Source organism: Mucilaginibacter sp. P4_G9 (genome assembly GCF_056400985.1).
The window spans coordinates 1-86,330 of record NZ_JBFUKF010000002.1 but is presented as its reverse complement, the minus strand read 5'-3'; the positions used below and the strand labels follow the sequence as shown (position 1 = coordinate 86,330).

The 86,330-nt window shown below is 43.7% G+C and carries 80 protein-coding genes, 1 tRNA gene and 1 pseudogene; 31 read left to right on the top strand and 51 right to left on the bottom strand.

Annotated features, from left to right (window positions below):
• Nucleotides 1-19: 19 nt before the first annotated feature.
• The 5 genes and pseudogenes from AC1DPZ_RS00745 to AC1DPZ_RS00725 all read left to right on the top strand — a co-directional run.
• Nucleotides 20-490: pseudogene (locus tag AC1DPZ_RS00745) on the top strand (1-acyl-sn-glycerol-3-phosphate acyltransferase); the annotation flags it as partial.
• Nucleotide 491: 1 nt separating this feature from the next.
• The gene (locus tag AC1DPZ_RS00740) at nt 492-1,580 is read left to right on the top strand and encodes a glycosyltransferase family 2 protein (RefSeq protein ID WP_477400545.1); all 1,089 of its coding nucleotides are present in this window, start codon (nt 492-494) and stop codon (nt 1,578-1,580) included.
• Entirely contained in the window at nt 1,559-2,230 is a 672-nt protein-coding gene (locus AC1DPZ_RS00735) for a carotenoid biosynthesis protein (protein WP_477400543.1), read from the top strand. Before AC1DPZ_RS00740 ends, AC1DPZ_RS00735 begins: the two co-directional genes overlap by 22 nt.
• Nucleotides 2,231-2,336: 106 nt before the next feature.
• Nucleotides 2,337-3,188 carry a 4-hydroxy-3-methylbut-2-enyl diphosphate reductase gene (locus AC1DPZ_RS00730; RefSeq protein ID WP_477400542.1) on the top strand — a complete coding sequence of 284 codons (852 nt, stop codon included), beginning with the start codon at nt 2,337-2,339 and terminating at the stop codon, nt 3,186-3,188.
• Nucleotides 3,189-3,218: 30 nt separating this feature from the next.
• The gene (locus tag AC1DPZ_RS00725; protein ID WP_477400540.1) at nt 3,219-3,917 is read left to right on the top strand and encodes a fatty acid desaturase; all 699 of its coding nucleotides are present in this window, start codon (nt 3,219-3,221) and stop codon (nt 3,915-3,917) included.
• Nucleotides 3,918-3,984: 67 nt separating this feature from the next.
• Here the strand turns inward: AC1DPZ_RS00725 and AC1DPZ_RS00720 are convergent, their stop codons facing one another.
• Complete coding sequence (locus AC1DPZ_RS00720; protein WP_477400539.1) at nt 3,985-4,833, bottom strand: menaquinone biosynthesis family protein; 849 nt, start codon at nt 4,831-4,833, stop codon at nt 3,985-3,987.
• Between the two features lie 28 nt (nt 4,834-4,861).
• On the bottom strand, nt 4,862-5,482 hold the full coding sequence (mqnB, locus tag AC1DPZ_RS00715; RefSeq protein ID WP_477400537.1) for a futalosine hydrolase: 621 nt from the start codon (nt 5,480-5,482) through the stop codon (nt 4,862-4,864).
• Nucleotides 5,483-5,576: 94 nt separating this feature from the next.
• On the opposite strand from mqnB, the gene AC1DPZ_RS00710 reads away from it, so the two are divergent.
• The 4 genes from AC1DPZ_RS00710 (at nt 5,577) to AC1DPZ_RS00695 (ending at nt 11,412) form a co-directional block, all read left to right on the top strand.
• Nucleotides 5,577-5,993: a 6-pyruvoyl trahydropterin synthase family protein gene (locus tag AC1DPZ_RS00710; protein ID WP_477400546.1), complete on the top strand. Its 417-nt coding sequence runs from the start codon at nt 5,577-5,579 to the stop codon at nt 5,991-5,993.
• 9 nt (nt 5,994-6,002) lie between these two features.
• Complete coding sequence (gene folE / locus AC1DPZ_RS00705; RefSeq protein WP_477400536.1) at nt 6,003-6,641, top strand: GTP cyclohydrolase I FolE; 639 nt, start codon at nt 6,003-6,005, stop codon at nt 6,639-6,641.
• A gap of 93 nt (nt 6,642-6,734) precedes the next feature.
• Nucleotides 6,735-7,622: an ACP S-malonyltransferase gene (gene fabD / locus AC1DPZ_RS00700; RefSeq protein ID WP_477400534.1), complete on the top strand. Its 888-nt coding sequence runs from the start codon at nt 6,735-6,737 to the stop codon at nt 7,620-7,622.
• A gap of 58 nt (nt 7,623-7,680) precedes the next feature.
• Nucleotides 7,681-11,412: an ATP-binding protein gene (locus AC1DPZ_RS00695; protein ID WP_477400533.1), complete on the top strand. Its 3,732-nt coding sequence runs from the start codon at nt 7,681-7,683 to the stop codon at nt 11,410-11,412.
• A gap of 113 nt (nt 11,413-11,525) precedes the next feature.
• Here the strand turns inward: AC1DPZ_RS00695 and AC1DPZ_RS00690 are convergent, their stop codons facing one another.
• Nucleotides 11,526-12,059 (bottom strand): YfiT family bacillithiol transferase, encoded by a 534-nt coding sequence (locus AC1DPZ_RS00690; RefSeq protein ID WP_477400531.1) that lies wholly within the window; start codon nt 12,057-12,059, stop codon nt 11,526-11,528.
• Nucleotides 12,060-12,148: 89 nt separating this feature from the next.
• Between AC1DPZ_RS00690 and AC1DPZ_RS00685 the strand changes: the two genes are divergently transcribed.
• Entirely contained in the window at nt 12,149-13,480 is a 1,332-nt protein-coding gene (locus AC1DPZ_RS00685; protein WP_477400529.1) for an FAD-dependent oxidoreductase, read from the top strand.
• A gap of 205 nt (nt 13,481-13,685) precedes the next feature.
• Here AC1DPZ_RS00685 and AC1DPZ_RS00680 read toward each other — a convergent pair whose 3' ends face one another.
• Nucleotides 13,686-14,201, bottom strand: a complete 516-nt coding sequence (locus AC1DPZ_RS00680; protein WP_477400528.1) for a GNAT family N-acetyltransferase — start codon at nt 14,199-14,201, stop codon at nt 13,686-13,688.
• A gap of 90 nt (nt 14,202-14,291) precedes the next feature.
• Here AC1DPZ_RS00680 and AC1DPZ_RS00675 point away from each other — a divergent pair, with 90 nt between their 5' ends.
• The 13 genes from AC1DPZ_RS00675 to AC1DPZ_RS00615 all read left to right on the top strand — a co-directional run bounded on the left by AC1DPZ_RS00675 (nt 14,292) and on the right by AC1DPZ_RS00615 (nt 33,271).
• Nucleotides 14,292-16,652, top strand: coding sequence for a S9 family peptidase (locus AC1DPZ_RS00675; protein WP_477400526.1), 2,361 nt, complete (start codon nt 14,292-14,294; stop codon nt 16,650-16,652).
• A 224-nt stretch (nt 16,653-16,876) separates the two neighbouring features.
• Nucleotides 16,877-17,386: a hypothetical protein gene (locus tag AC1DPZ_RS00670; protein WP_477400525.1), complete on the top strand. Its 510-nt coding sequence runs from the start codon at nt 16,877-16,879 to the stop codon at nt 17,384-17,386.
• Nucleotides 17,387-17,512: 126 nt separating this feature from the next.
• A complete protein-coding gene (gene rimP / locus AC1DPZ_RS00665) occupies nt 17,513-17,977 on the top strand; it encodes a ribosome assembly cofactor RimP (protein WP_477400524.1) in 465 nt (154 codons plus the stop codon).
• 3 nt (nt 17,978-17,980) lie between these two features.
• A complete protein-coding gene (nusA, locus tag AC1DPZ_RS00660) occupies nt 17,981-19,216 on the top strand; it encodes a transcription termination factor NusA (protein WP_477400523.1) in 1,236 nt (411 codons plus the stop codon).
• A 59-nt stretch (nt 19,217-19,275) separates the two neighbouring features.
• On the top strand, nt 19,276-22,344 hold the full coding sequence (gene infB / locus AC1DPZ_RS00655) for a translation initiation factor IF-2 (RefSeq protein ID WP_477400522.1): 3,069 nt from the start codon (nt 19,276-19,278) through the stop codon (nt 22,342-22,344).
• A 390-nt stretch (nt 22,345-22,734) separates the two neighbouring features.
• Nucleotides 22,735-22,917, top strand: a complete 183-nt coding sequence (locus AC1DPZ_RS00650) for a hypothetical protein (protein ID WP_477400521.1) — start codon at nt 22,735-22,737, stop codon at nt 22,915-22,917.
• Between the two features lie 123 nt (nt 22,918-23,040).
• A complete protein-coding gene (locus AC1DPZ_RS00645; RefSeq protein WP_477400520.1) occupies nt 23,041-23,787 on the top strand; it encodes a hypothetical protein in 747 nt (248 codons plus the stop codon).
• Nucleotides 23,788-23,898: 111 nt separating this feature from the next.
• The gene (locus tag AC1DPZ_RS00640) at nt 23,899-26,676 is read left to right on the top strand and encodes a carboxypeptidase-like regulatory domain-containing protein (protein WP_477400519.1); all 2,778 of its coding nucleotides are present in this window, start codon (nt 23,899-23,901) and stop codon (nt 26,674-26,676) included.
• A 10-nt stretch (nt 26,677-26,686) separates the two neighbouring features.
• Nucleotides 26,687-27,838, top strand: a complete 1,152-nt coding sequence (locus AC1DPZ_RS00635) for a DUF4249 domain-containing protein (protein WP_477400518.1) — start codon at nt 26,687-26,689, stop codon at nt 27,836-27,838.
• Between the two features lie 49 nt (nt 27,839-27,887).
• A complete protein-coding gene (locus AC1DPZ_RS00630; RefSeq protein ID WP_477400516.1) occupies nt 27,888-29,063 on the top strand; it encodes a DUF4249 domain-containing protein in 1,176 nt (391 codons plus the stop codon).
• A 79-nt stretch (nt 29,064-29,142) separates the two neighbouring features.
• Nucleotides 29,143-31,527 (top strand): hypothetical protein, encoded by a 2,385-nt coding sequence (locus AC1DPZ_RS00625; protein ID WP_477400515.1) that lies wholly within the window; start codon nt 29,143-29,145, stop codon nt 31,525-31,527.
• A 198-nt stretch (nt 31,528-31,725) separates the two neighbouring features.
• A tRNA-Asp gene (locus AC1DPZ_RS00620) sits at nt 31,726-31,799 on the top strand.
• A gap of 239 nt (nt 31,800-32,038) precedes the next feature.
• Nucleotides 32,039-33,271, top strand: coding sequence for a site-specific integrase (locus tag AC1DPZ_RS00615; protein WP_477400514.1), 1,233 nt, complete (start codon nt 32,039-32,041; stop codon nt 33,269-33,271).
• 60 nt (nt 33,272-33,331) lie between these two features.
• Here AC1DPZ_RS00615 and AC1DPZ_RS00610 read toward each other — a convergent pair whose 3' ends face one another.
• The 5 genes from AC1DPZ_RS00610 to AC1DPZ_RS00590 all read right to left on the bottom strand — a co-directional run bounded on the left by AC1DPZ_RS00610 (nt 33,332) and on the right by AC1DPZ_RS00590 (nt 41,683).
• Nucleotides 33,332-36,724, bottom strand: a complete 3,393-nt coding sequence (locus AC1DPZ_RS00610) for a TM0106 family RecB-like putative nuclease (RefSeq protein WP_477400512.1) — start codon at nt 36,722-36,724, stop codon at nt 33,332-33,334.
• 75 nt (nt 36,725-36,799) lie between these two features.
• Nucleotides 36,800-39,019 carry an AAA family ATPase gene (locus AC1DPZ_RS00605; RefSeq protein WP_477400510.1) on the bottom strand — a complete coding sequence of 740 codons (2,220 nt, stop codon included), beginning with the start codon at nt 39,017-39,019 and terminating at the stop codon, nt 36,800-36,802.
• A gap of 254 nt (nt 39,020-39,273) precedes the next feature.
• Nucleotides 39,274-40,089, bottom strand: coding sequence for a hypothetical protein (locus AC1DPZ_RS00600; RefSeq protein WP_477400509.1), 816 nt, complete (start codon nt 40,087-40,089; stop codon nt 39,274-39,276).
• Nucleotides 40,086-40,439 carry a hypothetical protein gene (locus tag AC1DPZ_RS00595; RefSeq protein WP_477400507.1) on the bottom strand — a complete coding sequence of 118 codons (354 nt, stop codon included), beginning with the start codon at nt 40,437-40,439 and terminating at the stop codon, nt 40,086-40,088. The genes AC1DPZ_RS00600 and AC1DPZ_RS00595 overlap by 4 nt, the downstream gene beginning before the upstream one ends.
• A 272-nt stretch (nt 40,440-40,711) precedes the next feature.
• Complete coding sequence (locus AC1DPZ_RS00590) at nt 40,712-41,683, bottom strand: hypothetical protein (RefSeq protein ID WP_477400506.1); 972 nt, start codon at nt 41,681-41,683, stop codon at nt 40,712-40,714.
• Between the two features lie 138 nt (nt 41,684-41,821).
• On the opposite strand from AC1DPZ_RS00590, the gene AC1DPZ_RS00585 reads away from it, so the two are divergent.
• A complete protein-coding gene (locus tag AC1DPZ_RS00585) occupies nt 41,822-42,043 on the top strand; it encodes a DUF6965 family protein (RefSeq protein WP_477400504.1) in 222 nt (73 codons plus the stop codon).
• A 27-nt stretch (nt 42,044-42,070) separates the two neighbouring features.
• Here the strand turns inward: AC1DPZ_RS00585 and AC1DPZ_RS00580 are convergent, their stop codons facing one another.
• The 5 genes from AC1DPZ_RS00580 to AC1DPZ_RS00560 form a co-directional block, all read right to left on the bottom strand.
• Nucleotides 42,071-45,256: an error-prone DNA polymerase gene (locus AC1DPZ_RS00580; RefSeq protein ID WP_477400503.1), complete on the bottom strand. Its 3,186-nt coding sequence runs from the start codon at nt 45,254-45,256 to the stop codon at nt 42,071-42,073.
• Between the two features lie 12 nt (nt 45,257-45,268).
• On the bottom strand, nt 45,269-46,768 hold the full coding sequence (locus AC1DPZ_RS00575) for a Y-family DNA polymerase (RefSeq protein WP_477400502.1): 1,500 nt from the start codon (nt 46,766-46,768) through the stop codon (nt 45,269-45,271).
• 2 nt (nt 46,769-46,770) lie between these two features.
• A complete protein-coding gene (locus AC1DPZ_RS00570) occupies nt 46,771-47,514 on the bottom strand; it encodes an ImuA family protein (RefSeq protein WP_477400501.1) in 744 nt (247 codons plus the stop codon).
• A 215-nt stretch (nt 47,515-47,729) separates the two neighbouring features.
• Nucleotides 47,730-48,551, bottom strand: coding sequence for an SOS response-associated peptidase (locus AC1DPZ_RS00565; protein WP_477400499.1), 822 nt, complete (start codon nt 48,549-48,551; stop codon nt 47,730-47,732).
• A gap of 3 nt (nt 48,552-48,554) precedes the next feature.
• Nucleotides 48,555-48,803, bottom strand: a complete 249-nt coding sequence (locus AC1DPZ_RS00560; protein WP_477400498.1) for a hypothetical protein — start codon at nt 48,801-48,803, stop codon at nt 48,555-48,557.
• 33 nt (nt 48,804-48,836) lie between these two features.
• Between AC1DPZ_RS00560 and AC1DPZ_RS00555 the strand changes: the two genes are divergently transcribed.
• Entirely contained in the window at nt 48,837-49,343 is a 507-nt protein-coding gene (locus AC1DPZ_RS00555; protein WP_477400496.1) for a hypothetical protein, read from the top strand.
• Nucleotides 49,344-49,349: 6 nt separating this feature from the next.
• On the opposite strand, the gene AC1DPZ_RS00550 is transcribed toward AC1DPZ_RS00555, so the two are convergent.
• Both AC1DPZ_RS00550 and AC1DPZ_RS00545 read right to left on the bottom strand, forming a co-directional pair.
• Nucleotides 49,350-50,306, bottom strand: a complete 957-nt coding sequence (locus AC1DPZ_RS00550; protein WP_477400495.1) for a hypothetical protein — start codon at nt 50,304-50,306, stop codon at nt 49,350-49,352.
• Nucleotides 50,303-51,067 (bottom strand): hypothetical protein, encoded by a 765-nt coding sequence (locus tag AC1DPZ_RS00545; protein WP_477400493.1) that lies wholly within the window; start codon nt 51,065-51,067, stop codon nt 50,303-50,305. Before AC1DPZ_RS00545 ends, AC1DPZ_RS00550 begins: the two co-directional genes overlap by 4 nt.
• 433 nt (nt 51,068-51,500) lie before the next feature.
• Between AC1DPZ_RS00545 and AC1DPZ_RS00540 the strand changes: the two genes are divergently transcribed.
• Nucleotides 51,501-52,604, top strand: a complete 1,104-nt coding sequence (locus AC1DPZ_RS00540; protein WP_477400491.1) for a S1/P1 nuclease — start codon at nt 51,501-51,503, stop codon at nt 52,602-52,604.
• Nucleotides 52,605-52,804: 200 nt separating this feature from the next.
• Here AC1DPZ_RS00540 and AC1DPZ_RS00535 read toward each other — a convergent pair whose 3' ends face one another.
• From AC1DPZ_RS00535 to AC1DPZ_RS00385, 31 genes are all read right to left on the bottom strand, one after another.
• Nucleotides 52,805-53,038, bottom strand: coding sequence for a hypothetical protein (locus AC1DPZ_RS00535; protein WP_477400490.1), 234 nt, complete (start codon nt 53,036-53,038; stop codon nt 52,805-52,807).
• A 52-nt stretch (nt 53,039-53,090) separates the two neighbouring features.
• A complete protein-coding gene (locus AC1DPZ_RS00530; protein ID WP_477400488.1) occupies nt 53,091-53,549 on the bottom strand; it encodes a PH domain-containing protein in 459 nt (152 codons plus the stop codon).
• Complete coding sequence (locus AC1DPZ_RS00525) at nt 53,533-54,126, bottom strand: hypothetical protein (protein WP_477400486.1); 594 nt, start codon at nt 54,124-54,126, stop codon at nt 53,533-53,535. Before AC1DPZ_RS00525 ends, AC1DPZ_RS00530 begins: the two co-directional genes overlap by 17 nt.
• Nucleotides 54,126-54,902 (bottom strand): DUF4099 domain-containing protein, encoded by a 777-nt coding sequence (locus AC1DPZ_RS00520; protein WP_477400485.1) that lies wholly within the window; start codon nt 54,900-54,902, stop codon nt 54,126-54,128. The genes AC1DPZ_RS00525 and AC1DPZ_RS00520 overlap by 1 nt, the downstream gene beginning before the upstream one ends.
• A gap of 1 nt (nt 54,903) precedes the next feature.
• Nucleotides 54,904-56,100: an ArdC family protein gene (locus AC1DPZ_RS00515; RefSeq protein WP_477400483.1), complete on the bottom strand. Its 1,197-nt coding sequence runs from the start codon at nt 56,098-56,100 to the stop codon at nt 54,904-54,906.
• Nucleotides 56,030-56,521 carry a M23 family metallopeptidase gene (locus AC1DPZ_RS00510; RefSeq protein WP_477400482.1) on the bottom strand — a complete coding sequence of 164 codons (492 nt, stop codon included), beginning with the start codon at nt 56,519-56,521 and terminating at the stop codon, nt 56,030-56,032. The genes AC1DPZ_RS00515 and AC1DPZ_RS00510 overlap by 71 nt, the downstream gene beginning before the upstream one ends.
• On the bottom strand, nt 56,518-56,925 hold the full coding sequence (locus AC1DPZ_RS00505; RefSeq protein ID WP_477400480.1) for a hypothetical protein: 408 nt from the start codon (nt 56,923-56,925) through the stop codon (nt 56,518-56,520). The genes AC1DPZ_RS00510 and AC1DPZ_RS00505 overlap by 4 nt, the downstream gene beginning before the upstream one ends.
• 85 nt (nt 56,926-57,010) lie before the next feature.
• A complete protein-coding gene (locus AC1DPZ_RS00500; protein ID WP_477400478.1) occupies nt 57,011-58,990 on the bottom strand; it encodes a type IV secretion system DNA-binding domain-containing protein in 1,980 nt (659 codons plus the stop codon).
• 80 nt (nt 58,991-59,070) lie between these two features.
• Nucleotides 59,071-59,865 (bottom strand): DUF4138 domain-containing protein, encoded by a 795-nt coding sequence (locus tag AC1DPZ_RS00495; RefSeq protein ID WP_477400477.1) that lies wholly within the window; start codon nt 59,863-59,865, stop codon nt 59,071-59,073.
• A gap of 21 nt (nt 59,866-59,886) precedes the next feature.
• Entirely contained in the window at nt 59,887-61,146 is a 1,260-nt protein-coding gene (locus AC1DPZ_RS00490; RefSeq protein ID WP_477400475.1) for a conjugative transposon protein TraM, read from the bottom strand.
• Nucleotides 61,130-61,564: a hypothetical protein gene (locus tag AC1DPZ_RS00485; protein WP_477400474.1), complete on the bottom strand. Its 435-nt coding sequence runs from the start codon at nt 61,562-61,564 to the stop codon at nt 61,130-61,132. The genes AC1DPZ_RS00490 and AC1DPZ_RS00485 overlap by 17 nt, the downstream gene beginning before the upstream one ends.
• Nucleotides 61,542-62,156 carry a conjugative transposon protein TraK gene (gene traK, locus AC1DPZ_RS00480; protein ID WP_477400472.1) on the bottom strand — a complete coding sequence of 205 codons (615 nt, stop codon included), beginning with the start codon at nt 62,154-62,156 and terminating at the stop codon, nt 61,542-61,544. Before traK ends, AC1DPZ_RS00485 begins: the two co-directional genes overlap by 23 nt.
• A gap of 85 nt (nt 62,157-62,241) precedes the next feature.
• Nucleotides 62,242-63,399 (bottom strand): TraJ family protein, encoded by a 1,158-nt coding sequence (locus AC1DPZ_RS00475; RefSeq protein ID WP_477400470.1) that lies wholly within the window; start codon nt 63,397-63,399, stop codon nt 62,242-62,244.
• Entirely contained in the window at nt 63,396-64,178 is a 783-nt protein-coding gene (locus AC1DPZ_RS00470) for a hypothetical protein (RefSeq protein WP_477400468.1), read from the bottom strand. The genes AC1DPZ_RS00475 and AC1DPZ_RS00470 overlap by 4 nt, the downstream gene beginning before the upstream one ends.
• A 58-nt stretch (nt 64,179-64,236) precedes the next feature.
• The gene (locus AC1DPZ_RS00465; RefSeq protein WP_477400466.1) at nt 64,237-64,911 is read right to left on the bottom strand and encodes a hypothetical protein; all 675 of its coding nucleotides are present in this window, start codon (nt 64,909-64,911) and stop codon (nt 64,237-64,239) included.
• Nucleotides 64,908-65,576 (bottom strand): hypothetical protein, encoded by a 669-nt coding sequence (locus AC1DPZ_RS00460; protein ID WP_477400465.1) that lies wholly within the window; start codon nt 65,574-65,576, stop codon nt 64,908-64,910. The genes AC1DPZ_RS00465 and AC1DPZ_RS00460 overlap by 4 nt, the downstream gene beginning before the upstream one ends.
• Nucleotides 65,577-65,584: 8 nt before the next feature.
• A complete protein-coding gene (locus AC1DPZ_RS00455; RefSeq protein WP_477400463.1) occupies nt 65,585-66,109 on the bottom strand; it encodes an MT-A70 family methyltransferase in 525 nt (174 codons plus the stop codon).
• On the bottom strand, nt 66,106-66,786 hold the full coding sequence (locus AC1DPZ_RS00450; RefSeq protein ID WP_477400462.1) for a hypothetical protein: 681 nt from the start codon (nt 66,784-66,786) through the stop codon (nt 66,106-66,108). The genes AC1DPZ_RS00455 and AC1DPZ_RS00450 overlap by 4 nt, the downstream gene beginning before the upstream one ends.
• Entirely contained in the window at nt 66,783-69,206 is a 2,424-nt protein-coding gene (locus AC1DPZ_RS00445) for a TraG family conjugative transposon ATPase (RefSeq protein ID WP_477400461.1), read from the bottom strand. The genes AC1DPZ_RS00450 and AC1DPZ_RS00445 overlap by 4 nt, the downstream gene beginning before the upstream one ends.
• Nucleotides 69,184-69,471, bottom strand: a complete 288-nt coding sequence (locus AC1DPZ_RS00440; protein ID WP_477400460.1) for a plasmid transfer protein — start codon at nt 69,469-69,471, stop codon at nt 69,184-69,186. Before AC1DPZ_RS00440 ends, AC1DPZ_RS00445 begins: the two co-directional genes overlap by 23 nt.
• 2 nt (nt 69,472-69,473) lie before the next feature.
• Complete coding sequence (locus tag AC1DPZ_RS00435) at nt 69,474-69,779, bottom strand: DUF4134 domain-containing protein (RefSeq protein ID WP_112571020.1); 306 nt, start codon at nt 69,777-69,779, stop codon at nt 69,474-69,476.
• A gap of 224 nt (nt 69,780-70,003) precedes the next feature.
• Nucleotides 70,004-70,300: a DUF4134 family protein gene (locus tag AC1DPZ_RS00430; RefSeq protein WP_477400459.1), complete on the bottom strand. Its 297-nt coding sequence runs from the start codon at nt 70,298-70,300 to the stop codon at nt 70,004-70,006.
• A gap of 1 nt (nt 70,301) precedes the next feature.
• Nucleotides 70,302-70,586 (bottom strand): hypothetical protein, encoded by a 285-nt coding sequence (locus AC1DPZ_RS00425; RefSeq protein WP_477400458.1) that lies wholly within the window; start codon nt 70,584-70,586, stop codon nt 70,302-70,304.
• Nucleotides 70,583-70,909 (bottom strand): hypothetical protein, encoded by a 327-nt coding sequence (locus AC1DPZ_RS00420; protein WP_477400456.1) that lies wholly within the window; start codon nt 70,907-70,909, stop codon nt 70,583-70,585. The genes AC1DPZ_RS00425 and AC1DPZ_RS00420 overlap by 4 nt, the downstream gene beginning before the upstream one ends.
• Nucleotides 70,906-71,532 carry a ParA family protein gene (locus AC1DPZ_RS00415; RefSeq protein WP_477400454.1) on the bottom strand — a complete coding sequence of 209 codons (627 nt, stop codon included), beginning with the start codon at nt 71,530-71,532 and terminating at the stop codon, nt 70,906-70,908. The genes AC1DPZ_RS00420 and AC1DPZ_RS00415 overlap by 4 nt, the downstream gene beginning before the upstream one ends.
• Nucleotides 71,533-71,581: 49 nt before the next feature.
• On the bottom strand, nt 71,582-72,574 hold the full coding sequence (locus tag AC1DPZ_RS00410) for a relaxase/mobilization nuclease domain-containing protein (protein WP_477400453.1): 993 nt from the start codon (nt 72,572-72,574) through the stop codon (nt 71,582-71,584).
• Nucleotides 72,575-72,899: 325 nt separating this feature from the next.
• Nucleotides 72,900-73,310 (bottom strand): plasmid mobilization protein, encoded by a 411-nt coding sequence (locus AC1DPZ_RS00405; protein WP_477400451.1) that lies wholly within the window; start codon nt 73,308-73,310, stop codon nt 72,900-72,902.
• Between the two features lie 225 nt (nt 73,311-73,535).
• Nucleotides 73,536-74,474 (bottom strand): CHC2 zinc finger domain-containing protein, encoded by a 939-nt coding sequence (locus tag AC1DPZ_RS00400; protein ID WP_477400450.1) that lies wholly within the window; start codon nt 74,472-74,474, stop codon nt 73,536-73,538.
• Between the two features lie 696 nt (nt 74,475-75,170).
• Nucleotides 75,171-76,013: an RteC domain-containing protein gene (locus tag AC1DPZ_RS00395; RefSeq protein ID WP_477400449.1), complete on the bottom strand. Its 843-nt coding sequence runs from the start codon at nt 76,011-76,013 to the stop codon at nt 75,171-75,173.
• An 83-nt stretch (nt 76,014-76,096) separates the two neighbouring features.
• Nucleotides 76,097-77,500, bottom strand: coding sequence for a cysteine peptidase family C39 domain-containing protein (locus tag AC1DPZ_RS00390; RefSeq protein WP_477400447.1), 1,404 nt, complete (start codon nt 77,498-77,500; stop codon nt 76,097-76,099).
• Nucleotides 77,501-77,541: 41 nt separating this feature from the next.
• Nucleotides 77,542-78,183 carry a hypothetical protein gene (locus AC1DPZ_RS00385; RefSeq protein ID WP_477400445.1) on the bottom strand — a complete coding sequence of 214 codons (642 nt, stop codon included), beginning with the start codon at nt 78,181-78,183 and terminating at the stop codon, nt 77,542-77,544.
• Between the two features lie 105 nt (nt 78,184-78,288).
• On the opposite strand from AC1DPZ_RS00385, the gene AC1DPZ_RS00380 reads away from it, so the two are divergent.
• Nucleotides 78,289-78,909, top strand: coding sequence for a rhomboid family intramembrane serine protease (locus tag AC1DPZ_RS00380; protein WP_477400443.1), 621 nt, complete (start codon nt 78,289-78,291; stop codon nt 78,907-78,909).
• Nucleotides 78,910-78,937: 28 nt separating this feature from the next.
• Here AC1DPZ_RS00380 and AC1DPZ_RS00375 read toward each other — a convergent pair whose 3' ends face one another.
• On the bottom strand, nt 78,938-79,105 hold the full coding sequence (locus AC1DPZ_RS00375; protein ID WP_477400442.1) for a hypothetical protein: 168 nt from the start codon (nt 79,103-79,105) through the stop codon (nt 78,938-78,940).
• A gap of 136 nt (nt 79,106-79,241) precedes the next feature.
• Between AC1DPZ_RS00375 and AC1DPZ_RS00370 the strand changes: the two genes are divergently transcribed.
• From AC1DPZ_RS00370 to AC1DPZ_RS00355, 4 genes are all read left to right on the top strand, one after another.
• Complete coding sequence (locus AC1DPZ_RS00370; RefSeq protein WP_477400440.1) at nt 79,242-79,571, top strand: helix-turn-helix domain-containing protein; 330 nt, start codon at nt 79,242-79,244, stop codon at nt 79,569-79,571.
• 104 nt (nt 79,572-79,675) lie between these two features.
• Nucleotides 79,676-79,882, top strand: coding sequence for a DeoR family transcriptional regulator (locus AC1DPZ_RS00365; RefSeq protein ID WP_477400438.1), 207 nt, complete (start codon nt 79,676-79,678; stop codon nt 79,880-79,882).
• A 39-nt stretch (nt 79,883-79,921) separates the two neighbouring features.
• Nucleotides 79,922-80,368 carry a MauE/DoxX family redox-associated membrane protein gene (locus AC1DPZ_RS00360; RefSeq protein WP_477400437.1) on the top strand — a complete coding sequence of 149 codons (447 nt, stop codon included), beginning with the start codon at nt 79,922-79,924 and terminating at the stop codon, nt 80,366-80,368.
• 139 nt (nt 80,369-80,507) lie between these two features.
• On the top strand, nt 80,508-80,768 hold the full coding sequence (locus AC1DPZ_RS00355) for a DUF6520 family protein (RefSeq protein WP_477400436.1): 261 nt from the start codon (nt 80,508-80,510) through the stop codon (nt 80,766-80,768).
• Between the two features lie 43 nt (nt 80,769-80,811).
• On the opposite strand, the gene AC1DPZ_RS00350 is transcribed toward AC1DPZ_RS00355, so the two are convergent.
• From AC1DPZ_RS00350 to AC1DPZ_RS00340, 3 genes are all read right to left on the bottom strand, one after another.
• On the bottom strand, nt 80,812-82,212 hold the full coding sequence (locus AC1DPZ_RS00350) for a RagB/SusD family nutrient uptake outer membrane protein (protein WP_477400435.1): 1,401 nt from the start codon (nt 82,210-82,212) through the stop codon (nt 80,812-80,814).
• A 14-nt stretch (nt 82,213-82,226) separates the two neighbouring features.
• On the bottom strand, nt 82,227-85,427 hold the full coding sequence (locus tag AC1DPZ_RS00345; RefSeq protein ID WP_477400434.1) for a SusC/RagA family TonB-linked outer membrane protein: 3,201 nt from the start codon (nt 85,425-85,427) through the stop codon (nt 82,227-82,229).
• 38 nt (nt 85,428-85,465) lie between these two features.
• A partial coding sequence (locus tag AC1DPZ_RS00340; protein ID WP_477400432.1) for a hypothetical protein occupies nt 85,466-86,330 on the bottom strand: 865 nt, incomplete at its 5' end.

Genomic DNA, 86,330 nt, shown 5'->3' with positions numbered 1-86,330 from the left:
GGTTTGAAACCATTTTAGTTTTTGGGATGGTTTGATCTTGTACTGCATAAATGATAAACTTCTGAAAAAAAAATATCATGTAATGGTAGAAAAGGAAACCGTACATATGCTCCATTATTTGAAATTCGTCGGGGCTTTTTCTATTACCAAAAGATCCAGGGACGTCATCGAGTCACTTAACTATGCGGCAGAATTATTGAACGATCCACAAAATTTGGTGTTGATTTTTCCACAGGGTAAGCTATTTTCAAATTATGTTGATGATGTTCGTTTTGATAAAGGGGTGTTCAGAATAATGCAAAAAGCGCAGATAAACTTCCAGTTGGTGTTTGCTTCAACATTTATTCAGTATTTTAAGCATAAAAAGCCCACTGCAACCGTTTACTTAAAAAGCAACATCGAAAAGTATACAAACATAACCGAGCTAAAAGCGGCTTACCAGCAACATTACAGCAGCACAAAACTGCTTCAAACCGAATTTGATATATAAAGTGACCGTAATTATATTAATCACCCTTTTTTTTATCGTTCTGCGTTTCTCGGTAACGCTGTTCAATTTTATATCCGATCCTAAATTGCGCCGCGTAGGCAAGCAATACAGCGATATGGTTTCTATTCTGATCCCCGTACGAAATGAAGCTGATAATATTTTAACCCTGCTCAAATCCATCCATCAACAAGACTATCAAAATTATGAGGTTATCATACTGGATGATGGATCAACTGATGATACTTTTACGGTTTGCTCTGTGTTCAATAAAACACACCCAAAGTTTAATGTAATTAAGGGCGRCGGGCTGCCCGCAGGCTGGATAGGTAAAAATTACGCCTGTCACCAACTGGCCCAACAGGCAGGCGGTAACTATTTGCTTTTTTTAGATGCCGACGAGCAGATAAAACCAGGCCTCATCAATAGCGCCATACACCGGATGCACCTGAACAAGCTGGGCCTGTTAAGTCTTTTTACCAACCAGGAAATGGTGACCATGGGCGAAAAGCTGGTAGTACCCCTGATGCATTTTGTATTGTTAAACCTGCTGCCGGTACGATTGATTTCCCTGGTGAAAAACCCATCAATAGCGGCGGCCAGCGGGCAATTTATGTTGTTTGATGCGATGATTTACCATGAGGAACAGTGGCATAAAGCCGTAAAAGATAAAGTGGTTGAGGATGTCGAGATTATGAGGCTAATAAAAACCAAAGCTTACAATGGCGAAGCTTTGCTGGCCAATGGTATGATAAGCTGCCGCATGTACAAAAACTATAATGAAGCAATTAATGGTTTCAGCAAGAATTTTTTGGCGGCGTTTAATTACAGTGTTATCGGTTTTTTAATTTATTTAACGCTGGTTATCATTTTCCCGATGATACTTATCATGACGCTGAATTTTCCATTGATACTATTTATGTGTGGCCTTATTATCCTAACCCGCATTATGATCTCATTGGAGTCGGGGCAAAATGCGCTATACAATGTAGTACTGCATCCGCTGCAAATATTTAATATGCTGCTTATTGCAGTGCTATCTATCCAGAAGCACCTCACCAAAACAACCGTATGGAAGGGGCGCAGGATTTGAACAGTCAGTTATCAACAGGCAGCACAAAAACCGAGCGTGTTGCCATTATTATTATTGTGTTGTTTCATGTAGTAGGATTGATCGGTTTTATCATCCCCTCTTTAACAATACTTTTCTTAAAATTGGTACCCTGGCATTTAATGCTGATGGCAGGTGTAATTGTTTACAGCCATAATCAACCAAGCGCAAAATTCTTGTTATTTGTGTTGCTTGTTTTTACTATAAGCTTTTCGGCCGAGCTTATTGGTGTAAACACCGGTTTGTTATTTGGCAATTATAGCTATGGTGAAACTCTTGGGATTAAACTATTTAATATCCCCCTGATGATTGGGATAAATTGGTTCCTCCTTATTTACGCTGCAGGTGTGCTCATGCAAAGAAGCCGTATCAGGAATGTTTTCTTCCGGATTATAACCGGAGCCCTGGTACTCGTTCTCCTTGATCTGGTTATAGAGCCTGTCGCCATTCACTTTGACTATTGGCATTGGACTGGAAATAGTGTTCCGCTAAAAAATTATTTCTGCTGGTTTTTATTAAGTACTGGAATGCTTTTCATCTTTGAAAGGTTTCGGTTTAAACCGCAAAACAAAGCCGCTGTGGTATTGCTTATAATTCAGTTTGTGTTTTTCATGATATTAGGATTGATTTAGATTTATTATTCAAATACAAGTTACAGACTTTGTTAATTCCTTAAATCCTGTCAAAAAATCAACAAATACAACAAAATCATTAAATCAAGGTTATATTTGCAACATAATGGGAGCGTACAACTTACAGGTTACTATCGATCAGGATTCGGGCTTTTGCTTTGGGGTAGTTTACGCCATTGATATGGCCGAAGAAATACTGGCCGAAGATGGCTACCTGTATTGCCTGGGCGATATTGTACATAATGATGAGGAAGTCGACCGCTTAAAAGCTCAGGGGCTACGGATAATTGACCATACCGAACTAAAGGATTTGCATAACGAAAAGGTGCTTATTCGTGCCCATGGCGAAGCCCCCGATACTTACCGTACCGCTTTAGAGAATAACATTACCCTTATTGATGCCTCATGCCCTGTAGTTTTAAAGCTGCAAAACCGTATAAAAACATCCTACGACTCAAACGAGAAAATTCTCATATTTGGTAAGCACGGCCACGCCGAGGTAATAGGCCTTGAAGGACAAACCAATAACGAAGCCCTGGTTTTCCAGGATATTGCCGAGCTGGATAATATAGAGCTGCCCCACAACATTACGCTTTACAGCCAAACCACCAAGAGTATGGAAAAGTTCTATAGCGTAAAAGACGAGTTGATTTCAAGGGGATATGATTTGAAGGCCAATGATACCATCTGCCGCCAGGTATCAAACAGGGATAAGGATTTGCCAAAATTTGCTACACGCTTTGATAAGATTGTTTTTGTATCAGGCAAAAAATCATCAAACGGAAAGGTATTGTTTGAGGTTTGTCGCAAACATAACCCCAACACCTATTTCATTTCGTCAACCAGTGAATTGGAACTATCCATGTTTTCGCCAACTGACACGGTTGGTATAGCCGGCGCCACGTCAACTCCTATGTGGTTGATGCAGCAGGTAAAAGCCGCCATTGAAAATTTTTAACAGCACGCTTTTTGCTGTTACATCAATCACATGCAAAAAAGGCCCTCACATATTGGTTTACTGATTGCCATAGTCGTAATAGGTTGTTGGGCCGCATGCATCATCCAGTTAATGCAATGGCGTTTCAGCTTTACAAATCCACTGGTTTACCTATTTATTTTGGTGCAAATGCATTTGTATACCGGGCTATTCATTACCGCGCACGATGCTATGCATGGCACTATATCGCCCAATCGCGGCATTAATAACTTTATTGGCTATCTGTGCACTTTTCTATATGCATCTTTCTGGTATCCGCAGCTTTACGCAAAACATCATTTACACCATAACCACGTTCATACAGCGCAGGATCCGGATTATCATAACGGCGGTTTCTGGAGCTGGTATGTAACGTTCATCCGCAATTACTTATCTATATGGCAAATTGTGGTGATGGCTGTATTATTCAATATTTTAAAAATGTGGATTCCGCAGGCCAACCTCTTGCTTTTTTGGGTAGTTCCTTCGCTGTTGAGCACCTTACAGCTGTTTTACTTCGGCACTTACCAGCCACACAAAGGTGAACATGATAATAAATATTTTGCCCGCAGCCAGGCTAAGAATCATGTATTGGCTTTTTTTAGCTGCTACTTTTTTGGCTATCACTATGAACACCACGATTCGCCCGCTACCCCATGGTGGATGTTATGGAAAAATCGTCTTCAAAAAACAAAGAATGGTCAATTATAGTGTTTTGCAGATGCCCATTTTGTTTTGACCTTACCCATTGCAGGCTTGAGAGAGGTATTCCTTTAGCTTAACTTAGAAACAAATTTTCCTTTATCGCCGGTATAAAGTTGTTTTTAAGGGCAGTATCAAAAAGCAGCTTAATTGCTTTTCTTCCATCTTCGCCCAGTTCAACAGAATACTTGTTTACATAAAGTTCGATGTGCTTGTACATTACCGCTTCACTCATTTCCTGGGCATGTGAGCGGATAAACTCCAGCCCCGATTTGGGATTGGCAAAAGCAAACTCAATCGATTTGCGTAATGCCCGGTTCAGTTTGTGCTGAATAGCTGTCGGCAGGCTACGGCTTGCCACTATGCCCCCAAGCGGAATAGCACAGCCGGTTTGTTTTTCCCAATGATCGCCAAGATCGATGATCTTTTTTAAACCCTTATCCTGGTAAGTAAAGCGGTTTTCGTGAATAATAAGGCCAATATCTACCCGCGCCTCCAATACAGCATTTTCAATATCCGAAAAAACAAGCTCAATTTTGTTAGTAGCGTTCGGGAAGGCATTGCCCAATAAAAAATTAGCGGTGGTATACTTGCCAGGTATTCCTATTAGGGGTTGCGGATTGCCGGTTTCCAGTTGCGTAAGCAGTTTTTCAGGGTCATTTTTACATATCAGCATTGGCCCAACTCCAAATCCTAATGCGCTGCCAGAATCAAGCAGTACATATTTATCGGCCACATAGGCAAAAGCGTGGTAGCTTAGTTTAGTAACATCCAACTCACCGCGAAAGGCTTTTTGATTAAGGGTTTCCACATCATCATAAAAAACCTCAAACTCAAGGCCTTCGGTATCAATTTTATGATGTATCAGGGCATCGAAAATAAAGGTATCATTAGGGCAGGGCGAAAAGCCGAGGGTTAATTTCATAATATAAAGTGTAGTATATATAACCTGATTAAAGCTTAATGACAGCATCGATCAGATCAATAGCAAAGGTATTTAGATTTTTTATGGCGAGTCCTATCTGCCAGCTATCGCGGTTACGTTTTTCTACATAATTTGACACAGCCCTGATTTGCATACACGGCGCATTAACCTGTTGGCATGCGTAAAAAAAAGCCGCCCCTTCCATGCTTTCCAACTGCGGATCTAAACGGTCCTGTACTTTTTTAATAGACAACTCATTCCCATGAACAGTATTTACTGTGATGGCCCGCACCTTTTTCAGTGAAAAATTACCTGCAACTTCTTCAAGAGTAGTTGTGGGCTTATAATTAACTTCGCCAAAACCTAAAACATTCATGGGTATAAATTGCTCATCATCTTCGGCGCCTGTTTCTGCAAAGGTATCTTCGGTAACTTCCAACACAGCGCCCGGTTGAATGTTCCTGTCGAAGCTGCCGGCGATTCCCAGATTTATTACCAGGTCGTATTTGGGCAGTGTAAGATGATGGCCAAGCGCAAAAGCAGTAGGCACCATGCCTGCTCCGGTTATAAGCACAGCTATTTTATTACCAAAGTATTTGTTAAGAGGTTCTATCTCAGGGGCGGTCGCGGCAACTACCAATATAAGCATATGGTTTTTAAATGTTTTGATGAAGTTTTTGCGTACTAATATAAAACAACTCGCCTGTTTTTGTTTTGTATATTTGCACTCACGATATATTATGATGATACATATAACGCGCAAGGAACATTTTAATGCCGCTCACCGGATGTACCGTGAGGAATGGAGCGCTGAAAAAAACAATGAGGTATTTGGCAAATGCGCCAATCCTAACTGGCATGGTCATAACTACAACTTGTTTGTAACCGTTAAGGGCGAAGTTACGCACGCAACCGGTTATCTTATTGACCTTAAAGAGTTGAAGATTATCATTAACGAATTTGTTATTGAAAAGCTCGATCATAAAAACATCAATAAAGATGTTGATTTTATGGCGGGTAAAATGGCATCAACGGAATTACTTTGTATAGAAATATTTAACCAGCTTAAAGCGCCTATTGAGGCTTATGATGGTGTATTTTTGCACTCGGTTAGATTGTATGAAACTGAAAATAATTCGGCCGAGTATTTTGGCGGATAACTTTATAAAATGATTGACAAAAACCACATCCCCGACCGTGATGATGATATTGACGGTTATACCAAGGTAGACAGATATAATCCTCAACTGATTGAAAGCCTATCAGCCAATTATCTTAACGTTTTAAAACAGATCGGCGAAAATCCCGAACGTGAAGGTTTATTAAAAACCCCCGAGCGCATTGCTAAAGCCATGCTTTTTCTTACACATGGATATGATCTGGATGCAAAAACAATCATGAGCTCAGCTATGTTCAAGGAGGATTACAGCCAGATGGTTATTGTTAAGGATATTGAGGTGTACTCTATGTGCGAGCATCATATGCTGCCATTTTTTGGCAAGGCGCATATTGCCTATATCCCTAACGGATATGTTGTAGGCCTGAGTAAGATACCCCGTATAGTTGATGTTTTTGCCCGCAGGCTGCAGGTGCAGGAACGGCTTACCAACGAGATTCGTGACTGTATCCAGGAGACGCTTAACCCTTTTGGTGTTGGTGTTGTTATTGAATGCCGCCACTTGTGTATGAGCATGCGGGGGGTACAAAAGCAAAACTCCGTAACTACCACATCGGCATTTACAGGTGAGTTTTTAAAAGAAAAAACGCGTACCGAATTTTTAAATTTGATAAGTTCTAAGTTGGGTTAAGCCCTCCGGCCCTCTAAAGGGGGAATACGAAGAGCTGATAAATAATAACTATTATAAACATAAAAATTCCCCCTTTAGGGGGTTAGGGGGCACATGAAAGCATATATTTTTCCGGGACAGGGTGCCCAGTTTGTAGGTATGGGTAAAAATCTTTATGATCAATCAGAAAAAGCCCGCGAACTATTTGAAAAAGCCAATGAGATATTGGGTTTCCGCATTACCGATGTAATGTTTGACGGCACCGCCGAAGACCTGGTACAAACCAACGTAACCCAACCGGCTATATTTTTGCACTCGGTTATTTTAGCCACCGTTTTAGAGGATGACTTTAAGCCCGAAATGGTTGCAGGTCATTCATTAGGTGAGTTTTCTGCCTTGGTAGCAGCCGGCGCTTTATCATTTGAGGATGGTTTACGTTTGGTAGCTGCCCGTGCCAATGCCATGCAAAAAGCATGCGAACTGCAGCCATCTACCATGGCTGCAATTTTGGGCCTGGATGATTTTACTGTTGAAGATGTTTGCCAACAGGTGAGCGATGTGGTAGTAACCGCAAATTACAACTGTCCTGGTCAGCTGGTAATATCCGGTACCATTGCCGGGGTTGACGCGGCTTGCGAAAAACTGCTTGCAGCCGGGGCAAAAAGGGCTTTAAAGCTTAAAGTGGGTGGCGCTTTTCACTCTCCATTAATGGAGTCTGCACGGGTTGAGCTGGAAGCAGCTATTGTTGTTACCGAGATTAAATCGCCGGTTTGCCCTATCTACCAAAATATAGATGCCAAACCATATACCGATCCTGCACTTATAAAACAAAATTTAATAGCCCAGCTTACAGGAGCCGTGAAATGGACACAAACCGTTAAACACATGATGGAAGATGGAGCAACCTCCTTTACCGAGGTTGGTCCGGGCAATGTATTACAAGGCCTTGTAAAAAAAGTTGACAGGGCCATGGTTACTGAGAGTGCCGAGCTAACGCAATAACTTTAAAAAGCACTGTATAGTGCTTTTTGTTTTTTAAATCATTTTATCTGATAATAATTTGACCGCATCCGGAAAAATACGTTTGTTGCTTACCCTGATAGGTATTGGTTTATTGTTTGCGGCCATTATTGTCCAAAAAACATATACCCCAATAAATAACCTGTTGCAAACAGCGCAAACACTTGAGGATAATTTACATAAAAAAGAAGCTTACGTTAATAAACAAATAACCGATAAAGTACAGTTTAATAAATTTAAAACGCTTACCGATAATGACCAGGATGCCATTAACAGCATTAATGATTTTACTACCCAAAAGAACATTTGGTTTGTAACTGCTTATAAAAACCGGTTAAGCTTTTGGAGTGGCATTAAAGTTTTGCCTGATAGCTTAGATGCTATTAAAGAAGGGAATTCGTTTATTAAGCAACCTAATGGTTACTACGAGGCGATTAAAAAAACTGAGGGCGATTTCTCCGTTATCTTTTTCATCCCGGTAAAAATTAACTATGCATTTACCAACCAATACCTTCAAAATACCTTCGCAAGGGACCTTACTCCCAGTGACAATATTGAGATTGCCAATTTTATTGACAAGGATGTTTATAATATACATAGCATTAATAATGATTACCTGTTTTCTGTAAAACAAAAGCCAGGGGCCGTTAACGATGCCTTTATTTATTACGAGTTAGCAATATGGATTTTAACAATCGTAACACTTTGCATTTTAATCCATAATATTTGCTGCTATGTAGCTGCAAATGGATATGCCTGGTTATCCGCAGTGTTTATGGGGCTGTTTATTGTACTGCTCCGATTTGTTAACTTACATTATCACCTCCCCGATTTTAATGGAATGCTCAAGGTCTTTGATCCTAAAATTTACCATTCCGGTATTTTATATCCTTCTTTGGGCGATCTTTGCATCAATATATTATGTGTTTTTTGGTTCGTTGCTTTTGTATACCTGCAACGGCGCCGCCTGTTTACTATTGTATTTGGCAATGTTGCCGGCTATTTTACGGTAATAAGCTGTATATTACTGCTTATAGCTGTTTCTACATCACTATTAAGATTGTTTTATGATCTTGTTGTTAACTCAGACATCAACTTTAATGTAAACAATGTACTTAACCTGTCTTCATTCAGTATTCTGGGTGTTTTAATGCTCTGTTTTAGTTTCCTTATTTTTTACCTGATTGACGAGGTTGTACTTTTTCTGTGCCTTAAACTGCATGTTCCAAGATCGCACCAGGCATTTTTGTTCGCAGCAAGCATTATCATCACTACAATTGTTTTTGCTTTCTACCATGAGTTTACTGTGTTTTACCTGTTGTGGATGTTGTTGGTCATGATCAGGGCGTATGGCTTTATATATCAGGGTAGCAGGCTTACCACAAGTACTTTTTTAGGCATCCTTTTAATATGTGCCCTTATTTCGGCCATTAGGCTTAATCATTTTGAGAGCATTAAAGAAGAACATATTCGCAAGGGAGTGATACACAAGCTGGAAGAACCCGATGACCGTTCGGCCGAAAACTCTTTTAAAATAGTAGAAGGCAGGATTGTTACTGATACGGCTATCATACGCTACTTTAAAGAAAATGTGCATAATATCGAGTACCTTAAAACTCGTTTTCAAAAACTTTATTTTGATGGTTACTTATCAAAATATGGCCTTAAAGTACATGAATATGATGCGATGGACCAGCCAATGTCCGATGATAATTTTTCGCTGAACGTATTTAAAGACCAGGTGGTTTATAGTTCGTTTAAGGTGTCGGCTTATTTTTACCGGATCAACGAGTTGTTTGGATTTCAGAGTTACTTTGCTATACTGCCTATAAGCTACAGGCACCAAAAACTGGGGACATTGGTGGTTGAGTTTAAGTCAAAACCGCTGCAATCGTTAGTAGGAACTTTTCCTGAGTTATTGATAGATGGTAATTTAAAAAGTGAGGATGAGCTTAAGGATTATTCATATGCGTACTATATCGATAATAAGCTGCAAAGTCAAAAAGGGAATTATGTTTACTCCCTTAATAACACCGATTTTAATGGCACGCTTAAAAAGTATACTGTAAAAACAACTAAAAGCAATAATCCCGAATGGTACAATACCTTTACCAAGTATGAGCACCTGATATATAAACCCACTAAACGTAATTTAATAGTGGTGAGCAAGGAGGTAAATCCATTATATTATAGTGTAACTTCCATTACCTTCTTTTTCTTGGCTTTGCTGATATTTAGCGCCGTCGTCATAATTTTAAGGGGAGCCTGGGTACGTATCAGAATATTAAGTATTAAAGATGATAAGATCCGCTGGACTTTCAGGATAAATTTTGATAAGGTACTTTATAAAACCCGCATCCAGTTTGTGATGATATTTGCGGTAGTGGTTACGCTTATAGTTGTAGGTTTTATCACTTTTATATCTATTGGTAACCAGTACCAAAAACAGCAGGATAAACAGATCCGGGATAAGATTACCAGCATTACCGAGGCATTCCAAACAGGCATATTAAACAAATACATTTATAATGTGAATGAAAAAAGCCAGGTTGACTTCAATGACCTGGCCAAAACCTACTCAACCGACCTGATATTGTTTGATACGAATGGGGTACCCCTGGTAACAACACAGCCCAAAATTTACGAATATGGCCTGGTAGCAAAAAAAATGAACTCCAGGGCCTATATATTTTTAAGCAAGCTGCAAAAAACCGAGTTTGTGAATGACGAGCGTATAGGTGAGCTAAGTTATAAAGCGGCCTATGCCCCTATAGTAACTTCAGGTAACAAAACAGTTGCTTATGTGCAATTGCCTTATTTTTCTAACGAGGCCGACTACAAGGAACGAATCAGTTCGTTACTTAATGTAATGATCAATGTATACGCGCTGGTTTTTATCGCCATAGGTTTGTTTGCTATTATTATTGCAAGGCAAATTACTACACCATTAAGCTTTATACAGGATACCTTGAGCAGAACCATATATGGTAAAAAGAATGAGCCAATAAAATGGCAACGTAACGACGAGATAGGGGCCCTGGTTAAGGAGTATAACAAAATGATATCGGCATTGGAAAATAGTGCCAACAGGCTTGCCCAGTCCGAACGTGAAAGTGCCTGGCGGGAAATGGCCAAACAGGTTGCCCACGAAATTAAAAACCCTTTAACGCCTTTGAAGCTGGGCTTACAACTGCTTGATAAATCATGGCGGGATAAAGATCCTAAATTTGATCAAAAATTTGAGCGCTTCAGCAAATCATTTGTTGAACAGATAGAAAGCCTGTCGTCAATAGCATCCGAATTTTCGGCATTTGCTAAAATGCCCGATACCCGTATCGAGCCTACTAACATTTTTGATATGCTAAACCAGGCAGTTACCATTTTTAAACAGATGGATAATATTCACATTAGTTTTCACCCGCCCGAAACGCCATTTATCATTAATGCCGATCGCGATCAATTGTTACGTTGCTTTAATAACCTGTTAAAGAATGCCATTGAAGCCACACCACCCGACAGAAAAGGGCTGATAGATATCAATTACCTGGTAACCAGTAAAAACGTGTTACTTACTATAAAGGATAACGGTAACGGCATCCCCGAAAACATGCGCGAAAAAATATTCGAGCCCAACTTCACCACCAAAAGCTCGGGTACGGGGCTGGGGCTTGCCTTTGTTAAAAACTCTATCGAGAATGCCAATGGCAAGATATGGTTTGAAACTACTATTAATATCGGGACTTCTTTTTACCTGAGCTTTCCAGCCGCGTAATTTAGGCGAAAGGTAAAGGGCGAAAGGTTAAAGGTAACTTCAGCTTTGCTTATTAAAAGAGTTCAAAGTCAACTGTTATTGCTTTAAAACCTTTTGCCTTTGACCTTCTGGCTTTAAGCTTTAACGAATTTCTTCACCGTTTCAGTAACATGCGCCAAATGATGATTACTGTGCCATGCATAAAGTGCAAGTCCCTTTTTAAGCGAAACAACATCGCCTGATGCCGGGTGTACAAAGGTGCGTTCCCATTCGTTTTCGGTAAAACTTTCAAACAGGGCCACCATATGAATGTGGATTCCTTCCAGTATTTTTAATGACGGTTCAACAGGCAGGCGATAATCTGGTAATAACGCCCAGTCGGCTTCCTCGTAGGGTTTTATTATGGGGTTGCTTTCGGTAAGCGCCAGTTTAAAACGGGTAATAGAGTTCATATGGCTATCGGCCAGGTGATGGATCACCTGCCTCAATGTCCAGCCTCCTGTGCGGTATGGGGTATCCAGTTCCTGGTAATTTAGACCGGCTATGGCATTGCGCAATTTGCCGGGCAGTGTACGCAGGTCATCAATCCACTCGCGTATGTTCTCATCGGTGTATGATGCCGGGGGAGCGAATTTCCCTATAGGGTATTTCATTTGTTCGTCTGTCATAAGCTTTAAAAAAAATTAAATTAGCTATAATTTTATAGTACCACAAGCTTTTAGTCTAAATTAGCGTTCTGTACGTGTTATTTATACCGATGATAAAAAAGCTGCTTTTAGTACTGTTGCTATTAAAATGTTCATTTACATACGCTCAAACCATTAAAACCGATATTTTGGTAGTCGGGGGCGGCCCCGGCGGTACCGCGGCAGCAATTCAGGGAGCGCGAAGCAAAATAAAAACCCTGCTTATTGAGCAGGGGCCGCAATTATGCCCCGCCATGGTTTCCCAAACTATGTTAACGATTGCCGTCGGCCAGGATCTGCACTCAGGTATCTGGGGCGAATTTCGTAAAAGGGTAATGGCGTTTTATAAAGCAACACCCGGATACGATACCACCTATAACGCCCCCCTCCGCTTTGAACCCTATACCGGGGCTGCTATCCTTAAAAAAATAGCCGACACCGTAAAAAACCTCAGCATAAAACTAAATGCACCTGTTACAGGCATTAAGAAAGATGGCGATGCCTGGCAGGTAACCATCAGCCATGATGGCGCATCGCAGCTAATAAAAGCCAAAGTGATCATAGATGCCACTAAAGATGGTATAGCCACCCAGAAATTCAATCCAAACTTTAAAGTTTTTGAGCCCGTTGCCGGCAATTATGGGGCGGCAACATATCGTACCAGCATCGCGGCAGGTAACGATTTGGGGGGAGTGCACAGCGATACCGTGCTTTCCAAAAACAATTATCCTCAGTTGCCTGCTTACTGCATCCCGCTTAGCGCGATAGTGGCAAAAAGCGCCGATAATTTATTGATAACAGCCAAGCTTATTCCCGAAGATAATATACAATACTTGCCCAACTATCTTACACTGGGACAGGGTGCCGGTGCAACTGCAGCCTTTTGCGCATTTTTCAAAACTACCACCCGCAAATTAAATGTGCGGGCTATACAGGGCGAGCTGCTGGATTTTAGAGCATCCCTGGTGCCTTTTGCCGATATCAAACAAGACGACCCGTATTTCAGGTCTGTTCAACAGGTTGGGGCTACAGGCTTGTTAAAGGGAGTGCAAAACAGCAACAGCACACGAATGTTTTTTGTGCCCGATTCGGCTGTTAATACTGCCGAAATTGAGCCCGTTTTGAATGAGATCTATTCACGTACTTTTTTATGGTTTAACAGGGAGAAGCCTGCCACAAGGTTTACAGTTGGTAACCTGTTATCGCTCATCAGCGAGATAACCCTTGCAGATCCTAAAACATTGCAGGCAAGTACGGCCAAAACCTGGAAAACGCAATATAAATTTACTACTGATTTTGATATGAACCGCCCCGTGACCAGGCGGGAATTTGCTGTATTGGTAAATAAATTTTTAAACCCATTTGCACGAACAGTGGACATGGCCGGGCGATTGGTAAATTAAGGTTGTTTTAGGCTTTGCGCTAATTCAGCGTTCCACCGGAACGCCTGATACACATGGAACGGGGTGGAACACTATTTATGCTGATAGTCAATACATTAGCTATTGTTTAAAATTCTGGGCGGAACGCTTTATCTCTAACTATCAACAACTTACGCTTTTGTGGCCCGGCAATAAACAGCCCAAAAGCTTTGTTTTTGTCAATGTTTTAGCCCTTCACCATGCCATATACATGCTCATCCAAAATAACACCTTTCTTGAAAATAGCGTTCCTCAAAACCCCTTCTTTAACAAATCCGGCTTTTTCCAGTACCCGCATTGATTTGGGGTTATTGCCAAGCACCCCGGCCTGTATCCTCACAATATCTAAATTGTTAAAACCGTAATCAACTACCAGCTTTAATGCCTGTTGCATAATACCCCTGCCCCAATACGCTTCGCCAATCCAGTACCCTATCAATGGCGCTTTGCTATAAATATCTTCCCTGAAATCAATCCCGATCACACCAACAACCTGATCATCAACAGCAATAGCAAAATGAGTTTGAGGCTCTTCGGTCATTTTTAATTTGATGAAAGCGATAGCATCAGCTAAAGTATAAGGCGATGGAAACAGATCAAATAAAAAATCGCTGATATTGGTATTATCTGCATGTTTTTGCAGCGATGCCGCATCTCCTTCGTGTAACTGCCGTAATGTAAAGCCCTGGCCGTGTAGTTCCATTTTGTAACAATAAGATGGTTAAAATTAGCAAACCAAACCTAAACTGTTAAATTGCATTCGCGTAATTATTACGCTGGATAAAGACCGACAATGAAAAAAATATTTACGCTGTTATTAATCGCAAACACTACAGCTGCATTTGCCCAAAAGCTTGATACGCTTACTATAGAAAAGATCATGCGCGACCCAAAGTGGATTGGGGTATCGCCCTCAAATATCCACTGGAGCGATGACAGCAAGAAGGTTCTTTTTACCTGGAACCCTGATAAAGCAGGCACTGAGGGGCTATTTGCCGTCACTCCAGCTAACATTACGCCACAAAAAGTGAGTATTGCCGATCGGCGCAGCTTACCCGGTAATGGTAGCTGGAATAAAACACATACCCAAAAGGTTTTTGAAAAAAATGGAGACCTGTTTTTGGAAGATCTTAAAGCGGGCAAAACAATACAGCTCACCCACACCGAACAGCGCGAGAGCTCACCGGTTTTTAGTGGCGATGAAAGCCGGGTAATATTTTCGCAAAGCAACAACCTGTTTGCCTTAAAACTTAACGGTATCGGACTTGAACAGCTAACCAACTTTGTGAAAGTAAAAGGTAAAAAAAGCAAGGATGAGGTTAACGAACAGGAAAAATGGCTTAAAAAACAACAATTTGAATTGTTTGATATTATAAAAATCGAGAAAAAACAAGAAAAATATGATTCTGTAGAGAATGCTGCCATGGAGCCTAAACAATTAAAGGAATTGGTTTTTGGCGATAAAAGAGTTGGCAGGGTTAAGGCCAGTCCGGATGAACGGTTTGTAACCTATAGGCTAATCAAACCCGCAGAGGATGTTAAAAACGCGATAGTTCCTAACTATGTAACCGAATCGGGTTTTACAGAGGATATTCCTAACCGCTCCAAAGTAGGACGGCCATCATCAACTTCCGAAACCTATATTTTCGACAGGCAACGCGATACGGTTTATCGTATTATCACCAATGATATCCCCGGTATAAAAGACCTGCCCGATTATGTAAAGGATTACCCCAAAGAGCTTGAGGAACTTAAAAAGCAAAATGCCGACAGGCAGGTAACCATAGAAGGCCCTTTTTGGAGTGATAACGGTGCAAATGCGGTTGTGATCATCTCTGCCCTGGATAATAAAGATCGCTGGATCATGCGCCTTGCCCCTTTAACCGGCAAACTAACCCTGTTGGACCGCCAGCGGGATGAAGCGTGGATTGGCGGGCCCGGTATAGACGACTCAGCAACAGGTAATGTGGGGTTTATTGATAATAATCACTTTTATTTCCAGAGCGAGGCCAGCGGCTACTCACACCTATATATAGTTGATGTAAACACAGCTGCCAAAAAGCAACTAACCAGTGGCAAATGGGAGGTACAAACCCTGCAATTGGCCAACGACAAAAAGAAGTTTTATTTTACGGCCAATATCGATCATCCCGGTGCAACCAGCTTTTACAGCATCCCGGTTAGTGGCGGCACTCCCACTAAAATAACCGGCATGAAAGGCGGTAATGATGTAACACTATCGCCCGATGAAAAATGGCTGGCTATCCGCTATTCGTACTCCAATAAGCCATGGGATCTGTATGTGCAGGCTAATAAGCCAGGTGCAAAAGCTATGCAGGTAACTAATTCGGTAAGTGCCGAATATAGGTCGTACCCATGGCGGGATCCGGAGGTCATCACCTTTAAAAACCGCTATGGTAGCGATGTTTATGCGCGGCTTTACCTGCCCAAACAAGCCAATCCGCACAAACCTGCTGTTGTATTTGTGCATGGCGCAGGTTATTTGCAGGAAGTAACTTATTCCTGGAGCTATTATTTCCGCGAGTTTATGTTCAACAATATGCTGGCCGATAATGGTTATACCGTTATTGATATTGATTATACAGCAAGCGCCGGCTATGGGCGCGACTGGCGTACCGGCATCTATCGCCATATGGGCGGTAAAGATTTAACAGACCAGGTTGATGGTGTAAAATACCTGGTTGATAAATACGGCGTAAACCCTAAGCATGTTGGTTTATACGGCGGATCGTACGGCGGTTTTATTACTCTGATGGGTATGTTTACCGAGCCGGACGTTTTCGCAGCGGGCGGAGCTATCCGTTCCGTTACCGATTGGGCGCATTATAACCACGAATACACATCCAACATTTTAAATGAGCCATTTACCGATGAAACGGCTTACCGTAAAAGCTCACCCATATATTTTGCCAATGGATTAAAAGGCAATTTACTAATGTTGCACGGCATGATAGATCAGAATGTGAACTACCAGGATATCATCCGCCTGAGCCAAAAACTGATAGAGCTGCACAAAGAAAACTGGGAGCTGGCATCATACCCGGTAGAAGATCACGGCTTTGAACAAGCCAGTAGCTGGACGGATGAGTATAAGCGGATTTTTAAGTTGTTTGAGCAAACGCTGAAGAGATGATGAGAGACAAACAGGACAAGGGGCGAAACTCCAGACTTACGAAGTTTTTAAAACTTCGTAAGTCTATAAACGTAGATTGTCATTTCGATAGAGCGGCGGGGGACAGAGAGCAGGGGCGAAGGAGAAATCTTATACGCCCCGCATCACGATTAGCTTGTTGGAAAGCAGGGCGTATAGGATTTCTCCTCACCCCAGCGTGCAATCCCCCTGCTGGTTCGTTCGAAATGACAACGGGCTTAATTAATGAGCGGGTAAAAAAAGAAAACTCCAGGGCGGAGGAATCCGATAGATACAGGATAGTTTCATATAGTTTAAAAATAGTTTATATAACGATGGCGTTCTTGGCTACCGGCTGCTCTTCCTCTCAACCCAAAACTAACCAGATTAAAATACACCTCACGCCCGATAAACATTCCATCAAAATAACCGGTATTGACTATGCTATAATGCAGGATATCAACCGCGATTCATTGGGTGGTAACTGGCAAAGCCTGGTGCCCGTTTATAAAATGCCCGCCGATACCGATCTGAAAAACTATCAACCGGTTCAACCGGGTAAGTATTTGGTAAAAGACAGCGCGGTTATGTTTACGCCGGATACACCATTTGCGGCACAACAAACCTATTTTGTGCGCTACTATAAATTTGACGCGAATACCAGCGCCTCCGATTATATCATGGGGCACAACAAACTGGGGGATTTACACTATACAGATTTGATTTTTAAGCAATAAACTATCCTATGTGCTTGAAAAATTAATAATTTTGATTATATTTGCACTCAATGAATAAAAGAGGGGGCAATTATAGCCCCCTCTTTTATTTTATCAATTAAAAATTATCAATCAAAAAGGCGGGTAATGAACATTGAAAAAAGAGTACGGGAACTCGTAGAAGAAAAGATAGCCGATAAGCCGAATTTGTTTTTAGTGGATGTTAAAATGCATTCGAACGGAAAGCTCATCGTTTTGTTGGATGGCGACAATGGTGTAGGGATTGATGATTGTGTGGCAGTAAGCAGGCATGTGGGTTTCCATTTAGAGGAAGAGAACGTGATAGAAACCGCTTATAACCTGGAAGTATCATCGCCGGGGATTGACTTTCCACTGTTATCCCCAAGGCAATATGCCAAAAACATTGGGCGTACTTTAGGCATTAAGATGGCCGATGGCACTAAACGTGAAGGTATTTTATCGGCATTAACCGAGGATGCCATCATAATTGAAGAAAAAATAAAAGAAAAAGGGAAAAAGGCCGAAACTGTTGAAAGCGTTATCCCTATTAATCAAATAACAGAAACAAAAGTTTTAATATCATTCAAGTAGAAAATGAGCAATATTAATTTAATTGATTCTTTTCAGGAATTTAAAGATTTCAAGAACATTGACCGCCCAACCATGATGAGCGTTTTGGAAGACGTTTTCAGAAGCATGATCAGGAAAAAATACGGCACCGATGAAAATTGCGACGTAATTGTTAACACCGATAATGGTGACTTAGAGATCTGGCGAACCCGTAAGGTTATGGAAGATGGGTTTAGTGAAGATGATGACCTGGAAGTTGAACTGGCAGAGGCAAAATTGTTTGATGCAGACCTGGAAGTGGGCGACGAGCAAATTGAGCAGATCACCCTGGAAAGCTTTGGCCGCCGTGCTATTTTAGCGGCACGCCAAACACTGGTTTCAAAAATTTTAGAACTGGAAAAAGACGAGATCTTTAAAAAATACAAAGATCGCGTTGGCGAAATTGTTACCGGCGAGGTTTACCAGGTTTGGAAAAAAGAAACCCTGGTGCTTGATGATGAAGGTAACGAATTGTTGCTTCCAAAAACGGAGCAGATCCCGGCCGACTACTTTAAAAAAGGCGATAGTGTAAAAGCTGTTGTTTATAAGGTAGATATGCTGAACAGCAACCCTAAGATCATTATTTCGCGTACCGCACCTGAGTTTTTACAGCGTTTGTTTGAGCTTGAAGTACCCGAAATTTTCGACGGACTGATCACCATTAAAAAAATTGTGCGTGAGCCGGGCGAAAGAGCCAAAGTAGCGGTTGAATCATATGATGACCGTATAGATCCGGTTGGTGCCTGCGTGGGTATGAAAGGTTCACGTATACATGGCATCGTTAGGGAATTAAAAAATGAGAATATCGACGTGATTAACTTCACCAACAATATTCAGCTTTATATTCAGCGTGCATTGTCGCCTGCTAAAATCACATCTATTAAATTAGATGATGAGAAAAAAACAGCGGCTGTATACTTAAAACCCGACCAGGTATCTTTAGCGATCGGTCGCGGCGGGCATAATATTAAACTTGCCGGCAAGTTAACAGGCTATGAGATAGATGTTTACCGCGAGGCAGATGAGCATGATGAGGATGTGGATATCGAAGAATTCTCAGATGAAATTGATAGCTGGATAATTGATGAATTTAAACGAATTGGTTTAGATACAGCAAAATCGGTATTGGCTTTAACTGTTGGCGAATTGGTAAAACGTACCGATCTGGAAGAGGAAACGGTAAAAGAAGTGCTATCAATATTGAATGCTGAGTTTGAATAAGCATAATAACCAAAATTAAAATCGTATTTTTGCGATAATTAGCAGAGAAAATATAATAAATGTCAGAAGACAAATCAATAAAATTAATTAAGGCAGTAAAAGAACTCAACATTGGTATGGGTACCATTGTCGATTTTTTGGCTACGAAAGGTTATAAGGTTGACAAGCAACCGATGGCCCAGCTAAATGGCGACATGTACAACGCATTGTTGAAGGAGTTTGCTGTTGATAAAAGCATCAAAGAGGAAGCTAAGCAGATCAGTATCGGAAAGATACGGAAAGAAGATCTTGCGCCGTTTCCTGAAAAGCCAGTGGAAAACCGCCGCTCAAGGGATTTTGAGAACGAAGAGATCTTGATCAAAAATACTGGTCAGTATACTTCACCCCAGGCAGAAAAACCAAAACCGGCTGAACCTGTTGCTCCCGAAAAAATCGAGGATCGCGGCGATGTATTGCCTGGTGTTAAGGTAGTTGGTAAAATTGACCTCAATAACTTAAATGCAAAACCACAACCCGTTGCCGAAAAACCAGCGGTTGTTGAGCCTAAAGCAGAGGCGCCGAAGCCGGAAGCAGTAGTAGTTCCGGAACCAAAACCGGAACCGGAACCAAAAGTTGAGACACCAAAAGAGATTGTACCAGAAGCTCCTAAAGCAGAAGCGCCCAAACCGGTTGTTCCCGAAACGCCAAAAGCCGAAGAGCCGAAAGTTGTGGCTGAGCAAGCTCCGGTTGTACCGGTTGAGCAAGCCCCTGTTATACAGGCTCCGGTTGCCGAAAAACCTGCCGAAGCTCCTGTAGCTGAATCTGATGATGAAGTTATAAGAGCTAAGGCCGAAAGACTTACCGGTCCTAACATTATTGGTAAAATACAGTTGCCGGTTAACGCACCAAAACGTAATCCTATAGCATCATCATCAAACGCCAACAGCGCAGCTGATCATAAACGCAAAAGAAAACGTAAAGATAGCCAGGGAAATCCGCAGCAAGGTGGCGGCGGTGGCGGCAACCATCCGCATGGCCAGCAAGGCGGAGGTGGCGGTAGCCATCCTCCACATACACCATCTGGTGGTGGAACCATTAATCCAAACCGTCCTGATTTTAGGAACAGAACTAATGGCGCCCCGGGAAACGGCGGACCAAGCCAGGGTGGCGGTAATCGTCCCGATTTCAGGAACAGCCGTAATGCCCCTCAAAACACAGGTCCTAAGGAAGAACCATCTGAAAAAGATATACAAGACCAGATTAAAGCAACACTTGCCCGTTTAAGTGGTGCCGGAAAATCGGGGAAATTTGCACAACGGGCTAAGTTTCGTCGTCAAAAACGTGATGATGTTGCCGCTACTGCCGAAGAACTGGCAATGGAGCAGGAACTGCAATCAAAAGTACTAAAGGTTACCGAGTTTGTTACAGCGAATGAGCTGGCCAGCATGATGGATGTATCTGTAACCCAGATTATTTCAACATGTATGAGCCTGGGTATGTTCGTATCTATAAACCAAAGGCTTGATGCAGAAACTTTAACCATTGTGGCCGATGAATTTGGTTACCAGGTTGAGTTTGTGAAACCACAGGATGAAGAGGCCAACCTTGATCAGATTGATGATCCGGCCGACCTGGTTGCGCGTGCACCTATTGTTACCATTATGGGTCACGTGGATCATGGTAAAACATCATTGCTTGATTTTATCCGTAAAACAAACGTTATAGGCGGCGAAGCAGGGGGTATTACCCAGCACATTGGTGCCTATGAAGTAACATTGCCCGATAATAAAGGAAAAATAACATTCCTGGATACTCCGGGTCACGAGGCGTTTACCGCCATGCGTGCAAGGGGTGCACAGGTTACAGATATTGTAATTATAGTAATTGCCGCTGATGATAGCGTGATGCCGCAAACCCGCGAGGCTATAAACCACGCGCAGGCTGCAGGTGCACCAATTATCTTCGCTTTCAATAAAATTGACAGGCCGGGTGCCAACGCGGATAAGATCCGTGAGCAACTATCGGCTATGAACATTTTGGTTGAAGAGTGGGGTGGTAAATACCAGTCGCAGGAAATATCGGCTAAAACCGGTTTAAATGTCGACTTGCTATTAGAGAAAGTATTGCTGGAGGCCGAAATATTAGAGCTTAAAGCCAATCCTAATAAACGTGCCGTAGGTACGGTTATTGAAGCTGCTTTGGATAAAGGCCGCGGTATTGTTACCACTATCCTGGTGCAATCAGGACGTTTAAAAGTAGGTGACCCGATTTTAGCAGGCTGCTACAGTGGTCGTGTTAAGGCGTTAACCAACGAGCGTGGCCAAAGGGTTGAATCTGCAGGGCCATCAACACCTGTACAGGTATTGGGTATGCAGGGTGCGCCAACAGCCGGTGATAAGTTCAACGTATTGGAAAGCGAAGTGGAAGCACGTGAAATTGCCAACAAGCGCCTGCAATTACAACGCGAACAAGGTTTACGCACTCAAAAACATATCACGCTTGATGAAATCGGCCGTCGTTTGGCAGTTGGTAACTTTAAGGAACTTAACATTATTGTTAAGGGTGACGTGGATGGATCAATTGAAGCGTTATCAGATTCATTGCTGAAACTATCTACCGAGCAGATACAGGTTAACATCATATCAAAAGCTGTAGGTCAGATCTCCGAATCAGACGTATTGCTGGCTTCTGCATCTGATGCCATCATCATCGGTTTCCAGGTTCGTCCGTCAGGAAGCGCCCGTAAGCTGGCCGAGGCCGAGCAGATAGATATTAGGCTTTACTCTATCATCTATGATGCTATCAATGAGATAAAAGCCGCGATGGAAGGTATGCTTGCACCAACCTTTGAAGAGAAGATTGTTGCTAACGTTGAGATTCGCGAAACCTTCAAGATCAGCAAGGTGGGTACCATTGCAGGTTGTATGGTGCTCGACGGTAAAATTAACCGTAACAGCAAAATCCGCATAGTACGTGATGGTGTAGTAATTTACACCGGCGAGCTTGCTTCACTGAAACGCTTTAAAGATGACGTGAAAGAAGTATTAACCGGTTACGAGTGCGGTTTAAACATCCAAAACTTTAATAATATTGAAGTAGGCGACATTGTTGAAGCTTACGAGAATGTAGAAGTTAAGCGGAAATTGTAATAACATCAGCTTACCTAAAAATACAAGGGCCGGTCTGTTAAAGATTGGCCCTTTTTTATTTGTGCACCCGGCATGGGTTCAATCAAAGAATAAAATCCGAATGATTTTTGGCGGCGGGAAGCGTTAACCCAGGGCAATAGTATCGAGGGTCACCGCGAACCAAGAAGAATCCACGCGGGCAACCTTTGGCCCGGCGAACAGGAAGCAGATGAGACGGTAGCGCCCGAATGTGCCCGCCGGGGAACCTAAAGCCCAAATACCTCGCTTTTTTAACAAATGGCCCCCTATTGTTTAACAAACGTTCCATATTATTATTTGTGTCCATAAACATTGGTGCATACTTTTGGCCAACCAAAAAAACTTTAATCTTATTAACCCAAAAACTACCGTATGCTAAATCAGCACAAGCCCGATTCCAACTACCGCCATGAACGAAGGTTTAGCAAAGCGTTATTATTATTATTTGATAAAGAAACCTGGAACGTCCTATCGGGTACAACCTGCGGGAATCACTATAGTTTCCGCAAACGAACAAACCCGGGCTATTTCGTCGAGATGAAGATTCCCGCGTGATATTTACCTGGCACATGCAATTGTAACATAATCAATACATTATTGATATAAGCAGGCCTTTTTAAAACGCTGGTTTGATTATTAATTAAAAGTAATGTACATTTCCTTTTTTATAAAACCTAAATGATAAGCAAACCACTCCTGTGCTTTTTTATCGCCTGTATTTTTTTAAGTGACCGTGCCCGTGGCCAAACGGTAACTGACGATAGCCTTATGCAAAAAAAAGCCATAGGCCGGGTAGTTGATGCGTATAATTCTTCCATAGGCCAAATGTCTCGCCTGTATAATGGCCCCGAATACCAGCCTTATAACCCTTTTATAAAAGGCAATGCCTTTTTTTTAGATATAGATGCATTCAGGCAGGGCACAGTTACCTACGATGGTATAATTTATTCCAACGTGCCGATGATGTATGATATTAACAAAGATGATGTTGTTGTTTTGTTATACAACGGATTTTCTAAATACAGCTTACTGAAATCAAGGGTGCATAGTTTCGATCTGCTTGAACATCATTTTGTATACCTGGCTGCCGATTCATTGAATACTGCGGCATCAATAAATACCGGATTTTATGACGAGTTATACGGCGGGAATGTGCAGGCTTTAGTTAAATGGTCAAAAAGTATTCAAAGTACTTCTACGCAAACAACGCTCGAGACTTTTTTTACTGCAGCGTCCAAAGATTTTTTCCTGAAAAAAAATAATAACTACTACAGGATAAGTGGGCAAAGCGCTTTATTGAAAGTATTAAAGGATAAAAAAAAAGAACTGCAGCAATATATTAAGGCTAATAAAATTAGGTTTAAGGATAATCCCGAAAAGGCTATGCGTGTGATTGCTGCCGAGTACGATCAATTATCAAAATAAAGCGCTCCTGTAAACAAGTGTAATTAACATACCACCATTGTTTTTATGACCAGGTATCCCATGTATAAAACCTTAACAGGTATAGTATAATGTGAAAATTAAAATATACCGATGAAAAAAATTTACTTTTTAAGTTTTTGTTTTTTGATTATGCTAAAAGCGGGGTATTGCCAGCAGGCAACGGTACGGTTAATAAGCGTAAACTTTCAACAGGTCACTGTTGAACAGTTTGTTACCGTGCTTGAGGCAAAAACCGGCTATCATTTTTACTACGAGCCGGCAATGTTTGATAGCTTAAAGGTAACTATGCAGTTGGATAATAAACCTGTGGAAACAGTGCTTGACACTGCTTTTAAAAACACTGATTTTCATTACGCAATTACTGCCGATGGCGAAGTGTTTCTTACAAAAGGGCGCGAGATACAACCCTCGCTTGCCGCCGGCTTCTTTGGCATTAAGGCCGCACCTGAAACCATAAAAAATAACATTCCTATACCGGCAACAAATTTTGCCGATGCAAAAGACAAGATAATTCCTGAAGCTACTACAGAAAATAAGTTGTATGAAATCGGGATCAAAACAAATACCATCGGCACCGGGAGTGCCACATTATCGGGCTATGTACGTGATAGCAAATCGGGCGAAGCCGTGGTAGGCGCCAGTATTTACGTTACCAATACCAAAACGGGGGTAGCCACAGATCAGTTTGGTTATTTTACGTTCTCGCTGCCAAAAGGGAGGCAAATTTTAAGCGTCAGGGGCTTAGGCATGCGCGACACCCGCCGCCAGATTGTGCTTTACTCAGATGGGAAACTGATTATTGAAATGAAGGAACAGGTAACCAGCTTAAAAGAGGTGAAGATATCGGCCGAGAAGGTAGCCAATGTGCGTAATGTACAATTAGGTGTAAACCGCCTTGATATCAAGAGCATTAAACAGGTGCCAACCGTTTTTGGCGAAGCCGACGTTTTAAGGGTGGTATTAACGCTGCCAGGTGTTCAATCCGTGGGCGAAGCAACTACAGGCTTCAACGTACGTGGCGGTTCGGCAGATCAGAACCTTATTTTAATGAATGATGCCACCATTTATAACCCCTCACATTTCTTTGGTTTTTTCTCGTCATTTAACCCTGATATTGTAAAAGATATAGAACTCTATAAAAGTAGCATTCCCGAAAAATTTGGCGGGCGTTTATCATCTGTGCTGGATGTTACCAACCGCGAGGGTAATAAAAAGAAGTTTACCGGATCGGCAGGGATTGGTTTAATTACCAGCAGGCTTAACGTTGAGGGTCCTATTTTTAAAGATAAAACCTCCTTTTCATTTGGCGGCCGTACCACTTACTCCGATTGGTTGTTAAAACTATTACCAGAAGCATACAAGCACAGCCAGGCTTCATTTTATGATTTAAACCTTGATATAAGCCACCAGGTAAATGATAAGAACAACATTTATGTATCAACCTACCTAAGCAAGGATAAATTTAAACTGAACAGTGATACTTCATACGGTTACAGCAACAGGAACGCCAATATTAAATGGAAGCATAACTTTAACGATAAGCTGTTTAGCGTTATAGGTGCAGGTATCGACAGGTATCAATACAATATTGCCAGCTATGATAACCCGGTAAATGCTTACAAACTTAATTTTGATATCAATCAAACCAATTTTAAAACCGATTTTACTTATTACCTCAATCGCAAAAACACCGTCAATTTCGGGTTAAGCTCTATTTTTTATAAACTACACCCCGGCAATTACCAACCCAATAATCCAAAATCATTGGTAGCGCCGGATGTAATTCCAACCCAGCGCGCATTGGAGAGCGCATTATATCTTGGCGATAAATATGATTTTACCGAAGATTTGTCGGTAAGTGGCGGGGTACGCTATTCTTTATATAGTTTCCTGGGGCCGCAAACAGTATATAACTATGCGCCAAACCTGCCTAAAACAAGTTCAAATTTGTTGGATAGTACAAATTACGCCAGTGGTAAATTTATCAAAACATATTCCGGCCCCGAGGTCAGGCTTTCGGCGCGCTATCAATTAGGCGATAATACATCTATAAAAGGAGGTTACAATACTTTAAGGCAATACATACATTTATTATCCAATACTACCGCCATTGCGCCAACAGATGTATGGCAATTGAGCGATCCAAACATTAAACCGCAATACGGCGACCAGGTATCGCTGGGATTATACCACAACATGAAATCAAACACCATCGAAACTTCTGTAGAGGTATACTACAAACGCCTGAGAGATTATCTTGATTACCGCAGCGGGGCAAACCTGGTACTTAACCATCATATTGAAAATGATGTTCTGGCCACCGAAGGTAAAGCATATGGCATTGAGTTTTTACTCAAGAAAACCACGGGTAAAGCTAACGGCTGGATAAGCTATACTTACTCGCGCACATTCTTAAGGCAAACCAACCCTAATGAAGGTGAACTGATTAATGGCGGTACATACTACCCTGCTAACTTTGATAAACCTCATGATTTTAATTTTATAGGTAATTACCGGTTTTCGCACAGGTTTAGTGTATCGTTAAATGTAACCTATAGTACCGGCAGGCCAATAACATTGCCGATAGCTAAGTATGTATACGGTGGGTCGGAACGTGTTTATTATTCTGACAGGAATTTATACCGCATACCAGATTATTTCCGGTCTGATTTTTCTATGAACATTGAGGGTAACCATAAGGTTCATCAGTTAACCCATAATTCGTTCACTATAGGTGTTTATAATCTAACCGGCAGGGCAAATGCCTACTCAACCTATTTCACCGCTCAAAGCGGTGTAATAAGCGGTTATAAGCTATCCATATTTGCCAAGCCGATTCCGTTTATTAATTACAATATCAGGTTTTAATAGTATGGGCATGAGGGTTGATTATATGGTTTGTTTAGCATTGCTTACCGCAACAGCGGCCTGCCGTAAACCTTATGCCCCCAAACCTATATTAGCGCCCAACAGCTACCTGGTAGTTGAAGGGGTTATTAACAGCGGTTCCGATTCAACAATTATAACTTTAAGCAAAACGGTAAACATAGCAGATAACGTCTCATCGGCCTTTGAAACAAATGCGCAGGTAGCATTAGAAAGTGAAGGCGGTATCAACTATCCATTGCAGGAATTTAAAGCCGGGCACTACCTGGCCGTTGCCCTGAATCTTGATAAAACAAAAAAATACCGGCTGTATATTAAAACAGGAGGGAATGAATACGCATCTGATTATGTTGCTGGAAAGCCCACCCCTCCTATCGACAGCATTACTTATAAAATAACCGGTAAAGGATTGCAGATTAATGTAAATGCTCATGACGCTGCCAACCTTACGCGATATTACCGATGGGCCTATGAAGAAGCCTGGAAATTTCATGCCCGCTATAATTCTGGCCTGGTAGTTAAGAACGGCGAAATAGTACCGCGAAGGGAAGATGAGATGATTTACTATTGTTACAGGGGTGATAAATCGAGCAATATAGTTTTGGCATCATCAGAAAAACTAACACAGGATGTAATATTTGATCATCCGATTATACTGATCCCGCCTTCGTCAGAAAAACTGGTTATAAAATACAGCATGCTGTTAAAGCAATATGCCCTTACAAAGGAAGCTTATGAGTTTTGGGAGAACATAAGGAAAAATACCGAACAGCTTGGCAGCATTTTCGATGCGCAGCCATCACAATTAAAAGGAAATATTCATGGTATTACCAACCCAACCGAAACGGTTATTGGTTATGTGAGTGTATCAACCGTGCAAACTAAAAGAATTTTTATTGATAACAATCTTTTTCCGAATACATGGTATGTACCTGATGATGGCAGGTGTGAAAAAAATGCATATCGTTTAGATAATGACGGTGAAAACGATGTAGACCTTTTTATTATTAAAGGAGGCCTTATTCCAATTGCCTCCATAGTAAGCCCTTTTACCGGGAAAATTGTTGCTTACGAGGCATCGACCATTGAATGTACCGACTGTAGATTAAAAGGAACAGTAAATGTCCCCGATTTTTGGCAATAATAATAAGTAGAGTAAAGGTCCCATCCTTTTGGGGAGTAATTTTATGAAAATGATGAAGCTTAGATATATATGGTGTTTGATAATGATAGGTGGTGCAATTACCGGCTGCAAGAAGCCATATAACCCCAGTATTGTTAGCAGTCCTAATCATTACCTTGTTGTAGAAGGTGTAATAAATACGGGCAGCGATCCTACTGTTATCAGCATTAGCCAAACAGTTAACTTAGGAGAGAGTGTACAAAGCTCGCCGCAGGTTGGTTATACTGTTACCATACAGGATGAGGCCGGCAACCCGGTTACAGAACTGCATTCGCCATTAAATAACGGTAAATATTCTTCTAACGGAGCAGTAAATCTTGATCCATCAAAAAAATACCGTCTGCACATAGCTAACACACAGAAGGTATACGAATCTGATTATATCGCGGTAAAAAATACGCCCGCTATTGACAGCATTGGTTTTGTGCCTAAAGGCAGCAACCTTAATCTATATGTTAACACGCACGATGCCACCAACAATACACGTTATTACCGCTGGGATTTTGAGGAAACATGGAGGTTTCATGCAAGGTATGAATCTGGTCTTATTGTTGATCCGGTCACTAAAGCAATCCGGAATAGGAATGAATCTGAAGCATCATACTATTGTTTTACGGGCGATGCTTCAAGTAACATCCTGATTGGCTCAACTGCTAAGTTGGTATCTGATGTAGTATACCAGGCACCGATTACAACCATTCCATCTACTGCTGAGAAAATATCTGTACGATATTCTATTTTATTAAAACAGTATGCCTTAACCAAGGAGGCGTATGCATTTTGGGAAAATATCAGGAAAAATACCGAACAGCTGGGTAGTATTTTTGATGCGCAGCCCTCGCAGCTACAGGGAAACATCCATTGCGTAACCGATCCTAAAGAGCCGGTTATAGGGTACATAAGCATTACCAATGTGCAGCAAAAAAGGATCTATATTAATAACAACCAGTTACCTATAGAATGGTATTCTGTGTACCCTTATAATTGCTCTGCCGATACTGCCTTGAATTACAACCCCAAAAATATGCAGTATGAAGTACAAAGTATTATAATAAATGGGGGAGCTATACCCGTTTCGCCAATTATAAAAATGAATAATATTATAGGATATATATACTCATCAATAGAATGTACCGATTGCAGGATAAGGGGGCAATCTCTGCCGCCGCCGTTCTGGCAACCATGATACAAGCATTAACAAAACACAACGGTGACGTATGATAAATACATCCCGCATTAAAATATAACGAAACCAGGCTTTGGCTATGAAAAAACTTAAAAGAGCTGCTAAAATTATAGTTTTATCAATTGGGGTGCTGCTGTTTTGGCAAACAGCTTGTTTTGCACAGGCAATTGATGAGATCAGGAACAGCTTTAACCAATATAAACAATCAACAGTACAGGAAAAAGTTTTTGTACATGCCGATAAAAGTGCCTACCTGCCGGGGGAAATTATCTGGTTTAAGATCTACGCTGTTGATGCTGCTTTTCACAAGCCATTTACCCTGAGTAAGGTAGTTTATGTAGATGTGATAGATAATGGCCACAACGCCATTATACAGGCCAAAATTGCCATGAAAAATGGCACTGGTAACGGGTCCTTATATATTCCGGTGTCTGTAAGCAACGGTAATTACAAATTGAGGGCATATACCAACTGGATGAAAAACTTTAGTCCCGATTATTATTTTGAAAAAAACATCACTATAATAAACCCACTAAAATCACCCGATGCCCCGGCTAAGGAAACTGCCGCTGTTTACGATGTTCAATTTTTTCCGGAAGGCGGCAACCTTGTAGCCGGGATAGCCAGCAAAGTAGCTTTTAAAGTTACCACACCCAGTGGAGACGGTCTCGCTGTATGCCGGGGAGCTGTTATCAATCAGCATAATGATACGGTGTGCCGCTTTCAGCCATTAAAATTTGGTATAGGCAGCTTTATGTTTACGCCTGTTGCCAATAATACATATAAGGGAGTAATTAAAACCGGTTCGGGTATTTCTGTTACTAAAGAATTGCCCGAGGTTAACAGCCGGGGGTATGTAATGCAGTTAAAAGATAATGGATCAACTTTAGAGGTCACTGTAAATAGTAATGCCGGTGGTAATGAGGTATTCCTATTTGCACATACAAGGCAATTTGTAAAAGTGGCAGAAAGTGCCCCGCTTAATTCCGGAGCGGCCCGTTTTAGCATTGATAAAAGTAAATTGGGCGATGGGGTATCGCATATTACCATTTTTAACAATGCCAAACAGCCCGTTTGTGAAAGGCTGTATTTTAAGCGCCCAAAACAACAGCTGCTGATAAATGCCACTACCGATCAGCCCCTATATTCCACCCGTAAAAAAGTAAGTATTAATATAGAAGCAAAAAGTACAACAGGTGCTGCAATTCCGGCAAATATGTCGCTGTCTGTTTACCGTATCGATTCATTACAGCACGTAGATACTGATGATATATTTAGCTACCTGTGGCTGCGGTCAGATCTGCAGGGAAGCATTGAAGCGCCCGGTTATTATTTTAAAAACACCAATAGCGAAGCCGACGCGGCTATGGATAACCTGATGCTTTCACAAGGCTGGCGCAGGTTTCAATGGAGCAGTATATTAAACAATACCCGCCCGGCGTTTACTTTTTTACCGGAATATAATGACCACCTTATAACCGCCAAAATAACAAGTACTATAACAGGCAACCCCGCAAAAGATGTAGTGACTTATTTAAGTGTGCCGGGCAAAAGAGTACAGTTATATGTTTCAAAAAGCGACTCATCAGGCAGGCTGGTATTCAATACAAAACAATTATTTGGCCCGGGTGAAGTTGTAGCTCAAACAAATTCCGAGAGGGATTCTACGTTCCGGATAGATGTTTTAAGCCCTTTCTCTGAACAGTATAGCAAATATGACTGGCCAAAGTATACCTTATCACCAGACATAAAAAAAGCATTGGAAGAACATAGCCTGGCCATGCAGGTACAAAATGTATATGCCGGTAGTAAAATAAAACGCTTTTATGATCCGGGGGTTGATAGTGCAGGTTTTTATGCCCGGCCTTACAAAACATACCTTTTAGATAACTATACCCGCTTTACTACTATGGAAGAGGTATTGCGCGAATATGTAAGAGAAGACAATATTGTACGCTCCAGGGGCAGATATCATATAAAAGTTTTAAATGACAATGGATTTTTAGATGGCGACCCCCTTGTTTTACTGGACGATGTGCCGGTATTTAATATCGATAAAGTAATGGCTATTGATCCGTTAAAGGTTAGAAAGCTTGAGGTTATAAGAGATCGCTATTTTTATGGCCCATCGGTAAACGAAGGTGTATTTAGCTTTACAACCTACAAAGGGGATCTTGGCGGCGTTGAAATGGACCCACATGCTGTAGTACTTGATTACGAAGGAATGCAATTGAAGCGGGAATTTTATGCTCCCGTTTATGACACCGAAAGAGGAGAGAAAAGCCGGGTACCAGATTTTAGGAATCTGCTGTTTTGGTCGCCCGATGTTTATACAAGCCCGGCTGGCAAAGGCGTTGTATCATTTTATACATCCGATCAAAAAGGTAAATATGTGGGCTCAATACAGGGGATAAACGATAATGGCAACGCCGGAAGCCAATATTTCAGCTTTGAAGTAAAATAAAAAAATGAATAGTTTAGAAGTAACCCTGGTTGTAAATCCGGCCTTTTTGTTTTGATATAGAGCACCTTATATAGATGAGGAAAAATAATCAAATACCGTTTTGAAGCCATAAACGGTAAGGCAAAACAGGCAAATTCAATTTTTTTGAAAAAAGGACTTGTGTAATACAAAATGGTGCGTATATTTGCACACCCAAACGGAGTGGTAGTTCAGCTGGTTAGAATACATGCCTGTCACGCATGGGGTCGCGGGTTCGAATCCCGTCCATTCCGCTAAAAGGTTGTCAAAACCCATCGAAAACGCTTAAATCAATGATTTAGGCGTTTTTTTTATGCCATAAACGCCCGTTTCATACCAAAGAAAATGGACCCCTCGGTTAGCTATTCGGTTACCTGTCGGAAGTCATTAATTTAGGTAACCGAATAGCCTGCAATTGATTGATTTTGAATGAGTTAAAACGCATTAAATCAATTCAAAATTTATTATTCGGTTCAAATTCAAAATTATGGCTATGAAGAATTCAAGAAGTTTTTCAGTCCTTTTCTGGACAAACAAAGCAAAAGCAGATGGCAGCGGCCTGGCTCCCCTATACGCAAGGGTGACTGTAGATGGCAAACGTGCGGAAATTTCCCTGAAAAAGAAGTTAAATCTTAAAAAATGGGATGCGAAGAGTGGTTTTATGAAGGGCAGCGGAGATGAAGTCCGTATTACTAACAGGTATATCAATGAAGTAAGCAATGACCTCTTCGAGATATATGCTGCGCTGAACAGGAATCGCGGACCCCTTACTGCCGAAGTGATTAAGAACAAATTTACTGGACAGGTAGTCCTCCCGCCTCCCAGCAAAACTTTACTGGAAGCATTTGATGAACATAACAGGGATGTGGAAAGTCTTGTAGGCAAAGATTATGTTAAAGGGACGCTGACAAAGTATAAGACCATACGGAGTAAAGTTGACGAGTATATCAAGTATCAGTATCATAAAGATGACCTATCACTGGAAGAGCTTGATTTTACTTTTATTAGCAACTTCGAAAGATTCCTGAAAATTCAGGCAGGTATCGAGCATAACACGGTCATGGGGTACATCAAACGGGTTAAACGGATCATGACCATAGCGGTAAACAACCGCTGGATATTCTCCAATCCTTTCATGGCCTTTAAATGTACAACACGGAAAATAGTCCGCAACGAACTAACCGAGGGTGAACTATTACGACTGGCTTCAAAAAACTTTAAGATCAAGCGGCTGGAAGAAGTCAGGGATTGTTTTCTCTTTAGTTGTTATACCGGCTACGCTTTTGTGGATGCTCAAAAATTAACTCCCGAACATATCATTGCACGAAAAGATGGTGAAATGTGGATTGAGACCCGCAGAACGAAAACGGAGATCACCGCAAATGTTCCATTGCTGCCACATGCAATAGCCATTATCGACAAATACAAGGATCATGAAGCATGTATTGCAGCTGGCAAACTGCTTCCTATGAAAAGCAATCAGAAGATGAATTCTTATTTAAAAGAAATTGCTGACTTGTGCGATATAGAAAAGAATCTGACTACCCACATAGCAAGGCACACATTTGCGACTACCGTTACACTTGGTAATGATGTCCCTATTGAAACGGTCAGCAAGATGCTCGGCCACACTAAGATCACCACGACGCAAATTTACGCCAGGGTTCAGGAGAAAAAGATCAGCAGGGACATGAAGGAGCTTATGTCAAAGCTAAAAACGGCATAAGCAACAGGCACATTGGATTCGGCTGAATCCGCCTCCTACCGGAATAACTTAGGGCACTAATCAATTGATAGTCATTTCCATAAACCTGCAAAAAGCATTTGCGAGTTTCATCTGTGCAGGATTTCTGCAATCAGGTTCAAAGAGTTTAGGGTTTGCAGCCATGATAAAAACTGATTTCGCTCGGGAAACCGCAACGTTAAGCCGGTTTGAACTGTATAGGAAATCCATGCCACGGGGGGCATCTTCAGGATTTGAGGTACTCATTGAAAATATTATGATCGGTGCCTCCTGTCCCTGGAATTTGTCAACAGTGCCGATAGATAATCCGGGAAGTGCAGCGGACAGAGCGGCAACCTGTTTATTATAAGGGGCGATGATCTTTATGTCGTCTTTGCTGATCGGTCGTTGAGAACCATTGGAATCGGTCCATTTGACCTTGCCGCTTATCAGTTCTGTAACTATACTAACAATCTCCATTACTTCTTCCGGAGAATTGCTCTGGTTGCCATCGTGAAGTACTGCCTGAAACCATAGGCCGGCACCATGAAACCTTGGATGACCTTCAAGATGCGTTTTTTCAAGCCCCGGCCGGGAGGTTAGTCTGCCGTCATAGAACATCTCAGAAATAAATGCGCAGATGTTCGGGTGAAGACGCCAGGTTTCATTCAGGAATATTCCCTTCTCAGGTGCTATGGTCTGATTACCCATCAGAAGATGTTCGAGTACGGACACTTCTGTGCCTTCAGGATGAGAGCCCTGTTGAGGCTGTTTTAACTGCTGAGGATCTCCGAGCAGTACCATGTTTTTTGCTGAATGAGAAATTGCCAGCGTATCTACCAATGAGAACTGTCCGGCTTCATCGATAAAAAGGTAGTCCACGGTGTCGGTCATTTCTTCTCTTGCCCATAGCCAGGATGTTCCTGCGGCAAGCTGTGCATTACCCGATAATAGGGCAGAACGGACGGCGGCGTTATCTTTAGTTTCCTGAAGCCCTGATGGTAGCTGGTCGCCGGGTGAATTTACTTTTTGAATGCAACTGAGCTGTGTTTCTGTCTCCTTTGCCAGCTTTAAAACTTTGTATACAAGTTCAGTGATTACCTTGTGACTAAGAGCCGTAATTCCAATCTTTTTGCCCTTTCTGATCAAACCCAGAATCATATGAGCGGCGGTGTAGCTTTTTCCTGCCCCGGGAGGACCCTGGATCGGAAGAATGCCATTTTCAAGTAGTAGAACCCATTCCACTGCTCTTTCCTGTGGAATCGAAGAAGATGTGAATATTTCAATAGTTCTTGGCGGCAGTCCGAGTAAAAGATCCCGTGCCGCTCTGTAATCGGGTTCCGGACTATTGATCTCATGATCTGCGACCCAGGCTGCCAGCTGAAATATGGCGGACGGTTTTTCACCTACATTTATGTCATTAAAAGCAAAGACCGATTCAGGATGCTGGTCTTTGATTGATGGTCCTTTTTTAATACCTACCAAATAATTCTCCAGGTCAATCCCGGCGATTTCGCCCATACTATTGCCGTTTCCGGTTTTTAATTTATCACCCGTTTTTAGATCACAGTCCTGGTTTGGAAAGCTGTACTGGTCTATTACGCTTCTGTTTACCAGTTCTCTTGCACCGGTGAATTGCAGAAATGCAAGAGCACCTTTCTCTTCCTGAAGTTCATCCGGAGGAAGTTCACAAAGGCGGAAATATTCCCACCATTTTGATTTTTCTTCCCGTCTGTACCAGTCCAGCATATTTGCCAGCAGCCACATTGCCTGTTGCTCCTCATTTCGTTCTTCTCTGTCTAATGGAATGTTATCCGTCAGCCTTTCATAAAGCTGTATTATGCGCTCCTGATGGTCAGTTAAAGCCTCGCTCGCTTCACCAGGCTTCGATTCCGGTCTTGTAATAATTGTACCTTCCGCAATAAAATCAGCTCTTATACTTTCCAGCCAACTCCTGAGGTGTCTGGTGGAGAGACAGTCTTCCATATTATACTGTTCTACAGCTTGCTTCGCTTCCTGTGGAATCGCGTGTCCCTGCCCCCTTTCAAGATAGCGCTCGATAATTTTTAATTGCAAAGAAGCTTGTCTAAGTTCCATCTTTCTTTCAAAGGCATGAAATACTTCAAGTTCTTTTAATGAATATGCTTCAATACCTGCCCGCAGCGCTTGCCGGGTTACACTGTGAAGATCGATGAAAACACCGGATCGGAGCATCTGATCTATCTCTGTTTCGCAGATATTATATTTTCCCATCAGTCGTTTAAGCGCCACGGGTTCATATGGTGAGTAGTGATAGATATGAAGTTCCGGATATAATAAAAGGCGTTCCATAACCATCGCTACGAAACTCTGAAAGGATTCTTTTTCCGCCTGCTGGGTCACTGCCCATAGCCGGTTATATCCGGATTCGGATTCGTCCGCAAGCTGCCAGCCAAATAAATATTCCATGCCGCCTGTGCCCGCAAAAGGATCGCTTTCAAAGTCGAAGAAAATATCTCCTGGAGATGGTTCAGGAAGTCGTGACAGACCGATACCTTCATGAATTTCCAGTGTTTCAAAAACCGGCTGATTAGTGGTTCGGGCCTGAAGCTGCACACGTGCCTGCTCTCTGAGCCTAATATAAGTATTGGCGGCACCACGGCCTGGCCGGAAGGCGAGCGGCAGTGGAAGTTCTCCAAGTTTTGCGAGTGTGGTTACCTCCTGCCGCGTAAGTTCTTCACGCTGCGCATTTGAAAGTCCGGCAACCAGAGAAAGGTGGTCGTCATCCCGTCGGTGCCTATCACAGTGATGCCACCAGTTACAGATACTGCAGTGTGCCGTTGGATGCGGGTAAGTATCTGCAATTTCCGTTCCTTTATTTATCAGCTGCTGCAGCTGCTTTTGTACAAGCCGGTGGTAGGCCATATAATCATCAACGCGATAGGTCTGTAATGGCAACTCATCGTCCGGTGTTATCACATGCATAAATTCCGGAACTGCTCCTTGAATATCCCCAACAATCTGTGAGTATAAACAAAGTTGCAGTATTGTGCCCGCTTTTGTTTCCTTAGCAAGCTTTGAATCCATTACCTCATAGGACCAGTTTCCCAGCTTACTTGGTTTGTCAACCTTTTTCAGGAAATCTGCCCGGCCATTCCATATTTCGTGATTTAAGGTGGCCTGATAAATATAATCTATACCTTTTTGCATTGACCGGATCGTCCTTGATAATCCTGAATCATTAGATCCGTCAAAAACATTCTCAACGGTATGGCCACTTTCAACAAGGCTTTGCAGATATTCATTCTCGAACGTCTGTCCCCGTTCTTGCAAAATAGCAAGCAGCGGGTCACGGTATTCTGGTCGCTGCAATTTACCTTCAATAGCTGAAAGGTCAAGAAAACTCAGGTGATGGCAAGCGATGAAATTTGAAAGGTCGCTTGCTGATAACTGGATAAAGTCGTTGGTTTGGCGCACGCTGGTTCAGGGACTAAGGTTGTATCAAATATAGTTTATAAAAACCGGTTAATAATACGCGGTTCGATTCGGATTTTACGCTGTAATACCCATCATCATATCATAATGCGCTTGGTGTCTGGTGTGTTTAAAGATTTTTTGAAATACATCAAGATAGCGATCTATAGTATCATCAGGTTGTTCCAAATATAAATCGTCAGGTATGCTATGGGAGCCGTCATTAATCCAGCATAGCAGAGAACGGCACACCTGCTGTTCACCGGGATCCTCGAATTTCTCAGTGAGCTGCTCATCGCCCATATGTCCGAGAATTTTGAAATAATTTTCGATTATCCGCCGCATCGTGTTCTGAAGGGTGATGTCTGAATTATGATCCCGGTTTCTCAGTTCTTTCCATAATAGTTCGTAAGAATTACTTATAGGATTCTCATGACCGCAGGCCTGAATTTTACTAACATTATGATTCTTACGTAGTATCCAGAACGACCTGTCCGAATTCGACTGCGAAAGTCTGCTTTCCACAAATGAAACTTCTTTATGAAAATATACATTGTGTGTCAGAAGAATGAGCTGTTTAACATTACACGGAATATCCCTCTGGGTTATTTTTCTAATGATCTGTTTCAGCAGTGAACTCACTATAAAAAGAACATTACTGTCAAGACTTGAGATCGGGTCGTCAATTACCAGAATGCGGTCTTCAGCTATATCAGCCTCCGAGACACTGCCTTTTACGAGCTGAAGAAAATAGAGAAAAGTAATAAAAGTGATTTCTCCCTCGCTCATAGTCGCGTCAGCCACCGTACCGTTTTCTCTTTGTATTTGGTATTTATTTAGTTCTGCTTTGAAAGGCACGATAGAGAAATTATGAAAGCCGAATGCAGTGAGTGTATGGTTGATCTCAACGATAGAGGCTTCGACTCCTGTAACTGTTTTACGGAGCTCTTTAAGCTCTCTGTCAGTTTCTTTCAACTGTTCCCGCTGTTTCTGCAGATAAGCTTCCACCCCTGCGATCGCTTTGTCAGCGTTTGTCTGCTTGTCGATATGCGGTCTGATGATCACTTTGTGTGCATCAGTCATAAATCGCCATATATCTTTTATCAATCTGGATTTTTCATCTAAATAGTTACTGACAATCCTGTTGTGGCCGTCAATCTCCCTATTCGCTATTTCAAGGAGATTCATGATCAGTTGTGTCTGTTCTGACGTACTTGTCAGATCAATACTCCGGCTTGGCTCTTTAATTTTATTGCTTAGTAGTTCCTCGTTTGATCGGCATAGGGAAACAAACGTTTGCAGATAAGCAGAGAATTTTTCCAGGGGCAGTTTAGTCAAATTATTACCGCGTTCTGTCGATTCGATCTGCTGAAGCTGATTTATCAGATTGGATGAAAACTGGGTGTATTCTTCAGCAAGTCCGGATACAAGTGCGGTATCAGCAAGAAAAGCTTCGTCAAAATATTCCGAAAGCTGTTTTCGAAATCCGACCGTGATGGTCGAACTCTGACAGAACGGACAAATATTATCATCCCGGAGATAGTTTTTGCCTTCATTTACCCAGTCGTTGATATTCAGCTTTTGAATAAGTCTGGCGATATCTACATCTGCTTCGCCAATGATTTTTTTATTCCATATTGTATTATTTTCTATTTCATCCAGCCGGGCAGATGCAGGTAAAGATAATCTGGTCATTGGCAGAGGAGCACGGCCGAATATCGTTTCCGCCCGTTCCTTCAGAACATCAATGGTAGCTAAAGGATTTTTATTGTTTTCAAACTCCTCTATAACTTTGGACTTAAAACGATCTTTCGAGGCAATACTTCCCATAAAGGCATCTTTAAAATCGTTTTCATGTTTTTTATAAATTTCTACCCAGATGATTTCTCTGAAAGAACTTTCGTTTTCTGCTTTTTCTTCCTCGAATTTTTTTTTCGTCTCGGCTTTTTGTTTTCCTTTATCAACAAGATCCTTACGAATTACTTCTTTTTCTTCGATCTCGTCGGTCTGTTTTTTCGAAGCTTTTCCAAGGGTAAATACCCCGTCTATCTTCCCTTTGCCAAAATTGGCATCGCGAAATTCCTTATTGTAAACCAATGCCTTGAGACGCTGTCCATTTTCCCATATTATACCACAGTTTTCAAATCCTGGTCCCGCGTGCGATGAAACCAGTTTGGTAATCGTCGTTTTTCCGCTGCCGTTAGCCCCGTAAATAAAGTTTATCTTTTTTAGACTGGTGAGGTTGATGCCGCCGGCATCATAGGATGCAACGTTCTTCAGGGAAAGGGAGGTGATCATATGACGTGATAATGGTTAATGGTTCTTGGTATCAGATGCTTCTTATTTGGCGTATTAAGCTTGATTGTTAAGAGCAAAGTAAAATTACCATTAAAGTACAGAAATATAAAACGCAATTGAATCGCTTCGTGCTGTGTAAAATATGGCTGTATTTTGCCTAAATTGATAAAAGCCTCACTTAAACAAGCGAGGCTTTTTATTTCCACAAAACTTTTTGCCATTTGAGCGGACATTATTGTGTTTATGCAGGCGGTTCAGAATTTGAGGACATCCAGTGAAACAATTATGCCATGCCAGCCCTTTTTATTATAAACCCAGTTCGCGCCCTTATTGCCCAGTAAATTGTCTATACCAAATGCATACCCGAAATTGATATTGTTGATACCAAACATTACAAAAGTACCATAGGTGAAGGTCGCACTTTTGCGGTCTGACAAAATACCAGGCGCATTTGAAGCCTTTTTCAAATCGGTAGTCCCCAGATTAAGCAACAGGCCTGTTGTAAGTGAATACTGATTAAGCGATTTGCCCATGGTTTTGGATAAGGGATTAAAGACATTCCTTGTAAACTTTACTGACGGGGCAAATCCAACGTTAAAACCTGTCTCCACGGTGGACGGATTCAGTACTCCGTCACCTATGGCTTTACGGAATTTCAATGGGATGGTAAGTGCCTGCATACCAAACTTAATGTCTCCGTAGATAAAGGATTGACGATAATCTTTTGCAGCCGCCACGTTACTTTCGGTAGTATAATAGACACCTTTCAAATCGACTTTACTTTGTACTGGCGGCTTTACGTCAATTGTTGTATCGGGTTTCAGCGTCTTGAGGTAGGTATCATCCTTGATCACCACGAAGTCGGTCTTGTCGTCGAGCCGGCTTTTAAACGCTGTATCCACAACGTAAATCTCCAGCCTGTCATATTTGGTGTCATCGTCGTTGCGCAGCTCCTGATTATCGACATAGCGATATACCACATTCCCTGTGTAAATCTTCTTCATTTCCCCGCAACTGCTCAGCAGGTAGCTGGACATAACTATCAGCATGGCATTCCTCAGCTTCTTCATTGCCGGCCCCCCTTCACAGTATCTGCCGCATGGAATTCCCGGTTGACAGTATCATAACTCACTGTGGGGCGGTCGAGCACCGCCAGCAAAGCGGCAAGTTGTGCCGCGCTGAGCGAGGGAATGCTGTATTTGCTGCCACTGGAAACAATAAACTTGATGTTGGCATTGCCCTTTGCGCTATAGACCAGAGTATAGGTTTTCACGGGCATAACAGCCGATTCCGTCAGGCTGTGCACCTTTTCCGTAAGTTCGACATCAAATTTTTCTTTAGGAGTGCAGGAGCTCAGCTCCAAACTGAATAAAATAGCTGCCAGAAACAACCATTTTGGGTAATTGTAATAATTTTTCATTGCATGTTGGTTAGGTTGACCTAATATACAAGTATTTTATTTACAATACGTTATGGTTTTAAAGGGTTTTTATGAATACATAAACAGAGCATTCTTTCTCCCAGAGACTGGAGGCAGTTCGAAATACTATCGAAGAGATGAAGTCTGTTGTTAATTTAACCCCTTTAATCGGGCTTTAGTTATTTTGGTTTACTATTAAATGTTTTGTAACCTTAATCTCAATAATTGTCGAGTAAACACTTCATTTATAAACAAGTTAATTCAAACAACAATTAATTCAGATTCCGGACAATCTCTTTGATGACAGGATTCAGGCTTTTAAGTAATCTGGCAACAGCTTCGCAATCAGTTAAATTCTCCAGTTTAGGATTATATACAGCCACCTTGTGAAATTTGCTTGCTCTGAAAGCATGATCCCAGCCAACTGTATAATACTCTGTAGTTTTGAACTTCTTTAAGAATTTATGTTTTACCTCATTTCTGATATCATTTGAAACCCCGTCGCTATAGATACGCAACATCAATTGATTATTAAGAATTTCCTGATATATTTCAAATTTGTAGTCCTTGTACTTAAAGCCGCACCATGAATTGCTATCGTTCAGAATATAAACTGCGCCGCCGTGATTATTTACGGTGTAGATGGAAAAGCTTTCGTCCGTCAAATAATTTTTAATTTTGCTGTAGGTAGAATAATATCGGTGGTGATCATGAGCTTTCGGGTTTTGCCAGGCGTTAATCAGGTATTTTTCTTGTGATGAAAGTGCCGCTTTATAATCACTTGCCATTTGGACCGTAGTATTTGCGCTATCGTTTTCAGAGATATAAGAATCAAGGATATTAATCAATTCCTTATACCCTATTTTCTTGCTTAAATTATGAGTAAGGTCAGCGATCTCATCATATTGCTCATTTTTAAAATACTGCAGATCAGTTGTTCCCAGCAGAATATGTAGTCCAACCGTTTGATGTTTGCTAAGAAAAGATTTTTGACGGTCCAATTGGTTCTTCGAGAGGCTTGACCACATTTTAAGCTCAATAAGGCACAGGCATTCTTCACTTTTAGTAAAGACGCCTAAATCAAACAGGCTGGAATAAGGCTCAAGGTGAACTTTGGCTTGTTCAGCAATTGTCACTCCCGTGAGATGCTTCACAAAATTAGTGTCCGATAATAATGTTTTAAGTATTAACTGGTGTGTACGCTCGAAATCAATCGAGTTTTTTAGATATTGTTTAAAGGGCATAAATGTCAGATATGATAAGGTTTAAAGTTTAAAGATATCATTAATAATTTCCACCAGCCTAAATCTTTTAAATCAGCATATTTTTATCACTTCACTTTTCAGAACGCGATTAATCAGCAGCTTTTTTACCTTTGCAGCATGACCGATCAGGAGCTAATGGATTATTTTAATACTGCGACTTTACCCGAAACACTAAGAATAGACCGGGCCACTACACAATTTGAAGTTAAAGACGCCGTAAAAAGAAATATTGAAGCGATACAGTCTAATCCCAAAGATCAGCATGCGAGGCACAGGTTAATGCAGATTATGAACGCCCTTGAAAACCCATACAGCGGGCCCGAAATTCCAAGCCGGTAGTTTGGTAAGCAGGGAAGAGTTTACTGCCTATTTAAAATTCCGGCCTTTATAGAAAATGTCATTCGGTGCGCTTTTCTCGTCCGAACGTGATAGGGTCAGTATCGGCAAATCTTCCTGTTTCCGCTGAACGAGGTCACCCAATAATCTGGTCAGGTCAAAGCAGCGCCGGACGATCACATGCACAACTTCGCCTTCACGCTGTAATTTACCCTCCACCATCAACAACCGGGCCTGCAGTATTTCCTTACGATATTTGTCAAAAAATTTTTCAAATACCACCAGGTTAGAAAAGCCGGTTTCATCTTCAATAGTGATAAAACAAACACCGCCTGCGGTACCCGGCCTTTGCCGTACCAAAACCAAACCTGCAACCTTCACGATCTGATCGGCCTTAACATTCTTGTTGATGTCATTAGTCGGCAGAATATGAAGCAGCCGCAGCTTTTCCCGGATAAAGCTGACAGGATGTGCCTTTAACGATAAACCAACGGAAGCATAATCCTGTACGACGTGTTCCCCGGCAGTCATCAGCGGCAGAGACACCTGTCCTTCCGTTACGCTTTCCGATGGCTGACCTTTAAATAATTCCACCGGCCGGTCATGCAAGGCAGAAACCTCCCACAAAGCCCGACGGCGGTCAAGTCCGATGGAGCGAAAAGCATCCGCATCGGCCAGCCTTTCCAATGCAGCCTGAGATACCCCGGCATCCCGCAAGGCAGGTATACTAAAATAACCGCCAAGCCGGCCAGCCAGCAAAATTTCTATGTCCTCTTCACGGATCCCGCTTATTTGGCGGAACCCTAAGCGCACGGCATGGTATTTCCCTGCTTTTTCTTCCATTAAATGATCCCAGGTTGAATGATTGATATCCACAGGCCGCACATCAACGCCATGCTTCTGCGCATCGATCACCAGCTGGGCAGGCTGATAAAACCCCATTGGCAGGCTATTGAGGATTGCTGTTGCAAAAACATCCGGGTAGTAACATTTGAGCCAGCAGGAGATATAGACGAGCAGCGCGAAACTTGCAGCGTGGCTTTCCGGGAAGCCATAACTGCCGAAGCCCTTCAGCTGGTTAAAAATACGGCGGGCAAATTCTTCGGTATAACCTTTGCCCATCATGCCATCTACCAGTTTTTGCTCGAAATGGTTAACAAGCCCTTTGGCCTTAAACGTTGCCATGCTTCTTCGCAGTCCGTCTGCCTCTGCAGGAGTAAACCCTGCGCAAACAATAGCGATCTTCATTGCCTGCTCCTGAAAAAGAGGTACGCCTAAAGTCCGCCCCAAAATCTCTTTCAGTTCCGGTGAAGGGTAGTCTATGGGTTCTTCTCCGTTCCTTCGCCGCAGATATGGATGCACCATGTCGCCCTGTATCGGACCTGGCCGGACAATTGCTACTTCGATTACGAGGTCATAAAAACAATTAGGTTTAAGCCGTGGCAGCATTGACTGCTGTGCGCGGCTTTCAATCTGGAAAACACCTATGGTATCTGCATGGGAGACCATCTCGTAAACTGCGGGGTCATCCTGAGGTACATTCGCCAGCGTCAGATCGAGATCATAATACTTTTTACAAAGGTCGAACGCTTTGCGTATGCAGGTCAGCATTCCTAATGCCAGCACATCGACCTTCAGGAAACCGAGTGCATCAATATCATCTTTATTCCATTCGATATTGGTGCGGTTTTCCATCCTGGCGTTCAATATAGGACACAGATCTGTTAACTTTCCCTGCGTTACCACAAACCCGCCTGTGTGCTGTCCAAGCTGCCGCGGAAACCCCATCATCAGTGCAGTCAGTTCCAGGGTTTTCTTCAGGTTCTGATCGTCCGGGTTCAGGCCCTGGGCTTTGAGCAGCTTTCCCTCGAACCATTCGTCAGTGTGCTCCCAGATGGAACCCGAAAGCCGGTTAATTGTATCCACCGACAGGCCCATTGCTTTCCCGACATCACGAATTGCACCTTTTTGATGCTGCTGGGTGACCGTAGCTACAATCGCTGCACGGTCACGTCCGTATTTGTCATAGATATACTGGATGATTTCTTCGCGGCGTTCATGTTCAAAATCTACGTCGATATCGGGAGGCTCGTTCCTTGCAGGAGAAATAAAGCGTTCAAATAAGAGGTCGTATTTATCCGGGTCCACAGAAGTGATTCCCAGGCAAAAACAAACCGCTGAATTAGCAGCCGACCCGCGTCCCTGGCAAAGGATACCGCGGCTTCTTGCCTCATGCACGATGTCTTCGACGAACAGAAAGTAATTAGCATAATCCATTTCCTGTATGAATTTCAGCTCGTATTTGATGAGTGCGACAATTTTGTCAGGAATGCAGCCGTTGAAATGCTTTTTAGCGCCTTCCCATGCCAGGTACGTCAATTCGTCCATCGGTTTTCGTCCGCTCCGGTTGATCTCTTCGGGATAAATATATTTGAGTTCGCTGAGCGAGAAAGTGCAGGATTCAGCGATTTCCTGTGTAGACTGCAAAGCATCCGGATACCTGCGAAAAAGGCGTTCCATCTCATCAATGGGCTTCAGATATCTTTCGGCATTCTGATGCAGTCTGAAACCAGCCTCATGTATCGTGCATTTTTCCCGGATACAGGTCTGCACATCCTGCAGCTCACGACGGCCCGGATCATGGTAATGCACATCATTGGTTGCCACCATCGGGATATTATACCTTTCAGATAGCTGTGAAATGCGGAATATCTTTTTATCATCATTGCCAAGATAGGAACGGGTTGCTGCGAGATATAGCGAATCACCCAGTGCCTCACGGTATTCAGCGAGGTTATTTGTAAACAGGGATTCGAAATTAAAACGCCGGTTGAGAGTATCGGGGGGAATAGCTACGAATCTGATGCCTGCAGCGTGCTGGTATACATCCGTTTTAGACAGATGGCAGCTGCCTTTCTCGGCACGAAGATTGCCCACAGTCAGCAATGCGGAAAGACGGCAGTAAGCGTCCTGATCGGTGGGATACGCCAGCAGGCTTGGCCCGTCCAGCAGATCCAGGCGGCAAGCCGGGATAATACTGATCCCGCTGGCTTTGGCGGCTACGTGTGCACGCACAATCCCGGCCATTGTATTACGGTCCGTGATAGCGATCCGGTTATAGCCATAGGCCGCAGCCTGTTCTACGAGTTCATGAGGATGAGACGCTCCCCGCAGAAAGGTAAAATTGCTGGTGACCTGTAATTCTGTATAACTCATCTCTCGTCCCTTTTAAGCAAAAAAACCGTGTAAAAACCATTGATAAAGGTGATCTCCGGTATAATGTCCCGACCGGAAAAGCCAGTAGCGCTGACCTTCCTCATCTTCAACGTGGTAGTAATCGCGATGCTCACCTTCTTCCAGCCACCATTCCCGCTCGATACGTTCGGGACCGTCTGATTTTTTGATATGATGAACCTTACCCTGGTATTTGAAAAGCATAGGCGGATAGTCCGGCACCGGCGAGGATACCTGGATAGGCTCCGGCCTGGGCAGCAGCAGACTCGGCCTCGGTTTATCGTTGCGCCATGCTGTAGTTTTCTTTGCCTGCAGTGATGCGTTTACGATAGCACGTTCAGGCCAGAAATGTTCCTGCGGCAGGTAGCGATGGATCGCACCTGCGCCAACCTTACCAGCAACCCGGTCAAGCAGCTCCGCGACACTTTGGTCAGCAAGACCGGGTTTGCCTGCCCAAAGCGCCTCCTGTACTTTAGGCACCTCCTCCACTTTTGGTGCATCGAGGACAAAAAGCTCAATACCCAGCGCCGGGGTAATGGCTGATATTTTTAATTCAAACAGCTTAAAAAGATGGCTGACGCTGTGTGTAGCGCGGTTCGTGCCGATGGCTATCTGCTCCACTTTGCCGTCAATCCGGTAGCCCGTTAAAACCGCTGTCCGTAACCCCATGCCTTCCTGCTGCAAGCGCAGGCATAAGCTTTCAAGAAGTCTGGTAATTGCTATTTCTATACCTGTCCGGGTACGAATTGGCTCTAAACAAGGCAGGCGTTCCTGAAAAGGAACCGGGACAGACAAGGGAGAAATGATCTCATCCTCCTGTCCAAGCGCCTGTGCCAGCCGTAACAGAAGCGCTTCACCAAAACGCCGTCGTAAAGCAGAACGCTTAATTCCAGTTAAACTTTGAATCGTATAAAACCCCAGTTTTTGCAATAACGCCAGCAGGTCCTCTTCTAAACGCAGGGCAGCCGGAGGTAACGGAAGGATCGCTGCCGCCTGTTCACCGCTGGCTATAATCGGTGTGATATGACCGAAACGGGAAATTGCCCATGCGGCACCTACGGTATCCGCCATCGCGGTGCGCACCGTATAGCCTTTTTTTTTCAATCGCGAAACGATCTCCGTCAGATATGCACGTTCACCGCCCCAGAGATGCGCGCAGCCACTGATCTCCAGAATTAAACCATCAGGCAGATCAACGGCGACAACCGGTGAATAACGAACACACCATTCACCGATCCCTTTCAGGAGTTTGGCAGCACGCTCCGGTTTGTCATCGATGACTTTTAGCCCATGCACGAACGCTTTGGCATCCGCTGCCCGCATACCCGGTTCGATTCCCTGAACCGCTGCTGCAGAACTCACTGCTGTAACAATAAACCGTCCGTGATCCGGCACGACGAAAACAAAGGGCGTGTCCTTCAGTTCCGGCTGCCTGAGGGTCAGCCAGTCTGTCGTCAAATGACGGAACCATATTGAAACATAACGTTTGCGCATAACTATACGGCATGCTGTATCTGTTCGGGTAAAACCATTGCAGATCTGTCTTCTTCCGTTGCCAGTGACAAAAAACGATCTGCAGACCATTCCAAATGAAAAACTCCGGGATTCCCGTTCCGCACCTTTAACAATTCGACTTTCCAGCGCGGAAAACCCACACCCGGCATTTCGTCTTCCGTTTCGCTGGGTACCGGTGTTACCTTCCAGCGGGCCACACAGGTCGTAGTTCCTGCTTTGCGGGGATTGCTGCGAAGGATAAATCCTGTTACCCTGCTATGCTCTACAGCAAGCTGCAGCCGGCGGGATTCAGTTAAGCTGAGTGAATCGATTTCGCCTACGACCGCTGAAAGACCCTCACATTTGAGGGCTTCCTCCATAACCCAAAGCACATCCCTTTCCTTTGCCAGATCGACAAAAATGATTCTGTCCGGTTCTACGCCAAAATCGCTCATGGACGGCGGGAATAATTTCCGGGATACGCTGATCCAAAGGCAAACAGCACTATCCTGCATCAATAAAGCCAGCAGGCCGCCGATAAAACCGCCACAGGCTGCAGCATGTTCAGGCACTGCATTGATAAACTCATGGATGACACCTTTCGGAAATACCCCATTAGGAAAAGCGGCTTCGATAGGCCCCAGGCCGAAAACTGCTCCGGCACCGCTTTGCGGAGGTCTGAAGCCTTCCCATAAAAGGATGTCTTTTTTAAACCGGCTGATCAGTTCTTTTTTTTCGTCCGTCATCACATTTGCTTTAAATTGAGTTAGTTATTCATCGTCTGTATAAGTTGTATTATCTGTGATATTGTTTCCCCACAACCGGAAAAATCCTTTGCAAAAAGTGAACAACAAAATTAATGCTAAAAATATTAGCATTTGCAAATAATTGAATAAATTTTTTTGAAATAAAAAAAGGGGTACCAATACGGCACCCCTTTGTAGAAAAATTATTCAATTATTTAAGTTGTCCAGTGATCAAACTCCAGCTCTTCAGCATCTATATACGTCATATTGATCGGGGCCAGGTCAGCATATTCATGTGGGTTTACTTCTCCGGCAGTCCTGTATTCTTTGCCGATAGTGCAAGCTTCCATCATTCTTGATGGAATTTGCGTCAATGCAATTTCCGTCAGCCGGTCTTTAGACGGATTGGTCATCATCCATTCCCATGCAAGGTCGTCGTTTAATATTGTAGGCATCCGCTCTTTTGAATTATGGATCTGTTTCATCAGCGCATTTGCCGCGGTTGTAACCAAAGCAAAAGTGTTAACATGTTCACCCGTGTACTTATCCGTCCACGGGTTCCATATTCCCGGAAAGAAAAAATATTCACGACCCTTTAACCCAACCTGGTAAGGATACTTATCGGCAGTTTTAAGGGGAACGCCTTTTTTACCCATCGGGAACACATGCCGGGATTCTATAATTCCGGTGGACAAGACTAAACAACGCCGCTTTTCCGCGGCATCTGCCCACATAGAGCGCTTACCCTGTTCATTGACAAATAAATTTTCGGCTTTCGCATTCAGGGTCGTATATCTTCTCCTGAACATTTCCGCTTCAGCGCGGTCAGGTATATAATTACCGATAAATCCCCATTCCATCTGCACGATGTCGAAATCAGTCAAATCCTCATTAGGTATCAGAACGGCACTTGGTCTGTAGTTAAATCCGTTATGCACATCCACATTGAGAAAATCATAATTTCTTACGGCTTTTTCCAGTCTTTTGAGTTCAATGAACTCAGCCCTGGTCACTTTCTGTCCGTTGTAATAACACATATCTTATTTCTTTTTACTTCTAATGTGGAGGGCAATCAGCCTGCCAACCTCTTCCGCTTCCTGCTGTCGGCCCTCCGGAATAGATGTCCAAAATTTCACTTCTTTCCTGTCTTCAGCAACAGTGATCGTCAGCGGTTTACGGGTATCCTTAAACTGTATATGAAAAACACGTCTTTCCTTTATTTCAGCTTCAGTCACTTTAGCGGTTTTATCCTGGTATTCAATCTCAAAAGGCGGCTCAATTTCCCTCATCAGTTAAAGTTAACTATTTTTTATATTTGATTAATGATGGAACTTAAAGTCGGTGAGTATTATAATGTTAGCTGTGCTGAGATCATGATGAATGGTGATGGGGGGACCTATTATATTCCGGTATTTGATCATTTACATGCTGATCCGCAATTTGGATTTCTTCATAAGCACTATCACATCGATGGAAGATTTGACATGCATCCACGAATGGTCCATGAGTTTAGCTTATCCGGTGGTCATACAGCAGCAGTCATTGTTCCGGAAAGCGGTGGATTGTACAAATTCATAAGGATAACATTTCAAAGCATTAAATGTCTTCGGCTGGAAACCGGCCTAAGTGTACCCGACAGACCTACCGAAAAGCAAAAGCCAAAAGTCGAACAGTATAACCGCTGGTATGAATCCTTCGTCGGGCAAATATGTACCGGCAGAAAATGTCCGCACTTAGGTACAGCAATGCTGGAGAAAGACGGCAGATTAGTATGTCCGATGCATGATCTGACGGCTGACCTGAAAACCCTGGAGGTCTTCCGGAGATAATTGCTTTTATTTGACTTTCTTTATCCATTCAAGCATTTTAACGATAGCGGAATCGTCAAATAGATAGTCCGTTTGGTTCATCGCATCCATAGCCGCTTCGAAACCGTGGTGCTTTTCAAATTTACCCTTTAGCGTTGCGATGACCTGCTCAATCGGCTTGCTCGTGAGCGGCAATATGGCTGCAAATGTATGTTCGGTAAAATCCGTCTTTAATGCAAAGATTGGAAATATCGCTTCGATGCCAGGTTCGATAACAAACGGTACACCATAATAAGGTTTAAACACTTCCGTATTAAACCAGAAATCAATCGGGTAAATGTTTTCGTCAGGGTATTTGAGTTGCGCACGAATCTGATCGTATGTCGGGTCAAGTATAAATGAATAGCCGAATTTCGCGAATGCAAGCAGAAAACCGGTCTTTAGCAAGGCGATCTGCAGTTTATGCACGTCAACCTTGGAGTCCTTAAAACTAATATTGATCAGATCGTCCTTTCCGGTTGTTTCGAGATATTTTTTCAGGGTTTCCGGGTTGTTTTTGAGCTTGTCATGCTTAACGGTAATTTCGCCCTCTTCAGTTACTTTTATATAACTCTGTACCTTTTCCCCATTATGCTCAGTTTCTGCGGCAAATGCTACCCCCGGTTTAAATTTCTTCTGGTCAATCTCCACAAGCCGTTCGGTAAGATGCACATCTATTTTTTGCCCGCAGGTATTATTACAGGCTTTGCAGGTCAATACTTCAGCTTTGCCTCCCAATGATTTTGGTGGTGCGTCTTCAAGCGTCAGCGGGTTTTCTGTGGACTGGTCTAACGCGGCTTCGGAAAACTGTTCTTTACAAACCGGGCAGATATAGGTTCGGTCGAATTTTAAATCAATTACAAGGATACCCTTGTCCTTTAAAAAAAGCAGGTGATCCGCATATTTGTTAAACAGGTGAAGCCTTCTTATATCTCCCTGTGTCATTGTGCTTTTATCTCCCGCTCTTTATGTTCATCAAGAAAAGCGATTGTATTCGCAAGTTTTGCTATTATACCGGCATCATCCATTCCTTTATTATCGGCAGCAAAAACCTCTTCTATACCTTTTTTCCAGTTACCGTACGCTATTTCATTCAGCCATCCTATGCAAAGTCTGAAGGCATATTCCCGATCCTGTATCGGGCATCCATTTTTATAAGGCACCTGCGTTTTCATTGCAAACGGAGCGAGCACTTGCTCCACATCATTTTCTTCTGCGATTTTTTCAATTGCCGACTGATCAATAACCGTACCTGCCCAGTATTGTGATTCAGCTTTGATATGCGCTTTCACCAAACCTTTGCCGTAAATTGTATTTACGCTGTAAGTGCCGCCGTTATTATTGCGCTGAAAACCGTTAATCATTTCGATGGCTTCAAATACCAGTGCTCCTCTGACCGGGAAATTATGGAGGTTGAGCTTGAAATTGAAATCAAAACAAACCTTCAGGATTTCCATCAGACTTTCCTTGCTGTCATCCAGTGTCCAGAAGATCACAGTATCAGAAATAGTGATGCACTGTRGTTTTGAAGCGCTGAGATCGGCATGTAAAACACCGTGACCACCCTCCTTATATTCTCCCTTGCCCAGCGCCGCTTCAATGTCTCTTAATATGTGTGTAACCCGCCTTCTGGTCTCATCAGTCTCATTGTTTTCAATGAAGTTTTTATAACCCATAAGATCAAAATAGCCTACGTACTTTTTCATTTCCTAAAATTTGCATAAAAATAGCATTAAAATACAGCCAGAATAAGAAAAGCCACCAGAGGGTGGCTTTTCTTATTCAAACAGTCCTTAGTTTTTCTTCCTGCAGGCGCTGATGAACGCGACGGCTAACTGGCCTAAACCTATTAACTCCATAATCGTGTCATGACTCATGATACACAGTGGTTTTGCTTTTTAAAGTGGCGGCCCACTTTTCCTCTTTGGTACCGGAGTACGACAAGGTTATCTCACTTTATAACATCTCTGGCAAACGGGCGGAGAGTGAGTCCCGGGTCCGTTTTTAAACAAATATATACCAACATTAAAAAAATGCAAGTTTTATTTTATCTGCCGGCAGGAGAAGGTATTCCATGCAAAAATAGTTTGCTTTATACATTTGTCAAGCCGTTTACGCGGCATCTGTTATATTCGCAGCATGAAAAAAACGATATTAACCTTCTGCATACTTTTTATATCACTGGTGTTAATTTCATGGGGTTTCAAAGGCCATCGCGCCATAGCAACCATCGCACAGAAACACCTGACCAGTAATACCGCATACGTTGTTTCGGCTTACCTTAAAGGAGCAGGCATGGCCGATGTCAGCACCTGGGCGGACGAGACCCGAACCAATACAACTGCTCCCTGGCATTTTCTTAACCTGCCATTGGGGCTGACCCATGAGCAGTTTATACAGGCTGTTCAGCAAAGCGATAACAATGTTTACACTGCTATTCTGAAAACAGAAGCGGCGCTGAAGGACAAAACACTGGGCATTGATCAGAAAAATGAGGCATTAAAATACCTGATACACCTGGTTGGCGATGCACACCAGCCGATGCACATCAGCCGTAAGGAAGATAAAGGCGGCAACACTATTCAGGTTCGTATGGATAACCAGGGAACCAACCTGCATAGTCTGTGGGACAGTAAACTTATAGATCATGAGGGATTGAGTCAGGACGAGATTGCCAGGCAATACGATTCAGCCACGGCGGCCGACATCAAAAAATGGCAGGCAGACAGTCCGATGGAATGGATCTGGGAGAGTTACCAGATCAGCAGTCAACTGTACGCCGAAATTAAACCCGGCCAGACCATTGATGAGGTTTACTATAAAAAATATATCGGTACCATTCACCAGCGTATTGATCAGGCCGGGATCAGGCTGGCAGGTGAGCTGAACAGATTATTTAACAGCGAACAGGTAAAAATTACAGCAGTAACGTTAGCTCCGCCGCCGCCGCTAAGCCAAAAGACAACAGCTGCCGTTAAACTTGAAGATGTAAAAAATGCCACGGGTAAAACGGTCACCGTTCAGGGTAAAGTTTACAGCACGAAGGACATCGGCAGTATGATCTTAGCGAATATGGGTGCTGCATATCCAAACCAGTTATTAACGCTTGCAATTAAGGGGAGTGCCAAATCATTGGGCAGTCAGATCGATGGCAAAACCATCACGGTCACCGGGGAGGTGATTGACTATAGAGGAAAGCCGGAAATAGTTGTCAGCGATTCAACACAGATCGTTGTCAACTGATTTCCGTTTGGATAAATATCCGGCCTGCTGACTGGTATGGGTTTTCATTTGAAATGTCCATCAGTCTGCAGGGAAACCGGGTTTAAAATAAAAATCCCCCGAGCGCTCGCCGCCGGAGGATTTTAACCTAAACCTTATCACAAAGACAGGCAGGATGCCTGTCCTATTAATAGAACGCAAATTATAAAAAAAATATTACATCAGCGGCGGGACTCACGCTGTCTGAAATGCATATATTCACGGAACATATGCTCATCATAGCGGCGTTTCATCGCTTCCCGTTTTGAACGGACACTATAGCGCCAGAGGAATATTGCCCAGACACCAAAGGCAACGGCAAAACCCGGCCATGGATTGTCTTTCATGCTCAGCGCACCGAAGAATCCGAAGGTGGATACGAGGCATGTGAATATAAAATGGACGAAATTTTTCATAACATTTAACAATTAAAGATACTAAATTACTTAGCAATTTCAAAGCGTTTTTTCAGTTAAGTTCATAGATATTGTTATGCTGACGGGCCGAAAGAACCCTTTCACGAATGACATCAATGATGCCGGATTCAGGTATTCCCCTGAACCACACGACCGGGTTTTCCGGGTCTGTACATTTTAAAGTAACATCCATCAGTTTAAACAGCTGAAGCATAAAGGACTGGGTCATGATATAGTCCTTTACGCGGAACATTTCGATCTGGTCAACACGTTTGAAAAATATTCCCCTGCTTGTCCTGATATATTCCGCTGTGATCAGGTACCGGCAGTTTCTGATAAACAGCATCCGGTACCAGGCAGCTCCGGTGACGGCGAGACTGAACAGGATGAAATAAGGTGAAAGGCACCAGGCCAGTAACAGGAACGCTGCGGCAAGCAGCACCAGCGGCAGTGTTTTTAAAAATGCAAAGATCAGTGCCGGTCTGAGCATGATATCATCTGTCTGTGTCATGTTTTAATTCTTCTAAAAAGTTGATATGTTTAAGGGGCTTGCGTGTCCTTATGCCGGTTCGCATCCCGGAGGCAAGTTCCCAGGCATGGAGGCTGAGCAGCTCATCTTCAAAGAACTTTATGCCGGCAATATGCTGAACTATGGTTTTATGACCGGCGTGGTGTAAACGAAGCTGTATCCCTTTCAGGCCTGCAGCCATTTTGATGTCGGTCATATTTCCGATGAGTTCTTTTCCGAATACCAGCGTAAATTTCCGTTTGCGGTAATTTGAGCGGATCCAGTCTGCCTGCCGGGGAGAAAACCTGCTGCCGATAGCTATAAAAGCAAGCTGTTCATAATTCGGGTACCGCTGCCTGTTCATCGTTAAAAAGGCGACAGCTTCCATAGCGGAAAAAGTAATGATCACTTCTCGCGCCGTTCTATTCCCGGCAAGCCAGAGATTTTGAGTGGCCGGTATTTTATGAAAGCCGTCGCCATAATGTTCAAAGCTGTCACCATAGTCAAATACCGGTACCTGGATATTAAAGAAAGCCCGGATCTGTTCGGGAATTCCGAACTGTTCCAGCCGGGTGCGCATTACCGGGAGCCTCCGCTTCGGGTATAGGAACGGCGTGCCTCACCCTTCATCTCAGACTGCCGGTTTTCCATGTCCCTTACAGCATTGTAATATCCGGCGCTCAGTTTTTCCGCTTCTTTCTGTTCCCGCTTTTGATTAAACAGGGCGTTCAGGCCTTTGTATAAAACATAAGAAAGGCCGCCATCAATCAGTACAGAAGCAACAAGCGCTATCTTATCGGAACGGATACCATGGGCATCAACGGCAGAATAGCTGAACTTAGTGTGATCGGCGAGTTCCACTTCTTTGCCTTTGCGGTATTTTTCTTTTTGGCCGGCTGTGAGAAATTCATTGTTTACCATGTCCGGTGCCAGGATCTTTTCGGTGTCCGAAACAATATATTCCCTGGTATCGGGATCGTATTCAACCAGCAATTCCTTTTTGTTACCCTTATTGTCAATGGTAATTTTCAGAAGGCTTGCCACTTCGCCTTTCTGCAGCTGCCGGGCTTCGTTATCGTCCAGAAAATCCGGGGTCGCGGCCTGACGATATACAGGGTGGATAAGCAGATCTATTTTGCCGTCTGCATTCGGCTGCAGTGAGATCTTTGCGTCGAGCGATTTAATTCTGAAGTTCTCTGCTTCGAGGTCACGCAGTTCCAGCAATCCGGTGCGGCGGCCTGAAAGCAATGCTTTCAGATCGTCCACGTTTAAAAGCAGCTGCCCGTTTGCGGCCAGCCCAATGGTCTCCATATCCCCGACAGGGAGATCCTTTTCGTTGAAATCTGCCAGATTCATATTACCTCCCTATTTTATAGGTTCTGTTGTTTTCTGCGGACTGTTCCTGTTGCGCAGACTGCCCCTGTTCTTCGAGTACCATTTCCGGTTCCCGCGGGTTATTCTTTGCTTCGAGCAGGGATTTAAAGAGTCCGTCGGTCGGTTTGACCACCTTGCGGGTACCCGAAGCGTCTTCCACTTTAATGCTTTTGGTCTTGTAGGTTTCCAGTACCTTATAAGTGTTATCCATATAGGCAATCTCATCACCTATGTTAAAACCGGCACTGTTTGCAGTGCTCTGTTTTTGTTCCTGTTTCTGATTGACACCCAGCAGCAGGGCGGAGATCTTTTGTGCATCCCTCGCCGCCTTTGCAATTTCGAAAGGCTCATCTTTCAGGATCTTGACGAAGTTGCTCATGTAGGCAGCCTGCTGCCCGAAGCTGTGACCGATCTTCAGTTCCCCGCCAATAAGGATTGCGGCAATTGCCGCCCGCATTTCTTCCCGTGAATATTCCAGTGAGCCGAACTTGCCTTCCATAGGGCGGTTGAGCCGGCTTTCATGGCCGGACCAGTGCGCGAGCTGGTGTATAGCAGCCTGGTAGTATCTGGTGTCATTTTCAAACTGATCCTTTTCCGGCATAAAAATGGCATCGCGCTGTTTATCATAGTACGCTTCCTGTCCGCCGTGGATAATGACAGCCTTGCTGTCTGCGATTAGTTTTTCAGCCCTTTCCGCGGGTGACATGGTTTGGGCTTCGTTCTGCTTTTGCAGAAAATCTTCCAGCGGCTGAATATCGTTCAGCTGGCTCGCGTTAAACAGGAATGCTTTACCCTGCTGGGGCTTTTCGAAGGTCACGGTTTTAGTCTGCGTTACGCCCGCCTCATCTTTGATCCTTTCGCCTCCGGCGGTGCGTATGGCCTGGATGTCACTGGTTTTAGGAAACTCTATCAGGGTGCCTTTTTCCTCTTTTTTCACCCATGAACCCGCATAGCGGGCTGCGTCCGCAGACATCCAGCGCGGGTCGTCATGCCGCTGCATCCCCAGGATCAGCGCATTCATGGCACTGTAACCTTTACCTGTCGCCGGGTTTACCGGTGTGACAAATGCCGGCATACCGTTTTCTTTAACGGGTTTCTGGAATAAGGAATTACCTTCCCTGATCTCCGCGATCAGCCTGTCTGCAAGCTGTATCGGGAGTGCTTTGAAATTTTTGCTCATGTTCGTTTTTATTTAGCAGTTCATATAAAAATTGAATAGGGTTGATATACCGCTGTTTGCAGYGGATACAGAAATGAAGATGTTCTCCGGTTACCCGCCCGGTCGCCCCCGTAATGGCAACAGGCTCGCCTGCGGTTACGCTGTCAGGCCGTCCCACCAGGATTCTGCTGAGGTGGCCGTAAACTGACTCCACCGTTCCGTGGCTGAGCCGGATATATAGTCCGAGATTCTCATCGTATCCGGCAGACTTCACAATGCCGCTGAGTATAGCATACACCGTGTCATGTCGCGCCTTCAGGTCGACACCCTGATGCAGGGTGTACCTGCCTGAAACCGGGTGGATGCGGAATCCGAAGTCAGAGCTGATCTGCAGATGTTTGAGCGGGAGACAGACCAGGCAGAAGCTGATCAGTGTTTTCATCGGCTGTAACTTTTGGTAAGGTCAAGCTTTTGTACCTGTTGCAGCCGGTCCAGCGCCCGGTCCCAGATACCCGGATGATCGCGGGCGATCTCCAGTGCATCATAGGTGCCTCTCGATGTTTCTCTGTCCTGGAGCAGCATGACCTTGTACATGGCCTTAAAGTCATCAAGTTTCATGGATGATCCGTTTTGCGTCAGGCCATCGGCGATCTGCTGCCTGTCCTTCAGTTTAAACAGGTTATCACCGGAGTAAACGCTTTCGCCGCCGCCGGGGAAGCTGACATAGATCTCGCTGCCGGACCGCGGGTAAGTTAATACCCCGACCTGACCCTGCTTCTGGATCGGGTCTTCTTTAAAATCCGGATGCACCAGCACGAGTGATCCGGTCAGATTTTCACTGTTCATTGCCTTAATTCATTTTAAGTTTATTGTTGTTTCCTGACTGCAGCATAGCAGTCAGCATGGATTAGCAGGTCCGTGACACCATGAATTACTGAGGTACGGCGGAAGCGGGCCCGAAGCCAAGCACCATTTCCTGAATTTCGCGGCTGATCCGGTTGAAATTCTGCCTCAGTTTTTCGTCGGTCTTACCGTCAAAATCATAATAGGCCGGGAGCGGTCTGTAGCTTTTTTCCTCTCTGGATATCTCATTCATATCGAGATTGATCCGGCAGTTTATTGCAGAGGTTTCGAACTGTCCGGTAAACTTTTCATTCGCGTCGGCGGCAATCATCCCGACCATCTCACCCGAATTGAGGGAGGCGATCTTACCTGCGGGGATAAGCGGCTCCAGTTTTTCACTGAGGGAAGTTGATGTTTTATTGCGGTCAATCGAGAGGCTTTCACCCATCTGTTTGGATTTGCCAAACAGCCGCTCCAGCCATTCCAGTGTTTCCTTGTTTCTCACTGAACCTGAAATCACATTCCCAATAATGGCAGTCATTACTGCGGCTGTTTCCTTACCATACTGATGGTTCAGCATCGGAATTTCCTGAAGCCCCAGACATACACATACGCGATTCGATCTCGCAGTTGCGATCAGGTTATCGGCCTTATTTATATATAAAGAGGGCATTTCGTCGACGATCAAAGCGGAGGGTAAATTGCCCTTTGAATTGATCAGTTTAGTCAGGCGGTTGACGACAATAGAATAACAGGCTGAATTGATATTCTGGGTATTCGGGTCATTAGCTAAAACCAGCATACCCGGATTCCCCTTTGCCGATATTTTCAGATCGAAGTCATTACCCGAAAAGATCCAGTACGTTTCTTTAGTGGCCAGGCGGCTGATGAAGATCTTCAGTGTTCCGATCTGGCCTTCCAGCTGGTCAAATGCCCTGGCATTGTAAGCAGTCATAAAGGGTGACAGCAAGGGCCGTAATTCCGGTTCAGATGTCAGCGCGCGAAATATTTCCTCGTAAGTGCAGTTTAACAGCGCCAGGACATGAGGAAAACTCGAATATTTTCCATCCCTGTATTTACTCATGAAGTATATACAGGAAGCAAGAAAATTGATAGCGGACTGGGTGAAGAACTGGTCGCTTCCGCCGGATCTGTCGCCCTTTTTTAAAGCCTCCACTAATGCTTCAGCAGTTTCAGCTGCGTCAGCGAGAGACCTGATATATTCAGCACTCCATGGATTGATGCGGCGGCTTTTTTCCACATCATTGAGATTAATGACATGAAAAGTGAAGCCCTTCAATTTCCCTTTTTGCTTTGCCAGCAGATAGTGATAGTAGGCAATGTGGCCGAGATCGGGGAACTTGAAATCATACAGGCAAACGGCGAATTCTTTGGCAATCAGCTGCCTGATAAATGGGTTAATGATTGAAAAACTCTTCCCGGAGCCGGGGGTGCCGAGGACCATCGTGCCCCTGAAAACGTTGCAGATATTGATCCAGCCACTCCTTACTTTTCCCTTATAATAAAAAAGCATCGGTATGTTGACCGAATAAGGTGTCTCCACCCGCTTTACCGGCTGCATGAAACTTTCGGCTTCCGTATTCCACTTGTCCTTGCCCAGACCGGATCTGATAAACTTCGAGATATTGTCCATAGACAGGCTGACCATCAGCGCACCGATGAATGAGCAGATCATATAGAACAGATCAAACCAGGTGGTATAGGAAAACGCGACAGGTGAAGCACGGCCCTGGCAGGCGATGCTGCCAAAAAATAAAAGCAGGCCGGCAGCCAGCGGGTAACCGATATGCTTTTTGGGATCAAGGTCAGTTTTCTTTTTAGCGAGGGTACCGATGCTGACCAGGCAGATCAGACTGAACGTTGCCAGTTTGCTATAGATCAGGCCGGAGTAAATAAACAGGTGGCTGATCTTTTCAAGCGGGGTAAAAAAAATGCCCCAGAACGGGGCATCGCGGTAGACAAAAATGGCAGCTTCTATTAAAATGGACAGGTAGATCGCACACTGCAGGAACCCGTGAAGCTTTTGCTGTTCTCTGGTTTCTTCCATAAAATTATTTGATTTTCATGGGTATGAAAAGCCACCGGCATTTGCGGGTGGCACAGGAAATAAGCGGCAGATGGAAAAGTTTAGTCGGGAAGCATATCCGCATCGAGGATATCCTGGTAAGCAATGTTCAGCGTAATTACACGCCCGGAAAGCTGTTTTTCACTAAGCTCCGCGTGCAGTACCTTGTTTCCGGGAAAAGACAGTTTTTTAAGGACGAATATGTTCCGGTAGTTTTTAGAGAATCGGGGCGGGCTGAACAGCACGAATTCCGGTTTAATTTCAACCGACTGGTTATTGGCTGCTTTGGTTACCTTTTTATCGTCCACCTTAAACCGGAAGTCCGAAATGTCGTATTTCAGGTTCGTTTTATTATGATAGGAAATATCCAGGAAGACATAATCACCAACCGTGTAGACATGATTCAGCTGCCCTTTGATCCCAAAGGCTTTGACCTTTTCTCTGCTTTTCTCCGGGTTTCTGGAAATCAGTGAGAGCGCTAAAGTCTTCAGCTGATTTTGGGAAAGGCCAACACCTGAAATATCAAGTGGCCGCATTTCTGATGGCGTAATGTCGATAGCTGCAGGTACTCCCGGATATCCCGGCAGCAGCCGGTACTGGGCAATAAACTTTTCACCGGCGACCGTTATGACCGACCCGGTAAATGACTTGAGGGAATCACGCAATTTTAAGCGTAATACATTTTTGAGCGGCAGATCACCGATCAGATCCTTTGCAGAAATATCCACATACTGAATAGGTTCGGGGGATATAAAATGAATGGTCAGGTTTTCCGGCAGATAAACCACCGGCAGTGTTTCCTGGGCGTAGAGGGATGATGCAATAAGCACCAGTAAAATGAATAGTAGCTTTTTCATGTCATTAATTTTTTCGTGGTGTTATTGTTTTTGAATGCCTTTAATTTGATTCTTATCGGTATTCAAGAGGGCTCCGCCGTTTTCAGGAGTACTCAAGGGGCTTTCCAGTTTTTGGGCGTTTTGCAGCGCATCGGTGTCGATGATATAGAGGTAGGAGTTGTATTTAAGCTTCGCCTTGTTCTTTCGGATCAGATCGGCAATAGCTGATGAAGTGGACTGAAACATTTTACTGAGCGAACTCATGACAAACTGGGTGTTTCCGGAGCCGCCATCTACCGAGACACCTTGTACCGAGTTGCTGCCGAGGTCTTTGGTAAAGTCCCGGAATGCGGACGAGGGCACATAAAGGCCGGGCAGGCCATCCATATCATAAACGTCGAGTTTAACTGGGAGGATCTTACCATTATATAGAATAGATGTAATGGAAAGGGTAACCCGCTGCTCTGAAAACCCATTGATCAGTGCGTACAGAAATGTGCCTTTTTTGATGAGGTTATTACCGGCTTTGATATCTTCCAGCAGTTTTATACGTAAGCGTGAGCCTGCATATCCGGTTACATTTTCATCAATTACGGCACTGATAAATGCAGGCTCCTTTTCTGGCATAACCGTATTAAAATCGCCGGATACGGCATCAGTCTTTTCAACGGTCAGTTTAACCTGACTTTCCTTAAGCTTTGCAGCTTTATCGGCAGCCTCCTTTTTCTTCAGCTCGTCTTTGTAGGCCGGGTCATTCTGTTTGCTTATACTGTCCATGATGGCCATTTGCTGCCTGAAAACATCCATCGGGTCTTTTTCCTTTGGGGCGCGATCCATTTCATGAGCCTGGTTTGCCTGTCGGCGGCTCATATCCTCCACCGCTCTGGCAACCTGACGGTCATGGGCAATCCCGGCTGCAGCTACCTGGCCGGCAGCAGAGCTATTACCCTGACCGAACTTCAGTTTCATCGCCTGCTGAATGGAATCCAGTCTTTTTTTCTGCTGATCTGAATAGTCGTTATTATAGGCCGGGTTACTTGAATTTTCTTTGGGAATCACGTTTACCGCGGTTAAGCCATCGGCTTCTTTGTAAGCGTTCCTGTAGGCATCAAGCTTATCCGCCAGTTGTTTCTTACGCACATTGGCTGAAACCTCGCCGACTGAACCGTTCAGGCCGCTGGCTTCTTTGACCGCTGCCTTTGGCTTCGAAAAGCCGCTTTGCCATGCATAAAAGAACAGGCACAGAAAGGGCAAAAGGATGACCGGCAGCACATATTTGGGCTGCTTAAAATTGATTTTCATAACATTTTATTGGAGGGTGGTGAATTTTGGAAAGGCGGTCAAGGGCACTATCCAGTAAGGCGCTGTCTGCACCTGTCAATCGCTTTTTGGCAGAAATACTGTCAACCATCTTTTTGAGGTGCAGTGTTTCCCGGATATTGCCGGTCGCCAGCATGATCTGGTCAAAGCCGTCCTCAACAGGATTAACCTTCTTTACCATTGTTGTTTTCGCCTTATCCGGGTGATGAAAAACCGCAAATGACAGCACGAGCGATAGCGCCATCAGGAAGACCATGGCCCCAAACAGGAATTTGGGGTAAGACTCCGCCAGGCGTTTAGCCACATTCCTGACTATAGTAAAATAAGTACCAAATTCCTTGTGCAGCTCGCTATACAGTGTATCCCTGGGATCTCTGTTAGAATGTATTTTTCTCCACATCTTGCAGGTCTTTATTTTCCAGGGTTTTCCAGTTCGTAATGAGTACGCCATGGGGATTATTGTCGCTTCGGGGTATGTCCTTCAGGTTACCTTCCGTAATCAGCGAGCGGACAACAGTAGAGCTGCGCCGGTCAATTTTCAATTTACCGTAATAGCGGAAATAGCGCCGTGGCATGTCAACGGCAATGGAATCTGTTTGCAGGGTCAGCACGGAACTGGAGGAAAGGATGGAGTTAAAGAAACCGTTCTCCTTCAGATTATTATATTGCTGCATCCCTGATTCATCCACAAGGTACATGGCTTTCTTCATCTGGTATTCCATATAATTATCATCCGGGGTTAACGAAAAGAACAGCGAATGAAACAAGTCGACATCAGCCCGGTATTCGGCAGGCCGGTTCATCTGTACATCCGTTTGCCGGGCCAGTATTGGGATATTATTATCCAATATGTAAATGCTTTTTTGTGCATTGGATACCAGTTTAAAGGCATAAAGGCAGTTCATGCCGACAATGATCACGGAGGTCAGCAGGCTTCCTGCCGCTATGAACGTCGCCAGCTTTACCTTGGCTTCGATATTTTTGATGATCATAAATCTTGTTGTTAAATAAAAAGGCCGCCCATGACAATGGAACGGCCCAGATTAAAAGGAGAAAAAGAACAAAAAGGGATTCTGATTAAAAGAAGCTGCCGGCAGCTTTTCGTGCCATACTGGTCACCGTTCCCGCGCTTCGGGCAAAGGTAGAAGTGGCCGAACTGATACCGGAAGTGGAAATGATCCAGGTAGAGATGCTGGGCACGGTGAACATACAGATTGCACCGATTAAGAATACAATAATTACGGTGCCGAAGGACAGAATCCCGTTACCGGCAAACCACGCCATTTTTTGAAGGTTGGCATTCATCCCATTTGCACCAACGAGTTCCGTGTACTTACTGATTTCTGATTTCAGCGCATATTCCTGCATCAGTCCGCAGATGTACATGATCAGGTAGGCAATACCACTATATAGATTAACTGAAACAAAGCGGGCGATCCAGGTGCTGAAACTATCGCGGAAAGCCGGCAGGATACTGACAGCTACAGCAAACGGGCCGAGCATGATCAGAATGGAGGAGTAAATGATCTGTATCATAAAAATGATATAGACCGCCAATCRCAAGATCCATATTCCCAGCAGTTCCAATAACTGTGTAAAGAGCAGTTGCATCCCCACAGTGAGCCGGTTCTTTAATTCCAGCAACGGAGAAACTACGCTGCTGATTCCCTCTTTAACGGTGCTGGTCACGGAATCCCATGCCTGGCCATACCAGGTATCGCTTTCCTTTTCTGCTACTTCTGTTTGTGCCTGGTAGGTATACAGGGAATTTGCTACAGCCAGCATCAGGCCGGAGCGGTTAAGTCTCAGATTGTTGACGGTGGTCTGCTCGCTGCTAAACATTTGTTCTGTTTGATTAGCAACAATATCTGTCGGAAAAGCAATCATCCTTGTGAATGGCTCCCACCATAATATAACCATGGCTAATCCAAAGGGTCTTAATAAGGGCATGATCTCTAACTGCTTATCGCCTGCCATCATCTCATATGACTTAATAGCGAAAAAAATGATCATAAAAATGGCAGAAAGCGCTTTGGCATCAGTAATAAAAAGGTCAAAATGCGCCCATACTGAGTCTTTGAGTCCTTTCAAAAACACCATGACGCCTTCCTCATAAACACCGTCACCCTGTAAAAATTGTAAAGTCTTGCCATTATCGGGCGTACTTGTCGTCTGGGCAAATACTGCAGTGATACAAAAGCACAGGAGTACTAATAAACTTATTTTCTTTTTCATTGCAGATGTTGTAAAACTTGTTTAGCTATCTGGATATCCGACTGTGGTGTCCATTCGCTGACCGTTACCTGGTTAGCTTTTAATTTCTGCTGCTGGGCGGTCATATTGATGGTGGCCTGCGCAGAAGATGTTCTGATAGCCCATACCCCGGCAAGCCGGCGGTATTCCATCAGGTAACGGTGACAGGCCAGGATTCTGGAACCCCTGTCCATTGTTGTAGAATGCGCGGTCTGAATCCTTTCTTTGAGCATATCCAGCTCATTTTTATACCAGGCATATAAACCTTCGGATACCAGTTTGGCGCTGACCTGCGGAGAAAGCCCGGCGAGGATAGAGGCCGTCGAATTATTAAGCACAGGTTTGAGTTCATTGCTATAGTAGAGTTGCCACAAAGGGTCAGCATCCGAGATCAAACCGGATTGATTGGCAATTTCAGACAGTGCTGTATTACGCACCGTATCTGACTGCAGTTTGTATTTATTGTCCGTGTTGTTCATCGCCCCAACCAGAGCCAGCCGCTGTGTTTGCGGGCCGGTCGCGCTCAGCGGGCGCAGATCTTTCTTGTGATAATCGGGGTGAAACAATCCCCAGGTGAGCCAGTAATAGGGGTTGAGGCTGAGAAACCCCGCCTTTGGCGTAAACTTGTTCTGGTCCCATTGCAGGTAAACCATCCGTTGTTCCTGGTAGCGGACGCTTTGGTCATTTGCTTCTGACTGACCGAAACAGCTGTGAAGGAACGCGAGCAGCATAAATGTTATAGGAATTATGATTTTTTTCATGATTTAATTGTTTTTAAACGGCATCCAGGCTATCATCCGACTGCATCGGTATTGATGGTCATCGGTGTAAGTATTTAGCGTTTTGAATGATCTGGATGACATAGGTCTTGTCCTGGCTAACCCAGCCTGCAAATGGTGTTGCTGACGCGATAATGCCACGCTGCTTCGCCCAGTACATGGACTTCCAGGCACCATAGGCCAAACCGTCCAATATTTGGAGTTGTGTAATTACTTTACGCAGCAACTGGTCACGGGAGTTATAATCAGCCAGTATGTTATTTCCTTCTTTAAGGATATAACCGGAAACATCGCTAACCAGTGTCAGCGACCTTGTTCTCATTTCAGCAGCAATATTGCCGGCAAATGCCAAAAGGTAAGGTTCGCTTTTCGCCATCGCCAGAGCCTGGTTGATATAACCGGTCATATCCGCAATGATGACAGCTATGTTTTTAACCGCAAGCCCGTCTTTCAACGCAGAGTTCACGTTGGAAAGCCCTTCATAGATCATGGTCTGGGCCAATACAACGGAACCTACATTGGTATTGAGATCATTGATATTATTATTGATCTTGCTGAGATATTGCTCATGTGTCGATTCCGCGCCGCTCCTGACAGCTGCGTTTTGCGAAACCGCAACCAGGTGCTGATAGTCGATGACATATTCCTGCGCCATTAACGGGAGAGAAAAGTAAAGGGAGAAAGGCAACAGGAGCCCAAAAATTCTTTTTTTCATCGTTTCAGGTATTTGGCGTTTTGAATGATATCCTGCCCGATAGCCTTATCCGCATCAATAAAATTCTGAAAAGGGTTTACCGCCCGTAACAATGAAGCCAGGCTGGAGTATTGCAACATATTAAGCATGTTGCCTGACAGGTCCTGAATATTGCTTAGTTCAGAGATCACGTAATCAAAAAGCATTTTCCGGTCGGATGCTTTCATTTGATTTACGTCGCCCAGCGATAAGGATAGGCCCGTCACGTAGGCTACGAGACTTTTCGCCTGTGTCGCGAATTGCAGGGCAGATTGGTAACCGATTGCGATCAGGGCGGGGTTTTTTTGTACTAACTGAACGATTTGTGCCTGGTTGCTGATGATCCGGCTTACCATTGGTGTCGCGTAAATACCGATATCGGCTATATTAATGGCCGTACCGAGCGTATTGTATCGCTGCTGTAAAGTCCGGTACATGGCTTTTGTTTTATCCAGCAAGGTCAGGTTGGCCTGTTCATTGGCTGTCGCCAGTGCCTGTTGGTTCTTTGCTTTTACCTGCAGTTTGTTTTCGGATTCGGATTCATCGACCAGTTGGTGAAGGGCAGGTATATCCAGTATTTTTTGTTGCGCAAAAGCTTTTGCACTAATGGTTATCGTGATAGCCAGTAGCATTACTATAGTTTTCATAGATAATTTTATTTATGGTTATTGTGATGGATTACATTCCAGCCGGGCCTCCGTGTATAGCCCCAAATTTGAAGTTTCGATCTGTCGGGAAATAAGCTTTCAATTAAAACGTATGCATCTGCCGGTTTGCGTTTCCGGTTTTTAACCTCCGCTGTAAATGGTGACTTTAACGGATCAGGGAAAGTTATCTGCCGCAAGGGTAATGTCCCCTTGTAATAGATCATGAGATATTCAAATACCTTCTTTGAGCTGCCCCTGTTCCATTTTGGCCTGTACCATATCAGATATTGATGGTATTCATAGCCCAAACGCTTCATGTAATCCTTACATTCCTCCGTGAATTTCTCAGTAACCCATATAAAGACTATGTGATCTGATGATACCAGCTGATTCAGGCAATCCTCCAGGAACCCAAAAGCCAGCATTGCTTTCCGCATCCTTGGGGGAATATTATCGACCATGAGCATATTTGATCGTTTGTAAATGCGATAATGATTCCATGGCGGGCAGATCATGGCTAATTCGTGTTTCATTGCTTCAGGTATTTGGCGTTAGTTAAAACATCATTAGCGATCCTAACATCCTGATTCTGCCATTCGGCCCAGGGGTTAAGTGAACGAAAGATGCCGTTGATCCTGGCCCAGTACATAGCCCTGCCCATGCCGTATGCAATACCGCGAAGAATACGCATTTCATCGGCAATATGGTTAAGCAGTTTGGCCCGTTCGCCGGAGTCCATGAGATTCCCGGTTCCGCCCTTCAGCACAAAGGCGCTGACATCGGCGGCAAGCATGGCGGCTCTGGTTTCAAAGTCGCGGGCACCCTGTTCTGCAAACAGCAACAATACAGGATCGGACTTGGCCAGTTTTACCGATGACTCCACATCACTGATAATATCTGACCCGCATTCAGCAATTTCTTTAATAGTTGATAAATTATTGATCACCGCTGCCACCTGGCTTAAACCCTGGTAGATCCTGTTTTGGAGGTTATTGACAATAACCAGCTGGCCGCTGACCGCCAGCTGTCCTTTCTGAATGAGATTTAATTTATCATTGGTTGTGTTGAGCTGTCCGTTGATAACACCAGCATTTACGGCTATAGCTGCTGAAACGGCAGGGTCAATGGTCAGTGTCTGCGCGTGCATACTGTAATGACCTCCTAATAAGACTATAGCCAATATTGGCCATTTGATAAGTTTGTTCTTCATGAATGTTGATTTTGATTAACCTGTGAAATAAAAGCAGGTAAAGATTTACCGCTGTCTTTGAATTCCCTGACAAAGGCATCAAGGCCATCCGGGTAAGAACCAAAGCGGTTGGTGTAGCTTTCTACTGCCGACTTTTCCGGTTTCTCTGTTGTATAACACAAATACTGGTGCAGTGATACCTCCACCCCGTAAACTTCACCAACCGAACCCCGGCGTATGTAGACCTCTTTGAAGCGCCCTCGCCCATCTGTATTGTCKAGCTGGTTAATAGTAAAGATCTTCCGGCGCTCCGTTTCATTGATGGAAAGCAGGGCGGCGATATCATTATAATTGTCTTTGAATTTGGTTTGGTCCAGGAGGCAGATCGTATCCGAATTATTGATAATGCTGTCTTTAACTACCGCGTTGCCGATGATGTCACCCAACTCCTGCGTAACAACAATCGCCTCGCCCCAGAATTTTCTGACTGTTTTATAGAGATAGAGTAAATACCCGGCCATCAACGGGCTGGCAATGGCTTTCCATGCCTCTTCAACCACTAAAGCTTTGCGCCTGTCAGACCGGTATCGCATCTTCTGGATGAATACATCCATGATGATGAGGGTCGTTATTGGAAAGAGGGTCCTGTTTTCCTTAATAGAATCAATCTCAAAGACTATGAAGCGTTCTGTAAACAGGGATTTGTCGGCTTCCTTATTCAGAATTGGCGCGAACTCACCACCCTTGTAGAACTTTTTAAGGACATACCTGAATTCGTCAAAGTCAAACACGATCTTTTCCTCGGTTTTGATCTCCGGGATTTTTTTAAGTGCGAATTCATAAAAGGTATTGAAGCTTAAATCGCCGTTTACTGCAAAGAATTTGCTGTAATAAGCAGATATCACATTTGCGATCACATCGCGTTCTACCGGGCTTAGCATTCCTTCCGCACCTTTCCAGGTTACTCCAATCAGCGTACAGAGGAAGTCCTTCTTTTCAATGTTATATTCCGCTTCCGTGATGCGGAACGGATTCATCGTAATGGGATTTTTGTCTGTGTATGTGATATATTTCCCCTTGTAGTAGGAACACAGGCCTGAATAAGAGTGGCCGGTATCCACGATGACCATATCCATGTTGTAAAGCATATACTGCTCGATCATGGCATTCATAAAGAAACTTTTGCCGGAACCGCTGGGGCCGAGCACAAACTTATTCCGGTTATTGATGCGGCCTGTCCGCATGGGCAGATCGGCGGGGTCCATGCCAACCGGGATACCCTGGCGATCCGTAAATCTTAAAAGGAAATCAGAAGGCTCGTCCTTTGGCAGGGATTCTTTGAAGAAAAAACAAACGGCCGCATCGCAGGTAGTGAGAAACCAGTCATATTCCTTTAACTCTACGCCATTTCCCGGCAGAGCAGTACGAAAAAGCTCGAGCTGGTTGTAGGCATTTTTACTTGGGATGATCCCTAACTGAAAAAGCGAACTTTCGATATTATTGACCGCCTTTTGGATGGCTGCAACCGGTGCCGCCACCAGTATATTAAAATGGCAATTGACCAGTAACTGGTTTTCCCGGGCGACATCATTGAGCAAAAGATCGATGTCCTCCACGCATAATTGATTGGCAGGATCAGGGATACCTGAATGCCGCTTCTTTTTTTGCTCCAGTTTTCTAAGCGTCGCTACCTGGTTAGGTATTTCAATGACCTGGTTATATACGATCACGTCTGCACCCGGCACCTTAAAAAGGAAGGACATGAAATCAACGGGGAATCCGCGCATGCTTTCCTTATCATTTAGCTCGATATGAGTGGAAACATCAGGCGGCAGATCAATGCTGTCAATATTGACCATGCTGATACAGCGGACCGATCTTTCGCCCATTCTGATCTCGGTTTCCGAGGGAGCAAGATTATCAAGCACAATATTGAACCTGCTAAAGTCCATGCTTAGCAATCGTAAAACCAGCTGATTTAGCCGTGCTTCATTCAGTGCATTTGCAGAAGGCAGCACGTCAAGAACTTTACCGACTGCCTGCCGGAAATCCCGCAGGACACGTGCATCGTAAACATAAAACGCGCCCTTTTTTACCTGGCGCGTTATGGTTAAATAGGTGGTTACCTGCAGACATTCCCGTCCGTTGAAATGGGCATTATACTGTTTTTGCAGGTATTCAATGGCTGGCGGGCCATTGTACGGAGAGCGGCTGATGATGTCATGTTTTTGCAGGAGATACCCATCGCCTAATATTTTAACAACATTGATGAGCAGGTGGTGAAATTCCTCGTATCCTGCCGGATAAGCGGAATAACGGATAACCGGATTTACTAATTGAATGACAACAGAGCATTCGCCGTTAAGGCCTATCAGCAAATCGTATTCCCCATCTTTATCCACTCCCGCATAAGGAATGTTAAACAAGGTTTTTACGGCCATAATGATTAAGGATGTAAATGTTTGAGGCGCGGCTTTTGGAATGAAGGCCGCCTTTTTGTTTGCTCGCGGTGAACAGCAGACCGCCGACAATAAAGCCGATCAGGACTATGGCACCAAGCCACATATTGACCAGTGACATGGTTAAAGCGCCAAATACAAGGCCGGTCAGCAGGGAGGCAATGCCCCAGTAAATGAATTTGCCTTTGAAACCTTTGAATATAAGGGGCCGTTGCAGCCCCTTATAAACAGGATACTTCCTGGCCATGATTACAAGCCAAAGAAAGCTTTGATCACTAACGCGGAAACCACGAGAAAGACGCAGGAACCACCCCAGCCCATAAGCTCTTTGTTGATGTCCTGGTCGCCGCTATTCCATTTTGAATAGACGCGGATGGCACCGACAATACCTACGATACCCCCGATCACAAGTGTGATGTTAGTTACCGGGGCTACATAGGTTTTTAAGGTGGAGGTTGCTGTGTTCAGGCCGTTAACGCCGCTTTGCGCAAACACGGGAACGGAAAGGGCCAGCAATACGGCTGAAGCCCATAACTTTTTTGTTTTTGAGAACATTAATTTGGAGAAAAAAATAAAGGCGGAGATCTTTTAGAGCCTGCGGGCGCAGGCCGGTTATGCTAAAAGAGCGTTCAGATCACGAACAACGCCCCGATATTTCACCCAGGGAGAAAAGCAGCTCCAGGCTGCGTACAAACCATTAAAGGTTTGGGATTTGAAGAAGTTACAGACAGGAATCTTTTACAGCTTCCGGAGATGAAGCATTCAGGAAAACCAGGCATTCAGATTCCGAACAATGCCCGTAAAAAAGGACCCGATAGGATCATAAAGATCGCAGCGAAAAACCAGCCGGCAACTACCGCATCAATACGTTTTTCGCCCATTTGCCAGTTCTGGTATATTCTTAGCGCTCCCATACTGCCCAACAGAATGGCCAGTACCAGCGCAAAATCAAAGGCCGAAAAAAAGGAGGAAGAAAGGTCCTGTTTAGCTTGCGCCAAAGAGCCATCCGTTATGCCGGGCTGCGCAGCTGCTGTCATCATGAACAGACAGCAGGGTACGGTCAGGAAAGATTTCATGTCAGAAACTTACAGGACGGATATACTCTATAGCCTCCTCACGGGCAAGGTTAAAGAGCTGTTTCAGGCTGACACCACCTGAAAAGGTTACCGGCGACTCCCTTGCGAAGGAATCCGGATCATCCGGCAGTGATCTTACCGGCTGTATGTCCTCAGCAAAAGTGAGTTCATGTTTAAGAATTCTGGAGTCCTGTCCGTTTGAACGGAGGTAATCCCAGAAGATAAGGGCTGCGTAGTAAAAAGTATAGCATCCGAGCAGCCAGAGGGCAAATTTAATCCAGGTCATAATTCTATATTTTGTAAATAATTTTTAATGATCGTTTTGATTTCGGGATGAGTATCAAAAAGGTGTTTAACTGCGAATGCGACAAACCTGGTCACATCGACATTGGTGGCCATTTTAAACTTGTTCATAGTGTCTACCGTCCTGCTGTCAAACCGTACGTGTACCATACTTTTGCTGAGACTGGTATCAAAATTCCGGATGGCCTCCAGAATGGCATGAACTTTCTCTTCAGCCAGGGGGCCTGGTCTGACAGTTTTTGCTTTTCTGTTTCCGGCTGAGGGCTTAACCAGTTCTTCCCGTAACCGGTCTGCAAGTGATTTCATGTTTTCCATAATCGTTCAGCAAAGATTTCTTCAAAAACAGGAGTGATTACAGGATACAGGGACAGGGGAGTCTGAAACGTAGTGATACGCTGAAAGTCGATCCTGTCAGGAATTGGTGCGGTTATTTTTCCGAATCTGTTCAGCTGTTCATTTACTTCAGAAAGGATCTCAAATTTCACGTTGGCTTTTATTCGGTTTGGAACAAAGATCACCTCCGCTTTGGGATTGACCTTTTTCACCACTACCGTAAACAATACGGTGGATTCAAAAGTAAATTCGTCATAGGCAAACGGGCAGATCACCAGGTCAGCCGATCTGAWGACCGGAATCAGTCCGTCGTCATCCAGTTTGCCGGGCAGGTCAATCAGGACAGCATCCTTTTTGTTTTTACTCAGTACATTATGTAAAACAGGGTAGCTTTCCAGTGTAGCCGGAAGAACCTCGTAGGGTTCATCGTTTTCCAGCACTTTTGCTTTCTCAAATTTCTGTGATATCGACTGCTGATAGTCCATATCGATGATGGTGACCGGCCAGTCCTTAGCCAGGCTCAGGTAATTCCCTGACAGGACGGTAAGCGTACTTTTGCCTACGCCGCCTTTTTGGTTTCCAAATAAACAGATCATAAATTTTCAATGGAGTAATTGTTTCTAAATGGTTTCATGGTGCTTTCCCTTACCGGGTATTGGTTCTTGCTTTCTTTTGTCTTCTGCGTTTCATACCGAGCACCTGCTGGTCATCCACATCGTCAGCTATCCGAACAGGGCCGATGTATGCCGGTTCCGGTATCTGATCAGCGTCCGACGCGACAGGCATATTTGTCTGCATTGTCGTGTCCCGTTGAAATGATCTGTTATCTGATTGCTGCTCATGCGGGTCCTGTTCGAAAAGATATTTCAGGCTAAGGACTTCACTTCCTTTAAAAACCTGCTTTGTTGCATGGTCGAGGATGGTATAACCGTAGGGTTTTTTCCCTTCTGAAGAATGAAACACCAGGTCAATTCCGTATTGATATTTCAGCATACTTAAAAAATCCGGGCCAGATCTTCGTGCGGTAAACAATGTCTTCAGTTCAGCAATTCTTTGCCTGTCAGGAACATATCCGTCAACTTTTTTCTTTAGCCGGTCATCATACATGTAATCGCGTCCGAGGCTGCCCAGGTTTTCAAGGATCATGTAGAATTGAGCCTTTGTGCTGAAGCTGTACTGAAGTGCTGCCGTGTATCCCAGTACCTTATCAATATTTCTTACTGCGCGGATCTGTTCAAAGGCGCTGCTTATTTTGGCTCCGTTACGGTCTATCCGGGAAGTAACCGCATGAACATGGTTATTTTCCGTGTCCTTATGGAAAACGATCAGGTAAGGCTGTTCGCCATAGCCCATTTCTTTCAGCCAGAGAACGGCTGCTTGCGTTAATTCATCTTTGTTATAGTTCCTTCCCCGCGYGGAAATGACGGCATGAAACTGGGTATTTCTGGTTCGTTTATTCTGACCTGCAAGCATCATCAGATAATTGGTATAATCCTGTGGTCTCAGGTTGCTTAGTGCCTGAAGCGGCCCGAAGTTGGCAGCCAGCATCAGTTCGCCTTTATTACGGTCAACTTTACTTGTATTGTAGTTTACGCCTGCAAAATTCCTGGATGGTCTTTCAAGAATTGTGGCAACCATCTGCTTTTAATTTTTTGCGTTGAGGCGTTGTAACAGCATAGTTTTGTAACGCTGTAAATCATTAACAGAATAACCGTATATCCCGGTAACATCATAACGCTATAACTACAGGACGGTATATCGCTGTAACCGGTGAACTGCCTATCGCTGTAACAGTATACAATTCGATCTCTGTAACACTGTAGCTATATAAGGCTGTAAACTGATACCTGAATAACTATGGACCAGTGTATTGCTGTTTCTGTATAACCTTATATTCAGATAACTGATGAGCAATCTATCGCAATACATTAATAACAATATATCACTGTATCTGAACAAATGCTCAGTTTCCCATTGCCCTGATGATTTTCCGCAGGGATGTTTCCAGCATTTGCTGAATTCGGATGTATTCTTCAAAAAGCAGGTTGAATTTTCCGATAATGGCCGGATTTAAATTACCCTGAAGCTTGAGGACGTTGGCGTGCCTGGCGAGCTGATTGATATTATTACCGATGCGACTCATTTCGGCCCCCGCGTCATCCAGGTGTCTGATCAGCTGCCTTGCATTAACCACAGTACTTTTAGCATCGGATAAAATACGCATCCTGATGAGCTCGGTTTTAGAAACAGCAAGTTCCTTTTCCATCTCCTCAACTAATTTATATTCATCCGCTGTAAACCTGACATTGATGAATTTGATACGTTTTCCTGTCTTCAGCTTCGGCCTTCCGTTAAGCTTTTTAAAGTCATCCATAGAAAAACGAGTTGCGAGTTTTTTAAATCCCCCGGAGGGCAAGAGACTTTTTGTGTAACAAAAAGACATCTTGCCGTTACGAAAACAACAGGATTCCGGATAATGAAAAATAAGTTTTGAGCGTTAAATAATCCAGTCGGGACATTGATTGACCAGCTTGATTATGATTATTAAGTTATTCATCAGAGGGAATAAAATATTACCTGGGAATTGAGGCTACGGGCCCTATCTCCTGAAAGGTATCCGTACTCCTGAAAAGAAATCAGCTGCTTTCCCTTCTTTTGAAATATTCATCTGCGATTTGATCTTGTCGTTGTAATCGTTAAACCCGCTGTAGGCCGCAGAACGGTCAGTCGCATAGGGCAGGGCTTTCAAAAAGTCTTTTGTTGCCGTGTATCCGCCCTGATCCCTGTCAAAGAAAACGTCGAGAGATGAGAATTCCTTTGCTTTGCTGATGCCGGCCTTTAAAGCTGAAGTGGAATTTAAAACGATCACACTGTGATCGGCTTCCGGGTTTTCAATACGCCAGCTGAGAAAATTTATAAATCCTTCAAAAAGTACAGCTTTTTTTTCGTGACCCCGGATAAAACTGATACCCTGTGGTCCCATACAGCCTTTAAAATATTTGTTGCGGACTTCCCATGCTTTGTTTTCATTGAGCCAGCCTGCTGCAAAAAAGTGTTTACGCATACCCTTTTCATCTTCAACATAGTAATATACTTCCTTCATATGCTGCCGGGCAGCGTCAAAAACACCGCGGCTTTTCAGATACCCGGTAATAGCGGGATGTGAACCTAAAGGTTTTACCTGCTCAACAATGTAATGCGGCACTTTAACCGACAGGCGCGGCCGGGAAACTTTAACAATGCCGGGTTCTATGGAACAGGTTTCCTGGAGTTTCTTTATTACCTCGTTAAAGCGCAGGTTCTTCCAGTAAGCGAGACCGAAATCAACAATGTTTCCGCCTTTACCTGTTCCATGGTCAAACCATACACCAAGTTCATCATTTACGCTGAAGGAGGGGTCAGTATCATTGTCCCGAAGCATACTGATATACATTTTTTCCCGGCCTCGCTTAGGCACGGGCTGATAGCCAAGCCGGCTCAGCAGGTCAACAATGGAGGCCTGCTCTTTGAGTTCTTTTGCAGTTAACAGATCAGACATAGGTTAGTTAGTTTATAAGTTTCATAAAATGAGATCATGGAGAAGTAAAACAGAAGTAGATCCTGTACCTCTGAACCGGCAGYGGGTGACGAACCCGTACAATCTGCTTCTGCCGGTTAATAATTTCGGGACTACTCACGTCGGCATCTACATGCCGGGCCTTCGCCTGCCTATGCGTTTTCGCAATCTTGATATGATCTCAGCTTCGCAATATTTTCCGCTCCTGCGGAATAATGCTTTGTCCCCGTACGTCAAAGAGCGCCGGATGTGCCGGATGGCAGATCCTTCTTCCCGGAAACCGTTGCTTATTCAGCTTCGGACGGATTCCGGTGTTGTTGTTTGTTCGATGATAATGTGGCTGTACCTGAGCCAGCGGTAAGAGAATTCTTACCGCATCCGGAAAGGTGTTTTGAAAAGCAGGCCCCGATTACCAGGCGTGTTTTGAGTGCGCTTTAAACCGCATTCAGCGTCGCCTTTAAAAAGGAACCAGGCTTTCTTCAGCTTCATCGGGATCAAAATTGAAGCTAACGGAGAGGGGTAATTGACAAGCTTTTCGGTACTACCGAAAAATAAATTTTACTGAATGAAGGCCTGCTGAAGGAAAAAATCAGGGCCGGTCTTATTTTTTAACGCACTTAAGCTTTGCAAAGCAGCATGAAAAGCGGATTGCCGGGTCATTGGAGCAGGCTTCTTTCGTTATTCGTAACCGGACTCGATCTTTTGAATAATGGAATCCCTCATCTGGTCTATGAATTTTGTCGGACTTAGCCGCTTGCGCCTTTCAATCTCTGTGAAGCGTCGCTGTACAATTCCGATAGTTATATCCAGGTTTGCTTCAAGCCAGCGGACGATTTGATTCAGGCTGGCGTTACCGTTGTTCAGCTGGCCGGTCAGCCAGATTCCATAAGCGAGTTCCACAATATTGATAGAATCGCCTGTCCATTTCATAACGATGACCGGACCGCCGGTCTTTGCCGGCTGGCCGAGTTCCGGGTATTTCAGCGGGGCAATCTGTTCCAGAATGAAATATTGTATGTGTTCATAGGCCATAAATTTGGCAAACAGAAAACTCACCGGCGTAGAGTAAGCGGGATCACTGTCTGTAATATCTGCCAGGGGCATAGAAAGTGGCTGGGCCGCTCTCAGAAAATAAACCTTGTCGAGATCATTAAACCCGTTTCTGTAATACTGATAATGAAACGAGTTCATACGGAAGAAGCTTTGCAGCGCTTTTAACTCTTCTTCATAGTATTTTAACTGTATTTCATTTGTACCGATAGGTTTATTAACGGACAGGTTATAACGCATGACCTCTTCTATCCGCTGTGAAATGAACTCCGGCTTAATGATCTTGAAAAAAAAGATCTCTTCCTGTTCGTCAGAAAATCTGTTGTTTTCGAGAAACAGGTTTAGATCCTGTATTGCCTGCTCCAAAGTTCTTGACGCTTTTGAAAGCTTTTCCAGCGGATTTTCTATGCCGTTTATATCAAAAAGGTCATTATTCAATTTTGACCTCAGTTGTTCTATTTGCTGATTCATGTTGCTGAACTATTAAAAATTAAACAATACGGTTCCATGCTGAGCTTTCTTTCAGCGCTCAGTCATAATAACTATTAAGGAAATTAAAGCTGGCCGGATGAAGCACCCGCATCAAACAGGCGGGCTGCTTCGATACCGTCGTAGATTACGGCAAATGCATTGCAGACTCTGGGCATCAGCACAGATATGTAATAACTGGTGATTACAAGCACCATTAAAGTGCCATAAGACATCCCCATTTTTTGCATTTCAGCAAGGCACAGGGTAAATACCACCAGTACAGAAACAGTACCGATGCACTCATAGATTAACTTACACCGGCTGATTCGTGTTGCGATCAATCTTGCCTGTGACAGATATTTACTGTGATTTTCCTGGTGTATTTTAAAGCGGCTTTCTGATCTTTCGGGCCCGGACGGGGTTTGCACTTCTTTAAGTAAACTGAATTCGGTAACTGCCGACAATTCATTGAGGTAGGCAGTCTGGTAAGACAGGTATGGCGTATTTCTGACAGCCAGACAAAGCAGCAGAACAAGGTAAATTAAATTGACCAGTCCAATGGCCGGCTGAACGAAAAACATGCCTGACAGAACAAGCATTATCAGTAAACCCTCCGAGAGCATAATGGCTGCAAAGTTCGAAACCGCATTTTGAATCTTCTGTATATCGGCCATCCGGATCTTCAGATTTCCTTCGTTTATCTGTATGAAATTCTTGTCCTTCCTGCTGATGATCTTTTGGATAAAAGAATTGATAAATTGCTCATTAACTGCATTGTTAAGCTTAATAAGTACCCGCTGTCTGATATAGGTTACCATGCTTTTAAAAATGGTAATGATCAGCAGTAAAAAAAGTACAGCTGCGATGAGGCTTCTCCTTTTACCTGCAAGTGAATCGTCAATCCCCCTTTGAAGTGCCCAGGACAAAGCTATTCCAAGAAATGTGGTACAAATATTCAAAAAGGGAATGGCCAGCCACAAACCTACCGGGAAAGCACTTACGGAAAACAAATGCAGCCATGCCGGCTGCCGGATTCCCGGTTTGCTGAAAGATATGTCTTCGAAATATAATGCAGCTTTGCTTTGCCAGGCTGCTTCCAGTTCATGTTCAGGAACCATCAGCATATGCCGTGCCGGATCTCCGATGAGATATTGCCAGGTGTTACGTTTTTTAGTTACTCCAAAACAAACCAAAAAATGATTTCCCTTCACTTGATTTGCGGTGTGGAGTATTACCGGGTGCTTTATGCTCCGGAGGGTCATCAGATCCATTTTAACGCAGCGGGATTTAACATTAAATCCTGCCGCCAGTTTTCGGAGGTCAAGCAGTGACAGGCCGTTTTCCGGTATAACCGTCTCCATGATCAGCGATGCCGCATCTCCGGTTCTGCCTGTGTAGTTAAGGACCATTGCAAGACATGAAGTACCGCAGTCATTTTCTCCTGACTGCCTTACAAAGGTGTTCCTGAAAGAATTTAAATTTTTCATAGCTTAGGAATTACAGATAAAGTTTTGCCCTGAACCCGGGGTCAACCGAATCCAGGAAACAGAATAAGGGTGCAGAAGGTGACGAAGGCAACCCATATAAACAGGGCCGGCACATAGGCTACGACCACCACACGCAAAGACCGGTCGAAATCTAATGCTGACATTTTATAAATACCAAATGCAAGCAAAAACCAGTAGGAAACCTCAAATACATTTAAGGTTTGAAGTGCGTAGTTCCAGTCCGCAGGAGCTGTGCTGACAAGTGATACCGCTGACAGAATGTAATACCGGTTCCAGTCCGTAAGCGTTCCATTTGGAAATATGACGGGGAAGGATATTATTTTAATTGAGGCTGGAATCAGAAAGACAAACTCTGCAAGTACCGTTATCCTAAAAATATTCTTAAACCGTACCTGCTCGTCTGTCAGGTAAAGAGCCGTATAAAGTATCAGCGAGATTATAAATAATTTGATCAGAAGATAAACAGCTGAACCGAGATAGATCCATGCCTGAAGACTTTCATAGATCTTCAGACCATTACCGGGTATTCCGGAAAGCGGGTCCGGGCTGTTTTCGTAAAACCCCGAAGTGAGGATATAATGGCTGGTAAAATATAGTAGAACGAAAGTAAGCAGTATTAAAACTGCGAGGTTCAGGTAATGATTTTTTAACATTAATTTCATATTCGTAGATTTTTGAGTAAATTTCTGCTTGCAAAGTGCAACAAACAATAACTTATAGTTGTAAATTACCGTTTTTGGTTTTTGCGTTAAACGAAATATTTATTAATGATTGACCCTGGCAATCTTTCAAAACCTGAAGCTCCGGCAACCTATTGCCTGATGGCAGGTATCGCCATAATCAGTTTAGCCGGAATCTATAAAAGGAACATCTTCGCAGCGCTGCTGCTTCATCCATACAGCGTAATCAACCAGCGGCAGTATTACCGGGTGCTCACTGCTGATCTTGTACACAATGATATGATTCACCTCATCATGAATGAAATATCGCTGTATATCTTTTGCGCGAACCTGGAAGTAACCCTTAACAAACGGTCGGGAAATGGCAGCATTCAGCTCCTGGAAGTTTTTCTGATCAGTCTGATAGTCAGCAATGGGTTATACTCGATAAGAAACCGCCGTAAATTTGACTATACCAGTGCGGGGTGTTCGGGAAGTGTTATGGGTTGCCTGTTCGCATTTATGATCACTGACCCCAATGGGACAGCTTTGAACTTTTCGTTCATTGGCGGCATAAAAAATATTTATACCGGGCTGTTCTATATCCTGCTGTTAATATATTATAAATGGAAAAAGGGCAATGAGATGATTAATCACGAAATTCATTTTTACGGAGCGCTGGGAGGGATAATTGCTGCTTTTATCGTATGCCCGTCAATGTTATTTTAATACCGGGGAACGGGTCCCCGGTACAGAATTAAAAGATGCCAAGACAGGCCGGACCGGCAGCTGCACCGATAAAACCGATTGCTGCGCCTACACCGCCAAACAGTCCGCCAATTGATGTAGAAAGTACAATGCTGGTGGCGCAGGCACTTACACCGCCTTTTAATTCATCTGCTTCGTTTTCTAAAAGATCCTTCATATTACACAAATTTTAGTGTCTTTCCAACATTAGAAATTGGTAATAAAGGTCACTAAGGCTGTTGTCAGAAGCTATAACCGATGGTTGTAAATTACTATATTTGCTTATAGGATAATACGAATATCATTGTCGTTAAATGAATGCTATCGGAGAGAAAATACGTCTGAAAAGACTGGAAAAACGGCTCAGCCAGGAAAATATGGCCTTCGAGCTCGATATTTCCCAGGCAGCTTATTCCAAAATAGAACTGGGCCAGACCGATCTGACCATTCGCAGGATCTTCGAAATTGCTGAGATCCTGGAAGTATCTCCGTATACCTTTATGCCAAAACCCAAATATGGCTCATCGCTCGCCCAGGAGTATTTCTATAAAACCCTGAATAAGCTTCGCCGGTTCTGGCTTTCTGACCGCAAAGACAGGAAGCTGACTGAAAGTAGTGAAAGCTCCGATACCTCGCCACAGTGACATTAAAAACATCTTTTTGAAATAAATTACAATTCTCAGTTGTAACATTTTTTGGCAATTTATCTGATTTTCACTGATTGTATTGAAGTCGAAAAACAGATGTTATGGATTACAGATCGTACGAAAAGCGGCTGGACTACATCGTGGAACTGATTAACAAGAATCGTTTCCGTTCTATCGAAGCTGCAGCGACGCGTTTCAGCTGCAGTACCCGCACCATAAAACGAATGCTTAACCACCTCCGGGAGCGCGGTCACGACATACAGTATGACCGCCTTCAAAAAAAATATTTCATCAAAAAAGCAGAGTGACATTTTCTGTCATTGTTCAGGCCCCACCTTTGATTTACTATGAAAAGCCTGAAAATATATATCTACCCTGTAATTGAATTTCTTTTAATTCTGCTCTGGATCTATGCTGCGCTGAGTAAGCTTTTATCATTTGATGAATTTAAGGGCCAGATGTATAACCAGACTTTTTCCCGTGGGATATCCGGACTGTTGATCTATTTTTTACCTCCTTTAGAATTAACCGCCGCTGTATTGCTGATCCTTAACCGGACAAGAATGGCCGGTCTTGTATTATCGCTGGTATTAATGGCATCATTTACGGTCTATATAAGCCTTGTCCTGTTGAATTTCTGGTCGAGGGTTCCCTGTTCCTGCGGAGGAATATTACAAAAAATGGGATGGAAGCCCCATTTGTGGTTTAACCTGTTTTTCCTGGCATTGATAACTATCGCTATTAACTCAAAAATCAAAGAAAGGAGCCTTTGTGACAACCGGACAATTGCGTGAGAATAAATAGATACCGCCGGCAGCCAGGCTGAAAGCGGTATACAGGAGGTGCCGAAAACCCGTCAAAAGAGTAGGCAAACATTTTTAAATTAATCTAAAGTTTTTTCGATGCTTTTTGAATTATAAAACATCTGACAACATGAAAAGAATTAAAATGAATTTAGCAGTGATCGCGGTTTTATTGGGTACAGGTGCAGCCTTTGCATCAAAAGCACCCCACCAGGATAATATAGCCTGGGGAAAATTAAGTAACGGAACCTATGTTGTTGCTGATGCCAACGACACCTGTACAGGTGCTTCCGGTCTTTGTAAGGCAGTTTACCCATCCGGACAGGATCCTAATTCGGACCCTTCAAATCCGATCAGCACGACTGCCGGTGCATTCCATCAGAATCCATAATTATAAAAAAAGAAAAGGGAAAGCGATGCTTCCCCTTTTCTTTCTACCTCGGATTTTGCTGTATACCGCTACCAGCAATTTCATTGTCAGGGATTGGGAAAATATAGCGGTTATCATTGGGTGGTAAGGTATAGACCTGATCGCTGATCAGGCGCTTTAACGTTACAGCGTATCTGCTGTCCTGATTCAGCCGCCTGAGGTCAGTCCATCTCGTTCCTCTTGCAATAAGTTCCTTTCTCCTTTCATTCAAAACTGCATTTAGAATCACATCGGGACTGGAAGAATTTAAAGAGATATAAGTCCCTTTTTTATAGCGGTTTTGCAATAGCAGATTTAAATCTTTGAGGGCAGACGCGCCGTCATTACTTCTCGCAAAACATTCCGCACGGTTCAGATAGACCTCGTCAGTTGCCAGCCCTCCAAAGTTAAAATAGGACATGCCCGAATAATCTCCGATAAAATTTATTACACCACCGCCGTTATCTAAAAACAACAATGGTTTTCTCAGATCATTAGTATCAAAGGACCTGTATAGTGAAGAATCGATGATGGTTAAAGAAGAGTATTCAAAATTGATGGGTATCAAGGCCGAATAAAAAACCACCTCATCGTTTCCATCAGGTATAGCCTGTGGGAATGGGTTCGCACCTGATGCAGTTAAATTATTATAATCGATAAGGTTACTCTTTACAGAAAGATAAGTATCCGCAAATTTCTTCGAATTTACATAATCACCCATGCTTAGATAGATCCTCGATAACAGGGCGAGGACTGCCGGCTGCGATGGCCTGCTTTTAATGGCGGTACTTTGCGGTAATAGTGAAAGGGCCGTGTTTAAATCCGCAAGGACCTGATCATAGGTTGCCTGCACACTTGCTCGGACTGACTTTGAATTTACTTCCGGGGTGAGTCTTAACGGAATCCCCAAATCAGCGGAAGCTGTTGCATTCAGATAGGGTTTTGCAAATTCCTGGGCCAGATTATAGAATGCAAATGCTCTGAAAAACAATGCGCATCCCTTAATCTGGTTCCATTGATTGCGGGAATAGCTGTCCGGAGTAATTTTATTAAGACCTTCAAGGACAACATTGGCATAAAAGACCTGCTGATAAGGCTGCTCCCAGTCAAGTATCCGGTTTCCCTGGTAAGGATCATCCTTTGTCCACAGGTAGGCGTTTTCTTCATAAATTGCCCCCAGCGCATCAAGGGCACCACGGGTCGTGTAAAATTCGTCACCGGCAATCATATTTAATGACGGTGACGCGTTCATGATGGTTGTATTGTCCAGGAGGGCCTGAAAATCCTTCAATGTTGTCGGAACCAGCAGTGATTTATCCGGCTTCTTATCCAGAAAATCTTTCTGACACGAAAATAACGCTATGCATAGTATGGCTAAAAGAAAGCACTGCGCCTTATAGCCTGATTTATTATTTATAATTTTCATAATCACTGTTTTATTTAGAAGTCTGCTTTAAGTCCTATGGCATAGGTTTTCATTGGCGGGAACTGACTGAGCGGGTAATCCGGATCAAGACCGGTTTTTGTAGCTTTCCATAAAATCGCCAGATTATTGGCATATAAGTAGATCTGTACTGCGGAGAAGGGAAGCCGATGCAGCTTTTCTTTTGTTAACGTATAACTTAAATTGATATCCTGCAGCCTGATATTATCTGCTTTTTCAACCAGAGCGGAAGAATACATATAAAAATTATTGCGGTTGCCATTGTTGGATACCGGCAGTGAGGGAATTTGGGTAAAGGCCTCGTCACCAGGATTCTGCCAGCGCAGGCCAAAATCTCCGCTGCCGCCCTGGCCTGAAAGAACCGTCTGATAGTTTACTGAGTTTCTTCTGAAGTAGTACCCCAGGCGATAACTGATATTTCCGGAAATGGAGAAGCCCTTGAACGAAAAAGTATTTCTCAGGCTGCCGAAAATTGTTGGCCGTGCAGGTCCGTTGTAGACAATATTATCAGGGGTCGAAGCATTGATGATCGCCGTATAATCCTTACTGACCTGTCCGTTCAGATACCCCTGCGCCTCTCCGGTTTGGGGATCAAGGCCAGCCCATTTAAAGCTGTATATCCCGTACAATGGTCTACCGGCCAAAGGATAAAGAATTTCAAGGAAACTTAACGCATCCGTTTTAACATCATATCTTGTAACCTTATCCGTCACATTGCTGAAAATAAAGTCCGTTGACCATGTAAACTGACCATCGAGGTTTCTGCTGTGCAGTGCCAGATCAATACCATGACCGGAATTATCTGCGAGATTTCCCTGGAACTGTATAATCCCGGTGGACGCCTGATACGGCGCGCTTCCGATCAGGTCAATCCCGTTTTTATGATAGTATTCCAGGCTACCGTTCAGCCGGTGATTAAGCGCTTCGAAATCGATTCCCAGGTTGATCACTTTTACACGTTCCCATTGCAGATAAGGGTTTGGCGGATTCGAAATTGTCGCATAAGGTAACCCGGAAAGATTATCTGATCCGTTAAAATAAACTGCTGTAGTATAGGCTGTAACGCTTTTATTTACATTGCCGTTGTAGCCATAGGTGGCCCTGAGTTTCAATAAGGACAGCCAGTTTACATGATAAAAGGATTCGTTAGAGGCGTTCCATGCGATGCCGGCTGACCAAAGCGGCACACCTTTCTGATTGGCTTTTACCCCGAAAAGATTGGATTCATCAATTCTTGCGCTGCCCGAAACAGTATATCTGCTGTCATAGTTGTAGGCTGCATTTGCATAGTAAGAGATATAATTATCTGTCAGATCGCCCTGGCTGTCCACATAAGGGATCTGCTGAGTTGATGCCGGAATATAGTATCTGTTAAAATAACTGATATAATCGACCCTGGTACTCGTCGCATGTTCGTCATCGTATCCATATTCCCGGTGTCGGTCACTTATGGTATGAGTATTACGTATTTCATACCCGGCAATTGCAGTAAGGTCGGATTTGCTGTTCCAGTTTTTCGCATAATTAACCTGACCCCGAAAATCCTGTGACACAGCTGTGCTTACGCTTTGATCAAGTATTCCGCCCAGCGGTACCATATAGGAAAGTGTACCGTCAGGATTTGTCTGGGTAAACTGATTGATGAGATTTCTTGTATAGTAGGTGTCCTGACTCTGGTAATTTCTTGTTTTGCCTTCCGTTCGACCGTAATAATATAAAGCGCTTACCGAAAGCCCCGGAATTACTTTATAAACCAGGTTAAAATTCAGCCTGTAGTCGGTTTGTTTCGCATGATTGTCTGCCAGCCTGATCTCTTCCAGCGGGCTGTACTGCCAGTTTAATAAACCATTTTGCTGAGCGGTATTTAAGAATGATGTCCTGTAATCATGGGTTATCGGCAGCGGGTTTCCAGCCCCATCGGATAACTTTGCATATGGATAAAGCGCGGTTCCATTCAAAGACGAAAGTAATATTCCGGTCGTACCTGGATTGTTATTGATATTATCGCTTTGGATATAGGATATCCCGGTAGTCACATCAAGATGGTTATGAATAAAATTGTAGGTGTTGTTCGCGTTAAAGGTCAGCCGGTTATAACCGTTGCTTACAAGACTGGCCGCATTTTTATCATATCCTGCCGAAACATAATACCGCTGTTTATCGGAACCTCCTGAAACATTAACATTGTATTGCTGCTGGATGCTTTTCTGATAAAGATATTTTTCAAAATCATTTCTGACATCCTGGTTTTTAAAGGCATCAATCTGAGCACTGGCATCAACTGACGAAATTTTGCCATCCCGCTGTTCTATCAGCAGTTCAACTACCGGTGTAAGCGGCGTTTTGTTTGCAGATCTTTCAGCGCTGTTATAAAAACCTTTAGCGAATAAAGCTTCTTCTTCATTAATATATTCAGCTGAAGACATACGGGACTGATAGAACAGGTTCGGGCGCTCACCAACAGTGACACTGGAATTAAAGGAAACCTTCGGTGCCTGATTAAATCTGCCTTTTTTAGTGGTAATGACAATTACCCCGTTGCCTGCTTTTGCCCCCCAGATCGAAGCAGCTGCTGCGTCTTTCAAAATGGTTACACTCTCGACATCATTAGGATTGATATTGTTTATGTCCCCGTCGTAAGGAAAATTATCGATAACAATCAGCGGATCTGCTTTTCCCAGTATTGTACTTTGTCCGCGAATACTGATCTGTGTTTGGTATCCCGCATTTGAAGTAGCCCTGTTAAAAACGAGGCCGGGAATCTGATCTTCCAGTTTGCTGATCACGTCCGTACTTACCCTGCGATCCAGCTGATCCGCATTGATCTTTTCAAATGAGCCAGTTGCCCTTTCCTTGGGAATATTCTGATATCCGGTAGAAACAACCACCTCTTTTAATTCATTGCTGTTCCTTTTTAACCGCACAATCAGGGAATCCTTTATGGGTAATAAAGCGGTTAATTCAAAGCTGTTATAACCAACATAACTAACCGTTATTTTAATTTCCTTTAAAACGGACGAGAAGTTAAAATGTCCGAGCCTGTCCGTGGAAAACTCATGCTGTTTATTTATTTTAATTGTTGCACCGGCAAGCGGCTGACTGCTTTCCTGGTCAAGAACTTTTCCGAAAACCGGGTTCTGGGCCCTGGCCGACGACAAAAGAATTACCATGAGAAAAGCAAGTAATGATACTTTCATATAGTTGAGAATAATGGGAGTTAATATTTAGTTAAAGATCAGGGAGTGGAAGGACGGTCACTTACGACCATGATATCTATGGGCCCTGTTTTTTCTACAATTTTCAGGTCGTAGTTTTTGAGCGCCTCATTCAAAGAGGTTACATCAGACATGTTTGCAGTCAGTTCGATATCAATTGCACCTTTTAAACCCGTTTCATCTACGACTGGAAGCGGCGACTGCTGAAAATAATAGTCGTCAAGCTGCCAGTAAAACATTTTCCAGTTCTGATAATGCATGGTCAGGCCATACTGATCCTGAGTCCATACCTGCGGCCCTCCCGCTGAATGGAGTTTGTTAATTTCCGATGTGCGTTGTAAGGCAAGGTATTTTCGCGTCTGATGCTCAATCTTCACTTCATACTTTGGGAAAATCCGGTCGAGGTCACTGCGAAACCAGGCATATCCGCTGCCGGGCATAACAGCAGGTAAAACCAGGTCATAGCAATAGCTGTATTTTCTGAACCAGTCGAGTTCAGGCTCTTTGAAGTGATAGAATAATATTAGGGAGTCCTTCGATTTTACCTGAATTCTGTTCCGGTTAAATCTGCCAATGTCCCTGTAGGCGAGCTGAAACAGGGACAGCACTTCGCCATCAATTACCCTGATGCGAACGGTTCCGTTACTGTCCGGAAGTGGTGTATAAGTGCCGGGTGAAAGGCCTTCCGTGTACCCGGTAAGCATCGAATGGTATATGATATTCTTACCGTTACCGCCATTGCTGCCAAGAAATAGCGGCTCGTCTCTGTTGTAGGGGGCTTTAAAATCCGTTTTTACCGATATGGAGGTCTGGTTATCTGACAGCATCTTTTTAATATTGGCTTTAGTAACATTTTCATATCCTGTAATGGCCACAACCTTACCC

Coding starts and splice junctions, on each gene's coding strand:
- AC1DPZ_RS00735 (WP_477400543.1), top strand. CDS start 1,559: ATGGAAGGGGCGCAGGATTTGAACAGTCAGTTATCAACAGGCAGCACA.
- AC1DPZ_RS00730 (WP_477400542.1), top strand. CDS start 2,337: ATGGGAGCGTACAACTTACAGGTTACTATCGATCAGGATTCGGGCTTT.
- AC1DPZ_RS00725 (WP_477400540.1), top strand. CDS start 3,219: ATGCAAAAAAGGCCCTCACATATTGGTTTACTGATTGCCATAGTCGTA.
- AC1DPZ_RS00720 (WP_477400539.1), bottom strand. CDS start 4,833: ATGAAATTAACCCTCGGCTTTTCGCCCTGCCCTAATGATACCTTTATT.
- mqnB (WP_477400537.1), bottom strand. CDS start 5,482: ATGCTTATATTGGTAGTTGCCGCGACCGCCCCTGAGATAGAACCTCTT.
- AC1DPZ_RS00710 (WP_477400546.1), top strand. CDS start 5,577: ATGATACATATAACGCGCAAGGAACATTTTAATGCCGCTCACCGGATG.
- folE (WP_477400536.1), top strand. CDS start 6,003: ATGATTGACAAAAACCACATCCCCGACCGTGATGATGATATTGACGGT.
- fabD (WP_477400534.1), top strand. CDS start 6,735: ATGAAAGCATATATTTTTCCGGGACAGGGTGCCCAGTTTGTAGGTATG.
- AC1DPZ_RS00690 (WP_477400531.1), bottom strand. CDS start 12,059: ATGACAGACGAACAAATGAAATACCCTATAGGGAAATTCGCTCCCCCG.
- AC1DPZ_RS00685 (WP_477400529.1), top strand. CDS start 12,149: ATGATAAAAAAGCTGCTTTTAGTACTGTTGCTATTAAAATGTTCATTT.
- AC1DPZ_RS00680 (WP_477400528.1), bottom strand. CDS start 14,201: ATGGAACTACACGGCCAGGGCTTTACATTACGGCAGTTACACGAAGGA.
- AC1DPZ_RS00675 (WP_477400526.1), top strand. CDS start 14,292: ATGAAAAAAATATTTACGCTGTTATTAATCGCAAACACTACAGCTGCA.
- AC1DPZ_RS00670 (WP_477400525.1), top strand. CDS start 16,877: ATGACAACGGGCTTAATTAATGAGCGGGTAAAAAAAGAAAACTCCAGG.
- rimP (WP_477400524.1), top strand. CDS start 17,513: ATGAACATTGAAAAAAGAGTACGGGAACTCGTAGAAGAAAAGATAGCC.
- nusA (WP_477400523.1), top strand. CDS start 17,981: ATGAGCAATATTAATTTAATTGATTCTTTTCAGGAATTTAAAGATTTC.
- infB (WP_477400522.1), top strand. CDS start 19,276: ATGTCAGAAGACAAATCAATAAAATTAATTAAGGCAGTAAAAGAACTC.
- AC1DPZ_RS00650 (WP_477400521.1), top strand. CDS start 22,735: ATGCTAAATCAGCACAAGCCCGATTCCAACTACCGCCATGAACGAAGG.
- AC1DPZ_RS00645 (WP_477400520.1), top strand. CDS start 23,041: ATGATAAGCAAACCACTCCTGTGCTTTTTTATCGCCTGTATTTTTTTA.
- AC1DPZ_RS00640 (WP_477400519.1), top strand. CDS start 23,899: ATGAAAAAAATTTACTTTTTAAGTTTTTGTTTTTTGATTATGCTAAAA.
- AC1DPZ_RS00635 (WP_477400518.1), top strand. CDS start 26,687: ATGAGGGTTGATTATATGGTTTGTTTAGCATTGCTTACCGCAACAGCG.
- AC1DPZ_RS00630 (WP_477400516.1), top strand. CDS start 27,888: ATGATGAAGCTTAGATATATATGGTGTTTGATAATGATAGGTGGTGCA.
- AC1DPZ_RS00625 (WP_477400515.1), top strand. CDS start 29,143: ATGAAAAAACTTAAAAGAGCTGCTAAAATTATAGTTTTATCAATTGGG.
- AC1DPZ_RS00615 (WP_477400514.1), top strand. CDS start 32,039: ATGAAGAATTCAAGAAGTTTTTCAGTCCTTTTCTGGACAAACAAAGCA.
- AC1DPZ_RS00605 (WP_477400510.1), bottom strand. CDS start 39,019: ATGATCACCTCCCTTTCCCTGAAGAACGTTGCATCCTATGATGCCGGC.
- AC1DPZ_RS00600 (WP_477400509.1), bottom strand. CDS start 40,089: ATGAAGAAGCTGAGGAATGCCATGCTGATAGTTATGTCCAGCTACCTG.
- AC1DPZ_RS00595 (WP_477400507.1), bottom strand. CDS start 40,439: ATGAAAAATTATTACAATTACCCAAAATGGTTGTTTCTGGCAGCTATT.
- AC1DPZ_RS00590 (WP_477400506.1), bottom strand. CDS start 41,683: ATGCCCTTTAAACAATATCTAAAAAACTCGATTGATTTCGAGCGTACA.
- AC1DPZ_RS00585 (WP_477400504.1), top strand. CDS start 41,822: ATGACCGATCAGGAGCTAATGGATTATTTTAATACTGCGACTTTACCC.
- AC1DPZ_RS00580 (WP_477400503.1), bottom strand. CDS start 45,256: ATGAGTTATACAGAATTACAGGTCACCAGCAATTTTACCTTTCTGCGG.
- AC1DPZ_RS00575 (WP_477400502.1), bottom strand. CDS start 46,768: ATGCGCAAACGTTATGTTTCAATATGGTTCCGTCATTTGACGACAGAC.
- AC1DPZ_RS00570 (WP_477400501.1), bottom strand. CDS start 47,514: ATGACGGACGAAAAAAAAGAACTGATCAGCCGGTTTAAAAAAGACATC.
- AC1DPZ_RS00565 (WP_477400499.1), bottom strand. CDS start 48,551: ATGTGTTATTACAACGGACAGAAAGTGACCAGGGCTGAGTTCATTGAA.
- AC1DPZ_RS00560 (WP_477400498.1), bottom strand. CDS start 48,803: ATGAGGGAAATTGAGCCGCCTTTTGAGATTGAATACCAGGATAAAACC.
- AC1DPZ_RS00555 (WP_477400496.1), top strand. CDS start 48,837: ATGATGGAACTTAAAGTCGGTGAGTATTATAATGTTAGCTGTGCTGAG.
- AC1DPZ_RS00550 (WP_477400495.1), bottom strand. CDS start 50,306: ATGACACAGGGAGATATAAGAAGGCTTCACCTGTTTAACAAATATGCG.
- AC1DPZ_RS00540 (WP_477400491.1), top strand. CDS start 51,501: ATGAAAAAAACGATATTAACCTTCTGCATACTTTTTATATCACTGGTG.
- AC1DPZ_RS00535 (WP_477400490.1), bottom strand. CDS start 53,038: ATGAAAAATTTCGTCCATTTTATATTCACATGCCTCGTATCCACCTTC.
- AC1DPZ_RS00530 (WP_477400488.1), bottom strand. CDS start 53,549: ATGACACAGACAGATGATATCATGCTCAGACCGGCACTGATCTTTGCA.
- AC1DPZ_RS00525 (WP_477400486.1), bottom strand. CDS start 54,126: ATGCGCACCCGGCTGGAACAGTTCGGAATTCCCGAACAGATCCGGGCT.
- AC1DPZ_RS00520 (WP_477400485.1), bottom strand. CDS start 54,902: ATGAATCTGGCAGATTTCAACGAAAAGGATCTCCCTGTCGGGGATATG.
- AC1DPZ_RS00515 (WP_477400483.1), bottom strand. CDS start 56,100: ATGAGCAAAAATTTCAAAGCACTCCCGATACAGCTTGCAGACAGGCTG.
- AC1DPZ_RS00505 (WP_477400480.1), bottom strand. CDS start 56,925: ATGAACAGTGAAAATCTGACCGGATCACTCGTGCTGGTGCATCCGGAT.
- AC1DPZ_RS00500 (WP_477400478.1), bottom strand. CDS start 58,990: ATGGAAGAAACCAGAGAACAGCAAAAGCTTCACGGGTTCCTGCAGTGT.
- AC1DPZ_RS00495 (WP_477400477.1), bottom strand. CDS start 59,865: ATGAAAAAGCTACTATTCATTTTACTGGTGCTTATTGCATCATCCCTC.
- AC1DPZ_RS00490 (WP_477400475.1), bottom strand. CDS start 61,146: ATGAAAATCAATTTTAAGCAGCCCAAATATGTGCTGCCGGTCATCCTT.
- AC1DPZ_RS00485 (WP_477400474.1), bottom strand. CDS start 61,564: ATGTGGAGAAAAATACATTCTAACAGAGATCCCAGGGATACACTGTAT.
- traK (WP_477400472.1), bottom strand. CDS start 62,156: ATGATCATCAAAAATATCGAAGCCAAGGTAAAGCTGGCGACGTTCATA.
- AC1DPZ_RS00470 (WP_477400468.1), bottom strand. CDS start 64,178: ATGAAAAAAATCATAATTCCTATAACATTTATGCTGCTCGCGTTCCTT.
- AC1DPZ_RS00465 (WP_477400466.1), bottom strand. CDS start 64,911: ATGAAAAAAAGAATTTTTGGGCTCCTGTTGCCTTTCTCCCTTTACTTT.
- AC1DPZ_RS00460 (WP_477400465.1), bottom strand. CDS start 65,576: ATGAAAACTATAGTAATGCTACTGGCTATCACGATAACCATTAGTGCA.
- AC1DPZ_RS00455 (WP_477400463.1), bottom strand. CDS start 66,109: ATGAAACACGAATTAGCCATGATCTGCCCGCCATGGAATCATTATCGC.
- AC1DPZ_RS00450 (WP_477400462.1), bottom strand. CDS start 66,786: ATGAAGAACAAACTTATCAAATGGCCAATATTGGCTATAGTCTTATTA.
- AC1DPZ_RS00440 (WP_477400460.1), bottom strand. CDS start 69,471: ATGGCCAGGAAGTATCCTGTTTATAAGGGGCTGCAACGGCCCCTTATA.
- AC1DPZ_RS00435 (WP_112571020.1), bottom strand. CDS start 69,779: ATGTTCTCAAAAACAAAAAAGTTATGGGCTTCAGCCGTATTGCTGGCC.
- AC1DPZ_RS00430 (WP_477400459.1), bottom strand. CDS start 70,300: ATGAAATCTTTCCTGACCGTACCCTGCTGTCTGTTCATGATGACAGCA.
- AC1DPZ_RS00425 (WP_477400458.1), bottom strand. CDS start 70,586: ATGACCTGGATTAAATTTGCCCTCTGGCTGCTCGGATGCTATACTTTT.
- AC1DPZ_RS00420 (WP_477400456.1), bottom strand. CDS start 70,909: ATGAAATCACTTGCAGACCGGTTACGGGAAGAACTGGTTAAGCCCTCA.
- AC1DPZ_RS00405 (WP_477400451.1), bottom strand. CDS start 73,310: ATGGATGACTTTAAAAAGCTTAACGGAAGGCCGAAGCTGAAGACAGGA.
- AC1DPZ_RS00400 (WP_477400450.1), bottom strand. CDS start 74,474: ATGTCTGATCTGTTAACTGCAAAAGAACTCAAAGAGCAGGCCTCCATT.
- AC1DPZ_RS00395 (WP_477400449.1), bottom strand. CDS start 76,013: ATGAATCAGCAAATAGAACAACTGAGGTCAAAATTGAATAATGACCTT.
- AC1DPZ_RS00390 (WP_477400447.1), bottom strand. CDS start 77,500: ATGAAAAATTTAAATTCTTTCAGGAACACCTTTGTAAGGCAGTCAGGA.
- AC1DPZ_RS00385 (WP_477400445.1), bottom strand. CDS start 78,183: ATGAAATTAATGTTAAAAAATCATTACCTGAACCTCGCAGTTTTAATA.
- AC1DPZ_RS00380 (WP_477400443.1), top strand. CDS start 78,289: ATGATTGACCCTGGCAATCTTTCAAAACCTGAAGCTCCGGCAACCTAT.
- AC1DPZ_RS00375 (WP_477400442.1), bottom strand. CDS start 79,105: ATGAAGGATCTTTTAGAAAACGAAGCAGATGAATTAAAAGGCGGTGTA.
- AC1DPZ_RS00370 (WP_477400440.1), top strand. CDS start 79,242: ATGAATGCTATCGGAGAGAAAATACGTCTGAAAAGACTGGAAAAACGG.
- AC1DPZ_RS00365 (WP_477400438.1), top strand. CDS start 79,676: ATGGATTACAGATCGTACGAAAAGCGGCTGGACTACATCGTGGAACTG.
- AC1DPZ_RS00360 (WP_477400437.1), top strand. CDS start 79,922: ATGAAAAGCCTGAAAATATATATCTACCCTGTAATTGAATTTCTTTTA.
- AC1DPZ_RS00355 (WP_477400436.1), top strand. CDS start 80,508: ATGAAAAGAATTAAAATGAATTTAGCAGTGATCGCGGTTTTATTGGGT.
- AC1DPZ_RS00350 (WP_477400435.1), bottom strand. CDS start 82,212: ATGAAAATTATAAATAATAAATCAGGCTATAAGGCGCAGTGCTTTCTT.
- AC1DPZ_RS00345 (WP_477400434.1), bottom strand. CDS start 85,427: ATGAAAGTATCATTACTTGCTTTTCTCATGGTAATTCTTTTGTCGTCG.